The organism is Rhizobium sp. P28RR-XV (assembly GCF_012641385.1).
Lineage (GTDB): Bacteria > Pseudomonadota > Alphaproteobacteria > Rhizobiales > Rhizobiaceae > Rhizobium.
Genome location: NZ_JABAIG010000018.1, coordinates 1 through 103,631, shown reverse-complemented (window position 1 = coordinate 103,631; position 103,631 = coordinate 1). Strand labels below are relative to the sequence as shown.

Below are 103,631 nucleotides of genomic sequence, written 5' to 3'. Positions count from 1 at the left end.
GCTTCTCCAGACTCAAGCAGTTCCGCAGGGTCGCTACGCGCTTCGAAAAAACCGCCGAAAACTACCTCGCAGTCGTCACTATCGCAGCAATCGTCCTATGGATCAGATAACTGTCCACACTTCCTAGAGCGCGTGTATCGTAAACTGCAGATAGGCTGCAAGGCTGATGGCGGAAAGCGCCACAATGGCGACTGGGTGGGAGAGGCACTTGCTGATGGCAGCAAGTGCCAGGCCGAGCAGGATGATCGCGCCTCCCAGCAGGAGCCCCTTGTCGGCGACAGACAGTGCAAGGGCGGACAGGCTGACGGCGGCTGCGACCATCGTGACCGGCATCTGCTTTTGCAGACCGTCGCCGCGGCTCGAAAATGTGAGCAGGAACCTGTTCCAGCTCAAGCCGAGGGAAATGCTCAAAAGCAGCGGTAGAAGAATAGGCAGCATGATGATCGTCTTCCAGTGGGTCGATCATGGAGACGCAATTCATGTGCCAATGAATGCAGACGGCGATCCGGCCGGCTAAACGTCATGCCGGCATGAACGATTGCCCGTTTGGGCGGCGATCTGCTGTTCTGTTCAGCACACTTGTAGGATCGACGGCAGAGAGATCATCGATAGTATGATCCGTTTTGCGTGATGATCACATCCATCGCAATGTCGTGACGAAGCGGATGGATGGTCTCGATCCGTTGCAATTCGAAGCCGACGCCGATGATCAGCGGCTTGCGATCGAGGGCGGCGAGGGTTCTGTCGAAAAATCCGCCTCCATAGCCAAGACGGAAGCAATGTGGATCGAAGCCGACCAGCGGTGCTATGACAATATCCGGAACGGCTTTCTTGCCTTCGGCCGGAACCGGAATGTTCCATACTCCGCGTTCAAGCCTCTCCCCCATTTTCCATGAGCGGAATATCAAGGGTTTCGCCTTGGCGACGACGACGGGCAACAGACACACCGCGCCACGAGCCGTTGCAGCCGCCATCCATCCTCTGAGATCCGGCTCTCCGAGGAACGGCCAAAACAGGCTGATATGTTTATCGGCGATATCGGCGACGACCTGATTGAGATGGCTCGCAATCGAGCGCGTATATTCCTCGCGTTCTGCGAATGGCAGGGCCTTTCGCTCGTCGATCAGCCTTTGCCGCTGCATCTTTCGCCACGCGAAGATGTCCAAGGCCTGGTTCTCGCTTGATGGGATGCCGCTATAGGCCGGGTCGACTTCGTGCAGCATGCAGGCGGGGGATGCGTATTCGCGGGGTTCTTCGTCCGATTGATGTCGATCTGATTTTGCCATCCGCTCTTTAACACTCCGTCCTACCGCTCGATATCGAAACATGCTTGAGCTGCGAGAATGATTTTTATATAGGGAATGATAGGGCAGCTTAATTCCTGAATCGAGATCTGTTCATTGGACCTTTCATCGATCGAGATATTCTTGGCCGTCGCCGGTGATCGCAGCGTGACCAAGGCTGCGAAAGCTGTCGGCCGCGTGCCATCGAACGTGACGACACGCATCCAGCAGCTGGAGGAAGACCTGGGCGTCCTGCTGTTCAGCCGCGACGGCAAGAAGATGACGCTGACGAAGGAGGGCGAGACGTTCCAGATCTATGCCAATCGACTTTCGGCACTTGCGCTTGAAGCACGCCAGGCGGTCAGGCCTGTGCCTCCATCGGGTACGTTGCGGGTTGGAACAATGGAAAGCACGGCGGCAAGCCGGTTGCCCGCGGCACTCAGCCAATTCAATCACATGTGGCCGGATGTATCGCTCCAACTGACCCTTGGCGCCTCGCGTGACCTTGCTCGAGATGTTCTGAGCGACGTTCTCGACTGCGCGCTGATCGCCAGGCCGCCAAAAGCGATGCTGGATGACGATGCGGGTTTTGAGGCTGAACTCAGACAACTCGAGGCCGAACCGGTCTTTGTCGAGGATCTATTGCTGCTGTTGCCATCCGGTCATCCCTCGATCCGATCGGCGGCCGACCTGCGGGTCGGATCGATAGCAGCCTTGGAGCCGGGATGCACCTATCGGCGGATTGCGGAGAGCTGGGCGCGTAAGTCGAGCCTTTTGCCAACGACAGAACTCGGCTCCTATCATGCCATCTTGGCAAGCGTGGCGACCGGCAATGCTGCCGGTGTCATGCCGAAATCGGTCCTTGATCTCATGCACTGGCCGATGACGTCGGCGACACACCAACTTGCCGCGGTCGACACGATCCTGATCTCCCGCAAAAGTGATCGCCCGAGCGCCTTCAATGCGTTTCATGAAGTCCTCGGCGCCACCAGGGGCAAGGGTCCGCGGCTGATGCCGAACTAACCACTTCCCGTCGCCCATCGACGAAACGCGCTTCCGAAAAACTGGTTTCCTCATGCAGCATCCACAATCCCACAAGGCGGGCTCCAGCCGGTTCCGTCTGTTTTCGCCGATCCTCGCCGGAGCGACCTTACGCGAGCGACTGATCGCCTGTCTTGGCGCCTTGATCGGCATTGGCCTGACAGGGGGCATCAGCGGCTACTTTTTCGGGCAAGGGCCGCATCTTCCGCTCATCGTCGCCCCGATGGGCGCATCGGCGGTGCTGCTTTTCGCGGTTCCGGCAAGCCCGCTTGCCCAGCCGTGGTCGATCATTGGCGGCAACACCATTTCGGCGATGATGGGTATCATTGCCGCCTATTTCATCCGCGATCCGATCATTGCGATCGGCGTCGGCGTCTCGCTTGCGATCGGGGCGATGTCGTTTACGCGATGCCTGCATCCGCCGGGCGGTGCGGCTGCCTTGACCGCCGTTCTCGGCGGACCGGTGGTCGCAGGCTGGGGCTTCCTGTTTCCTTTCGTGCCGGTCTGCTTGAACTCGTGCATCCTTGTTGGCCTCGGGCTGGTGTTTCACAAACTCTCCAGGCGCAACTATCCGCATGTCGTCGCAAAGCCGGCCGAGAATGTCCATCAGACACGCGATCAGCCGCCGCCCTTGCGGGTCGGCTTTCGCGAGGAGGATGTCGACGCCGCCTTGGGCGTGCTCGACGAGACCTTCGATATTGATCGGGCCGACCTCAGCCGTCTCCTGCGGCAGGTCGAATTGCAGGCGGCGGTGCGATCGCATGGGGACATAAGTTGCGCCGATATTATGTCGCGCGATGTCATCGCCATTGGCGAGGATGCCAAGCCGGATCATGCACGGCATCTTCTCCTGAAGCACAATATCCGCACCTTGCCGGTGAAGGACCGGGAAGGCCGTCTGATCGGCACGGTCGGCCTGCGCGAACTTTCGGAAAGTTCAAATACCATCATAGGCTCCGTATCGAAACCGGCTGTGGCCGATGCCGCCGATCCCGCCTTGTCGCTTCTGCCCGTTCTGACGGACGGACGCACGCATGCCGTCATCGTCGTCGATGCCAACTGGCGCGTCCTTGGCCTGATATCGCAGACGGATCTTTTGAGTGCCATGGCGCGGCTTCTGCCGACCAAGGATGCGCCGGCATCGGTGGTCGCCTGACTGGGCAAGATGGTTTCGGGCGAGAGGGCCATAATTTTCATTTTAAGAATGACAATGATAAATCATTCTCTATTCTGAAGGATAATTGCGGATCCGAAGGAAGAAAGGGCAGGGATATGTTCGTCGAGCGTGCGCAAAATGGCGACTTTGTCGTCGATTCCTTTGAGATTGCCGAACGCTTCGGGCTATCGCTCAGTGAGTTCCGCCGCTACATGCAGCGCGGCTCGGTCACCTCTTGTGTGGAGGTGGGCACGGCGGATCATGAAGGCACGAGGCGCCTGTCCTTGCGATTGGGCAATCGAGTATGGCGCGCTGTTCTGGATGATGAAAGCAAGGTTCAGCGCGAGGAGATGACAATTCTTCGCGTCAGTGCGCGGCCGTCTGCACCTTTGATACGATCCTAGCGGTTGTTGAGAGCTTCTAGACGTTTCACGGGATCAAGTTGCCACGGACGAACGCTGCCTGTGGCTTATTGCCTGGTGATGAAATCCCTGAGCACGATGGCATGATTGTGCTCGCTGTCCTTCGCGCCGTAAAGAAGCGTCGCAGTCGATTGCCCGATCTGCTCTCGAAGCTCGTCCACCACCTTGGCATTCGTTTTGAGCTCATCCCCGTAGCGACGACGAAACTCGTCCCATTTCTTCGGATCGTGACCGAACCAGCGCCGCAGGTCGGTGCTTGGCGCGACATCCTTTAGCCAGACGTCGATATGGGCGTCGTCCTTGCTGAGACCGCGAGGCCATAATCGGTCGACGAGGATACGTTTGCCGTCCTGCTTGTCTGCAGGCTCATAAATTCGCTTGATGCGCACGGACATATTGATTCTCCATCTTCAGCAGATGCCGTCACCGGACCGTCATAAGCATTTTACGCCTGCGCGCGGCGTAGCTCCGTCGGTGATTGTCCAAATAGCCTTCGGAAGAGCCTGGCAAAGTGCGATGCGCTGTCAAAGCCCACTTCAAGTGCAATTTCGATGAGCGGCGCCTGTGTCTGGAGAACCAGCTGCTTGGCGCGTTCCATGCGAATGCGCGTGTAGACGGCCCCTGGAGACGTCTTCATTTCCTCCATGAACAGGCGTTCGAGTTGTCGCCGAGACAGGCCGACGGACGCGGCAAGATCCTCTGTCGGCACGACGTCTTCGATATGGCTTTCCATGGTGATGAGCACGGCCTTCAGACGCGGGTCCCGGCATTCTATAGCAAGCGGCTTGCGCGGCTGGATATCCAGCCCGGATCGCGCCCGCTCGATTTGCAGCACTTCCAGAGCGTTTCGCTCTGCGTCCCTGCTGATATGCCGTCTGACGAGAAAGGCGGCCATATCGGCCGCGCTGCTTCCGCCGGCGCACGATCCGCGGCTGCGATCGAGATTGAACAGGCGGTCGGAACGAACCGGATTATCGGGAAACTGCTCCCGATAGGCCTGATAGTGCAGCCAGCTGACGCAGGTCTGGTGCGTTTTCATTAGGCCTACGCGCGCCAGAATGAAAGTGCCGGTGCAAACGCCGATCAACGGGATTTTTTGAGCCGCCGCCTTCTTCAGGTAGTCGGCGGTCTGGTTGTCGATCGTGATGTCGGTGTTCAAAAGTCCACCGACGACGACGATATAGTCAAATTCGCGGGGCTCGATAAAGTCCGATGTCGGCGCGACCTGAACACCACAGCTGGAGGTGATGAGATGCCGGGTACTGCCCAAGACCTGCCAGTCGGCCAGCACCCGGCCGGACTTGTCGGCCTCGTCGCTTGCCAGTCTCAGCGTGTCGATAAACAGCGCGAAGGCCGATAGGGTAAACGATCGCGCGAGAACAAATCCGACCTTCAATGGGACATGCTTCACTTCATGCTTGCCGGATTTCATCGATCGCCTCGCCTGACCAAGCCCCTTTACTTGATCTGAAAACCATACGCCAGGGGATCACGATCGTCGACGAAGATCGTGTTGTGACCGATGATGCGCGCCCATCCCCTAACACTCGGCTTGATGCCCCTGAACTGCCCGATGTCGGCCTCGGCCTCGATGCGTCCCTCGAATATGGTGCCGATCAGGCTCTCCTGGCGAAAGACCCCGCCAATCCCAAGGCGCCCTTTGCCGTAGAGCTGCGCCAGGCGCGCCGACGTTCCGGTGCCGCCGGGGGAACGGTCTATCGCCTTGTCGCCGTAGAACACCGCACCTCGGCCATCGGCATTCGCGCTCGTCGAGGCGTCGCACCACAGGACATGGTGGACCCCATGGATGCGTTCGTTCTCCGGATGAACGGGATTGCAGACAGGTCCGAGCGCATCCCGCAGTTTCCTGCTTGCCTCGACAATCGCATCGGCCGACATGCCCTCCAGGCCGGACCAATTCTGCTGCGGTTCGACGACGGCGTAATAATTGCCGCCATAAGAGACGTCGATCGTCAGGGCGCCGAGACCCGGCACCTCCACGTCGACATCCGCCGCATGCAGATAGCTCGCGACATTGAACATGCGCACGGCTTCGACGTATTCGCCCGGCTTGTCATACTCGACATCCACCCTGCCGGCCGGCGTCTCGATTGCAAGCCTGCCGGGAACATGCGGCCTGACGAGGCCTTCCTCGATCGCCGCCGTCACCAGGCCGATGGTACCCGCTCCGCACATGGGCAGACATCCGCTGACTTCGATGAAGATGACGGCAAAGTCGCAGTCGTCGCGATAGGCTGGATAGATGATGGCGCCGGACATGATGTCGTGCCCGCGCGGCTCGAACATCAAGGCTTGCCGGATCCAGTCATGTTCGCGGATGAAAATCTCGCGCCGCTCGACAATCGGACGATGTGGAAGCAAAGGGCCGCCGCCGGCGACGAGACGGACCGGATTGCCGCACGTGTGGGAGTCGATGCAAAAGAAGCTGTGACGCATTCGAAGACTTTCCGCTTAGGTGCTCTTGGCCGGTGAGCGCGCGTGGCTCTGCAGCGCAGCCTTCGAAAGGCTGTCGAGCAGGATGGCGATGGCAACGATGGCGAGCCCGGCGCGCAGGCCAAGGCCCATTTCCATTCGGGTCAGACCACGGGTGACTTCGGCACCCAAGCCGCCGGCCCCGACAAGCCCGGCAAGCACGACCATGGCCAGCGAAAGAAGAATGCACTGGTTGAGGCCGACAAGCAGGGTCGGCATTGCCGACGGGATCTCGATCTTGAAAAGGATCGAACGCGGCGGCGCGCCTGTGGCTTGGCCGAGTTCGAGAAGATCCCGCGGCACCTGATTGAATGCCAGCGTCGTCAGACGCAGCATCGGCGGCACGCCGTAGATGATGGTGGCGATGATTGCCGGCACACGGCCGAGGCTGAAGATCATGACCGCCGGGATCAGATAAACCCATGGCGGCACCGTTTGCATGATATCGAGCAGCGGCCTTATGGCGATCTCGAAGCCCTTGCGCCGCGAAGCAAGGATGCCAAGGGGAAAGGCAACCAGGACCGAAATGGCGACCGCCACTATGACCAGGGCGAGGGTCTGCATGGAGGCAGACCAAAGGCCCGCCAGAAGGCAGAAGGTGAGAGCGATGGCCGTCACCACGGCAGCCCTGATGTTGATGACGAAGGCGGCGAGAAGAACGGCTGCGACGATGAGCACATAGGCAGGCGGGTAAAGCAGGGCAGATTCCAAGCTGCCGAGCACGGCCTCGATCAGCCTGGTGACGGCTTCGAAGACCGGATGGAAGTTGGTGTTCAGCCAGTCGACCGCAGGGGCAAAATAGACGCCCGGCGAGAACCGAAAGAGGTCGAGGTTCATCTTGCACCTACCTTGGCGCGGTGGGCCGCGCTCTGCGTCAATCTGTCGAGCACCATGGTCAGGATGACGATCGCGATCGCGGCGTTGATCGATGTCGCCATGTCGAGCGTGCGCACCGCGCCGTAGATGGTCTGGCCGAGGCCGCCGGAGCCGACGATGCCGGCGATCACCACCATGCCGAAGGCCATCATCAGGCTCTGGTTAATGCCCGCCATGACGCTTGGAATGGCGAATGGCAGCCGGATTTTCGTAAACATCTGCCATGGTGTCAGACCGCTCGCCTGACCCAGTTCGATGAAGGCGGCCGGCGTCATGCGGATGCCCAGCGACGTCAAGCGGATGGCGGGGGGCATCGCGACGATGAATGTCGCAACCAGTGCGGTGGCAGGACCAAAGCCGAGAAGCGCAATGGCGGGAAGAAGGTAGATATAGGGCGGCAGCGTCTGGATGAGATCAAGGATCGGCTCGAGGAACCTGTCGAACCACTGCAAAAATCCGGCGACGATACCCATGGGAATTCCGATCAGCAGGGCGAAGAGCGTGGCGGTGGTCACAAGGGCGAGGGTGCTCATGGTTTCGTTCCAAAGACCCATGACCGCGCAGAAAAAGAGAGCCAAGCCGGCAAGAACACCGGATGCGACATTGATCAGCCGCCAGCCGAGCAGCGCCACGATGATCGCAATGACATAGAAGGGCGGGAGTTGAAGGAGCCAGAGAACACCATTGTAGGTTCCCTCCAGCATCGTCCTTATTGGGTCGAACAGCCAGTCGCCATTATCGCTGATCCAGCCTAGCGCGTCGTCGGTCCAGGCATCGAATGTATCCGCAATGACCGAGATGTCCATTTGCGTGCATCCTCTCAGGCTGTGATATCTGGTTGCGCTGGGGATCCGGCGACGCCGCGAAGCAGCCCCCGGGTCGTGACTACGCCGACGATGGAACCATTATCGACCACGGCCAAGGCATCACGCTCCGATTTCATCGTGAGATCGATGAGCTCGCCGATATCGGCTTCCGGCGTGGTTTTGAGCAGCGCGTTCACGTCGTGCTGTGGCTGCAGGCTCTTATATTCCGCGATCGACTGCATGACCGAATGGGCCTTGACGAGATGAATCCTGGATATGCCCGCCACGAAGTCGGCGACATAATCGTCGGCGGGCTTGGTCACGATCTCTTCTGCGGTTCCGACCTGGACGATGACGCCATCCTTCATGATGGCGATCCGGTCACCGATGCGGATGGCTTCTTCGAGGTCATGCGTGATGAAGACAGCGGATTTGCCGAGCGATTTCGTCAACTGCCGGAATTCATCCTGCAACTGGCGGCGAATGAGGGGATCGAGCGCGCTGAACGGCTCGTCCATCAAAATGATCTCGGGATCGGCGGCCAAAGCGCGGGCGAGACCGACGCGCTGCTGCATGCCGCCCGACAATTCGGCGGGATATCGCGCCGTCCAATCGGAAAGTCCGACCTTGTCGAGCGCCGCCCGTGCCGTCTCGTTGCGTTCGTCCTTTCGCACGCCGCGGACTTCCAGGCCGAATGCTGCATTCTCGAGAACCGTGCGATTGGGAAGCAGCGCCACGCTCTGGAAGACCATGCCGATGTTGCGCGCGCGCATGTCGCGCAGTTCAGCGGCGTTAAGCCTGGCAATCTCCTTGCCTTTGATCGTGATGCTGCCAAGGCTCGGTTCGATAAGGCGATTGAGGAGACGGACCAGGGTGGACTTGCCGCTTCCCGAAAGCCCCATGATACAGAAGATCTCGCCGCGACGGACCTGCAGGTGGGCATCGGCGACACCGACGACACAATTGAATTCCTGAAGCACCTGTTTCTTGGAGAGGCCGTGCTCGGAGACGGCCTTCACGGCCGCGGTCGCGCGCGCGCCGAATATCTTCCAAACATTCTGGCAATCGACCAGGACTTCACTGGCGCTATCCATGACAGTGTTCATTGTATTCCCCGCGTGGCCGGTCCATTGCCGGCCTTTTCGTCTTCGTTGAGGGATGCGGGCCGCCCTGATGGCGACCCGCCGTCGGCATCATTCGCCCTTGATATTCTCCCACCGCTTCAGGAGATCGGCGTGGCTCGTGGTCCAGTCCTTGATGGCATCGTCCATCGTCTTGCCATCGTTCACGGCGCTGTTGATCGCGGTGATATCGGCAAGCGGCACATAGACGCTGGCGAGGACTTCACGAGCATGCGGATAATCGGCGGAGAAGCCTTTCTTGCCGATCCAGTAATAGCTCTGCGGCGGCGGGAAGATGCCCTTGGGGTCCTTCAGGAATTTCACGTCGTACTTCTGCATCATCCAGGACGGTTCCCAGATGGTGACGGCGACCCATTCCTTGCGGTCGACGGCCGACTTCAGAGCCGCAGTCATGGCCGCGGTGCTGCCTTCGACGAGCTGCAGTTTCAGGTCGTAGCCTTTGACTGCATTGGCAGTATCGCGCATTAGGCCCGAACCCGGTTCGATGCCGACGATCTTGCCGCCAAACTTGTCGGCATTTGCGTTCAACTGGTCCATGGAGTCGATCGGCACGTATTTCGGTACGGCGACGCCCTGGAACAGACCGTGCGAGACGGGCGAGATCTTCTCGAGGCGCTTCTTGTTCTTGTCCCAATAGTCCTGCGCGACATAGTCGGTCTGGGATGCGAGGATCTGGATATCGCCCTTGCTGAGCGCGGCATAGGCAATGCCCCATTCGGAGAACGGCACGACCTTGACCGTGTAGCCGGCATCCTCAAGCACTTTTTTGGTAATCCCGGTGATCGGCGTCAGGTCCTCCCAGGACATCGTTCCGACGGTGATGCTCTTCTCTTCCGCATGCGCGGAAAATACGGTCATTCCGACCATCGCGGCTGCGCAGAGCGCCTTCCACAAAGTCTTCATTTTTTTAACTCCTAGTTTTCGTTCCCGTTTTTGTTGAAGACCTGCGCTTGGCTCAGTCTCCATATTGCGCGGCGACGGATCATCCTTCGCGGCCTGCGCGCAATTCCTGCAAGCGGATCACTGAATTGATGCCGAGCCAGGCAAAGGGCTCGGGTGGCAGCCTAGATGGCGCCGCGTGATCCATGTATTGTTCGAGATGCCGGGACGTTGTTCCCGTCGCCAGTTCAGCCGCCATCATGCCGGCAAGCGTGCTTTTGACCGTGCCGAGCCCGTTTTCGCAGCACGCCGAATAAAGTCCTTCTTCGATCTCGCCGAACGCCGGCACATGATTGCGGCTCAGGCAAAGACGCCCGGCCCAGCTGTATTCAAAGGGTACGTCCTTGAGCCCGGGGAAACGTGCATCGAGGGAGTTTCTATGCTCCCTGGCCATCTTGGCCATGCGGTGATCCGACACCGTGATCGTCGTCTCGTAGGTATATTTCGTGCGAATGACGATGCGTGACTGTCCGCCCGAAGTGATCTTTCGCACCGTTGCGCCCATGGCATCGGCGGGAAGCAATGCCCATCTGTCGCGGCCCGAGGTTTCCCCGCCAACGTCCGCCGCCGGGAACGGAGCCGTCATCGAGGCGTAGGCAAAGATATGCATCAGGCGGCCGCCGAAATGGCCGAAATCGCTGATGTGGCCATTGACGCCGAGAATAACGCGGGTGGCGGTGACCATGCCGCGGCTCGAAACGGCCGTCCATGTCCCGTATTCGCGCGTCAACGAGGTCACCGGCGAACGTTCGAAGATATCGATTTTGCGCGACAGTCCTGCCGCCAATTCGCGCACATAGTCGGCCGGCTGGATCAGGACTGCGCCCGGCGTGAAGAGACCGCCAAGGTAATAATCGGAGCCGGTGATCTCGCGCATTTGCGTGGCGTCGAGAAACGCATGCTTTTCGTCCGCGCTCCTCAAGGACTGGCCAAAGCTGACGTTCAGCTTCATTCCGCGCGCAGTTGCCGCAGCATTGATCTTGCCCGCCGGGTCGAAAGTCTGAGACGACATGGCGTATTCGTCCGCGGCTCCTTTGGCAAAGGCGATCGCAGCCCGATTCTGGGCCATTTCCAGGCGGGTGGCATCCAAGCCGCCGCTCGAATATTCGCTCGTCGACAGGTTATGCGGAACATCGATCATAAAGCCGGAATTGCGGCCCGACGTCCCTTTGCCCACGTCGCTCGCGTCGACCACCACGATCTTGTCGTCGGGGCGAAGCTGCAGCAGGCGACGAGCGGCCGAGAGCCCGGCAAATCCCGCACCAATGATCAGCCAGTCCGCGCTCACGTTGCCTTCCAGGCTTCGGACCGGGAACGAACGTCTGCTGATCGCCTCCCAGCCCGAGACGCCGTTTTCTGCTGGCAGACGTTTGACGGACGTCGTGGTCATCGGATCGTCTCGTCCACCGAGCGATCGGAGATATCGATCCAGATGGTCTTCAGTTCGCAATAGTTGTCGTGTGCGAAGATCGACTTGTCGCGTCCGCCGAAGCCCGACTCCTTGTAGCCGCCGAAGGGTGTGGTCGCGTCGCCTTCGCCGAAGCAGTTGACCGTGACGAGACCGGCCCGGATATCGCGCGACAGCCGGATCGCATTCTTCAGGCTGCCGGTATAGACCGACGCCGTCAGGCCATAATTGGTATCGTTGGCAAGAGCGACGGCCTCGGCAAGCGTGTTGAACGTCGTCACCGACAGGATCGGCCCGAAGATTTCTTCCCTAAACAGCCGGCTGGAGGATGTGACACCGTCGACAACCGTCGGCTCGACGAAGATGCCGCCATGCGTTTCGCCGCCATGGGCGATCGTCAGCTTCTCGCTTTTGACATCGTCGAGGAAGGACGTGACCTTCTCATAGTGGTTCTTGCTGACCAGCGCACCGACGCGGTTTTCCGGATCGAGCGGATCACCGGTCTTCCACTCGCGCATATAGGCACCGATGCGCTTTAGCAGCTCGTCCTTGACCTTGGCATGAACGATCAGGCGCGAGGAGGCCGAGCAGTTTTCACCCATGTTCCAGAAGGCGCCATTGACCACCTGCTCGGCGACGAGGTCCAGATCTTCGGCATCGTCAAGCACCACGGCCGGGTTCTTGCCACCGCATTCGAGCACGACCTTCTTCAGGTTAGAATCGGCGGAATAGTGCAGGAAGCGACGGCCGGTCGGCGTCGAGCCGGTGAAGGCCACCATGTCGACATCCATATGCAGGCCGATCGGTTCTCCGACGTCCTTGCCGCCGCCGGTGACGACATTGAAGACGCCGGCGGGGACGCCGGCTTCATGGGCAAGCTCCGCCACGCGCAGCGTGGTCAGCGTCGTCTCCTGGGCTGGCTTGACGATGACGGAGCATCCGGACGCAAGCGCCGGGCCGATTTTCCAGGCGAGCATCAGCAGCGGGAAGTTCCACGGCAGCACGCAGCCGACGACGCCGATCGGCTCGCGCACCACCATCGCCAGCGCATTCGGGCCGACCGGATTGGTGTTGTCATAAAGCTTGTCGATCGCCTCGGCATGCCAGCGAAGGGTGTGGATGGTGTCGGGCACGTCGACGGTCTGGCACTCGCGAACTGGCTTGCCGCTGTCGAGGCTTTCCATCACCGCCAGCTCATGACGGTTTTCTTCGAGCAGTTTGGCGAACTTGATGAGCGTCGCCTTGCGCTCGCCGGGCGATAGCTGGCACCAGCGGCCATCGTCGAAGGCCTCCCTTGCCTTGAGCACGGCGTAGTCGACATCGCCGGCATCACAGGCGGCGATCTCGGCCAGAAGTTCGCCGGTAGCCGGGTTCGTGGTCTTGAACGTCTTGCCGGAATTGGCCGGACGGAAGGTGCCGTCGATGAAGGCATTCGTCGGGAACTGAAGGCCGGCGGCGATCGCCTTGTATTCTGCTGCGGTCAAGGGTTCATGCATGATTGGCTCCCGAGGTGATCTGGGCGACCGTGCGCTTCAAGGTGGCGACAACAGTTTGGAGGGTTCGTTTTTCTTCAAAGCTCAATCCGCGCAGCGGTGCGCGCACCGAACCGGCCCTGAGGCCGATGATTTCGCAGCCATGCTTGATCGACTGGACGAACTTGCCGCATTCGAGGAAATCCATCAGCGGCAGCATGGCTGTCATGATTGCCCGGCCCTTGTCGAAATTCTTCTCGAGCACGCAGGCTTCATAAAGAGCGACATGTTCACGCGGCAGAAAGTTGGAGCCGGCGCAGACCCAGCTCTTTGCTCCCCAGGCGAAGAATTCGAGCGCCTGATCGTCCCAGCCGCAAGACAGCGAAATGTGCGGAAACTTCCGTGCGAGCCGATGCAGGTTGCCCATGTCGCCGGAGCTTTCCTTGATCGCCCTGACGTTTCTGGACTTGCCGACGCGGGAAAAATAGTCCTCGCCCATCATGACGCCCATGCGGGCGGGGTAGTTGTAGAGCATGATCGGCAGGTTTGCGGCGCGGTCGACGCTCAGCGCATGAATTGCGTTTTCCTTCTCCGTCGGCAGGGCATAGGGTGGCGACGACACCAGGATCGCATCCGCGCCGATCTCGTTTGCCGCCTTTGCGTATTCGACGGAGTCTTCCGTGCGGGTTGCGCCGGTTCCGACGATGAGCGGCAGCCGAGTGCCGACGACCTGCTTGGCATAGGCGGCAAGCTCGAAGCGCTCCTGGGTGGTCTGGGCGTAATACTCGCCTGTCGAGCCACCGATGATGATGCCGTGGACCTTGGCCTCGATGAGGCTCTCCAGGACTGCGGTAAACGCGGCCTTGTCCATCTGGCCGTCCGGCCCATACGGCGTGATCGCCGGGGTGTAGATGCCTTCGAAATTCAAGACGATTTCTCCATCGATGCGACGGGCACTTCGACGAGTGCGTCCGCTTTCATTCCCTGTGGAGCGATGAACATTTCCATGTTCTCGCGCGACAATTCCCAATGCTCGAACACCAGGTCCACGACGGTGTCCTCATCGTGCTGCGCGATTGCCTCGATGAAGCCGTCATGGTGCTCCACGGCAAGCTGAAGCCGTTCGCGCATGTCGTCGTTCTTCGGTCGGAAGAAGGTATGGCCGATCCGCGCGTGGTCGATCAGCAGGCGACCCAGGCTCGGCTGCAGGTAGGCGTTGAACGACATTTCGCCGATGATTTCGTGGAAGCGATTGTTCTCCAGCACCATCGCGAGAGCGTCGCCCGAGCCGCTAGCCGAGCGAAACCGGTCCTGCGTTTCCTTCAGATCCACGAGCTGTTTCGGCTTGAAGTTTTGGACCGCCAGTCGCCCGATCGCGGCATAAATCATCGGCGCCACCAGGAAGAAGTGCCTGAGCGTCTGATGGTTCATCGGGCTGACGCGCGCGCCGCGGTTTGCCCGGATGTCGATATAGCCTTCGCCTTCAAGACGGCGGAAGATTTCCCGGACGGGCGTACGCGAGAGCCCGTATTGTTCGCTGAGCGTGGCTTCGTCCAAATCCTGATCGGGATCGAGCTCCATCGTCAGAATCTGACGCTTTAGATCGTCGTAAAGACTGTTCTTCCCACCCTTCATCGCGACCTTCCTCCTTGAAATTCCGCAGGGGATTGAACCCATCGAGCCCTGCCGATGAGAAAAGCTCGCATAGCCCGCTCAAGGAGTCAATAAAATTGTATACTCTAAGTACACAATGGATGTTTGCATAAAATACAATACGGAGCGCGGTAGGGATCGCCGCAAGTTTCACTCATGGAATTTCTGATCCGCTCTGCCTTCGCGTCTGACGAAATTCCGGTCGAACAACAGCTGTGCACTTCTGAAATTGCTCTGACTTGCAGAATGTAGTAAAGGGCAGCTCAAGGGTACGAGACGGCTCAAGTGCCACCTTGCGCCGTTAATCGGCGACACGCTGCTTACGCCAAGGATGCCGGAATTACAGTCTTGATGGGCGGCGCGATACCCCCCGAGCAGGTGCCGCGGCGAACGCTTTCATGCCTCTCGCATTACTGTCGTTTGCGGAGCGCAAACGAAAACGAGATCGCTACGCGTCGCTTGGTAATCGAGTGCCATGATGCGCCAAGGGCCGAGGGATTCACTTGGTGTCAGATTGATGCGAATCCGCCGACGATGCGGACCGCTGCCGTCGCCAACGATGGACGGTGCCACGGCTGCGAGCATGATTGAACTCGTCCTCTGAATCGCATTCCAAACGCCAACACGGGTTTCTTCATTTGAGCGAGAGCCCCTGGTTCTTCGTCTGGCGAAGCGTCTCCGCCTGTTTCAACGTTTCCGTCATTCGTTCATGGGCGGCGAGCTGCTGGCCTGTCCGCATCACTGGCCAGGCTTGCTTTAGCTCTTCGCGCTGCTTTGACTGGAGACCGTCGGCGAGCTTCTCGAAGAGCGGACCGGCCGGCTCGCGGGCTTTGTTGGTGAGCAGCGTGCGGTCGCCGAACCGCTCGGCCACGGCTTTGTTGAAGTCGTCGATTTCGAGTTTGATCTCGCGGTTGCCCAGCGCGTATGCCAGCGCCGCAGGAAGATCGTTGCGATCGATCGCGTCGCGTGCGCGCTCCAGCACCGTGCGGACGGCCGGCGAGAGTGCGGGAATGTCGATCGACATACGCTGGCGCAGCGCCTGCTCATCCGCCGCCAGCCGCTTTGCCGCGTGTTCGCGCATCTGGAGATAGCGTTCGAGGTCGCGTGCCAGCGCCAGCACATTGACCTCGGCCACGCGGCGTGCCGCGCGATCCGCCTTGCTGGCGAGAATGCCGGTCTTGCCATTGAGTGGCCCGATCGACGCCGGCTCGGTGGCAAGCCTGTGCAGCGTCTCGCGAGCAGCCTGCCGGTCGGTAAGAGCGGCGTCGAAGTTCATCGCTCGGAATGCCGTCTCCGGATCGGAGAAGACGTAACGGAAGCGGATGGAGACCTCTTCCCACTGCTTCTTCAGCGACGGATCGGTGTCGAGCTTCCGTGCGACCGTATCCGCAACGGAACTCTCGAACCGGGTCATGCCGGCAACCATGGGCTTTGACTCCTTGGCTGATGGTGTTGTCGGGGATTGTCGCAAGCCGAGATGCTCGGCGAGCACACGCAAACGGTCGGTGAGATCGGCGAGCCTGTTCTTTTGACGTAGCGTCCAGTCGAGCCGGTCACGCAGCAGCGTTCGCGCGACCGTGAAAATGTGCAGGCCGCGGTTTTCGGCAAAACGGAGCGCCTGCCGATAGAGCGTCCCGCGCTCGTAATCGAGCGTGGTCTCCTTGGCGTTCTTCCGCGAGAGGATCTTCGTCAAGCCGCCGTTCAAGTGAAACGACCGCTGCCCGAAATAGAGCTGGACATCCTCGCGATGGCGGGTCATGGCGACATATGTCAGGTGCCGGTCGAGTGAGAGCGTGGCAAGCACTTTCACCCGATCGACGGTAGCACCTTGGCTCTTATGGATCGTGGTGGCATAGCCATGATCGAGATTGCTGTAGAACCGCTGCTCGACCGTCACCAGCCGCCGCAGATCGCCCTCGCCGACCATGGCGATGATCCGGTTCGGCGCGGCCTCGACGACATGAGCGATCATGCCGTTCTTGACGCCGAGCGAGCCCTCGTTCTTCAGAAAGACGATCTGGTCGCCGGCGTCGAAGCGGCGCGTGCCATCCGCGGTTTGGAAAGCATGTCCTTCTCCGACAATGCCACGCTCGACCAGCTTTGTACGGACCAGTCCATTGAGCATGTGCACGTCGCGGCGCAGATGCGCCAAGATCAGCATGGACTTGTTCGGATCGTAGTCGTGGTTCCACGATGCGACCAGACTCTCGACGGCTTGCGCCTTCAACGTTTCACCGATGACATGACCACGGCGGCGATAGGCAAGAAGCGCCTCATCGATATTGCCGCGCGCCAGGTCGAGCGAGGCATGCCGCATCCAGTCCTCGCGCTGGCGATAGATCGTCTCGAGTTCGGCATAGCCGATGCGATCGACAATGGCGCGGAACGCAGCACCCGCCTCGATCGGCTGCAGTTGCTCGGGATCACCGACCAAGACGATCTTCGCGCCAGCCCTGACCGCTGCATCGACGAAGCCCGCCATCTGCTTCGACGCGACCATACCGGCCTCATCCATGACGAACACCGTCTCTGCATCCAGCATGTCGCGCTGCTGTTTCCAGCGCAGTTCCCAAGAGGCGAGCGTGCGGCTCCGGATGCCGGCTTCTTTCTCGAGACCCTCGGCCGCCTTGCCGGCAAGGGCCGCGCCGACAACGCGATATCCGGCAAGTTCCCAGGCCTCGCGGGCCGCCTTCATCATGGTGGTCTTGCCAGCACCGGCGCGGCCGACGACGGCGGCGATCCGTGCAGAGCCCGCAACATGCTCGATCGCAGCCTTCTGTTCGGGCGAGAGACGCGTGTGACGGGAGAAGACCGCCTCCAGCACGCTCTTGGAGACGCCATTGGCTTTCCGTTCCGACAGCCAGGTCGCCTGCCGCGCCATCTCGGCTTCGAGCCGTATCAATTCCCGCGTGGTGTAGCGCGACCGCACCCGCTCGCCGGTCGTCAAATCGATCGTATCGCGCTGAAGGCGCAGCAATTCCGAGCTCTGCATGACGCGCGCCAGGAGCTGTTGGAAGACGTAGTGATCGTCGACATAGCGGTGCAGCACCTTGGCGATGTCGCGTTCATCGAACACGCTCTTCTCACGCGTAATGAGGTCGAGGACGATCTGCGGGCGCCGAAGCATCCGCCGCGCGTTTTCCGCCCGTCGCGCCTCGTTCAGGTCCAGCCGTTCGAGCTCCGCACGGACGCCCCGGCTTTCCGCCTTTCGCTCGATCGCCTTTGTCCCGACGCCAAGGTGGATGGTCGGCTCCAGCTCGATGCCCCGCTTTTCGTAGGAGCGGCCATCGATGCGAAGCTCGACACCATTGATCGCCAAATGATGGTTCTGCCGTTCGAACCATCCGTCACGCAGGGCATTGAAGTCATCGGCCGAACCGGCCCAGAGCTCATAGACGATCTTGCCGGCCTTCGTTCTGAGTGGTTGCCCATCCTCGCCGATGACCGGAACCTTCTTCGCGCCGAAACCAGCCTCGGTCAGCGGGCGTAATGTTGTCATCAGGTGGATATGCGGATTGCCGGGATTGTCGTGGTAGACCCAGTCCGCGACCATGCCGTTCGAAAGGACATGTCTTTCGACGAAGTCCCGTACGAGCGCGATGTTCTGCTCGGGCGTGAGCTCGAGTGGCAGAGCGATGGTCAGGTCACGGGCGAGCTGTGCATCGGATCGCTTCTCGAACGCCTCGACCTTGTTCCAGAAGGCCTCCGAAGCACCCGAGATCGAGCGGTCGGCGATCAGCGCGCGCACCCAATTCGGGGCATCGGCTGGAAGCGCGAACTCCTCATGCAGCAGTCCCTGCTTGCGGGTATAGTCGAGGGTGCGGGCTTCGCGCTCGTATTCCATTTTCGCGCAATGGCGGTAGGCCGCCGACAGTACCGCGCTACGGCCGTCGCCGCGGCTGACGATGCTGACGGAGAAGTGGGCGATGGCCATGGCGACGAAAGCTCCCTGGTTCGAACTCGGTCCATCGGAGCGGCGGGCCAATCGAGCCCCCTGGCGGAGCCGCAACGCAAGACGTCGTGTCAGCGACGTATAATTGCGCCCTTGGACCCGCTCCTTCGGAACGGCCGGGATCATCCGTCAAAGTGGCGGCTTTGCCGACGTGCAGATCTGCACGTTTCCTTGGATAGGCATACGGGCGAGTTTCGGCGCTGCCGATGCACCGCCAAACGAAAGAGGATGAACGACCGAAATGAAGAAACCCTCGTCAAAAATCAGAGAAGACATCGCGCGGCTCAAAGACCAGCTCAGGCAGGCGGAGGCGCGCGAGGCCGAACGTATCGGCAGACTCGCGCTAAGGAGCGGTCTTGGCGAAATCGAGATCGACGAAGTCCTACTTCAGACGGCCTTCGAGGATATCGCCAAACGCTTTCGCGAAGGCAAGGGAGCGGCGACCGGAGAGAAGGATGCCGCCGACGGTAGAAGCGCTGATGCATCGGTTGCAATGGTTGAGACTGGCGAGGCTCAGGGCAGCGCTGGCGAGACTTAAGCGGATGGCTCGAACGATGAGGAGCGACGTGCGAAAGAAGGACACCCGCGAGAAGATCGCGCTTGGCGGTCTGATCGTGAAGGCTGGACTGCGATATGAAAAGCGGGCGCTGTTGCTGGGTCTGCTGATCGACGCAAGCCGGCGCATCGAAGACGACGATGCCGAGCGATCGCGCCTGATGACGATCGGCACGGAGGCGCTTAGCCATGACAATGAATAAGGTTCTCCTCGCGGTCCTTTCCGGCCAAGCAATCAACGATCCGGAAACCGCGGATTATATCTCGCGCCGCTGCGGCATGACGACGGTTGAGATCGACCAGGTCAGTCGTAGCTCCCAGCCAAGAGGATCGTCGCGCACGCGATCGAAACAACTGGCTGCGCTACCATTGATACTGCCGCATGAAGTGCTTCGCATGCGCGCCGACGAGCGGATCATCTTCACGGCCGGCAACGCGCCGCTGAGATGTGGACGCGCGATCTAGCTCCGGCGCGAGAACATGAAAGGGTGCGTCGGAACGAACAGGTTTTCGCGGTCTGAGGAACGAGAGTGTCGCCGGGGCGGCCTGCGCGCGACGCAGTGAGCGCGGCCGATCCAGGACAATGAAGAGTCGGAGAGATCAGCGTGAGCATCCGCCCAAGGTTGGGATTTCGGGAATTCTCGGCGTGCGAGGAGCGGGAGACAGCGCAGCCGCAGGAGCCTGAACAGACAGGCCCGCAGGGCAGGCGGGACCGACTGCGTCCGCCGCTCGCACACCTCCTCCTGTTGTTCGTCTCGTCGATAAATACAAGATGAAACCGAGCTCGCTATAAGGCCGAAAGAAAGAGGCTTAACTGGTCGTTCTCGCCATCATCGCGACGATCTCATAGGCATCGTATCGGAAAGGGCGCTTTGACGCCTTCGGTTGATCGAAAGCGCGCCGAAGGATTGATCATGATCCTAGGCACCGGGCGACCTTGCGGATGTCGCGGGTTGCCTGCAGCATGACGACTGCACAGCTGTGCCGAAGCTGGTGAGGTGAGACGCGGCGATCGCGAAGTGATGCGCAGTTCTCGGCAGCTTTGCCGACATGCTTGTCGAGCACATACTCAAAGCCGGCACGGCTCATCGGATCGCCCTGAGCATTGACGAAGAGCTCCGGGACGCGCACTGCTCCCCGGACACTTAACCAAGCGCGAAGGTCCCGTGCAGTATCCTTCCAGAGCGGTAGGCAGCGTTCCTTGCGGCCTTTTCCTAGAACCGTCAGGCTTGCGCCGTGTCGAAGCGATAGGTTTTCCGTCCGAACGCCGACAAGTTCGGAGACCCGCAAGCCTCCGGCGAAGCAAAGATGCATCATTGCCCGGTCACGGATGCCAGATCTCGTCGCAAGGTCGGGCGCGTTAAGAACCGCGCGGACCTCTTCCATAGTCAAATGACGAATAAGCTTCTGGTCATGGCGCTTGGTCGGGATCGCGTGAATCTGGCCGATCTGCTCCAAGGTGGAGGGCACCTTGTGCTCGAGGTAGCGCATGAACGCCTTGATGGCGGCGAGCCGCACATTGCGCGTTGAGGCGCCGTTGCTGCGATCCTGTTCAATGTGCGCGAGGAATGCCACGATCATCGGCGCGTCGAGGTCTTCGATTGTAAGCAGCGACGGGCGAGTTCCGAGCCTTTTTGCTGCGAAGTCGAACAAGAGCTTGTAGCTGAACGCATACGTCTCGCAGCTTTGTGGACTATAGCCTCGCTGGCATGGCATGTAGTCTCGGAGGAAGCCGGTGATGAGAGGGGCGAGCGCCGTCATGCATCGTCCTCCCTGAACAATGTTTCTGCCGCCGCGGCGATGTCGACCATCATTTCCGGCGTCGCCTGAAGATACCAGTATGTATTGTGGATACTGACATGGCCCAGGTATGTCGACAGGGCGACGAAGTGCCGAGCAACTTCGCTGCGTCCGGCGCCGCATTGTTCCAAGGCGCGGGTCGCGAACGTATGTCGGAGGTCATGGATGCGCGGCTGCTGACTTCGCTCCGACAAGATGCCCGCTCGTCGTGTGACGCAACGGAATGTGTAATTCACTATCCTCAAGCACATTTGTCGGTGTTCTGTGGATAGGAAGAGCCAATCACTGTCGCTCGCAAGTTGGCACCTGCCCCCAAGATAGCGTTTGAGCGCCTCAACGACGGTCGGGTGTAGCGGCACCAGCCGACTCTTGCAGAACTTGGTTTCGCGAATGCGCAACACGCCGTCAGGCAGGATATCGTCGAGCCTGAGCGCAACAGCTTCGGACACACGCATGCCAGTCGCTGCGATCAGCCCAAAGAGCATAACATAGAGCTCGCGACGCAGTGGATTGGGCCTTTGGTGCCGTAGATTGCCGGCGGCATCGAGAATCCGGGCGATCTCGGCCGCAGTATAGATATAGGGAACCGGTCGATTGGTGATCCGCTTGATCTCTGCGGGCGGTATTTCGTGCCGAGGATCCTCCGCCTGCATGAAGCGAGCAAACTGGATCAAGTCCGTGAGGCGATGGGCCATGGCGTTCGGGCTTTTGGCAGCCGTGGGTAACCAGGTAAGAGCCGTTGCTGTGCGAATGTGGCTCTCGTCGCGTTCTGCTGCGAAGCGCGCGAATGCAAGAAGACGCCGCTCGGCCCGGACAAGCTTGTAACCTAGCGCGCGGCGCAGACTGATGTAGCGGTTGATGTCGGCGCTCAGCATGGCAGCCTCCCGCCCCATGGCTGTGCGATTTCGGACAAGAGACCGATGTCTACTTTGGCATACAGCGCCGTCGTCGATGGAGAGCGGTGACGCAACACGGCCCCGACGCCTGCAAGGCTTGCGCCGCTACGCAGCATTGCTGTCGCCGCCGAGTGCCGCAGCACATGCGCGCCGCGATGGATACTTTCAATCCCTGCTCTGTCGAGAGCGCGACGCACAATACATTTCACGGCAATGCGGCTCAGCGGCCTGATCGGTGCGATATCCGTCAGCAACACCCGGGTTGTCGCAACGCGCGGCCTTGCCCGCTCGATATAAGCTAACATAGCATCGCCAACGTCTTGAGGCAGCGGCAGCCATTCCTCACGCCGGACCTTTCCGACAAGCGTTATTCGGCCATTCTTCCAATCGATGTCACCGAAAGTGAGATTAGCGACTTCACTCGCCCTGAGGCCCAACCGAGCCAGAAGCAGCATGACAGCGCGGTCGCGTAAGCGGCTTTCGCCCTCACAGGTGGCAAGGAGGCGGTCGATGTCGCTTTGGCCAAGAAAGCGCGGTGTTGTCGCCAGTTGCCAGTTCGCGAAGCTCGGAACCGCATGTTCCCGACCGATAGGGCATTGCCCCATCGCGACGAGATACTTGAGGTAGGCGCGCGTGGCGACAGTGATGCCCCGCGCCCGCCAACGTCCGTGCGGCTTCGCTCGCTCAAGTACGAAGTCCCGGATCGCGGCGGCCGTATAAACCACAGGATCTGTGCCGAGCGATATAAATAGATCGACCAATATCGGCTGGTAGGTGTTGAGCGTCGAGTCCTTGATGCCGCGTTGCTCCCGCATCCAGCAACCGAAGGTGGCTAGTGCCGGCCAAGTCCTCTCCAGTGACGACGGCCGCTCCTGCTCCAGAACGGTGCACTCGCGCAGATATCCGACAAACAGTCCAGAAGCCCCCTGTGGCGCACGGGCATTCTTGCTACCCTGGAACGCCGATTCTGATGCGTTCAAGCCAGCGGCAAGTGTTTCGACGCCGAAGCCAGCAGCACGTACCCAATCGCCCCACAATGCCAGTAGACGCACCACCTCGACGATCGCTGCAGGGGAATAATTCTGCTGAGAAAGCCACTCCTTGAACTCGTCAACATGCGGCTGTAGCCAGTTGATCCGAACATCGACACTGCGGCGATGTCTGTACTTTCGCTTTGTCACGTTGATTTCCTCGATTTGCTTGTTGGCGCCGGGGAAGTCCGGCCCGTAGGAACAAATCGGAGGTTTCAAAGCCATTCCAGCGTCGGCGGGCAGCTTTTCCAGCCTCACCCCCTGGGGTTGCCAAAAGAGGCACGCGCGGCGTGTTTTGAATCTGGTGAGACGGCGGCTGGGACGGCGGGAGGGGTAACGCACCGGCGGCGGCGCTGATCATGCTGATGAGGAGACATCGATCATTCACGTCGTTCTCTGCTGACGGCGCGAAGCCCCCCATACGGCCTCTCTTTTGGGCTGGTCTGGCACCGGACCGGCCCTGGCCTGCAACGGCTCCGCCGACCTTCTTCCCCTGACCGCAGGCGGTCATTCCTCGCGAGCCAACAAGCTCGGCTGCCACCGTCCTTCGCTAACGCTGCGGTCCTGCGGATGCATTCCGTCCAATCCGTCGCCTCTCGACCGCCATCGAGGCCGCATCGGGCGGCTTCGAACAACCTCAGGAGATACGACAATGGCTCAGATCGGCACCTTCACCCGCGACGAAACCGGCGCCTACAACGGCACCATCAAGACCCTCACCCTCAACGTCAAGGCATCCATCAAGCCCTGCGACCGCGACAACGACCGCGCACCCGACTTCCGGGTCACAGCAACGGGTGTCGAGTTCGGAGCAGGCTGGAGCCGGACAGCCCGCGAAACGGGCGCCGAATACCTCTCGCTCAAGCTCGACGATCCGTCCTTCACGGCGCCCGTCTACGCTTCCCTCGTCCAGGGCGACAAGGGCGAGCACAAGCTCATCTGGTCACGCTGACCAGAACCACGGCGCTCCGCTCAAAGCGGGGCGCCCTCATTCGATCACATAGCCCAGCGCGCGATAACCCAATCGTCGCTTTGCGGCCATCCGGGCCAGCACCGGAACGGTGCTGTCGACATAATCGACGACCAGGACGTCCCGCTTGCCATCATGCTGGCGATGCAGACGGCCGACATACTGCGCCAGAGTTCCCTTCCAGGCGATCGGCATGGTCAGGAACAATGTGTCGAGCCGGGCGTCGTCGAAGCCTTCCCCGATATAGCGCCCTATCGCAAGTATCAGGCGCTCATCATCGTCTGCGACATTCAACGCCGTGTTGGCTTGCTTGCGATCCTTCGCCGACATGCCACCGCGCAGCACCACCAGATTTTTCACGAACGGCCGAACTTCTGCTGGAGATAATCGAGGTGATCCTTCCGCTCCGTTAGCAGGATGGGCGAACGTCTGGCCTCGAGAGATTTCAACACGTCATCGAATATCAGGTCATTTCGGCCTTGGTCCTGCGCAAGGGCCGCATAGATCGCTGGCATTGACGGGCGCTCTGCCGAGACGAGTGACGCTGGCAACTCAAACTTGGTCGAACGGTCGCGGGCACGATGGCGAATACCACGCTCGGCAGCTTGAACTCTTGCATCGACCCGATGGCGAACGGGCCCGCATTGCATGAAGATGATCGGATGATGACCGTCCTTTCGGGCAACGGTGGCAGATAAGCCGACGACATATCGCGCCTTGGATCTGCGAGCGACAAGTTCAAAACTGGCAGCGGACAGATGGTGGCACTCGTCGACAATCAGATGACCGTAATTGCCGACAATGTCATCGACCTCGCCATTCCGAACCAGGCTTTGGATCAGCGCCACATCAACGATCCCTGTCGGCTTCCTTTTCCCGCCACCGATGATGCCGATCTGCTTCGGGTCGATGCTCAGGAAGGAACTCAGACGCTCAACCCATTGGGTGAGAAGCTCCCTGCGGTGAACAAGAACTAGCGTGTTGCGGCTTCGATGTGCTGTGAGTGCGGCGGCGACAACTGTCTTGCCGAAGGCGGTCGTGGCGGCCAGCACGCCGTTATCGTTGGAGACAAGAGCATCAAAGGCCCGCGATTGTGGCCGTCGCAGTTCCCCTTGGAACGAGACGCCGGCGGGTAGAGCCTCTCCATCTTCGCGGAGATCCTCCAAAATGGCGGTCGCGCCATGGCTCTTGATGAGTTCAATCGCTTCGTCGAAGCAGCCTCGTGGCAGAGCGACATGGTGTGGGTGAAGTTCGGCACATGAGATGATCCGAGGCTTGCCGAATGCCGGCAATCGCATTGCTTGCGCACGATAGAATTCCGGGTTTTGGAATGCTGCCAGGCGCACGAACTGCGCAATCAGCGCGGACGGAAGCTCGGTCCTATCAATGTAAACCTGATCAGCGATCACGACCTTGATGCTTTGCGGGATCGCAGCCTCTATTCGCCGCGGCTCGCTACGACGTGACGGCAACATCTTCCACGGCTCATCGGCATGTTCGTCATCGACTGGCATCCGGACGCCCAAGACCCGCCCCGACAATTCGGCTTCGTCGGCAATCCTGAAGACTTCGTCCGCCGATAACCTGGGCAAAGACGACAGGTATGCCCACTGGTCATCGTAAGGTCGTAGGTCGCCATCGACAAAAACGCTGTTGCCATTTTCACGGGCTTTCCTTTGCAGAGGAAGCGCGATCAGATTGCCGAAGCCGCCAAGTGGCATCGTATCCTGGTTAGGAAAGAAACGGTCGTAAGACGTGAAGCCGATCTCGGGACGGTTCTCCATCGTCTCCGTTATTAGCGCGGCACCAAGTTGTCGTGCGATCTTTGCGGGAACGGGTTCGGAGAAGAATATCCAGACATGGCCACCGTTTCCAGACCTCGACCGTTCGAGGGCAGCGGAAATTCCTTTTGCACGGCAAGTGGCCAGCAGAGCTCTGGTGTCGTCTACCCAGCTTTCCTTGTCGAAGTCAGCAGCAAGGAACCAGCATGTCTCGTCCTGCAGCAATGGATATACGCCGGCAACAAAGTCGCTTGAACGGGCATCTCCGCCACGAAGGTGCTTTTCGATGATATCTTCGGAATATGGGATGAAAGCCTGATGCGGGCAGTCCCCACATTTCACCTTCGGCTTGCCGCAGATTCCTTTCGCCCACTCATTAGAACAGGCCGGTGAATAGCCGGAGCGTCCGTCCTTCTTGTTGTTCCAGCGAACCGGGAAGACGTCGGGGCGCCCGGCAAACAGCTGCCGGAATAACTCCACCTTCTCCATCGACGGTGAGCTGTTGGTAACAGGGGCGTCGGCGAAGGCTGGCTTCTCTGCGTCGGCCTGGCTATCGGAAATCAGCTGTTGCTCAACCGCTTCCAGTTCACGCTCAAGCGCCTTCCGCTCATCATTCAGATCAGCCAGCCGCCGTCGAATGCGAGCAATGTTCTCCCATACATCATTCTTTTCCGCCAACTTTGCAGCTTTCGCCAAAATGATCGTGGGGATCAGCATAGGCCAAAGGCGTCCGTTTTTTAAGACGCACTATCCATCTCAGCCTCCGGGATTATGCGGAGCAGAATCCGCCGCAATCACCGGCAAATCCGGCCTTCAGCGACCGACACTCTGCATAATCACGTTCTCAGCATAATCGACATTGTCGGCATAGATGCGGAAGTGCGGGCCCTTGTCGGAGGGAGTTTCGATGCGGGCGATGCGGGCCCTGACGTTGAGGGCGAGCGTGCGGATCGAGCCGTTGAAGCCGGTTTCGGAGGTGGTGAAGGATCGGGGGCGATCGGGCCGCACCTGAAGGGCCGGAACAAGGTGGAGGGCGGCCAGGAGAAACTTTGTTGTTCCGCGAGGAATGGGCGTACCGCGCTCAGGGGAAGAAAGTTTTGGAAGGCCGTTGCGGGAGGACGATCGAGGCGAAGCCGGTCTTCGATCAGACATGCCTCATCGAGCCCGCGAAGGACGTGGCCTGGCTCAGCGGCCAAAAGGAATATGGCGATGGCAGCTGCGCCCCGACTGCCTGCCGGATCCATGCAACAGTGCGCCTGCCGCCCCAATACATGTCAAAATCAAACACCCAGGAACTGCCGAACAAGGGCGTCGCGTTGGCCGTTCTTCGGACTATCGTCGTGCTTGAGCATCGTCGCCTGGAGGATCCATGCCTCAGTAGTCAAAGTCGTTTATTGTGGAAATCGAGCGGTTCCGGTGCCTTGAACCGATTGACCGGAAAACCTCGATCTCCGGCAAACTGGACCTCACAGCTGATCCCGACACGCTCTTCTCGTTGGGGCCTGAACAGTTTCCGGTCGCTGGCGAGCCCAACCACCGACGCTGATGGCGTTCTTGTCGCGAGCCGCTCGTCGGTGATTTCGGGCTGTAGAGAATGCGGGAAACCTAACGTCCGCTGCGCATGCGCCGCGGCCTGAAAGATAGCCCGTCGGTCGTCAGAACCCGACGGGCAAGATCCTCGACGATCCGATCGATGGTCCGGCTATCGGATGTCCGCGCGAGGTTTCCTGCTTCCAGCTCATTTTCATAGCCCCCAATTTTCGAAGGCGCTCCGATCACGACCCCATTCTGGAAAGCCAATGGAGGGTCGCTCGATCATGTGCGTTCAGCCTGTAATCTGATGTTGAGTTTGTGGAAATCAGCCTATGGCCCATGGCGTTGAACGCAGATATCAACCGTTTCGCTGGAGACGATGGTCAGGCTCTCTCTAGTTCACGACCGACAAGGTGGTATGGTTCGACAAGGCACTCAACGGGGATACCCCATGCCTTATGAAGGCGTCTGATCATATCCACGGTCAGTGCACGTTTTTTGTTTAAGATCTCAGAGGCGCGCGAACGGGAATCGAAAAGCACGGCGAGGTCGGCCTGAGTGCGACCGAACATGTCCATGTGAGCCTTTATCAGCTCGATTGGTTCAGGCGCTTCAATAGGGTAGTGGGCATCTTCATATGCTTCGATGAGCGTCGAAAGCACGTCGAAACGGTCAGCCTCTTCCGTCCCAATTTCCGGCTGGTCGTTAAAATAGGCCGCGACCTCTGCAATCGCCCATGCGAGGTCAGCATCGTTCCTAATGGCTCGAATGTTGTCCATTACACTGTCTCCGGGTTTATCTTGTCATATTCCTTGTGGGTGCCGACGAACTTGATCAGGATCCGCTTATATGGATAGGCAACGTGGACGATCAGGCGAAACTTGTTGCCCGAAATGTCGAATATGATGCGATTGTCGCTGACAAAGTCGACATTGGCGCCGAACATCGCCTTCACATCGGCCGGCTCCGTCCAAATCGCGCTACTAACCATCGCGTACCACGTCTTGAGAGGGACTTCTGCTTGAGGATGTTTTCTCCAGAACTCTCGTAGAGTGGACTTCGCTATGATTTGCATGGGTTATGCATATTCCCATATTGGGAACAAGTCAACAAATTTGTATCGTGCGTCGGGCTTTGAGCAACGGATCCACTTGTGTTTAGCCGCCATGATCAATCTCCAGCAGGGCGCCGATTTCGATTTCTGCTTCAAGATCGGCCTTCGTCTTGCGACGGTAGAGGTCGGCGAGCCTGCGGAATGCTAATCCTTCTGAGTGCTTCCCAGGTATTGCTCTCGGGGTGGCACTGGCGCGACCCGCAATGCCTTTCGCACCTTGCGCGAGAGCTCATCGACCGTCGCCATAACTCGGTTCATCTGTGACAGCGTGGACGCAGGTTGCGGGGCATGGCCGAGGACGTGATGCTCGTTGCTTGCAGAGAGTGTGGCCAGATGCGCCACCGTCCGCTTGCGCAGGATGAGGCCAGCGTCGGTCGCTATCCGCGTTCGTTCGCCGAGGTCGTGCCGGAAACCGCCTAGCATCGTGGGGTCCACGCCTTTGGCGAGCAGGAATGCATTCAGGTAGAGTTCCATCGCATGGAGCGCCAGAAGACGCTGTGGAGCCTGGTTGGGCTTGGACGAGCCCTCGCCAAGCTTCCTGGCCGCCTCTTGGTAGTGTGTCGCCAGGTTTAGAATGCTCCGAACGCCTGCCGCTTTGCCGGGCGGTGTAGATCGCTTGCATGATGTCGGCCGGCGCTTCCCAGCAAGGCGGATAAGATCCTTCAGCATCGTGCGCAGCTCGGGCCAGGGGGCATCTTCGAGCTTCAGGCCGGGATCGTGCATGACGATCAGGCAATGGAGTTTCGCGGTGACTTCCATCAGGGAGGAGGGCGGTGTGATCCCCATGACACGTCCCGATATTCCGGCCCCTTCCGCGAGCTCCTGCTCCAAAGCGAGCGCCGCGCTGTATCCCAAACGCTGATCCGCGTCCTTCCATCGTTTCCGGCGCCTTCGAAGCTCGGCGCGCGCCCGAGACAGGTCTCCGGCATTAAGCTGCGTTGCCATTCGATTGATGTCGGCAAACGAATGAACCTTAACGACGCCATCCTTTCCAACACTCGGCAGCGTCGCTGCCGGAAGACCACCGGCCTCTTCGAGCAATTCCTTCTCAAGTTTTTCTCTGAGACGAGTGACCTTCATCTGCCGCTGATAGAGCGCATACCATTTCGGCCACATTTCTCTGACGGGCGTTGGGCCAGGCTCTGTTCGCCGACCGTCAGGATCTTCGATGCGAGAGTTCAATAGGCGCGACGCGATGGAAAGCAGGTTCCGGCGGTCGATCAGCCGCGGGACGGTTTCACACATCCGAGGGCATGGCTTGATTTTTCCGCGGGCAAATGCGGGCAAAGTTCTGCTATTCTCAGAATCAGCCATGATCCGAGCTCCACTAAGCTGGGTTGTGGTCAGGTCGAACAGGTCGGTTGCGACGACTTGTTCGGCCGTCTGCGCTTAGGCAGATCGACATATTCTAGGTGCGAAAACACGGCGGATCAATTAAATTCGCCTGCAATAGGCGATTATATATGTTACCAGTTCAATGCCGGATGGCGCGTGCGGCTCTTGGCCTCAAGATTGCGGACCTCGCGGAATTGGCAAAGATGTCTACCAATACGATTGTCCGTTTTGAAACAGGCAAAGCGCTCAAGCAGTCGACGATCGACGATCTCCGCGTCGCTTTAGAGAATGCCGGTATAATATTCATTTCTGAAAACGGCGATGGTCCTGGCATACGCTTGAAGAAACGTCGTAAGACGACATGACGGCTTAGCGATGCCATTCTAAAAAGCCAATGGAAGATCGCTCAATCTTTTGCTGTCAGCCTACAATTTGATGTTGAGTTTGTGAAAATAACCTAAGGCCTGTGACGTTGAACGCCAATCTCAATCGGTCTCCATTGGATGGTCAGGCTCGCTTAGTTCACGGTCGAATACGTGGTATCGTTCGACATGTCCAACTTCAGAGCACGCTCCTTGCTTGGGCCTCGGACGCACGCGGACGGGAACCGAAAAGCACGATGAGGTCGGCCCCGAGGAAGGATTTGAATTCGGCGCGGCAATGTCGAAAGCCAAGATGCTGTCTTCTCTGGTGAAACATGGAACGAGATGAGCCTTTTACATTTGGAGAGCAGTGGTCTACGCAAGACCAGGCTCTATGAGGAACTTCACGGGCGATTGAGGGCCAAGATACTTGCGGGAGGGGTACCGGACGGCCTTGTGCTGACCGAGGCCGCGCTGGCCGGGCTGGTCGGTAGTAGCCGTGCGCCCGTGCGCCAAGCGCTGCAGCTGCTGCTTAAGGACGGTTTAATCGCTCGGTTCGATGGTCGCGGCTTTATTGTCGGAACACCGGGAATGCCGCCGAAACGCGTCAAGCTCGATAACTATCTCCGCAACCTGTTTGAGGAAGACAGTGGCAGGCCAGCGTTGGCCTGGCAGGCGCTTTACGAAGACGTCGAACGCATCGTTGTCTATCGCTCCTTCTTCGGTCGCTATCGTATCAATGAAAACGAATTGGCGCGACATTTCGGCGTCGGACGTGGGGTGGCGCGCGACGTGCTCTTAAGGCTGGAGACGCTTGGCATCGCGGAGAAGGACGACAATTTCCGCTGGTCGATCGTACCGCTCGACAGTCAGCGCATCCGCGACCTCTACGAGGTGCGAGAGCAGATCGAGCCGGTGGCGCTTGCCAGCGCCTTGGACGGACTCTCCAGAGACCATGTCGACGCCATGCTTGCGCGGCTGTCGCAGGCGCTTGCGGATTATCCCGACGTCTCGGCCTCTACCATGTATGAGCTTGAGCTCGATTTGCATCTGCGCAGCCTTCAAACCTGTCCGAACAAGGAATTCCTCAGCATCCTGAAGCGGACGCATTGCATCTTGACGCTGAGCAAGCACATCGTCGGCAGTCGCATCAAAAGGCCGGACCATGAGCCGTTTCTTGCGGAGCATATCGGCGTGTTCGAGATGGTGAAAAAGCGGGACGAGAAAGAGCTGCGGAAAGCCATGCGCGACCACATCAGCAATTCGCAGCCCAATGTGCAGGCACGTGCCGCCTATATCCGCGAGCACTACGAGCCGGACGAATACAGTTTCATCACCTGAATTGAGACGGCGTCAGGTAATGGCGCCGACCTGCCAGGGAACGAATTCATTGTCGCCATAGTCGAAGGTCTCGCTCAGCGTCTTCTTGCCGGAGGCGACCGCGATGATTTCCTCGAAGATCCGTTCGCCGGCCGCTTCGATCGTGTCGTCCCCGCTGACGATGTCGCCGCAGTTGATGTCCATATCCTCGCGCATATGGTTGTACATTTCAGTATTCGTGGCGATCTTGACGCAGGGTGCCGGCTTGAACCCGGAAACCGATCCCCGGCCGGTGGTAAAGCAGATGACGTTGCAGCCGCCAGCGACCTGGCCGGTGACGGCAACGGGATCGTAGCCGGGGGTATCCATGAAGACGAAACCGGGTTCGTCGACGATCTCCGAATACTCGTAGACGGCCTTCAGCGGCATGGAGCCGCCCTTGGCGACCGCGCCGAGCGACTTCTCAAGGATCGTCGTCAATCCGCCGAGCTTGTTACCGTAGGAGGGATTGTTATTGAGTTCTGCGCCGTTGCGGCGGGTATAATCGCGCCACCAGTCGATCCTGGAGAGCAGCTTTTCGGCGACCGCAGGCGTGACCGCTCTGCGTGTCAGCAGGTGCTCCGCACCATAGATCTCCGGTGTTTCCGCCAGCACCGACGTGCCGCCATTGCGCACGAGAAGATCGGAGGCATAGCCAAGCGCCGGGTTGGCGGAAATCCCCGAATAGCCATCCGAGCCGCCGCATTCCAAGGCGAGCTTGATCCCTGAGAGGGGCTGAACGGTGCGTTTGGCTGAGTTAACCTCTGGTAGCATGTCTTTGATCATTTCCGACGCGGCTGCGATCGTCTTGCGGGTGCCGCCGAGATCCTGGATCGTCATCGTGCGCAGCCGGTTTCCCTCCTCGAGCTTGTAGTGCTCCAGAATGGGCGCGATCTGATTGGTTTCGCAGCCGAGGCCAATCATCAGGATGCCGCCGAAATTCGGATGGCGGGCATAGCCCTGCAGCGTCCGGGCTAGATAACGATAGCCTTCAGACTGGGTGCTGATGGCGCATCCGCCGCCATGGGTAAGCGCCACCACCCCATCGACATTGTCGAAGCCATCCAGGCCTTCGGTGCGGTTGAAATGCTCGGCGATGTATTTCGACACGGTCGCAGAGCAGTTCACCGTGGTGATGATGCCGATGAAGTTGCGCGTGCCGACGCCGCCCGCTCCGCGATCGAAGCCCATGAAGGTCCGACAGTCTTCTTGCGGCAGCATGCCCGTCTCTTCAATGTCGACGCTGAACTGATAGGGATGTTCGGATTCGATGACCGCCAGGTTCTGCAGATGGACATGACAGCCAGCCGGAATGAATTGTGTCGCGACGCCGATCGGCTGGCCGAATTTGCGGATCTCCTGGCCCGGCTGGATGTCGCGGACGGCAACCTTGTGGCCGCGCGGGATCTGGTCGGCAGCGATCAAGCCGTCGATGCCGGTCGCGCTACCGGCGCGGATCATCACGCGGGCAACCGCGACATCGTCGATGGGATTGAGCAGGATGACAGGCGCAACGGCGGACATGAGAAATTCCGTATGGTTGGATTAATGTCTATTGCTAGCAATAGACAATTATTCGGTGGAAGACGTCAAGCGCGATCGACGTCGGTGGCAAATTCTGTCAACCGTGAGGCTGGCGGGCAAGCCAGGCGGTAAGATCGGTTTCCGCCCGTTCCAGAGCGCTGTGATTGAGCAGCTTTCTGAGAAACGCCACAGCCACCGCACGAGCCCTGAGGTTGAAACGGCCATCATCGTCCTGATTGCCAAGCGGCTGATGGACTCCAAGCTTGATGTAGAGCTGCTGTAATCGGTTTTGAACGCTGCGAACGGAGAGATTGCGTCTTTGGGCGATGGCGCGATCAGTCAATCCCAGCGCGATATCGATCAGGATCTCATATTCAGCTTCGGTGAAGCCGTTGACGTTGCCAAGGCTTCTTTGCTGCATCCCGCGCACTTCGCGGTCGATCACGCACTGGCTTTCAATGAAGATGCTGCGCAGCGCCAGCTTCAGCCGGTCGTCGGAAGCAGATTTCAAAACATAGCCATAGACGGCACCGACCGGAACGATGCGCGAGACGCCGCGAACGTAGGCTTCGTCCGAATAGTTCGACCAGAAGAGAATACGCGTCTCAGGCCGTTCCTTCCATATGGTGCGCGCCGCCTCGATGCCATTGCGCTGGCTCATCTGCAGATCCATGACGATATGGGCGGATTTGCAATCTCGCGCCAGTCGTTCGCCGGTATTGCCGTTTTCGGCTTCCAGCACGCCATCGCATTCGGGGAGGGCGGCGCGGATTGCTTCGTTGAGATAGGAGCGATGAAGCGGATCGTCCTCTATGATCAGAACTTTCATGCGGCGGCTCCTCCCACCGGCTGCGCCTTGGCGGGCAAGGTGACGCTGACCAGTGTCCCTCCGGATGGGCCGGCCGGTTTTATCGCGAAACGTGCGGAGATCAGACGCGCTCGGGTTCGCATGTTTTCGATGCCGCCACCCGATGGCCTGCGGGCGTTTCCAAGCCCAAGGCCATCATCCATCACGTCAATGGTCACCGTGCTGTCGGCTGCTTTCAGATGAACCTGAATATTGCCTGCCTGCGCGTGACGGATGGCGTTGTTGATGGCCTCCTGAGCGATACGAAAAAGGGCAATGGAAACCGACTGTTCAAGACAATCGATCGCCCCGCCGGTCTCGTCTTTCAGGGTCCAGGTCATGGTGGCTGCGCTCTCCTGGATCGATCGTTCGAGATGGTTTTCCACCGCCTGGGCAAAGCCGAAGAGCTGAAGGACCGAGGGTTTCGCTTCCTCGATGATCTGGCGAAGATCGTGCATGCTGTGCTGCAAACCGCGAAACAGCGGTTCAAGGGCGTCACCGGTGACATCGGGCTGGCGGGCAAGCCGCTCCAGCCGCCGCGCGAGGCGGGTCAGATCGGCCAGGATCTGGTCGTGCAGATCCATGCCGATACGTTGACGTTCGGCCTCCAATGCCTCAGTCAATTTCAGCGCACCAAGGCGAAGACCCTCCTCGCGGGCGCGTGCCTCGGCTTCCACGATTGCAGATCGTTTAGCCTGGTCAGCGGCGCGGATTGCGAAGAAATGAGGCGCCAATAGATCGGCAATGACCTGGGCGCTTTCGACATGCTGCATGGTGTAGAAACCGGTCTGGTGACTTGAGCAGGAAAGCGCGCCGATGACATGACCCTGCACTTTCAGGGGAACATGCAGACGGCTATGCAGCGATTGGTGGAAGATCGGGTGCGAAAAGGCGCCCTGGAAATGGAACTGCGGATCGCTCCAGGCATCGTGGGTTAGCAGATAATCGCTCTCGCCCCACAGAAGCGTGCGGATGGGGCTGTTGCTCACCGGAGCCGGAAAACGACGTCCCCAATCGGTCTCAAGCCCGCTCTCATAGGCGGTGTGAAATTGTTCGTCCACCAGCATGATACAGACGTCGAGATGATCGTGCGGGATCACATGACTGATTTCGGCAGCGACTGCCTGGATGACGGAGTGAAAGTCGAGCTGGCCAGCAAGGAGCCTCGATATGTTGAGATAGTGGTCGAAGACCGATTGCGGCGCCAGATTGCGCAAGGCACACCCTCCCAGGCAATGCGTCGACCACTTCTCCTCCGGCCGATCGCAGCATACGGATTTCCGACACCATTAAGCGCCGATCCGAGCCGTTCGTCCTGCGGGCTTGCGCATTTTTTCTGCGGGATCCCGCAAGGTCCCGTAGCTTAAGCGCCTGTACAATCGAAACAATCTCGGACATCCTGCTTGTACTGACAGGGGAACCTTCAGTGCAAATAATATTTTCGATCGTTCGTTGAGGAGCGCGTTCGAAAATCTTGGCCCGGAAGATGAAGTACGGGCTCATTGGGAGGAAAATATGAATATTACCAAGATGCTTCTGGCATCCGCCGTCATCGCCTGCGTTGCCGCGCCGGGTTCCGCTTTTGCTGAAACGTCATCCAAAAAGATTGCGTTGTCGAACAATTATGCCGGCAACTCCTGGCGCCAGGCCATGCTGACCAGCTGGCAGAAAGTCACGGGCGAAGCCGTGAAAGCTGGCGTCGTTGCTGCCGCCGATCCGTTTACAACGGCGGAAAATCAGGCAACCGAACAGGCCGCGCAGATCCAGAATATGATCCTGCAGGGCTATGATGCGATCGTCATCGACGCCGCATCGCCGACCGCGCTGAACGGTGCCATCAAGGAAGCCTGCGATGCCAAGATCGTCGTCGTTTCCTTCGATGGCATCGTCACCGAACCCTGCGCCTGGCGTATTGCCGTCGACTTCAAGGGCATGGGTGCCAGCCAGGTCGAGTATCTCGCCAAGAAGATGCCGAAGGGTGGCAATGTGCTCGAAATCCGCGGGCTTGCCGGCGTTTCCGTCGATGACGAGATTTCGGCCGGTATTCACGCGGCTGCCGCAAAATATCCGCAGTTCAAGATCGTCGGTTCGGTGCATGGCGACTGGGCGCAGGATGTCGCACAGCGCGCCGTCGCCGGCATCCTGCCGAGCCTTCCCGACATCGCCGCGGTCGTGACGCAGGGCGGCGACGGCTATGGTGCCGCACAGGCATTTGCAGCCGCCAAACGCCCCATGCCGACGATCGTCATGGGCAACCGTCAGGACGAGCTTGCCTGGTGGAAGAAGGAGAAGGACGCCAATCACTATGAGACCATGTCCGTCTCCATCGCCCCCGGCGTTTCCACGCTGGCCTTCTGGGTGGCTCAGCAGATCCTCGACGGTCAGCAGGTGAAGAAGGATCTGGTCGTGCCATTCCTGCGCATCGATCAGGACAATCTCGAAGCCAGCCTGGCCACGACGCAGGCGGGCGGTGTCGCCAATGTCGAATACACGCTCGATGACGCCAAGAAGGTCATCGCTGCGGCGAAATAATCGATATCGACAAGCAAATGAAGGCCGGTGCCGCCGACAAGGGCGGCGCCGGTTAGATGCAACGGCCGGCCGGACGATCCATGATTGCAGTCAAAGACAATAGTTCGATGAAGGAAGACACCGAGCGGCAAGCCGTCGTCTCGGCGCGCGGCATAAAGGTGCATTTCGGTGCGGTCAGGGCGCTCGATGGTGCCGACCTGACCGTCCATGCCGGCGAGTGCATCGGCCTTGTCGGGCACAACGGCGCCGGCAAATCGACGATCGTCAACGTCATCAATGGCGGTCTGAACCCGCATGAAGGAACGGTTGTATACGACGGCAACGATAAAGCGCACGGCATCAATGCCGCGCGTGCGCACGGCATTCGCTGTGTTTTTCAGGAGCTCTCGCTCGCCCCCAATCTGACCGTCGTCGAGAACATGCGGGTCGTTCATCACGGTCTCTCCGGTTGGAACTGGCGTCGCCAGGCAGCAACGATCGCGCGCGCGAAGCTCGATGAGATTTTTGCCGGCCACAAGATCGACGTCATGCGCAGCGTCGGTGAGCTTTCCATCGCCGAACGGCAAATGGTGGAGATTGCGATCACCTTCTGCACCGTCGGCGAGAGGCCGAAGTTGGTCATTCTGGACGAACCGACCTCATCGCTCGATGCCGGATTGGCGGCGCAATTGATGACCTATGTGCGCACGTTCGTGCAAGCAGGCGGCGCGGTGATGCTGATCTCGCATATCCTTGGCGAGATTCTTTCGACGGCAAGCCGGATTCTCGTCATGAAGGACGGTCGGGTCGTCGCCGATCGCGCCGCGCAGGATTTTAATGTCCGAAGCCTCGTTCAGGCCATGGGCAGCGTCGTCAAGGAACAGGACCGCAAGCACGGGAATGGGGAGCGTGCCGTCACGCCGCCTATCCTCGCTTTGCCATCGCGCCGGGGCAAGGGCCTGACCTTCGAGGTCCGCAAGGGCGAAGTGGTGGGCCTTGCCGGACTTGCGGGTCATGGGCAGACCGACATGTTGCTCGATCTCCATCGATCCCTGTCAAGCAATTGGCTGCCGGGCAGGCGGGAGAATATTACCTTCGTCGCTGGCGACCGCAGTCTGAACGGGACCTTTCCTCTGTGGAGCATCTTGAAGAACCTGAGCATCGCATCGCTCGGCGATCTCTCGAAGATGTCGCTCGTCAACAAGGAACGAGAGGGAAGCCTCGGAGCCGAGTGGAAAGGGCGCATCGAAATCCGCACACCTGCCATGGAGAATGGCATCCTGTCATTGTCCGGCGGCAATCAGCAAAAGGTCCTGTTTGCCCGCGCGCTTGCGACCACTTCGCCGATCGTGCTGATGGATGATCCCATGCGCGGCGTAGATATCGGCACCAAGCAGGAAGTTTATCGCATTCTGAACGATGAAGCTGCCGCAGGCCGAACCTTCATCTGGTACTCCACCGAAATGGACGAAATCCGCCTTTGCGACCGCGCCTATGTCTTTCGAGACGGCGCTATCGTCGCGGAGCTGGTGGGAGAGGAAATCACGGAGGAAAACGTGCTGGCAGCTTCCTTTGCCGGGGAGGGCGCATGATCCGTCCGTCGTCCGCTAGTTTGCGTCTGCTCATCCCGGCGCTGTCGCTCGCCGTTCTGCTCATTGCGGTCTTCTATCTCCAGCCGCGGGCCATGAGCTATATCGGGCTCAATCTCCTTTTCAATCTCGCCGTGCCGATCGCGCTCGCAACGATCGCGCAGATGATGATCATGTCGGTCAACGATCTCGATCTATCGATGGGGACATTCGTCAGCTTCACGGCTTGCGTGGCCGCGACCTATCTGCAGTCGTCACCGCTCCTGGGCATCCTCATTCTCGTTGCCGCGATCACCGTATATGCCGTCATAGGCGTGATCATCTACATCAGGGACTTGCCGTCGATCGTCGTCACCCTCGGCATGAGCTTCGTCTGGGGCGGCTTTGCGGTGCTGCTGCTTCCCGCGCCGGGTGGCACGGCGCCCGATTGGGCGCGCTGGCTGATGACCTCGAAGCCGCCGCTCGTCCCCATGGCGATCGTCGCGAGTGTCGTGATCGCGCTGATTTCGCATCTAATCGTCATGCGCTCCTCGTTCGGCGTGCTGATCCGTGGCGTCGGCGGCAATCAACGTTCGCTTGAGCGCGCCGGCTGGTCTGTCGTCACCTTGCGCGCGGCTGCCTATGGGCTGGCCGGCCTCTTCGCCGTGCTATCAGGCGTCGCGCTGGTCGGGCTTACCACCTCGGCGGATGCAAATATCGCGCTGCGCTACACGCTTCTGTCGATTGCCGGCGTCATTCTCGGAGGCGGGGAATTCATCGGCGGCCGCGTTTCCCCGGTAGGAGCCGTAATCGGTGCGCTGACACTGACCTTGGCGGGCTCTTTCCTGTCATTTCTGCGGATCTCGCCAGATTGGCAAATCGGTGCCCAGGGCGCCATCCTGATCATCGTGCTCGCGCTGCGGCTCTTGCTCAACCGTGTCGAAAAGCGGGAGAAACAATCATGATTGCTTTTCGGGCGCTTGGTCGGAAGCCCTGGATCTGGTCCTTCTTCGCCACCATCATTGTCTGGCTCATCACCGTGCTCTTCACCGGTGGCGCGAGTTCCATCGGCCTCTCGCAGGCAGCGCTGACCTTCGCCGCCTTTTCCGTGATCGTCGGCATCGGGCAGATGTTCGTCATCACGCTCGGTCCGGGCAATATTGATCTTTCAGTGCCCGCCACGATGACGCTTGCCGGCACGGTCGCGCTCAAACTCATGAATGTCGAGGACGGCATGATCGTGCCCGGCCTGCTGGTGTCAATCCTCATCGGCCTTGGCATCGGTATCGGCAATTATGCCCTAATCAAGCTTTTGCGCATCCCGCCCATCATTGCGACATTGTCGATGAGCTTCATCATCCAGTCGACGGCAATCTGGAGCAATCGTGGCCTGCGCATCAAGCCGCCGGATCAACTGGCCGATTTCACCACGTCCGGCTTCTTCGGCATCCCGAATGTGGCAATTGTTGCTCTTCTGCTCTCGGTCTTTGCCTGGGTGCTTTTGGAGCGAACGATCTACGGTCGCTGGATATCGGCAATCGGCCAAAGCATGTTCGCGGCGCGGATGGCAGGCATTCCCGTCGACGGAACGCGGCTTGCTACCTATGTGCTTTGCGCTGTGCTCGCCTCAATCTGCGGCTATCTGCTTGCGAGCTTTTCCGGTGGCGCGGCCCTCAATATGGGCTCCGAATATCTGCTGATGTCGATTGCCGTGGTCATTATCGGCGGAACCGCGGTTGCCGGCGGCGATTCGAACGTGCCGGGCATATGGGGCGCGTCCCTTTTCATGTTTCTGGTCGTCTCCATGCTGAACACCTATGGGTTCGGCGCCGGGCCGAGGCTCATTCTGACCGGCCTGACCATCATTGCCGTCATTCTTGTTGCAGGCGGACGCCCCATCGGCGGACGCTGACACTGTTTCCCCAGCAGTTTTTAGGACAATCGAAATGTCAAACGACTCCTCCTCCCTTTATGAAATCTACGATACCCGCTTCCGGAACCTCGTCGTTCCAAGTGCCGGGCTGGAGGAGCTTTATTCAGACTGCCGCTGGGCGGAGGGACCTGTCTGGTTCGCCGATAGCGGATGCCTGATATGGAGCGACATTCCCAATGAGCGCATGCTGCGATGGGTGCCGGGCGGCGGCGTCTCGATCTTCCGCGCGCCGTCGAATTTTGCCAATGGCAACACGCGCGACCGGCAGGGGCGGTTGATCTCCTGCGAACATGGCGGTCGCCGGGTCACGCGCACGGAAATTAACGGCTCGATCACGGTGCTTGCCGACAGTTACAAGGGCAAGCGCCTGAACTCTCCGAACGACGTGATCGTTCGCTCCGATGGGTCCATCTGGTTCACCGATCCGACCTACGGTATCCTCTCGAACTACGAGGGTTACAAGGCGGAGCCTGAACAGGCGAGGCGCAATGTCTACAGGCTCGCTCCGTCAACGGGCGAATTGGAGATCGTCGTCGACGATTTCCGCCAGCCGAACGGCCTGGCATTTTCTCCCGATGAGACGAAGCTCTATGTTGCCGACTCTGCCGCCAGCCACGACATCAGCGCCCCGCGGCACATTCGCGTCTTTGACGTCGTCAATGGAAAGAAGGCGACGGATGGCCGGGTCTTCTGCAACATCGACACCGGCATACCGGACGGCTTCCGGGCCGATATCGAAGGCAATATCTGGACAAGTGCCGGCGACGGCGTCCATTGCTTCGCAGCTGACGGCACCTTGATCGGCAAGATCAAAATACCCCAGACAGTCGCCAACCTCACCTTCGGCGGCCCGCGACGTAACCAGCTATTTATCACGGCAACGCAATCGCTTTATCGCGTCTTCACGACCGCAACGGGTGCGCAGATGCCGTGAACGAGCCGGTGTGTCGTAGATAATGTTGATTGATGCTAGCCGACCTCCGCCACATCGGAGATCGGAACTTGATCCAAACAGCGACAGCGACGGGCGATTTCCCTGAATGCCAAAAGGAAGCGGCTTATGGCGAAAACTGGACAGGTTATAGACTTCGCGAGACTGACAAGAAGGGTTTTCGCGTCTTTAGGCTGCGTTGGGGCTTAAACCGCCGCTCAAGACAATCGCGGTAGCCGATGCCGATCAACGGTGCTGCCTTTATCGACGCTCGAAATCTTGAGGCGGAAATTCAGGGCATGGTGGATGACGCTACGCGATCGATGCGGTTTCGTGATGGCGCGACACTTGCCTCCTATGTCGCACCGTACATCGACATGGGCAGCGCCGGCGCGGGCCTTCATCACCCGGCGCGATCAGATCTGGGCCTGTTGCTAGGCCCAGCTTGAGAAAGCGCAGACCTCCGAACGCGGCGCAGCCATGAGCGATGGCCGGCTCGAAATCGATCCAGACCGGGGTGGTGGCAGCCTCGAGCAATGTGGCGCCCGAATATTTCCGTTCATTCGTCTTGTCGAGGATGGCCAACACCTCGACACCTCTGGCCGACGCCCGCTGTAGAGCATGAATGATCGACAGCGAGGTGAAGCCATAAGCCTGGACTCGGATGGAGGATCGAGCATGGTCGATGGCGTCAACGATCCTGCCCTCACACCGTTCGCCCGGCGTAAAGCAGACGGAAACGTTCGCCTCGACCGGCTGTCCTGCAAGGGCGTTTGAGGCGATTACCAGTAGAACAACAAGGATCGTGACAACCTCAAGCACGTAGATCCCTGCATTAGAGACCTAGGCGATGAATCGATGTCGCGTAGGCGCCCAAGCTTGTACCCCGGCCCTCCACCACAATTTGCATACCTGGCTTCAGCGGCTGCCTCAAGTCATCCTGCACGGAACAGAGACTGTCGAAGAACCATGGCAAATCGTGAAGTTCAATCGGCGAATAGCATCCTCGCCCCCCGTGGCCGTCCGCTTTCGCCACGGTATAGATGAATTCGACATGGTGGCCTGCAATTGCTGCGACCAGCATCGGCACCCCGTCGGTATTGGCGCGTCTCGTGGGCGTGCTCGGAATCATTATGGCATCGTTGAAGAACGATATGTGGATAGCCGATTGGAAACAACCGGAAGATGAAGCCGGAGGAGACAGAAATTCGCAGAGAGATCACGAATGATGCGCGCGATGTCGGCAGTTTGATATTCGCGATCATGATCCTGTTGGCGCCGATCATCATTGGCGCGCCGGCGCTTCTGCGATATCTCGGATGGATCTTGGCCTAAAAAGATGTCAACAAACAGTTGACACTGTCGTCTTTTTGCTTACACAGTCCTGAGCATGATCAAGACGTTTCGACACAAGGGCCTAGCGGATTTGTTTGAGACCGGCAAGACCGGGAAAATAGATCAAAAAATGCATTCCCGGATTTTGAAACGCCTTGACCGCTTAGACGTGGCCGAAAAACCGGAAGAGTTGAATCTCCCTGGCTTCGATTTTCATTCACTGAATGGCTTTAATCCTACACGCTACGCAGTTCATGTGAACGGACCATGGTGCATCACTTTCGAATTTGACGGCAAAGACGCAACTCGTGTCGACTATGAACAATATCACTAGGAGTAACAAAATGACCGAATATGTAGCTCGCCGTTCGCCCGACAGGTGCCCTACTCATCCGGGCGCGCTCCTTGAGGATGTCATCGCTGATACTGGTAGGAGCAAGTCCGAGATCGCCAAGATGCTCGACATTTCGCGGCAGCATCTTCACGACATTCTCCGCGGGAAAAAGGGTGTTTCTCCGATCATCGCGGCGCGCCTCGGCAAGTTGTTTGGGGACGGGACTGGAGTTTGGCTTCGCATGCAAGCTGCCTATGACGCTTGGCATGCAGAACGAGACCAGGATTTATCGACCATCCCCACGCTTCAGGTTGCGTGACATCGAGGCGCCCAACCTTTTGCGTTGCAAATATCACAGCCTGACGATGGGCATCTCAAAAATGTTCTTGTCAGGCTTGACCTGCATGTCCTCGAGCGCGCTGAGCCTTACAGGCGCGGGTTTCACCAACCCTGCACGCTATCGACGGACAGCTCCGGCCCGCTGTGGCGAACCCGGACAATTGCGGTTCTTCCATCTCCGATTCCCAACCCGCGCTAAGAAAGCTGTCCATTAACTGTAAGCGATGACGTGAGGCCATTACTTTTGGAAGTTCCAATAGCATGAGGGCGTCGAGATCGGTCGATGACCAACCTGCGGCGATGCGTTCAAGGGTTTGCGTCAGCCAGGCCAGTCGCTGTCGCGCACCAATGCCAGAAGGCTATCTGGTCCTTTTCGGAAGTCGATCGGGGAGGCTGGCCAAAAAGATTTTCGACCAGCCGGAATCATGCAGCGCACCGCTCGGATCAGCTTAAATAAATGCGGTTCGTCGATGGCAGCATTCACGCTGATCACTGTGTTATCGATGATAACGTCCACTGTGGAGCAATCAGCGGTTGTCGCCATAGACACCGGATCGACATCGGCCACCGTGGGCAGAGCTGCCGCCTTTTGCCTAGCCTTGCGCCGCCACGTAAACAATTCGACGGATCGATGCCGATACGCCGCGCTATTGCCCAGACGCTGGCTCCAGGCTCCATCGCTTCGGCCACCGCATTCATCGGACCAACGGCAAAACTGCCGCGGATCGCCCTCTAAGCGACCGGCTACAGCTTCAGACATAGCAATTCCCACCAAGCTCACTTGTTCACAAGAAGAAGCCCGATGCCCCGTCACCGCCAGACGGGACAATGCACCGCTTACGCGCAGCCGACCATTGCCGAGTTCATGACCGGGCTGGAAACGCAGTTTCCGCTGGTGCGGCCGGAATAGCCCTGTCTCAACTTCGTTGGGGGCGAGGCAGGGCTCGGAGGCTAGGCAACCGACCTCCGATGCGAATACCGGTTGTGGGCAGAAGTCTTCGCACAGTGACGCAATAAAGTCTGTCGCTTAACTGTAGCTGAAAAACTGGCCCTGCCGGTGGGGCCGAGCAGGACCAAGCACAGGGAAAACACTCATGTGCGCGAGTGGAGTTAACCGGGATAGGGCTAGCTCGCGGCCAAATGCTAGCATTGAATGTATTTCTTGTGAAGTTTTCTGCAACCCACGAGGTACGGCACTTCACCTCCCGCTGAAGCGTTTCAGGACATTCTAATTCGTCGCGAACGCGGGCCGGGTGCTTCGCGGTGCGTGGAGCATCCGCCTCATCATCGCGGGCGGCGGGGACGCGGCGTGATCGAAGCACTATTTCGCGGGTAGAAGCCGGCAGCGACAGGAGATATAGCGACACAGGCCGTCATGCCTGCTCGCATAAGTGGGACTTCAGGCTCGGATGTAGATCTTCTTAAGTCGAACTCTGCTGAACTTTATCGGTTTTCGATATGTTGTGAATCCGAGCGGCATCAATACCCGCCCGGCTGTGGGTGCTTGGCAAGCATGAGGTCCCGTAGCCCGCGGCTGCCGTCACGGTTGCCGGTAGCGGCGACTGCGGTGAAGATGAGTTCGGCATCGTCGTACATCTTGAGATTGAGATAGCAGTATCCGCGCAGCACCATGAGATCGACGCGCTCCTGCTGCAATTGCGCGCGCTGGTCGAGATAGAGCAGCGTCTCGTGGTAGCGCTTGCTCGAAAAGGCTGATAATGCGCGATCGGAGAGTATGGCCACCTGCAGTTCTGCAGCGCGTTGATGGTTCATTGGAGCCTTGGTTGCGGCCGCCGCTGCGTTGTTGGCGAGGCCTGCACGAAGATAGGCAAGGCTTTGGCCATAGGCAGCCTCTTCCCGCGACTTGGGATCGGTGTTGTTCAATGCAACGCCAAAGGCTTCCACGGCCTCCATCGGCCGATTGAGGTTCATCAGGCACCAGCCGCGCGACAAGGCATTGGCGGGCGTGAGCAGCTCCGCATTGACGGTGGTCGTGCATCCGGATGGCTGCCGCGCTGCGCGCGCAGGCGCTCTGGTGCGGGTTTCCGGTTCGGCATATTCGACTGGCGGGATACGCCGCCCAGGCACGACTGGCTGCGCCGCGATTGGCGCGTTGGCACTGGGCTGCGCTGCAGGAACTTGAGCTGCGACCTGAGGAGTAGCAGGCAATGCATATTGCGCGCTGCCCTGTGGCGTTGTCTGTGGTGGTGTTTGCGACGAGGCTTGCTCTGTCGGCTGCGCTGTCTGGTTGGGGGAGGGCAATGGCGCGGAGGTGGGTGAGCGCTGCGCCGGCTCGCCGAGGACGGCGATGCGTTGCGAGCGGCCGGCCCAAAGCCGTTGGACCTCGGCGACACCCTGCCGGTCGTTCAACTGATTGCGCGTGATTGCAAGACCATAGGCGGAAGGTTCGTCATCCGGCTTCCAGCGCAGGGCCGTCTCGAACCAGCGGGCGGCCGCCTGCGGTTGGTTCAGCGTGCGGGCGTACCAGCCGAATTGCTGTGCCGTCGGCACATATTTCTCTTTCACGATCTCGGCGGCAACGCGCTGCAACACGTCCTCACCGAGATTGGCGGGCGGCTGCAGGGCCATCAGATTGGCGGTCGCAGCAAGATAGGTCGCCATCGCATCCTTGGATTCGTTGCGCCATTTGTACATGGCGTCTTCGGCTTCCTGAGGCTTGTGGTCGGCAATCAGAACCAGGGCCAGTCCCTGGGAGATCGTTGCGGAATCGTCTTTCTCATGCGCGGCTTTGAACCATTGTCCAGCATCGCTGTAGTTGCCGCGGCGCAGATAGTACCAGCCAAGGAGCGTATCATCCGATGCCAGGCCCTGGCTGCGGGCGATACGTTCGACTTGAGACAGATAATCCTGCGCGACCGTCAGCTTGGGATCTTCATTGCCCTGGGCTACGAAACGGCGGGCAAGATCGGTCCTGATACTGTCAAACTCCCGTCCGCCATTGCCGTCGGGTCTCTCGAGCGCCAGCAAGTCCTGCATCGCCCGGTACGGTAGCAGGCCCGCAGCCTTCTGGATGGTGGCGAGCCTTTCCTGCGGATTGGTGCAGGCTTTCAGAACATATTTGTAGGCGTCCTCGCCGCGCGCCGCGCGATCCGTGCGGATGAAGGCCTCGGCAACACGCCAGAGGACGTCTATGTCGCTGCAGGTCAGCAGGCTCGGCGTGTTGGCGCCGACATCGATCACGGTCGCGTATTGTTTGAGGTCGGAGGCGTTGACAAGCCGTGTGCGGGCTTCTGCTATGTTAAGGCGCTCAAGGAGATCGGCGGGCGGCTGCCAGCCAGTTTCGGCCGTCTGGCGATCGGAAATGGCCTTGCGCACCTCTGCATAGCGGCCCTCCGAATAGAGCTGCCACATGGCCTCAAGCTGCTTGTCGCCATTTTGCGGGACAGCCAGCGGATCGGCGGGCGGCGTCCAATTGGGATAGAGCGCCTGCAGGCGCGAGATCTCGGCCTGCAGTCTTGCCTTGTCGCCACGGCTGGCAAAATAGCGCAGTGCGCTTTCATCCACCTTAGGCGGGTTATTGCCGGGTTGAGCCTGCCCCTGTTGCTGCGATGACGGCTGTTGTGTCGATTGCGGTGGCGGCGTGGTCTGTGCGACCGAATCCGATGTGACGGGGCTTGTCTGCTGCGTGCTCGAAGGCTCGGCAAGTACCGGGGATGGTGCGTTTGCCTGTATATGATCGGCAAGTGCCCGCAGATCGACGGGTTGTCCGGAGTTGCCGCCCTGCGTCATGTCGCCGGCGAGCGTGATCTGCGGTTCCAGGCGACTGGATTTTGCCAGCTTGATCTTGTCCTCAGGCGAGTCGTGATCCTTCGTTGCGAGCGTAAACCCCGCCACAGCGACGGCCGTGAAAGCCATAATCAAGGTGGACTTTATAAACACTCCGGGTGTTTCTCCGCGATGAAAGCCAGGCTCAATAGTTGCAAGGTAGCCGGGTAATAAAAGGATGGTGCGAACTGCCTGACCGAGGCCGGCAGTTTCGTTCCATTCACCACACACGCCACAACATGGTTAACAATTTCGTAACCGGGATCGGAAAGCTGGTCCTTCGGCCTGCCGGTTGTAAGGTCGATTGTCGCCGGCACATCTCCCTCGACAGTCATGCCTTGCCGCAGATGCGTGAGCAGGGCTTTGTCGTCTATGCCGGCCCGCGCCAGGTAAAGCGGGATCCTGACGGCATTATAGCCGAATTCCGCCTCGAAGCCGGCGGCGGGCTCCGGCTTGGCCTTCAGGCTGACCCAATCGGCCGGAAGCTTGCGTGGGCCGAACTGCATCGTGCGCAGCAAGGCTAGGCCATCGTCTTTCAGCTTCTGCCAGCGGTCGGAAGGCGCCAAGAGCGCCATGACCGGAAACGCCTCGAAGATCCAATAGGATGGATTGATGACAGGGCCGTCCTTGCGACCCGGCGGCAGATATCCATCCACACCCGGGATAAGCAGCGTCCGCCCTTCGGAATTGACGACCACATGCGAGAGGATTGCCTTGGCCATATTCGCAGCGGCCTGCAGATAGTCCTTCCTGTGCCAGGCCGATCCTGCAAGCGCCAGGGCATAGGCGATCAACATGTCGCCGTCGGAAGCGTCGTTCGTGTCCGTGACGTGAGGCGTGACGGCAGGATCCCATTTCCAGACGGCGAGACCATCGTCGCGGAGCAGGAGTTCTGTGCGGGTAAAATACCAAATCTGCTCGAAATCGGCCGGATTGTTGGCGAGATAGGCAAGCAGCAGACCGTAGCCTTGCCCTTCGCTGTGGCTGATACCATTATTGCCGTTGTCAATGATACGGCCGTTCTGATCGAGGAACCTCGCTTTATAGGCCGCCCAGGCTTGCGGATCGATCGCGGCACGCTGAGCTGCGAGTGGCTGGACCGCCATCAGGGCGGTTGCGGTGCAGATCGCAAGAAGGGAGCGCCAGCCTCTCATTCGCGCCTGCCGATCTTCGAAAGCACGCTCGCCGTGCTGATGCCGAGCAGGAAGGCGGCGGCTACGAACAGGAGTGCGTAGGACAGTATGTTGCTGGAAAGCCAGTTTGCGGCGATCAACCGATAGTTTGTCAGCGACCAGGGCTGGGAGGTGATGAAGGTGAAGCGGCTGACGGGAGTTGTATCGATCTTTCCGGTCTTGCCAGAATAGACGGTGATGCGTCCGCCGATCTCAGACCATGTGCTCTGCGCGGTCATTGCCTCCACGCCTGAGCGCAGATCCTGGGCGCTCGGTGCGGTCACAACGGTCCAGCCTGCATCATTGGTCGGATTTGCCTCCTGGGCGATCAGAAGGCTGTTGGCGTTCGACGGCGTGAACACCTGCTCCGAGCTGGGCATGAAGCGCAGCGAGCTCAGCGTGATATCGAAATTGCGATGCAGCCATTGCTGGAAGTGTTCCATCTGCCCTTGCAGCAATCCGCCGCTGATGCGGGAGCGCCAATCGGCGATCGTCACGGAGGCTTCCGGCGTGCCGGGCTGACCCGGGGCGGGCGGACGCCAGGCTACCTGGCTCGACGAGGAGATGTTCATTTGCGTGAGGACCGTCGACGGCAGTTGTGAGACGGAGCCGATGAACAGCGCGTTGCGGGTCCCGACTGTGTTTGAGGAGGCCGTCGGGTCGACGGCGATGGGATGTCCGGCAATGAGCGCCATTCGACCCAGGAGTGTCGCGGCCGCAGATAGCGTGTCGGCATCCGCCCGGTCGATGAAAAGCGCGGTCGGCTCGCTGCCACGATTGTAGGGGTAGCCGGTACCGGCGAATGCGGCAAGGTTGGGCCGCTGCGCAACCCTCGCAAAATCCGGGATGCGGAACTGGCTGGTATCGAACAAAGCAAAACGGGGTGTCGTGCTCGACGTTGCGGCCGGCGCGCACACGGAATCCTCGTCGGCCAGCAATATGGCTTCCAGCGTGATCGTGTTCAGGCCTGGCTTGAAATGGCGCATGGTGATGCGGATGGGCAGCTGCCGGAAGATGCCGCCCCCGGTCGCGGTGATCGGCTTCGTCGTGGCGATGCTGCCGTTGACGTAGACGTCGATATGGCTGCCCGGCCGCACATCCTTGGCATAGGCTGCATCAAGCAGGATGGTGGCTTCCCCATAGGCGTTCGCGTAGAAATCGGATGGAATTGCCACATTGAAGCTGGTGTGGAAGCGCCGCCCGGAGAATTCGGTGGTTTTGACCCCCAGCTGATCGAAGGAGAGGCTGGTATCGGAGTAGATCAGCGGCGCATCCGGGGCCGTCCAGCGCTGTGTCACCAGCAGATCGCGGCGGGTATTAGGGTCGCGGTCGGTCGGAGAAACCACCATATCGATTGCAGAGGAAATCGCCTGCCAGGATGGACCGCTGATAAGCAAGAGCTGCTGACCGCTACGCGGATCGGTCGCAAACGTTGCCAGAGCTCCATTTTGCGCCGCGGCCGGAACGGCAAAGACGGGTTGCAATTCCGCCGGCGTGCCGACGATAACGGCCATTTTGCCAGGACCTGGCAAGGGCAGCGCGTCCGTGTCGAACGAGAAGGTTTCGTTGGGCATTCCGCTGAGCAGGGCAAGGCCCTGCGCGAGGCGCAGGATCGGCTTGGTCGTCCCGGGTTGGGCAAGCGCCGGCACCACAAGATTGAACTGTGTCTTTCCGGCTCCGTCGACACCGATCGCGCGGATTGCATCGGTGGTCGATAGTCTTTCCGCCTCACTGCTGGCGAAGCTCAGATAGGTTTTCGCGGGATCGATGTCCGACCAGAGCTCGTAGGTCGAGGGGATATCGCAATCGACGCGGTGGCGTTGCGCTACCTCGAAGGTCAGCAGATTGGCGCCGGGTTGCAGAAGCCCGCGCGGCACGTCGAAAGTGACATCCGATTCGTTATCGGAGGAGCCGATCTGCTGCTGGTGCACGACGCGGTCGTTCAATAGGACGGTAAGCTGCGATGTTTCCGGAGCAACGACGACAGCGTTCTGATAGGCAAAGCTCAATTTCGCCGGTGCCGCTGCCTGTTCGGGCGTCAGATAGATCGACCAGGACCTGCGATCGGCCTCACCCTCCAATCGCAATTTGGCGAAAGGAACGACATAACGCCGAAACGCGGGAGTGGATGCAATGGCGGTCGCCGGTTTTGCCTTCGGCGTTGCCTGCGGACTTGCCTGAGCTGGGGCGACGGGTGTTGTGGCCTGCGGGGCAGCGGTTTGCGGCGTGCCGGCTGGCGGCGTTGTGACCAGAGGCGGGGTAACCTGTGGAGTAATGGTCTTAGGTGCAATGGCCTGGGGAATTGCGGCTGAAGGCGCCGTCGTCTTGGGTGGTTCGACCTGTGGTGTCGTCGTCTGCGGTATGATGGTCTGCGGTACTGTCGGCGATGCGCCCTTCGGCCGCTCGCCCGACATGTCGAAAGGTGCTGTCTGCGCCTGCGCGGCCGCAGCGCCAAGAAGAATAATAAGAGTAAGAAGAATATGGGTAGGCAGGATACGGTTCATCAGCTTCTCGCCTTCGCCTCCCGCCGCTGCTGGGGGCGATCCGAGCCCACGCCCCTGAAGAGATAGATCAAACCGCGGCTGGTCTGATAGAACGACAGGCTCAGGAACCAGATCGTTCCCCGGATGATGCCTGGGTTGCGCCGTCGCGCTTGCTGGAACTTCGTCCATTGATCGGAATTGGCGAAGACGAGATCGGCAATCAGGCGATGGTCGGCAGCGCCCTTCGGGATATACTGGCACCCAATGGCTGTGATGTCGCCCATATGCTCGATATTGCGGATCGCGACCGACAAGGTCACCATGTCGGCACCACTATAGGGCTGGAAGCGAATGGTGGCTTCCGAACCGACCTTGATCGATGCCATCCCCCTGTTGAAGACGTTCAGCCTGGCGCCATGGACGGAAACATCCTCGATGGATGCGGAGTTCCAGTTGCCGTCGGTCCCGAATTCGCTGCGCCGATCCACCCTGACGCGCCGAGAGGATGCCCGCTCCCCGCGTTCCGAGACGACGCCAAGTGCGCAGCCGGATAGGATGAGATTGATGAGGTTCCAGCCCCCGACGACGAGCGTCACATCCGCCTTATAGGGTTCCGCATAGACGCGGTATATGGTGACCGCCAGCGCAATGACCTGAACGGCGAAGATGACGAAGAACGGACGGCTGATCTCCGAGAGCCGGCTGACGGCGATCGATTCGTCCTTGGCGGTGACCTTGAAGGTCGGCTTACGCGGATTGAGCATGACCGAAACGACGGCGGGCAATAGATGCACCGTCTGGACATATTCATAGAGCTCGGAAATCCACGGCCAGCGGAACGAGCCATAGAGGTAATTCTGCATCATCAGGTTCACGAGCATGTAGGCAAGCGTGTAGGCGAGGAATTCGCTGCCCGACGCCGTAAAGATCTCGAGGTCGAAGAACAGATAGAAAAGCGGCGCGAACAGGAAAATGACGCGCGGGAATGGAAAGAGCCAAAAGAGCGTCGAAGACATGTAGCAGAGGCGCTGCGGCAGCGTCAGGCCGCGCTTCAGGAGAGGAAAGCGGAAGCGCAGGATCTGCATCATGCCCTGCGCCCAGCGGCTGCGCTGGCCGATGAAGCTGGCAAAGGTCGCCGGCTGCAGGCCGGCAATCAGCGGCTTGTCGACATAGATGCTGTTCCAGCCGGCTCCGTGCAGCGCAAGCGCGGTTTCGCAATCCTCAGTGATGCTGATGCCGCTGAAGCCGTTTTGCGATTCCAATGCCCGACGGCTGAGTACCGCGGCAGACCCGCAGAAAAAGGCCGCGTTCCATTTGTCCAGGCCGCGCTGAATGATGCCGTAGAACATCTCGTTCTCGCTCGGCATGCTGTCGAAGGTGCGCAGGTTGCGCTCCAGCGGATCAGGATTGATGAAGAAATGCGGCGTCTGCACGAGGAAGAGCTTTGGATCGTCCTCGAAATATCCGACCGTTTCGAGTAGAAAATCGCGCGCAGGCGCATGGTCGGCGTCGAAGACGGCAATCAACTCGCCGCTCGAATGCTCCAGCCCGTTGTTGAGGTTGCCGGCCTTTGCATGTTCGTTGCGCTCGCGCGTCAGATATTCGACGTCCAGATCGGCGCAAAGCTGCTTGAGTTCATTGTGGCGTGCGATCGCAGCCTGTGATTCCAGAACCTTCGTCGAGTTGCGCTTTTGCGCGGTGCCACCGTCGTCCAACAGCCAAACCCTGAGCTTATCGGCCGGATAGTCCATCGCCTTGGCCGAGGCGAGCGTATTGGCAAGCAGATTGGTATCTTCATTATAGGATGGTACGAATACGTCCACCGTCGGGAAATTCTGTGTCTTTGTCGCGCGTGCGGTGCGTGGAGGCAGGGGTGTTGCGACGATGAACAGGCTGAGCATCAGCATCGCGACATTGTACATTTCGGCGAGATAGAGCAGCAGGCCCGGGATGAAGTTTTCCGGCTGGTTGATCGGCGGCAGCGTGTAGGAGGTGCGCCAATAGACATAGCGCAGCACGATGGCGGTGCCGAAGGCCAGGGCGATCAGCCGCCAGGTACCCTGGCGCTTGAGGACCTTGATGACCGCCATGATGGTAACGACAACCGTGCCGGCAATCAGCTGGGTTTGAAGGTTGACCGGCAATGTGATCAGCACGATGCCGCATAGCGCTATCACGGCCCATATAAAGATGCTGCGTGCTGTGTGCATCGGTGTCCCTTCAAAGGTATTGCCAGACGCCATCCTGGCGTCTCCAAGCCGTTCCGCTTGCTAGCGGCACGCCTGGGATATGCCAGCTTCTGCGTTACAGTCCGGTAAAGGCACGATGATATTGCTTGCCGTATTTGTGGGTGGTGGCTGTACCATCGAGCTTGGCCCGCTTGCGCCATTCGTCTGTGGCTCCTTGCTCTGCCCCTCCGGCAAGGGTACGCGTGGCCCGATCATTGGCGGCAAAGTCGGCTGGATCTGTGGCTTCGGCTGTGAAACGGCCGGGCGATGAATGACAACGGGACGCACTGCCGGAGGGCTGTTTTGATAGCCAACGCTGATCGGCGGTGTACGATAGGCCGTTGTGTCGGGATAGACCAGCTGGCCGGGCTTGCCGAGGACTGCATCGGCGCCGCGAGGCTCGCCGAAGGGGCTCAGTGCGGCACCGGTGAAATGGCCGGCGATTGTGTAACCATAGACCGTGCTCAGGAGCTGGCGTTCCGTCGCATGGGCGTCGCAGAGCCGGATGCGCACCTGCACCATGCCGAAATTGCGTTGCTCCTGCGATGGGGCTAAGCCGGCCTTCACCTGCTGCCAGGCATAGAGGCAGGTATCGCCGGCCCTGCTTTGGCCGGAGGCATAGCCAAAGGGTCCGTAGCCGTTCTGGACGAATATCGCCGAGCGAGCGAGCCGCACACCGGGGATCGCCGCCGCCATTTCACGAGCGATTGCACGCTCGCTGACCGTATCGAACGGCCTGCTTCCGAGCCCAGGATTCGAGCCGGTTATACCGAGAAACTGCACCTTGAGAAAATTCTGGCCGGGAACGGAAGAGGACGTGAAAAGAGAGATTGTCTGCTCGACGTCCTTGGCATGCCTGCGTTCTACGACATTGATGATCGCCGGGCCACCTGGGGGCGGGAAGGCCAGCGCCTTGTCGGCAGCAACAGTTTCCACGCCGATCGACTGGCGAACCTGGCCGGTTGTGGAGCATCCGACACCAAGACAGGCCAATATCATCAACGCTATTGCTTTTGAAAAATGCATCTCGGGATCGCGGCAATCGTGTGGTCACATTCATCGCAAATTGCGCGACGCTCTTTAGAATCAAGCCCTTGTATTCAGTATAGCAAAGAAAGGCGATTATGGTTAATCGAGGGTTAATTTCGCTTGATTGACTCTCCGAAGCGGCCGGAAATCCGCGCCGAATACAGCCTGTCGCGCCGACTGCGCGAGCAGGCGACACGTTGCGAAGAATGCGGTAGAGCCGCAAGCGGCAAGCGGATGAATTTTCTAACTATTTCATCCCGCGAAATGCGATCTGTACAGCCCGGTTCAAGGCGACCGGCAGCACCGACATATGGTTCTCTCCGGCATATTCCTCGAAGGTTACCGTTTCTGTGGACGAAGTCAGCTTAGCCCATCTGCGCGCCATCTCGCGGGCGAGCTGCACCGTGCGGGTTTCCTTTGCGCGTTCCAGTCGCTTTTGTTCCTCCGGCGTACCCTTGTGAAAGGGCGCAAGGGTCTCGCCTTCATATTGGCCGGCGGAAAGATGCAGTTCAATATCGAGAGTGTCCTGAAGTCCGTCGAGAAATGCACTCTCGGTCGACAGAATAGCGGCGTCTTCCCAGTAGATCGCCGGGCTTGCCGAAATCCAGCGGTTGAAGGCCGCGGGTTTCGTCAGCAGTGCGTAAAGCACGAAAAGGCCGCCGAACGAATGGCCGAAGAGCGTCTGACGCGATCGGTCGATCGGAACCTGCTCTTCGACCCAGGGCTTCAATTCGTTTTCGATCAGCGCCAGGAAATGCTCCCCGCCGCCTGTCCTCACATCGGGCGTGTCCGGAAAGAACGGTGGATAGACCCGGCCCGGCGGTGGGCTCAGGTCCCAGGAACGGCGAAGCGGATCATACGGCTCGTCCGTGGGATAGCCGATGGCGACGACGACGCCTTCGCCGACATTGGTTCCGTTCGGGTAGCTTGCCTGCACCTTCAGCGCATCGACGGCAGTGGCAAAGCAGGCGTTGCCATCCGTCAAATAGAGGACCGGCCATCCCTCCGGCGGAACCGGCTTGCTGGGGCGATAAAGAAAAATCCTGTGCGGCTGATCGGCATTCTCAAATTTCAGATCGGCGAACGTGCAGCCGGCAAGCGCGACGGACGCCGGGACTTCGGCTGCTTCAGGTAATGACGGTTGGGGCATGATATCTCCGGCTGACCGAATATTGGGAACGCCGGATTGCGTGGCGTCCCCAATGAAAAAGATGACGGGTTTCCTCATATTATCGGAGGTGCAATCTGACAAGCCGCTCAAATGAAGCGGTAATGCAAGGTATGGCTGTGCAATTTTGGCAGGCCCTGGATTAAGCAAGCCATTTTGCAACAAGGGTTCGGAATTCAACAAAAAAAAGATGATTTAAATACTCATGTATTCTTGACGCCGGCTGCACCCGCGAACTAATTTGCGCCATCTTTTTCAGGAACGGGTAGGCGAAAAGGGAATATGAAGCAGGGATCACATAATTATATCAATAACTTGATGCGTAAGAGGTTCCGCCTTGCGAGCAGTGCCACCGCACTTGCCACGGTCTTTGCGCTGAGCGGAAATGCTTTTGCGCAGGATTCTAATGCAAACAGCGGCAACGCGACCCAGCTCGCGCCGATCGTCGTCAGTGGTCAGTCGAGCGACGCAAGCGACAATACGACGATAGCGGCAAAGAAAAGCCAAGGCGCCACCAAGATCAGCACGCCTCTGGTTGAAACGCCTCGCTCCGTTTCAGTCATAACCAAAAAGGAAATGGAGGAGCGTGGTGCGCAGGATATCATCGAAGCCGTTCGTTATTCCGCCGGCGTTCAGACCGGCTCCTACGGCTTCGATCCACGCTTCGACCAGATCTATATTCGTGGCAATGACGTCACCACTAATGGCGACTATCGCGACGGATTGCGCCAGCCCTATATGAATTACGGGATGTTCCGGACCGATTCCTATGCGCTCGACAGGGTCGAGGTGATCAAGGGGCCGGTATCGGTGCTTTATGGCGCCGGCTCGCCGGGCGGTATCGTCAACAAGATATCGAAGCTGCCGACGGAGGAAACGATCAGCGAGGTTGGAGTTCTCTACGGAACATCGGATCGCGCCCAGACGATGTTCGATTTCGGCGGCCCGGTCAGCAAGGACGACGACACGATGCTGTACCGGATCGTCGGCCTGGCACGAAAGGGCGATACCAATTTCGATATTGCTGACGACCGCTATTTCATCCAGCCGTCCTTCACCTGGAAGCCTGACGACGCGACGAAATTTACCGTCTACGGATCGGCGCAGTCCACCGAGGTCGACGCCAATGTCGGCGCGCTGACCAGCCCCGATGGCAACGTCCTCAAGCTGCGCGAAAGCGATCCCGACTACGATTACCAGAAGACCCGCCAGCAGCAGGTAGGCTACCAGTTCGAGCACGAATTCGACGGCGGCTTCACCTTCCGCCAGAATCTTCGTTTCTCCCACCTGGACCTGAAAGCGCGCTATCTCGGTACCTACGGCTGGACCGGAAATGTCGCCCATCGCGGAGCGACTGCGATCAGCGATGCTATCAATGTCTTCCAGGTCGACAACCAGCTGGAATCCAAATTCGATACTGGGCCGGCCGCCCACACCATGCTGTTCGGCCTGGACTACACCCATATGAACGATTCCTTCGCATATGGGATGGATGCGACGGCCAACCCCGCCTACGATTTCGATATTGATAATCCGACCTATGGCGTATCAGGCCCAACGCCGGAGTACAATTTAAGCCGGGTCGATGCCAGCCTGCAGCAAATCGGCGCCTATGCGCTCGATCAGATCGAGCTCGACAAATGGCGCTTCACGCTCGGCGGGCGCCAGACCTGGGTCAAACAGTCGACCGACACGACTTTCGTTTCTTCCGGAACGACCACGGACGACAAACTCAGCAAGAACGCATTTTCCTATCAGGCTGGTGCGCTCTATCTCTTCGACAACGGCATTGCGCCCTTCACCAGCTATTCGACCTCCTTCAATCCGGTTACCCAGCGATCCGCATCCGGCAGCATCCTGGATCCCACCAAGGGCGAACAGTACGAACTGGGCGTGAAATACCAGCCGCCAGGCACCGACATTCTGCTCTCGGCCGTCGCCTATCATCTCGTCGAGAAGAACAAGCCCGTGCTGGTCGATCCACTGACGGGTATCTATGCCTCGCTCGGAGAGGTGACCAACAAAGGCATCGAACTGGAAGCCAGGGCAAATATTACCGATGGCTGGGATGTGATTGCCGCTTACTCCTACAACCATTCCGAAATCACCCGTGGCGACAACGCCGGCAATGCGCCTGCCGTGACGCCCAAGAGCATCGCCAGCCTGTGGTCGAATTATACCTTCCAGGATGATTCGGCAGCAAAAGGCCTCACCGTCGGCGCCGGCATCCGCTACACGGGCGAAACCTACACCAGCACGGCCAACACCGCCAAGAATGACGCAAGCTTCTATCTGGACGCGGCGCTCTCCTACGACTTCGGTGCGATCGACCAGAAATACAAAGGCCTCACCGCCTCCGTCGACCTCCGCAACATCGCCAACCGCCGCCTGGCGGTCTGCAATGAGGGTTATTGCTACCTCGGCCAGGGGCGCAATGTCACGGCGTCGCTGAAGTATCGGTGGTAGGTGTATGGCGGGCGTCTCGTTGTGGGGGCGGTCCTGATGTATCTCCAAACTCGGCGAGATCTGCTTCGTAGCTTACTGCTAACTGTATTGTGTAGGAACGGCCAAGATTATGGGCATCCACTCTCCTTTTTCGCCGTGCTCCAGCGGCTCCGGAGTGGGCACGGATGGTGGTGGAAGCGATTGATAACCCAGTCAAGGTCGGCTTTCTGCGCCAACGTGGTTAGAGCTTTCCGGTGCTTCTCGAAGCGGGATGGCTGCCAGCTTTCAATTTGCAAATCGGTTGCGTTGGACAATGGCAATGGCACACCTAATGCAAAGCGTCATTAGTGTACCATATTCACGATCTTACAAAGTGTACATATGGCAAAGGTGAAGGGGTCATTTCGATCGATTTATCAGCATCACCAGCAGCACTGGCGCCCCCACGAGTGCTGAGACGAGGCCGGCGGGCATTTGATATGGGAACGCGATCATTCTGCCGAACCAGTCCGCAAGCACCATCAGGCCACCGCCTGCCAGCGCTGCGCCGGCGAGTTGGGGCGCGGCGCCTTGCAATCCGAGCTCTCTTGCCAGATGCGGGCCCATGAGGCCGATGAAGCTCAAGGGGCCGAGGATGAGTGTGGCGGCGGCGGTCATGGTTGCGGCCAGCGCAAAGAGGCAGGCGCGGGCGAGATTGACGCGGATGCCGATCGCTTGCGCTGCTTGTGGACCGAGCGGTAAAAGATCGAGCCATCGATGGGCGAGGAATGCAAGTGCAAGGCCTGCCGCCGCTGCGGTTGTCGCGGCAATTGCCTTTGGTGTATCAACAAGATAGGTCGAGCCGCTCATCCATTGCATGACGATCATTGTACGAGGATCGCCGCCGGCGGCGAGCACGCTGATGAAGGCATCCAGCATGGCCCCGAGTGCGATACCTGTTAGAAGCACACGCTCGGGCGCGAAGCCCGATCGGACGCCGAAAAGGAAAATGGCGACGAGGACGGCGAAAGCGCCGAGACCGCCGAAGCCGAGCTGCGCGACAATGCCTGGAGCAGGCAGCAGAAAAAGCGCGGCGGTGACGCCCAGGGTCGCGCCCGCGGAAATGCCCAGCACCTCGGGGCTCGCCATCTCGTTGCCGCTCAGCCGTTGCAGGATGGCGCCGACAACGCCCAGCATCATGCCGGCGGCAAAGGCGCCGGCGATGCGTGGCAGCCGATAGGGCAGCACGTCGGGCCAATGCATATAGGTGAGGAACGTCCACGCGCCGTCCGGTGCGCGCCCGAAGAAGACCGCACCGGCTAGCAGAAGGGCGAGCGCCGGAATTGAGGCAACCAGCAGCGCTTTCGGTGTTCGCATGGCGCGGTTCGCATCCTGCGACGGGTTCGCAACATTGCGCTGCACCGTCTTCAGGCGCGGCAGCATCAGAAGCAGAAGCGGTGCGCCGAGCAAGGCTGTAATGGCTCCTGTCGGAAGGAAGGTCGAAGATGCGCCGGAAAGGAGCACCAATGCTTCATCCGTCAGAAGCAATAGTCCTGCGCCGATGAGGGGAGACCAGACGAGTTGGCTCTTCATCTGCCGGGCGCCGGCAATCTGGGTGACGCGCGGCGCGATCAAACCGATAAAGCCGATGACGCCGACGGCACTGGTGACGATGGCAGCAAGCGCAATCGCGATGCAGACGGCAGCGATACGTGTTCGTTTCACCGATAGCCCAAGTCCGCTGGCGCCGCTGTCGCCTAGCTCCATGAGCGAGAGCGGCCGCGCCATCAGCAGGGCTGCGGCGAAGAGGATGACGATCTTGGGAAGGAGAGAAAGTGGAATGGTCCAGCTTTGCTGCGCCAGCGATCCGGCGCCCCAGATGAAGAGGCCGGAAAGGTAGCGATCGTTCATCAGGACGAGAATGGCGGCGAGCGCGCCGCTCCAGACGCCGACGATCAATCCGGCAAGGACGAGCGCCAGGGGCGAGAAGCCGCGTCTTGCGCCGATGAGGAAAACAACGGCCGCGGCTGCGGCACTCCCGAACAGGGCGACCGCATCGCGGCTAAGGCCTTGTACGGCGGGGAAGGCGAGCATGACGGCCACCAGCGCAAGGTTGGCACCCGCGGAAATGCCGAGCGTCGAGGGAGAGGCCAGCGGATTGCGCAGCACCTGCTGCAACAGGCTTCCTGACAGCGAGAGCGCGGCACCGGCCAGCAACGCCGTCATAATTCTCGGCAGCGTCGAATAGAGCAGCAGCAGACGCTGCGGATCGTAACCGGCTTCCTGCGTCATCAGACGTGAAAAATCAGGGGCCAATTGATGCCAGGAGAGGAGACCGGCGAGTGCCAGCAGCGTCAGCGCCACGGCCGGAGCACCTAGGGGATTGTTTGCTTCGATGCGGGTCATGCGAATTTTTCCAGATGATCGAGCAGGATGCGCGCAAAGCGTTCCGCTTCCTGTACCATGCCGAACATCAAGGTGCCCGGCAGCACCGATACGCGCCCGGCCCGCACGAAGGGGAGGCTGGTCCACAACGGACTATCCCGCAGGTTGTCGAGGACGTTGGGTGGGAGCAGAGGTTCGAATGCGATCAGGCGCAGGCTTTGATCGAGCGTTGCCAATTGCTCCAGCCCGATTGTCTCGAAGCCCCAATAGTCGCCAGGCCCGGTCCACGCATTCTTCAGGCCGATCCTGGTCATGACGTTCTGGTAGAGGCCGGCACCGCAATAGATACGGGCGTGGCGGGTGTCGACAAAATTGATGAGCGCCAATGGCGGAGGGTTGAGCTTCTTCACCCGCATTGCGCAATCGTCGAAGAATTGCTCGGACCGGGCAAGGAAATCTTCCGCGTGGGACCGTCGCCCGATGGCGTCGGCAAGCAACCGTGTCGCCGTGATGGAACGCTGCAGTGCCTCGCCGCCATCGGCATAGATTGTCAGTTCCAAGACCGGCGAGATCGCTTCCAGCCGCGGCTTCAGGGGAGCGAGATAGGGCGTCGTCAGGATCAGTGCCGGCTTCACGCTGGCCAGAACCTCGAGATTGATCTCGCTGGTGGTGCCGAGATCGATGACGCCATCAGGCATTTTCGGTTCGACGACCCATGTGTTCCAATCGGCAAGGGAGGCGATTGCCGCCGGCGTGACGCCGAGTGCAAGCAGCGTCGAGGCCAGGCCATAGTCCAGCGAGACGATCGGGCCTGATATCGGCCCGGCTGCCATTCCCGCCCGTGGAACGGCACAAAGCGCTGCGGCGGCAAGAAGCGCGCGGCGGGATAACTTCAGGGTTTCGAAGCTGCGTTCAGATGACATAGGCAAGCGGCGTCCCATGCACAGGGTGGGCCGTGACGCCCATGTTGGCGCCGTAGATCGTATGCAGCGTCTCGGCTTTCATGAGGCTTGGTGAGGGGCCGGTTGCAATCAGGCGACCTTGCTTCAGCGCATGCAGATGATCGCAGAAATGCGCCGCGACGTTGATGTCGTGCAGGACGAGGATAACACTCAAGTCCTTTGTTCGGCAAAGCTCCCGCACAAGCCCGAGAATTTCCATCTGATGGGCGATGTCGAGCGCCGAAGTCGGCTCGTCGAGCAGCAGGCAGCGGCTGTCCTGGGCGACCAGCATCGCGATCCAGACGCGCTGGCGCTCGCCGCCGGAAAGCGTATCCACCATCCGGCCCGCAAGGGTATCGACATGCGTCAGCTTCATGGCCGTCTCTACCTTTTCGCGGTCGAGATCGGTGAAGCGACCGAGCGCTCCATGCCAGGGATAGCGCCCGCACGCGACAAGCTCCTCGACCTTCATGCCGGCAGCCGATGTGGTGTCTTGCGGCAAATAGGCGACGGCGCGCGCGAAAGCACGCGTGTCATAGGCGCTGACTGCTGCGCCGTCGAACAGGATGCGACCGCCCGTCGGCTGAATCTGCCGCGCCAGCAATTTGATCAGCGTGGATTTGCCGGAGCCGTTATGGCCGATCAGGCCGGAAATTTCGCCGGCTTTGAAGCTGATATCGAGCGGGTGAAGAATGGTTTTGCCATCGACCTCGAAACGCAAGCCTTCCGTCGTGAAAGCCGTTGCATGCTGCTGATCGTTTCGGGCAGTCGTTTCGTCTTTCATTATCGTTCCTGCTGAAGCGCTCCGGCTTCCCGAGATGTTGATTGCCGGCGAATCGGCTTTGTTAATTGATTGAAATCAATGGCTTGACGAAGAAAAGACAGGGGTCGCTCTCGCGCCAAAGCGTCGGAAAGATCTCCGCGCGGATGAAGCCGTTCCTGTCATAAAAGGCGCGCGTCTTTTCATATTGCGGCTCGTCTTTGCCACGCGGAGCGAGCGTCTTCACCGTCAACAGCTTGCAATTGGAGGATCGCGCGAATGTCTCGGCGGCGGCCAGCAATCGCTTGCCGACACCGCTGCGATGATATTGGCGCCGCGTTGCGATCACCAGGATTTCCATGGCCGCCGGCGGATGCGCGCGCAGCGAAACGAAGCCGGAGACGGTGTCTGCCTCGATGCAGCCGAACATCGGCAGGGTTTCGACTGCGCCTGCGCAGGCTTCGACGACATCGGGGTCGGTGAACCACTCCGTAAGTTCCGACATGATCGCACGACAGATCGTGCCTTTGAATTCGGTTATCTCGACAGCTTCCTGCATCTGCTTTTCCTTATCCTGTCGGTTGAGCGCCGTTTGCAGAGGATGGCGATGTACTCCCATCAGGCTCGCATCTCCCGTGCCCGCGCGGAGCGGTTTCGCCGGTGGTCGCTGCCGGCAGCACAATTATGATCGGCTTCAAGCGAGATGGCGGCGAGGCAACGCGAATGCGCCTCCCGCAGGAGGCCGCAAACAAGGGCACAGGACACGCCGGCTTCCTTGGCGATGATGTTCTGGGGAATGTCGTCGAAATAGTGCTCCTCGTAGAACTTGCGGGTTCTGGCGGGCATGGCTTCGACCGTGCAGCGAAAGGCCTTGTAGGCCTCGGCTTCATGGAGGTGTTCTTCAGGACTTCCATAGGCGGAGGTGTTGCCGCCGATCTCTTCTTCGACGAACAGGCCGCGTTCATATTGCAGGCGCCGCACATGGTCGGTGGCCAGATTGCGCACCATGCGCATCACATAGGATGCGGGTGCGGCTATGTCTTCCCCAAGCGGCTTGGAGACCAGCTGCAGGAGAACCTCCTGCACGACATCTTCGGCCAAAGTCATGTTACCCGTGATCCTGCGCGCGACGGAGAGAAGTTTCGGATAGGCGTGAAGTGCTGTCTGGAGTTGCTCATTGGAAGTCGACTGCGAATGGTTGGCAATCATGTCGGGCTCTCGCTGAAATCCAAAGTTGCATTTCGTCGTACCCCTCTTTTTGAGAGGGAACCTATAAAACATGATAATGAGAGTCAAGATAGTGAGGCGGAAAAGTGTAGCATCTCCTAAATCATGGCTTATCCGCCTGATTTTATTTTAACTTTTACATGCGATCTATAAGGAAATCCCGCCTATGTGATGCCGCCATTGCGGCTCTGTCGCGGCCCTTGATGTCGCGATAGCCCATTGAAAATCCGTGGTTTCTCCATCACCCATCCGGCCGGATCGGATGAAAATCGGTTCGTCAGACGCTTGGCAATTGATGCTGTAGGTTGTGTCGCCGGGCACGAGTATCACGCTTTGCGGGTCGGCAAGAAAGCCCTGGCCAAGGCATTTCAGCACAGCCTCTTTTTGAACCCAGCAGGCGACAAAGGCATCGTGGCGATCAAGTGCATCCAATTGATGCATTTGATCGAGCTCATGTTCGGAAAGGATCATCGGCATGATCTCGCGGGCCTCCGTCTCCGAAAATGCATCGAGACGTTCGATATCGATGCCGATAAGACCGCCGCGACAGATCGCAAGCGCCACTCGATCGCGCACATGGGAAATATTGAAGTCGATATCGGGATGGTCGGACAGGTAGGGTCTGCCCGACAGCGCAATCGCAATGGATAGCGCCTGCGGCGCGCAGCCGAGCAGATTGCCGAGGACGCGCCGACAAAGGAACCGTCCGGCAACAAAAAGACGCCGCGCTTCGGCCGATCGAAATGCCGCCGCGCGGTGTCTTTCCTGTTCGCTCAACATTCCGTCCGGGATATCAAGTCCGTCGCGCAGATGCAGGCTATGGAGCTCGACCTGCGCGACGCCATCTCCCTCTCGGAGAATGGCCACTTTATTCGGCCGCCTGTCCCATATGCGAAGAGATGTCCGACAAATGTCCGTGGGTTTCCCATTGAACGATGGGGTCAAGCTGGCCGATATTGAAATGCTCACGTCCGAGCAGGGCGTTGGCGATGACGGCGCTGCGCCACGCGGCCAGGCTGAGTTGCGGTTCCGCAATGCCGTGGCTATGGCGGCCGGCATTGAGAACGAAGATGCGGTTTTCACGCGGGCCGTCCCATGCCAGCGAGAAGTCGCTTTCCAGCACCGGCTCGCCGATGGAGCTCAGTTCGATGCGGTTTTCGAGCGAATGCAGGAATTCCGGAAGCACAAAGCGATAGCCGGTTGCAAGGACGATCATGTCGACCGCCAGCGTTTCGATACTGTCATCGAAGCCGTTGCGCATGGTCAGCCGGATTTCGGGACCATCCTGCTCGGCCGCGATGACGTTGCGGAAAGGGCGTAGCGATATGCCGTGATCCGGGGTGCCCGCAGTTTCGAGCTTGCGCTCATAAAGCCGGCGATAGAGCTTTTTCAAGGTGGAGGCGGAAACACCGTCGCTCGCCAGCACCTGCCGGCGCATATGGGTGAGGCGAAGTTCCTCCGGCAGCCCATGGAAGCGTTCCATATAGCCCGGCGTGAACAGTTCGTTGGTAAAGGGCGTGGCATCGAGCGGCTCGAAATTCGGCCGGCGGCTGATCCAGTGAAGGGTCGAGACGGCGTTCAGATCCAGGAGAGCATCGACGATCTCGGCGCCGCTCTGGCCGCCGCCGATAACGGCGACGCGCGGAGCCTTCACATCGCCGAGACGCTGTGTTGCCTCGCTGCTATGGAAAGTCATCGATTTCGGCAGCTGCTCGGCCCAGGCCGGGCGAGCCGGGATCTTGCCGACACCGACGGAAAGATTGCGGGCGTTGGCTAAGCCATCGTCGGTGGCGATGGAGAAGAAGCCGTCATTGGCGTGAACCTCGTGCACGCTTGCGCCGAAGCGAAGCGAGGTCAGCCCGCGTGCGACCCATCCGAGATAATCGGCGAATTCCTTGCGCGGAACGGCTTCATATTCCGCATTAAGAAACTGATAAAAACGTTTGTGAGCAACAAGATAGGAAAGAAAGCTCCAGGGGCTCGTCGGGTTGGTCGCGGTCACCAGATCCTTGAGGATGGAGGTTTGCATCTCGGCACCAGGCAGCATCATCCCCGGATGCCAGGCGAAGGATGGGCGCCGTTCGAAGAAGTGAACCGATAGTTCCGGGACGGAGTCGAGCTGGGCGGCAAGGCTAAGGTTGAACGGACCAATTCCGGCCCCGGCGAGGTCGAGCACGTGCGATGTCATGATGCAGCTCCAGATGATATCGAAGGAGGGGGTTACTTGATGATGCCGGCGGACAGAGAGCCCGGTGCAAAAGCGTGATCGAGCCGTCGCGCGAAACGCTGATGGAAGGGCGTCTTGCCGATGATCGTCAGATGATTGGTGCCGGTGACGATCTCCGAGGCGGTGGCGTTTTGCGAATAGCGCCGCCAGTCGATAACGTTGAGGGCACGTGTGAGGGAATCCTCGGCCGCAAAAGCGTGGATGCGGAAATCGGACTGCTCAAGGCGGTAGTTTCGGAAGATCATCGCATTGTCGATGAGGATCCAGAACGTGTGCTCCTCGGAGCCGATGTCCGGACCGTCTGTTGGCAGCTTGACGTTGTGCTTGACGACATGGTGGAGGAACTGCTCGTAGACTTCCTCGTTCATGGCGGCGAAAAGTCTCTTCCAGTCCTCGCGCATCGGTGTGGTTTCCAACCAGCGTTGAACGGCGGCATGGGTGAGGTCGCGGACCCCATCTTCAAAGCGTGGCATGATGCCGACGGTGAATTCCTCGTCCATGTCGCAGACATCGACCATGCCGATCATGCGCAGGTCGATGTCGCTGCCGAGCTGCTTCGCGGCCTCATAGGCAAGCAGCCCGCCCCACGACCAGCCGAGGAAGGCGCAAGGCCGACCCTTGGCTTTTCTGCGCACGGCCTCGGCGTAGCGCGCCGTGATATCTTCGACGCGGCTGCTGAGCGTCTTGGTTTCGGTCAGTGAATAGCAGATGAAACCCGTTGCCGGTTGTTCCGGGCCGAGATAGTCGACCAGGCGCATATATTCGCGCGTGCTGACGAGGAGACCGGGGAAGCAATAGAGCACGGGCCGATCGCCGTTTCGTCGAAGATAGACCACGTCGACACCGGCCTCATCGCGGTTGCCGTCGATCGCAAGCGCCAGATCGCGCACGGTCGGGTGATTGAACATGTCGGCGATTGTCAGCGGCCATTCGGGATGACGCATCTTCAGGCGCGAGACGATGCGCACGGCCGCCAGCGATTGGCCGCCGATATCGAAGAAATTCTCCGTGACTCCGATGTCGCCGATGTCGAGGATTTCCTTCCAGGCGTCGAGGATCGCCTTTTCCTTGTCATTGGCAGGTGCTGCCATCTCGCGTTCGATACGCGGCGCCGGCAAGGCGGCGCGGTCCAGCTTGCTGTTCGGTCCCATCGGCAGCTTGTCGATCAGCATGATCGTCTGCGGCACCATATAGTCGGGCAGGTCCGTCATGGCGGCGCGGCGCAGCTCGGTAATACCAAGGCTTTCGCCTTCGCGCGGTACCACATAGGCGACAAGCGCGCTGCGCCCGCCTTCATTGTGCAGCAGCACGACCGCTTCGGCCACGCGCTGATCGGAGCGCAGTACGGCTTCGATTTCACCCGGTTCGATGCGGAAGCCGCGCAATTTGATCTGGTGGTCGACGCGGCCGGCGAATTCGACAATGCCGTCCTCCCGCCAGCGGCCGAGATCGCCGGATTTGTAGAGCCGTCCGTTGGGTGAGAACGGATCCGGGATGAAGCGATCCGCCGTCAGCTCCGGCTGGCCGAGATAGCCGCGCGCAAGGCCGCTGCCGCCGATGTAAATCTCGCCGATCACACCGACCGGAACGGGCGCAAGATCGGCATCGAGCACATAGATGCGCCGATCGCCCACGCCGCGGCCGATCGGCGCGACTGTTCCCTCGAAGCGGGTTCCCGCGGGGATTTTCCAGATCATCGGGGTCATGATCGTTTCGGTCGGACCATAGCCGTTGATCAGCAGCCGCGCCTTCAGGTTTTCCGTGATCATATCGAACACCGCCTGCGACAGGGCTTCGCCGCCGAAGGAATAGAGCCGCAGCCGCGGTATCTCGCTGTTCTCGCCGGCATATTCGGCAAGGCCGCGTACATAGCTCGTGGGAAGGCTGGCATTGTTGACGCCGTGGCACTTCATCATCGCGAAGGCATCGTCGGGCGTGGCAAGCTTGTCCTGGGTCAGCACCACTCCGCCGCCGGCCATCAGCGGTACCATCCAGCGCTCATGGCCGCCGTCGGATGTGAAGGGAAGAACAGGATACTCGCAGGACTCCTCGCTCATCTCGTAGATGCGCAGGGTCGCCTTGCAATGATGCGCCAGCGGGTCGTGCTCGACGGCGACGCCTTTCGGCACGCCTGTCGAGCCGGAGGTATAGATGACGTAGGCAAGCTGCTGCGGCGCGATCACGGTCGCAGGCGCTTCGCTGCTTTCCGACGAAAGGTCGACGGTGTCGAGATTGAGGAAGGGCGTTGCAATATCGCTTGGAAGGTTTGCGATGTTCCGTGCGCGGGAAATGACCAGCGAGAGGCCTGGCGCCGCCAGAATATGGCGATTGCGCGCTTCAGGGTGATCGGGCTCGACCGGTGTGAATGCGCCGCCCGATTTCAGAACGGCTAGAATGGCGATGATGGCGTCGATCGATTTTTCGAGTGCGATGGCGACGCGCTTTTCTGGTCCGAGACCCAGCGCGATCAGACGATGCGCCAGCCGATTGGCGGCCGCTTCGAGCTCGCCATGCGTTACCGATTTCTCGCCCTGGGCCACAGCGAAGGCATTCGGCCGTCGTCTCGCCTGCGCGGAGATGACCTCATGGATTGGCGTGCCATCGTCCGGTTCCGGCGTGTCGGGATAGGGCGCGGAAAGCTTGTCCAGCTCTTCAGGCGAAACGAACGGAACTTGCTTGATCTGCTCGCCGGGATTGGTGTTCTGCCGCGCGAGCGCGATGGCGAGATCATCGGCAAAGCGAAGGATCTGCTTCCCGTCATGTTTTAGCGGATCGAAACCGAAGCCGATACGAAGCCTGTCACCGGAAACTGGAGAAACGGTGATGACCAGTTCGGCATCACGGCGTGCCTGGGGCTCGACGACGCTTCGGCTTGCTGCGCCATCGGGTATCTCTTCCGTGAAACGTAGAGCATGTCGCACATCGAGAAGCGTCTTGACGAGGCCGGTCGTGTCGAACAGCTCATCCCGGCGCAGCAGCGCATCGGCAAGCACCTCAAAGGGCAGGGCCTGCCGGGCGGCCGTCTCGATTTCCTCTGCGAATGCCGTGCGGACGTCGGCCAGCGTCATGGCGCCGCTGAGTTCCGTCGTCAGGATCAGCACATCCTCGCTGCGTGCGGCGACCGTCTGACTTTCCGGCCGAGTGACCAGGCCGATCCTTTGCGTACTGTGGCCGGAATGCCGGCGAAGGACGATCCCGAGTGCTGCGAGAAGGTCGCGGGACGTTTCTGCAGTCGCCGACGTCTGGAAAGACCGCCCCGTAACAGGCACTTCAAGCACATGCTCGAACCAGGCCTCGTCGACGATGTCTTTTCCCGCCGACGTCTGTGGCGGCAGCGATGCGACATTCTCTTGCGCTGTCAGCCGCTGGAACCAGAAATCGACCAGCTCCGGTGCCGGATTGCGCGGTGCGCCGTTGCCGGTCATCCAGGACGCTGCGTCGGCTAACGTGGTTTCGGCAATGCCGGCCGACCCGCTGCTGTCGATATTGCGAAGAAAATCCGTTGCCAGCAAATCCAGCGTCACCGCATCGGCAAGGATGGCATGCAGGGAAAACACGGCGCCGACGGCCTGACCGTTCTGCGTAGCGAGAATGAAGCGCGCCGGATTGCCGTTCGTCAGGTCGATCGAGCGGGCCTGTTCGGTGGCGGCGGCTGCGGTCAGTGCCGTGCTCAGATCGCCACCACCAGCCAGTTCCGTCTCGATGATATCGACCGTGCGATCATTTCTCAGGATCTGTTGAACGGTGCCACCCGGCCAGGCCTCGAATTCCGATGTGATGAGGGGATGCTGGCGCGAAAGCATCACAAGGGCCTGGTGCGCCATAGCAGGTGAGACAGGAGGGAAGGTGACGGCGAGTATTTGTCGGCCATAGACGGCTTCGTTACCCGTCTCGGACAGGAGCCAGATGCGCGATTGTGCCGGTGACAGCGAGCATTTGGCGACGTAATCGGAGTCATTCATAGCCTTGGCGTTCCGATCATGGATAGTCATTTCTTCGCCGATCTCCATCAATATTTCTGAATGCATGTTCGGTTTATCAGAATACAATAGGATATGCTTCACAATGCCTATAAATAGACATTGAGTTGAACTAGCCGATTATGCTGACTTTCCTATGCCGACAAATTCCGATGTTTTGGAAATTACCTGGATGTAGCTGCATGACGAATGGCTCCGCGCGAAATTCAGCGGAATCTCAAAAATTATTTTTGGAAAATATTTTGAATTTTTCCTGACGCCGTTCGTCACTGCAGAATTAGCGCCTTGTATTCTGGAGGGCGCGCGGTTTCGAAATATGGAGAAAAAGATGGATGCTTCCGCGGCGTTGAGGGGTGAAAGGACGACGGAGCGATCGTTTGATTTGCGCCTGCCGGCATCAGGTTTTGCAAGCCACGCACTCGCCTGTGTTCAGCCGCTCATCGTGTCGGCGGGGCAGGCATCGGGCAGTTTCCGCGTCCAGCAAAATGGCATTGAGGTTGCCTCGGGCTTTCTCTCAGGCCGCGCCGCCAAGCAGCTGGTCTTTGACACCATATCTTCAGCCGCTTCGCCTGCTTCCGGTGAGGATATCGTCAATGCCGTCTCGGAAGCCGTTCTGGCGTGCAATCCGCACGTGGATTGCCTCGAGATCGAGTTTGCAGACGATGGCCTTGCGAAGCGTCTGGTGGAAACGGGCGCGATCGAGCGCCGGGGTGATCGCTTGATCGTGCGCCCCGAATCCTTCTTTCAGCAGGCAAAATCCTGGGTTGGAAGCCTGCCCCCTGCCTTTCCGGAAGTGCCGGTCCTCACGAACAATGTTCTTCATCCGCAAAGGTCGCCGAAGCCTATTGGCGCCATATACAACCGCTTCATTCCCTGGCTGAACACGCAGCTTGGCTTCCACGTCGCCGATATCGAGGCTGATCTTGCGCATTTCCATCGCTGGATGAACAATCCCAGGGTGGCCGCCATATGGGAGGACAGCGGCGATCTTTCCTATCACCGTGATTTCATTGCAGTCCGCCTGGCTGATCCGCGGACGTTGCCGCTGATCGGAACGTTCGGTGGCGTGCCCTTCGGCTATTTCGAACTCTATTGGGCCAAGGAAGATCGGATCGGCCCGCACTACGAAGCCGAAGGTTACGACCGCGGCTGGCACGTGGCGATTGGCGAAGACGATTTCCGCGGAAAAGCCTTCGTCAGCGCGTGGCTGCCGTCACTGATGCACTACATGTTCCTGGCCGATCCGCGCACCAGACGCATCGTCGGCGAGCCGATCCATCATCATGCCCAGCAGATCCGCAATCTCGACCGCTCGGGTTTCGCCAAGGTCAAGCACATCCAGTTTCCGCACAAAAAGGCGCTTTTGGTCATGCTGTTGCGCGAGCGCTTCTTCATGGACCGACTGCTGTCGCCGGATCTCACCGGGCTGTTCGGTGAGGACGGCCTGCCCGTTCTGGGTTCACTGCCGCGAGATGCAGCGCGATGAAGGCAGCCGTCGACATGAACGATCCGCGCATCATGCGGCTCGTTCTGACGGTCGCGCTGCCGGCGGTGGCGGGATTGGCCGCCAGCGCCGGGCATCATGCGGTCAATGCGATCTTTCTCGGCGCTCTGGGGCCGAATGTGCTGGCCGGCATCAGCCTGGTCATGCCGCTTTTTCTGTTGGTCGCGGCGGCAGGTCAGGGGCTCGGCATCGGCCTTGCCACGTTTTTGGCACGCCATCTCGGCGAGGGTGATCTGAAAGCCGCGTCCTCCGTTGCCGCGACGGCGCTGGCGGCAACGATCCCGCTCGGCATCCTCCTCTCCGTACTGATCTATCTCGGACTGCCTGATTTCGTCGGAGCACTCGGCGCAAGCGACAATCTTCTTACCCCGGGACTGGACTACGGGCGGCTGTTCGCTTTCGGCGTAACGCTTGGACTTCTGCAGGCAGTCTGCGACTTCATCGCGATTGCCGAGGGGAATTCACGCTTCTCGATGATCGTGCTGATCGCCACCTTCGCCCTGAACGCCGTCCTCGATCCCGTTTTCATTTTCCTCTTCAAGCTCGGCGCATCAGGCGCGGCGCTGTCGACCATCATTTCCTCCATCGCGGCACTGGTCTGCTATTTTGTCTACTTTATTCGCAAGTGGGGAATGGTCAGCATCACCGGCGGCCTGATACGTTGGCGGTTGTTGCGGCCAATCGCGAGGGTCGGCATTCCCGCCGCCGCGACCAGCATCGTGAGCGGCTTCGGATTTCTCATCCTGATGCGGGAGGCCGCGGTTCATGGCGGCGATACGGGTGTGGCCGCGACAGCGATCGCCATCCGTCTGATGACTTTGGGGCAGCTTCCCTTGTTCGGGTTTTGCCTTGGCGCACAGAGCGTCGTCAGCCATGCCTTCGGTGCGGGCGATGCTCAGCGGTTGAAGGCCGTCATCCGCTTCATGCTCGCGGTGACCGTACCGGCGGCTTTGCTTTATTCCGTCCTGCTGTTCCTGGCGGCGGTACCGATCGCGCGCCTGTTCACCGATAGTCCGCAAGTTGTCGGCGAAGCGGTGCCCTGGCTGCGCGCGCTTTTTCCGGTCTTCCCGCTGGCAGCTTTTCAATTCGTACTGCTGGTGATGCTGCAATCACGGGGCAGGGCTGGCCTATCCGCCCTGGTCGGGCTCGCGCCGCAAGGCTATCTGCTGATCCCGCTTCTTCTTCTGCTGCCACTGTGGATGGGCTTTGGCGGCATTTCGGCAGCACCCGCGGTCGCTGCCATCCTCGCCGCAATTCTTGGCCTTTTCGTCGCTCGGCGGGAATGGCTCGCCATTTTGCCGGCGGATGCACCAAGCCTGGCCGGCCAATCGACACTTCACCCCTGACCATGAGGAACGTCATGAACGAGACCCCGAGATTCGATGCTTACAGACACGCCATTCCGGATGCGTTGATGCCGCCTCGCGACGATCCTTTTGATGCGGCGGTGCCGCCGATCTACCAGACATCTCTCTTTCTGTTCGATAGCTACAAGGAACTGGAGGATGTTTTTGCCGGCCGCTCGAAGAAGCCGATCTATTCACGTGGCGACAATCCGACGGTGCGGCTTCTGGAGCGCAAGATCGCCCAGATGGAGGGCGCCGAAGAAGCGCGCGCCTTTTCGAGCGGCATGGGCGCTATCGCAGCGGCGATCCTCGCTTTCGTCGGCCCGGGCGACCGCATCGTCACCGTGCGGCATGTCTATAGCGACGCTTTCCGCTTCTTCGAAAAGGTTCTGAAGCGCTTCGGTGTCGTCGTCGACTATATCGACGGCACGGATACAGAGGCGATGATCGAGGCACTTCCCGGCGCCAAGCTTGCCTATCTCGAAAACCCGACATCGATGGTTTTCGAGTTGCAGGATCTGCCAGCCATCGCCGAGGCGGCGCGCCGTCATGGGGTCGTGACGATGGTCGACAATTCCTGGGCAACGCCGCTCTACCAAAAGCCGCTCTCCGTCGGGGTCGATATCGTCATTCACGCCGCCTCGAAATATCTCGGCGGGCAGAGCGATACCGTGGCCGGCCTCGTTGCCGGCTCAAAGGTGCATATCGATCGCATCAACAGCGAAACCTATCCCTATACGGGTGCGAAGCTCGCCCCTTTCGAAGCGTGGCTTATCCTGCGTAATCTTGAGACCCTGCCGTTCCGTATGCGCCATCATCATGAAGCCGGCCTAGAAGTGGCATCCTGGCTGCAGGCGCATGGGGATGTGACCAATGTCATGCATCCGGCACTGGGCGATCATCCCGGAAAGCGCACTTTCAGCGGCTTCGGCGCGCTGTTTTCCTTCGAAGTTTCCGATCGCATCGACGTCGCCGATTTCGTCGACGCGCTGCGCCTCATCCGCATTGGCGTCAGCTGGGGTGGGCCGGAAAGCCTCGTGGTGCCGGCCAAGGCGGCGCTCAGCATCTCGCCAGAGACCAATGTCTTCGCGCGCTTCGGGGTCAGCGACCGCACGATCCGCCTCAATGTCGGTCTACACGCGGCAAAGGACGTCATTGCCGATCTCGAGCAGGCGCTCGTGGCCGCGAAACGTTAGTCGGCCTCTGTGCTTTCATATCGTAAGGCGGGCGGAGTGGCACTGTCGCTCCGCCCATACTATTATTCATTGTTGATCTATTCCCGCCCTGACCGATTGAGACAAGATGACCATTCCTTCCAATGAAACACTGAGCTCGCTTGCCGGTGAATATGGAACGCCGCTCTGGATCTACGATGCTGCCGCGATCCGTCGCCGTATCGCGCAACTCTCCGCCTTCGACGTCGTTCGCTACGCGCAAAAGGCCTGTTCGAACATTCATATCCTGCGGAAAATGCGCAAGGCGGGCGTGCGGGTCGATGCCGTCTCGCTCGGCGAGATCGAGCGGGCGATGCGGGCCGGCTTCGTCGCTGGCGGCGTGTCGGGTGCGGCGGAGCTGGTCTTCACCGCCGATGTCTTCGACCGGCCGACCCTTGACCGCGTTGTTGCCGACAAGGTCGAGGTGAATATCGGCTCCATCGACATGCTGCATCAGCTTGGCGAACGCTCGCCTGGCCATAGAGTCTGGCTGCGCATCAATCCGGGTTTTGGACATGGCCATAGCAAGAAAACCAATACCGGTGGCGAAAGCAGCAAGCACGGCATCTGGTTCGAGCAATTGCAGGAGGCCGTGGCGCTGACGCGCCAATATTCCCTGACGCTGGTCGGCCTGCATATGCATATCGGCTCCGGCGTCGATTATGGGCACTTACAGCGCGTCTGCGGCGCTATGGTCGGTTTTTGCCGCGAGCTTGATGTCGCTATCGAGGCGATCTCATCCGGTGGTGGTCTTTCCGTGCCTTACAGAGAGGGCGAGGAGGAGATCGATCCCGCTCATTATTTCTCGCTCTGGGACGCGGCGCGGCGCGAGATCGAAACGCATTTCGGCCATCCGATCCGGCTGGAAATCGAGCCGGGACGGTTCTTAACCGCCGATTCCGGCGTATTGCTTGCCGAGGTGAGAGCAGTGAAGATGATGGGCCGCAATCGCTTCGTGCTTGTCGATGCGGGTTTCAGCGACCTTGCCCGTCCGGCCATGTATGGCAGTTATCATCAGATATCGGTGATCCCTGGCAAGGCACCCCGCAATGCCGCAGGCACAATCTTTCCGACCGTCGTCGCAGGTCCCCTTTGCGAATCCGGCGATGTCTTCACGCAGACGGACACCGGCACTGTCGAGACCCGCGATCTCCCGGAAGCCCATGTCGGCGACTATCTCGTATTCCATGGCGCCGGCGCCTATGGAGCGACAATGTCGTCGAACTACAATAGCCGCCTCTATGCACCGGAGGTGCTTCTTGACGGCACTACCCACCGATTGATCCGCAGGCGGCAGACCTTGGATGAGCTGTTGCTGCTGGAGAAGGTTTAGGCGGGGTGGTTAGGGACCGCTACGGCGTCTTAAAGACGACAGTTCTCGATTTTATTGCAATAAAACAGCTGCTTATAGGTGAGAGTTAATGGAAATGCGCCTCACGGTCCAAGGTGCAATTTCTCCTACCATCATCGACAGCGTAAAAAGCGCCATAGCGCTCAAAACACCAAAGATAGGCAGAAGCGTTAGCATGATGCGACGGGCGAGCATTTTTCGCGGGAAGTCATGGTTGCTCTGCAATATCTGAAATCATTTGAAGCCTGGCAAACGTACGATCGGTACGATTTCGACGCATTTTAAACGACAACGACGCAAAATGTATAGTGCCTTTGCGAAAGCGCTCACAGCGCACTGATCGTGTATCCATTATATAGCGGGGCACCGCGGCCGCGCCGAAACGTCAGTGGAAATATTTTTTCATTGAGACGTTACTTACCTGTAATATCTGCCCTTGGGGCATTCAGGAATGGTGGACGCGATGAACGAAGATTTGCCTCATATCGAACCGGAATGGAAAAGCGCTCTGGCGGTCATTGTTGTAGCACTTGCCGGCATGTGTCTGATTATGGTGGCTTTTTTACTCTAACCCCGAGTAGTCGTCCGACTGCGCCTGGCTAATTGAGGTTTGTTAAGCGGTATGACAACGCCTCGGTCGACCTGGCAATAGGACTGGAGGCGATGTGTTTTTCGACAATTGCAAGATTGCATTTCGACTCGGCCGGCCGTTTTCCAATATTTATTGCCGAGACACAGTCGGTTGCGATTTCACTGTCCTGGAAGGCGCGAAGACGAACTGAACCGGTCCCGGGCATTTAGATATCCAGTATAGCCTTGATCACCCCAGCCTCGGGTCGCAGCCAATCCTTGAACAGCGAGGACCCATCAGCAAGCGACCCCCGGTGCGTGTTCAACGCTTTCGTCGGCACCCGGCCATTTTCCATTTGCTTCACCACCTCGGCAAAATCGTCCGGCTGCGCATTGCGGCTGGCGAAGAGGGTGGTTTCGCGCTTGTGAAATTCCGGGTCGGAGAAGGTGATGTCGTCGCGCACGACGCTGACGAGGACGTAACGGCCGCCGTGGGCGACGAAGCCGAAGCCGCGTTGCATGGCCTTGGTGTTGCCGGTTGCGTCAATGACGACGTCGAAGAAATCGCCGTCGGTGAGGCGTTTTGCTTGAGCTTCCGCCTCGTTATTGGCGATGAGCGTCCGATCGGCGCCAAGCGAGGTGATGGTGAAATTCAATCGGTCCTCACGGACATCCATGACGGTGACGTCGGCGCCGCGCGCCTTGGCGAATATGATGGCCGACATGCCGATCGGACCCGAGCCGACGACGAGAACGCGGTCGGCGTCGGTAATGCCGCCACGCTTGACGCCATGGGCGCCGATCGCCAGAAACTCGATCATCGCAGCTTCGTCGAGCGAGGCCTTGCCGGCGGAGATGACATTCGGCTCTGGCACACAGATGAATTCGCTCATGCCACCATCACGATGTACGCCAAGCACCGCGATGTTTTGGCAGGCATTGGTCACGCCGCGCCGACAAGCGATGCATTTGCCGCAGGCAAGATAGGGAACGATATAGACATTTTCCTCATTCTTAAGGCGGCTCGAACCATTTGCATCCTCCACCGTACCGGACAGCTCATGACCCATGACGCGCGGATATTCGAGAAAAGGATGCTTGCCTTGATAGATGTGGAAATCCGTGCCGCAGATGCCGACGCGTCTGATGCGCACCAGCACCTCGCCTTCGGCAGGCGTCGGGACATCGCGCTCGATCAGGGAGAGCCGGCCGGGTTCGTTGCAGATCAATGTTTTCATCGTGATGCACTCTCGAAAGGCCGGCGACGCCGGCCGTTGGTGTTTAAGAGGGGGCATTTGCCGACGTCGCCAAACGGCGAGCCGGGGCCTCGGTTCATTCATCATAGTCCCGCGCCAACTGCGCTTCGAAGCCCCGCATGGACATCACGGAGTCGTTTCGATCAAGGCATGGCGGGCTGCGATTTCTCTAAGGACCGGCGCATCTAAGGGACTGGCTGCCTTATCCGCCCAATCCAGGAAGGCCTGAATACGGCGAGCGACCTTCTCGCGGTGATGCTGAGCGATGTCGGCAATGCGATGCTCGAGAAAGGGATTAAGGAAGCGATCGAGCGTCGTCGCCACATAGGCCTTCGCCTCATCGCCCATGCCGTTTGCGGCAAAGCCGGGTAACACTTCGGTCTGATAGAGCGCATCCAGCCTTGCGCGTATTTCCTTGTCGGCCAGTATGGCACGCACCGTCTCGTTCTCCGGTCGGTTTTCACGTTGCCAGATTTCGGCAAGGACAGTGTGGCCGAGATTGAGGATATGCAGTTTCAGACGCTCGTAGCGGTCGAGATCGTCGGTTAGCACGATGCTCGGGTGGCTGCATGGCAGGCGGACGCCCGGAGCCCGCTTGATCGCCCACAGCGCATAGGGTTCGGCAACCGCGCCGATTGGTTCGATTGGCTGCGAAACGATCCGGTCGACCAGGGTCTCGGCAAACGCGACGTGGTCGTCGAGCCAGGTGACGAATTGTGTTGGCACAGCGTTGAGCTCAGCGCAGTTGATGACCGCCTGTTTCAGAATGCGGCCATTGCCTGTCACGAGTTCGCAGGGCAGCACGACCAACGGCCGGCCGGATGCCTGCCAGCGTTTGACGAGCAGTGCTGCAAGCTTGGCGGGAAAGGAGCGTGGAACCTGGCCATCCGCACCAAAACTGTCTTCGTCCCGCGATGTCTCATATCCGGTGTCGCCGGTATTGGAGATGACGAATTCGGCTTCCTTGACAAAGAGCCTCGATAGTTCGTCCCAATGCTCGACGGCCGAGAGGCCGCGATCGACGCTGGTCACTTGGACGGTGCGATCGACAGGTTGTCCGGACACCATGCCGCGGATGACGACCGGATATCCGCCCGTCTTGCCAAAGGCGCCGACACGTCCGCTGCGGCTGCTGGCGCCGGAAACCTGAACGACGGTGATCGGCCCGACATCCTGGCCTGATTGTCTTGCCTCATGCACGAAGAACGCCGCATGGGCTTGCAGAAACCGGCTGGTGCCAAATTGAATGATCCGCGCGCTCAAGACAGGCCTCTCTTGCCTTCAATGTTGATCGATATTGCCGCTTGACGGGGGGACGTGCAGACATCTAGCAATCCTCCCGGCATATTTGTTTTTTATCTATAGAAAACAGTTAAGCAAGCAGCCGTCAAATGTTTTTTATGTGGATAAACAGGCGATGGAGCAGCATGCCTTCAATCGAACGCGGCGTTCGTTGTCATATTTCACGATCAAATATTCATAGACGCGTGGGCACACGCCCCTTGGCATGAACGGCCGCGTTACCGAAGACGATGACCGATATGGCATATCTCGGCGGCATCTTCGTCGAGGGTGAGCTTGGCGTGCTGGGCTCGCTCGAAACCAGCATGGGCGAGGCTGAAGACGGTCATGGCGCGGAAGGCAAGCTGTCGCATGACCAGCTGCTCACCAATCTGGAAGAGGCCGTTCAGTTCGCGCGCGAGACCAGGGTCGATGCGCTGGCGATGAATGAGATCGAGGGTATCCATGGCAAGCTGCCCAACACGCATCTTGTCATGCATGGTTCCTCCTCGGTTCCCGAGGAATTGCAGGAGATCATCAACAAATATGGCGGGCAGATGAAGCCGACCTGGGGCGTGCCGGTCGAAGAGATCCAGCGCGGCATCAAGAACGGCGTGCGCAAGATCAACATCGACACCGACGGCCGCATGGCGATGACGGGCCAGATCCGCCGGGTGCTGCAGGAAGATCCGAGCGAGTTCGATCCGCGCAAATATATGAAGCCGGCCATGGCTGCCCTGACAAAGCTCTGCAAGGAGCGGTTCGAGCAGTTCGGAACGGCCGGACACGCCTCGCGCATCCAGCCGTTGACCGTCACCGAAATGGCCAGGCGCTACAAGTCCGGCTTACTCGATCCGGTTTTCTCTTGAAGCCTAAGTGATCAGCGTGCCGTGGGGCTGGCCGCCCGGCGCAGGCTTTCTTCGCTCAGCGTCCGACCGTGGAATTTCGACAGCGACGCGACGACATCGTCGATTTCGGCCGCCAGCCGCTGCGCATCCCAGTGCAAGGCTGCCGCCGCGATCGCGCCGATTTCGCGCAACCCCTGGATCGTCAGCAGGCCTTCGATCGCCATGGTCGTACGGCGGAAGACGATGTCAGACAGACGCACGACGAGCTCCTGCCGCGCGATCCAATCGATCTCCAGCGCGCTATAACGCTGCGCGTCGCTGATGCGCTGACTATCGCTATAGGCCGAAGAATGGGCAAGGATTGCCGCTGCGGTCGTGCCGTATCGGTCAAGCAGCTCCTCTGCTCTACTTACCTCTACCCCGGCTTTTGCTGCGATCGATCGAATCCAGCTGGCGCGCTCATTGGACGTGAGCGGAAAATCCCGGCCGCCGCCGATGGCGAGCCGCTCGGTCGACGTCTTGCGGCCGCGCTGAAGGCGTGTCAGCACGGTATCGGCCACTTCCTCGGCAAAACCCCGGAACGTGGTCCATTTGCCGCCGACCAGCGAGATGATCGGAAACGGGCGCCCGGCCTGCGGTTCGAAGACCGGTGCGGAATGATCGCGGCTGATCAGGCCCGGCGACGAGGCGTCCGAGGCGGGCAGGGGGCGAATGCCGCTATAGCTGTAGGTCACCTGGTCGCGGTCGAAGCGGAGGGTCGGCAGAAGCGAGCGTACGCTATCAAGGAAATAGTCGATCTCGGGTTCTTCGCAGCGGACATTGTCGGGATCGTCGCAGGGGATGTCGGTCGAGCCCACAAGCGCCTGGCCCAGATAGCCGTAGACAAGACAGATACGGCCGTCATCGGCTTCGAAATAGATCATATGGCCGTTCAGGCTGCGCACCAGCTCCGGGTGATCGAGCAGGATATGCGATCCCTTGGTGCCGCCGATCAGATGGGCCGGCGCGCCGAGGGCGGCGTTGACGTGATCGATCCACGGGCCTGCGGCATTGACGACGAGTTTCGGCTTGACCGAAAAGGCATGGCCGTCCGAGCGCTGGAAGGTCAGCAGGCCATCGGCTGCGGAAACAAGTCTTGTCGCATTCGCCGCCAGCGAACTCTCGTTCGCTTCCAGCCCGTCATGGATCAACTCATAAACAAGCCGTTCCGGCCGGCTGATCTTGGCGTCGTAATAGATGCCGCCTGCGACGATCTCGGGTGTGACATGCGGCATTTCCCTGAGCGCGCGGCCCTTCAGAAGGAACCTGTGGCGCGGCATGACGCGGTTGCGCGAGCCGAAGAAGTCATAGAGCGCAAGCCCGATCTTGATGAGCACCGCGCCACGGCTGCGCGGAGCGGTCGTCGAGCCCGTCAGCGTACGAAGAGCGGCCCAAATGCCCCGAGTCCAGGAAAAGATCGGCACGAATGTCGGCAGCGCCTCGACGCAATGCGGCGCGTTCTTCAGCAGCAGGTTCCGCTCGAGCGCCGACTGGGCCACCAGACCGAACTCGCCTGTTTCGAGGTATTTCAGACCGCCATGGATCAGCCGCGACGGTGCGGCGCTCGTTCCCGAGCCGAAGTCAGATTTGTCGACGATCAGGCAGTTGACGCCCTGCACCGAGAGATCGCGAAACAGACCGGCGCCGTTCACCCCAGCGCCGAGAATGACGACATCGACATCTCCGTCCTGGAGTTGCGAGAAGCGTTGTTTCAGATCGGCGGCGATAGCGGTCATAACATCTTCGTCCTGCTGAGCTGCCGCGATAGAGCCTGTCCGCGCGGCGCATTTTCGGTCTAGTCTTGGGAGTGTTGGGTTGCGAGATTGCCGATCCGTGGCCAGAGCGGCGTCATTGCTCCGGCAATATCGCAGAAGAGGTCGTAGCGGATGCGATAGTCGGCGCTACGGGCGGGCTCCGGGTGATAGGTCAGGGCGATCTTGCCGACATCGCGCGGATCGCTCTGCGGGCTAGGGTAGACGCCAATACCGGCGCCGGCGCAAAGTGCGGCACCCCAGGCGGCGGCTTCATCGGTTTCGGTGACGGTGACCGGCATGCCGAGCACATCGGCAAACATCTGAACGACGATCGGGTTGCGCGACACGCCGCCCGCCAATCTCGCCTGATCAAAGGAAAAACCGTCACTTAAGGCATCGACGTGAATCTTATGGTTGAAGGCGATGCCTTCGAGGACCGCCCGCAGCATGTCGCCGCGATCGTGCCAGCCACCAAGCCCGAAAAAGCTGGCGCTGGCATCGGCGCCATAGGGCGAGCCGAACAGATAGGGGTGGAACAGCGCGCTCGACGGCCGATTGAACGCGGCTTCGATTTCGGGACCGAGGACGGCATGTATGGACTTGCCCGCCGCTTCGGCGCTTGCAATTTCACTGCCGCAGAGCTTGTCCAGGAACCATTCATAATTCGCTGACGATGCCGGGGAGATCGACATGTTGTTCCATTGGCCCGGCGCGATGGCATTGCGGCAGAACCAGCGGCGATCGACGCGCGGTTCCGAAGAGAGCGTTTCGTTAATCGAGTAGGTGCCGGCGATGACGGCAACGATGCCGTCGGCATAGCCGCCGGCCCCAAGCGCCGAGGCGGTCACATCATGCAGGCCGGCAACGACGGGCGTGCCCTCGGCAAGGCCCGTCCGCTTTGCGACGGCTTGGGTCACGTGTCCGACGATTTCATCCGATCGCGAGGCATGCGGCAGGGCACCAGTCATCTCGCTAAGGCCGAAGAGCTTCAGCGCATCCGATGAATAGTCTTGTGTCGAAACATCGGTAAAGGACGTGCTGGCCTCGGTCCGGTCGGTGCCTTCAACGCCAGTCAGGCAGAAGCGCAGCCAGTCCTTGCAGGAGAGGATACGGCCGATTTCAGCAAAGCGCTCTGGCTCATTGGCCTTGATCCAGGCAAGCAGCGCCGACGGCGCCGAGACGTGCGGCAGCTGGCCGGTCAGCGTCAGGGCCTCGTCGGCAATCGGGCTTTTCAGCCATCGTTCCACGACCGGGCCGGCGCGGCTGTCGAGCGAGAGAATGGCGCGTCCGAGCGGTTTCTTTGCCCTGTCGAGCAGATAGATGCCGTCGCCATGGGCGGTGGCGGCAATCGCCTGAATATCGCTGGCGGGACGGTTGCTGAGCTTGATCGCCTCGGCAATGGCATCGGCCGTCTGCGTCCAGAGTTCGTCTATGTCGCGCTCGACATGGCGGGCCTTCAGCATGAACTGGGTCACGCGGCGCCGCGCGACGGCAAGCGGCGTTCCATCGATGTCGAAGATGACGGCCTTGGTGACGGTCAAGCCACTGTCAATTCCGAGCAGACTCGGCATTCTCGATACTCCTGATCGTGAAAGATCCTGGGCCGACCGCCTGGGCCTGGCCGTCAGGACCGCTCCTTGTCGCCTTTGGCGACGACAACATTGATATTCTTGTTGCGTATGCGCTCCAGATGAGCGGCAGGCGTCTTGTCGTCGACGATCACGACATCGAATTCGCTCAAACGCGCGAAACTATGCAGCGCCCGTCGTTCGAACTTGGTATGGTCCATCATCAAGATGCGCTTGGCGGCGCTGTCGAACATCGCCCGCTTGATGTCGACGATCTCGGGCGATTGATGGAAGACGACGTCATCGATGATGGCCGACATCGAGATGAAGGCGACATCGGCCCGCAGGCGATTGATTTCGTTGATCGTCATGCGGCCCATGAAGGCGTTGCACCAATTGTAATACTGCCCGCCGAGCGCCAGAAGCGTCACGTCATGCATGTCCTTCAGCGCATTCATTAGTGTCAGCGAGTTGGTGATCGCCGTCAGCGGAACCTTGGCGGACAGCTGCGATGCCATCTGCAGGACGGTGGTGGAATCGTCGAGGAAGATCGCCTGGCCGGGTTCGATGAACTGCATTGCGGCCGCCGCGATCATCTTCTTTTCGCTCGCCTGCCGGTTGGCGCGGTAGACGTCGCTTGATTCGATCAGGCTGGTGGCGGCGGCCGAAACGATGCCGCGTGTCTTTCGGAACAAGCCTCGGCTGACCAACTCGTCGACATCGCGATGCGCCGTCATCAGGCTGATGCCGAAACGGTCGGTCAGATCCTCTATGCGCATGGAGCCTTCCGTCATCACAGCTTCGGCGATCATCTGCCGCCGGGCGATCTGACGGGAATGCCGGCTGTCGCTCGGCAGTTCGTTTTGCAGGAATGATACAGGGCTTGTCTTGTCTGTCACGTCGGCCTCTAGCGCTGAGCCTTGCGGATGTTCCCGTGCCGCAGCGAATGCAATGCTATGGGAAAAGGCATAAAAAGCAATTCGCTAACAGGAGTTCTGCAAGTCATTCCTCACGTTCGGCCGGATGTCGCCGATGGCGGGCTAAGGGTGGGAGCGCCGGCGTCCGGCGCCCCCAATGGCATTATTCGGACAGAACGAAGGGTGCCGTGTACTTGTCGACATTGTCCTTGGTGATCAGGATGCAGTCGAAGAGCTGCTTTTCGCTCGTGGCACCGGTCTTGCCGGTCTTGATGAAGCTGTCGGCCTGCTTGACGGCTTCCGCCGAGAAGGTGGCGACCGGCTGCAGAACGGTGTACTGCAGCTCACCGGCCTTGATGGCGGCAACAGCGTCCGGCGAGCCGTCGAAGCCGCCGACCTTGACGTTGGCGAGCTTGCCGGCTTCTTTAAGAGCGGCAATCGCGCCGAGCGCCATTTCGTCATTGCCGGAGATCACGCCGATAATGTCCGGGTGAGCCTGCAGGATCGACTGCATCTTGTTGTGGCCCTGGGTGCGGTCCCAGTTGGCGACTTCCTTGGCAACCTTCTTCAGGTCGGGATACTGGGTCAGAACGGTTTCGTAGCCGTTCGAACGGGTAGCGGCGTTGTTGTCGGAGGGCGAGCCGAAGAGTTCGGCATAATTGCCCTTGTCGCCAATGGCTTCGACCCACTGCTGTGCGCCGATGGCAGCGCCCTGGGCGTTGTTGGAAACGAGCTGAGCCTTGGCGAGACCTTCCTGGTTGATTTCAGCATTGACCAGGAAAACCGGGATGCCGGCGGCAACGGCCTTCTTCACCGCGCCGACGGAGCCATCGGCGTTTGCCGGATCGAGAATGATGGCGACCGACTTGTTGGTAATGGCCGTATCGATCAGGTTGCTTTCGGTGTTGGTATCGCCCTTGTGGGCGCCGACCGTCGCCGTATAGCCAAGCTTTTCGGCGGTCGCCTTGGCGACGTTGCCTTCCGTTAGCCAGTAGGGGTTGGACGGATCGTTGACGATGATCGTCATCTGACCGGCAGCCCATGCTGCTCCCGTCAGAAGCGGCGCCACGGCAACCGCTGCCATGACGGTACGCAAAGCTTTCTTGAACATTAGTCTCTCTCCCTTTTGATGAGCTCAGTGGTGCCGGCAAGCCGGCGGTTCTTTCCCCGATCGATGTATTCACCGGCCGGTGACAAGCTTGTGTGCGGCGTCAGCCGGATTTGGTCCGGCGTCCGTACTGGATGCTGTTCATGAGCACGGCGAGCACGATGACGGCGCCGGTAAAGACCGTCTGCCAGTAAGCCGACACGCCGATGATGACGAGCCCGTCCGACAGGAAACCGATGACGAAGGCGCCGAGCATGGTGCCGCGCACGGTGCCGCGACCGCCCGTCAAGGCGGCGCCGCCGATGACGACCGCGGCGATCGCCGTCAGCTCGTAGGTGGTGCCGGCGGTCGGGCCGGCGGATGTCAGCTGCGAGGAAAGCACCAGGCCGGCGACGGCCGCGCAGACGCCCGACAGCACATAGACGATGATCTTGACGCGCTTGACCGGAACGCCGGAAAGATCGGCGGCGCGCTCGTTGCCGCCAGAGGCATAGAGCCAGCGGCCGAAGGCGGTGCGGCTGAGGACGAGACCGCAGATGATCGCAAGCACGGCAAGCACGATGACGCCGATCGGGATGCCGGCGAGGCGGTTGAAGCCAAGCCAGTCGAAGCCGGTATTGCCGAGTTCGGGACGTCCGCCGAGATTGTTGTAGGTGAGGCCGTTGGTCATCAGCAATGCGATGCCGCGGGCGACATAGAGCACCCCGAGCGAGGCGACGAAGGCCGGGACGCGCAGGTAAGCGATCAGCACGCCGTTGACGGCGCCGACCACCGCGCCAAGCGCGCAGGTTAGTACGACGACGGCCCAGACCGGCGGATAGAGAATGACGCCGAAGCTCGACAGCGTGACACCCTGCATCAGGAAGCCGGCGATACAGCCGGCAAGGCCGAGCGTCGAGCCGACCGAAAGATCGATCCCGCCATTGAGGATGACCAGCAACATGCCGATGGCGAGAATGCCGAAGATCGCCACATGCGAGGCCATCGTCAGGAAATTGCTGAGCGAGAAATAATAGGGCGACAGGAAGGAGAAGACCGCGATGATGACGATCAGCGCGAAGAAGGCGCGCCCTTCCAGGATCAGCCGCACGAGATTGAAGTTCCGCCGCTGTCCGTTCGAAATTGGTTTCTTTTCTGTGATGTTCGTGACTGACATAATCAGTGCTCCATGAATGCGGCTAGTGCGCGACCACTGCTTCGCCGGAGGCGGCCATGATCTTCTCTTTGGTGACGTCAGGCCCGAATTCGGCAGAGATCTTGCCGCGGTGCATGACGATGATGCGATGGGCGATGCTCAGGCATTCGGCGACTTCCGACGTCGAATAGATTACTGCAAGACCTTCCTTGGCGCGCTCGGCGAGCAGCTTGAAGACTTCGGCCTTGGCGCCGATATCGATGCCGCGGCTCGGCTCGTCGAGCAGGATCACTCTCGGCTGCGTCGCCAGCATCTTGCCGATGACGACCTTCTGCTGATTGCCGCCCGACAGCGAGCCGATTGCGGCCTCACCACCATCGGTCTTGATGTGAACCTTGCGGATCGCGTCGTTCACCAGCGACCGCTCGCGACCGCCTGAGGTGAACAGACCTTTGGTGAAGGCGCCGATGCTGGCGAGCGACAGGTTCGAGCCGACGCTCATCGTCTGGACGAGGCCGTCGCGCTGCCGGTCTTCCGGCACCAGCACCAGGCCTTGTGCGATGCGTCCGGCGATGCTGAGGCCGCCGACATCGTTATTGCCGAGCAGCACACGGCCGCCGCTCGATCTGAGGCGTCCGGCCACGCATTCGAGCAGCTCGGTGCGACCGGCGCCCATCAGGCCGTAGATACAGACGATCTCGCCGGCGCGAACTGCAAGCGACATGCGATCGACCGCATTGTAGGCAGCTCCTGATGGGCCCGGCACGGTGAGATTGTCGATCGTCAGCGCCACGTCGCCTATTCTATGGCCGGTCGGCGGACTGCCAAGGTCGAAATTGTCGCCGACCATGTTGCGCACGATCCATTCGAGATCGATGTCCTTGCGCTCGGCGTAGGCCGTCATGTTGCCGTCGCGCAGCACGACGGCGTGATGGGTGATCTGCAGCGCCTCTTCCAGGTGATGCGAGATATAAACGATCGAGACGCCACGGTTCGTCAGGTCGCGAATGACCTTGAAGAGGACTTCGACTTCGCTGGCGCTCAATGCCGAGGTTGGTTCGTCCATGATCAAGATGCGGGAATTGACCGATAGCGCACGCGCGATCTCGACGATCTGCTGCTGGCCGAGACGCAGGTCCTCGACGGGAGTGAGCGGATCGATATTTTCCTCCAGCTCCTCCATCAGGGCACGGGTCTGGCGCTCTTCCTCGGCAAAATCGACCACGCCGCCCTTCATGATCTCGCGACCCATGAAGATGTTGTCGCGGACGCTGAGGTTTGGCGCGAGGCTCAATTCCTGGTGGATGATGGAAATGCCGCAGGCGCGGGCATGCGTCGAGGAGGCAAAGCTGATCGGGTTGCCGTCGAGGATGATGTCCCCTGAGGTCGGCTGAATGACGCCGGATAGGATCTTCATCAGCGTCGACTTGCCGGCGCCATTTTCGCCGAAGAGCGTGGTGACTTCACCGCGGCGAATGTCAAAATTCACGCCCTTCAGCGCATGGACGCTGCCATAGGATTTGGCGACGTTGCGGGCGGCGAGAACGACTTCGCCCGTGGTCACGCCGTTGTGCTGGACCTGGCTCATTTTACGTCGACCTTTACGGGGGTGATGAGCCAGTTCTTCGGGTTGATCAGCTTGAAAACGCCAACGACAGTCGCCGTCTTGCCGGTCAGCTTCTCAGGATCCAGGCTGCCGAGGGTCGCCTTCTTCATCTCATTGTTGATGGCGGAACCAGCGTCCTGATATTCGATCTGGTTGGTGAACTGCCCGAATTCGATCTTGCCTGTGGCGTCGCGGAGATCGGTGCCGTTGATTGCGGGACCAGTTTGTACCCGGATGGTGACACCGTCAGGCATGCCGTCGACCTTGAACTCGTTGAGATTGGCCTTACGCTCGCCGAAGGTTCCGGTCAGCGAAACGGGAAGAACGGGTCCGGTGGTGGTGGCGACACCGTATTTCGTGCCGGCGGCCTTCTTGTCGGCCAGAACGGCATTGGCAAGCGTCACGGCATCGACGGCGCGCTTTTCGACATCGGCCTGGACTTTCGGGAATTCTTCCGCGCCGTAGGCCTCGGGTTGGAAACCTTGCTCGCGAATATCGTGAGTCGAGCCGATTCTGACGACTTTGGTATCGGCCGCGATGGCGCCGATCACGATCACCGCGACGGCAATCCCCGCCACGATCTTGAGCTTGGATCCCGCCGGCTTGGCAGTTGCATACTGAGTCTGGGTATTCATGTTCAAACGACCTTCGGCATATCAGCCGGATTGCCTGATGGAGAGGGAGGAGAAGGTGCTGCGATCCAGGCTAGCGGAAGTGCAGCCCTTGTTTTGAGGCCCGCAGGCGCTCCGCTCGGCTTTCGACGGTGCTGTCGCCGGAATGGAAATTCAACATCAGGAGCCTCCTCAGCATGTGGACGGCTGTCTCCTCAGTCGTCCATTTCGGCTTCACGATGACCGCATCCATGCGGGTTTCGTGATATAAGTATGTTAATAACTCCAATTTATATGTTATAAATATTTCGACCTGTCAACCGCGATTTGGGATGCCCTGCCCATCGCCTGCCCTCATGCACGTCAGTGTTATCCTTCCTCGATGGCCTACAACTTTCACTTTGCATGCGCTATTCGAGGCTTTGCCGCCGGTGCTCCTCAGCGAGAATTTCTCTAAAGAAATTGCAGTAAGTTACGGATCTTTATCAGGAAAGAAAGAACATTTTTGCGATGTTCCGATCAAAGCATTGCTCTTGCCTGTCGATCGCTCGCTAACGAACTTCTTTCCTTCCGCAGCTTCTCTCGGGAGCGGCTGGGGAATTGACAGCACTCATTTTATATGAAAAAAATTACAAGACCAGAAAAATATTACTGCAACAGTGATATCTTTGTGTTATAAGTTAGCGCAGTGATTGAGGGCTCGCTATTGCGTCGGGTTCAGCTGTTCAGGGTATTGAATGTGCGAAATGGCCATTCGCGGGTGCTCCTGTGAGCTTGGGATGTGGCAGCGATGCGCGCGAGTTGGCAAAACTGTACTCGTGACCGGGTGGGGAGGAATGAAGATGTTCGTGATGTATGCCAAAGCCCCCGCCGTAAGGCGCGTGATGGTGGAGCCGGCCTGCAATGCCTAAAAGTGACGGGATCATCATCGGCATCGACGCAGGTACCTCCGTTCTGAAGGCGGTTGCCTTCGAATTGTCCGGAAAGCAGATCGTGTCCGCCTCGGCGCGCAATCGTTACGAGATGGGGGAAGATGGTTCGGTCACGCAGTCGCTTGGCCAGACATGGTCTGATTGCGTCAGCGCGCTGCGCGGACTTGGCGAGAAGGTCGAGAACCTTGCCGCCCGAACGGCAGCGATCGCGGTCACGGGGCAGGGTGACGGCACCTGGCTTGTCGGCTCCGGCAATATTCCGGTCGATGATGCCTGGCTCTGGCTCGACGCCCGAGCCGCATCGACGGTGACGCGGCTGAGCGCCATGGCTGGCAACCGCGCGCGTTTCGAGGCGACGGGCACGGGTCTCAATACCTGCCAGCAGGGCGCGCAGCTCGCGCATATGGACCGCTTGATGCCGGAGCTTCTCGATCGGGCCGAAACTGCCTTGCACTGCAAGGACTGGCTCTATCTCAATCTGACAGGGGTACGGGCGACCGATCCGTCTGAGGCCAGTTTCACCTTCGGCAATTTCCGCAATCGCCAATATGATCCGGTCGTCATCGATGCGCTCGGTCTTGCCGGCCGGCGCTCGCTTCTGCCTGATATTCTCGACGGAAGCGAGACCAGCCATCCCCTGACGGAGGCGGCCGCCAAGGCGGCGGGCCTGCTTGCCGGGACACCGGTCTGCCTCGGCTATGTCGACATGGTCATGACGGCGCTCGGCGCCGGCGTTCGCACCGGCGGCCAGAATGCGGCCTGCTCGACGATCGGGTCGACGGGCGTGCATATGCGCGCCAAGGCCGTGCCCGATGTCCAGCTCAACGACGAGGGGACGGGATATGTGATCGCCCTGCCGATCCCCGGCATCGTCACGCAAGTCCAGACCAATATGGGCGCGACCATCAATATCGACTGGATTTTACGGGTCGCGGCGGATCTGATGTCCACAGGCGGAAATCAGGTTTCCTATTCGGATCTCATTCCGCGCATCGATACCTGGTTTGCCGAGGCGCGTCCGACGAACCTTCTCTATCACCCCTATATTTCCGAGGCGGGCGAGCGCGGTCCCTTCGTCAATGCATATGCGCGCGCCGGCTTCACCGGGCTTTCGACGCGGCACGGCTTTGCCGACATGTTGCGGGCCGTGGTCGAAGGCCTCGGCATGGCAACGCGGGACTGTTACGCGGCCATGGGCGACTTGCCCTTAGAACTGCGCCTCACCGGAGGAGCTGCGCGTTCGCGCGCGTTACGAGGTTCGCTCTCTGCCGCCGTCAAGGCGCCGGTCCGCATTTCGGAGCGGGAAGAGGCGGGTGCTGCCGGTGTCGCAATGATGGCCGCGGTCGCGATCGGCGCCTACCAGGACATGGACAGCTGCATTGCCGATTGGGTGACGCCGCTGCTCGGCACGGCCGAGGAGCCGGATCCGGAAAACGTCGAGCGCTACGACCGTTTGTTCGACGCTTACAAGGACGTGCGGCAGGCGATTGCGCCTGCCTGGGACAAGCTGGCCGAGCGCTAGCCCGTTGGCGGCCGGCGAGCGCCGCCATTGAAGATTGATTTGATGATGCCCGAGGGCATTCGAACCAGGGCATCCGAAGGAGCATGACATAATGGAACCGGAAATCTTTGATCTTTTCGTGATCGGCGGAGGCATCAATGGTGCCGGCATTGCCCGCGACGCGGCCGGCCGCGGTCTTTCGGTTGTCATGTGCGAGAAGGGCGATCTGGCAGAAGGAACCTCTTCGCGCTCCGGCAAGCTGGTGCATGGCGGCCTGCGCTATCTTGAATATTACGAATTCCGTCTTGTGCGCGAAGCTTTGATCGAGCGTGAAGTGCTGCTGAACTCGGCAAGCCATATCATCTGGCCGATGCGCTTCGTGCTGCCGCACAGCCCGACGGATCGTCCGGCCTGGCTCGTTCGCCTCGGCCTGTTCCTCTACGACCATCTCGGTGGCCGCAAGAAGCTGCCCGGCACGCGCTCGCTCGATCTCCACCGCGACCCGGAAGGCGCGCCGCTCCTCGACCAGTATTCCAGGGGTTTTGAATATTCCGACTGTTGGGTTGATGACGCCCGGCTCGTCGTCCTCAACGCTCTCGATGCGTCCGCCAAGGGCGCGAAGATTTTAACACGCACGGCTTGCGTCAGTGCGCGACGCGATCAGGGCAACTGGGTCGTCCAGACCCGCGACCAGCGTTCCGGTGAAGTGCGCACCGTTCGCGCCCGTGTATTGGTGAATGCCGCCGGACCCTGGGTCAATGACATTATCGGCCGTGTCGTCGGCTCAAACAGCCAGCGCAGCGTCCGGCTCGTCAAGGGCAGCCACATCATCGTCCCGAAATTCTGGGCCGGCCAGCAGGCCTACCTCGTCCAGAACCACGACAAGCGCGTGATCTTCATCAACCCTTATGAAGGCGACAAGGCGCTGATCGGCACGACCGACATTCCCTATGAAGGCAAACCGGAAGAGGTGGCGGCCGACGAGAAGGAAATCGATTATCTGATCACGGCGGTCAATCGCTACTTCAAGGAGAAGCTGCGCCGCTCCGACGTGCTCGAGAGCTTCTCCGGCGTCCGCCCGCTGTTCGACGACGGCAAGGGCAATCCGTCGGCCGTGACGCGCGATTACGTCTTCGATCTCGACGAGACCGGCGGTGCGCCGCTGTTGAGCGTATTCGGTGGCAAGATCACCACCTTCCGTAAGCTCTCGGAACACGCGATGCAGCGGCTTGCCAAGTTCTTCCCGAAGATGGGCGGCGATTGGACGCGGGGCGCCACGCTTCCAGGCGGCGAGATTCCGAATGCCGATTACGTCGCCTTCGCCGACACGCTACGGGAAGCCTATCCCTGGATGCCGCGCGCGCTTATCAATCACTACGGCCATCTCTATGGCGCCCGCACCAGGCAGATCGTCGGCGAAGCCACGTCGCTGGCCGCACTCGGCCGCCATTTCGGCGGCAATCTCTATGAGGCCGAAGTCCGCTATCTCGTCGCTTCCGAATGGGTCCAGGCGCCCGAGGACGTGCTGATGCGTCGCACCAAGGAAGGTCTGCGCATGACGGCGAAGGAGAAGGCGGATTTCGCGGCCTGGTTCGATGCCGAACTGGCGCTGGCTGCCTGAAGAACAGACTTTGCCGGGAGAATAGGCATGCCCTTAACGCTTTCACTCAACACCAACCCGCTGGTGAACCGCTTTGCCGAGCCGGCTGATCTGATCGAAACCGTGGCGCGCGATCTGCGTATCCGCGATCTGCAGCTGACGCACGAGTTCATCAATCCGAGCTGGCAGGCACCGGTCATCCGCCGGCTGACACGGGACATGCAGGCAGCGTTGAAGCGTACCGGCGTTCGCGTCACATCAGGCATGACCGGCCCCTACGGCCGTCTCAACCATTTCGGTCATCCAGATAAGGATGTTCGCCGCTACTATATCGACTGGTTCAAGACCTTTGCCGATATCACCGCCGATCTTGGGGGGCATTCCGTCGGCACGCAGTTCGCGATCTTCACCTATAAGGACTATGACGATCAAGCCCGGCGCGAGGAGCTGATCGAGATCGCAATCGAATGCTGGGGCGAGGTGGCCGAGCATGCACGTGCTGCCGGTCTTTCCTATCTATTCTGGGAGCCGATGAGTATCGGCCGCGAATTCGGCGAGACGATCGAGGCATGTCGATCCCTGCAGGAGAGATTGACGAAAGCCCCATTCGCCATTCCGATGTGGATGATGGCCGACATCGACCACGGCGATGTCACCTCGGCCAATCCCGACGACTATGATCCCTATGCCTGGGCACGCGCCGTGCCGAAGGTTTCGCCGATCATCCATATCAAGCAGAGCCTGATGGACAAGGGCGGCCACCGTCCCTTCACGGCGGAATTCAACGCCAAGGGCCGCATTCAGCCGGAGCCGCTCTTGAAGGCATTTGCCGAAGGCGGTGCCAAGGACAACGAAATCTGCCTCGAACTGTCGTTTAAGGAGCGTGAGCCCAACGATCGCCAGGTCATCTCGCAGATTGCCGAAAGCATCGCCTTCTGGGCACCTCATATCGACACGGGTGCCAGTGACTTGCATATCTAGCCGCTGGAGTGGCCGAGACTCGATTCCACCTGAGCCCCACCCTTGCGGAAGGGGACGGATTTGGGGGCATGGTCAGATAAAAAGCAGGCGAGGGGCCATGCGTGACGAAATGAAAAGGAACGGTCGATGACGGATGCGGATGATTCGCTCGCCGTGCGAGCGGCGTGGCTGCACTATGCCGGTGGACTGACGCAGTCCGAGGTGGCAAAGCGCCTCGGCGTTCCCTCGGTGAAGGCGCATCGCCTGATCGCGCGCGCGGTCGCCGACGGCGTCGTCAAGGTGACGATCGACGGCGATATCGTCGAATGCGTCGAGCTCGAAACGGAGCTTGCCGCGCGCTTTGGCCTGCAATATTGCGAGGTTGCGCCCGATCTCGGCGAAGAGGGCTTTGAGTTTCGCGCGCTCGGGCAGGCAGGCGCCGGTTTTCTGCGGCGTGAGATCGAAAGCGGCAACAACAAGGTCATCGGCCTCGGCCATGGGCGAACGCTCTCGTCCGCAGTTCATCACATGGCGCGCGTCAGCGCCAAGGACCTGCGCTTCGTCTCGCTGCTCGGTGGTCTGACGCGAAACTATGCGGCCAACCCCTATGACGTGATGCATCGCATTGCCGAAAAGACCGGTATGCAGTCGCATGTGATGCCGGTGCCCTTCTTCGCCAACACCCGCGAAGATCGCGATGTGCTGCTTGCCCAGCGCGGTGTGAAGGAGGTTTTCGATCTCGCCAACGGCGCCGATCTCAAGCTCGTCGGTCTCGGCACGGTCGATACAGATGCGCAGCTCGTCTTGTCCGGCATGGTCGAGCCGAAGGAGATCAAGGAGATTACCGCGGCCGGCGGCGTCGGCGAAATCCTCGGTCATTTCTTCGATGCGGATGGCAAGATTCTGGAGACGACGCTGACCGCGCGCACGCTTTCCGCCTCCCTGCCGCGCACCGAGAACGAACGCCTTGTTGCATTGTCCGGCGGGTTGCCCAAGGTCGAAGCCATTCGCGCCGTCCTGAAGAGCCGCTGTCTTTACGGGCTGATTACGGATGAGAAAACGGCGAAAGCACTGCTGAAAGCATAAGCCTGCTACCAACTGGGTGGAAACATAAAAGCATCTCAATCTAACAATAGGAATGTTGAATTGTGAGATTTCGATGTTATGTTTTCTCTAGTTCCATTTCTGGTTAGTGGCCGGAGCGCAAGGTGAAACGGGAAGAGCGTCAGCAATCGATCATCAATCTGCTTGTCGAGCACAAGACCGTCGATCTCGACGATCTGGCCGACCGCTTCACCGTGTCCAAGATGACGATCCATCGCGATCTCGATGATCTCGAGCAGGCCGGCGTGCTGCGCAAGGTTCGCGGCGGCGCGACCATCGATGCCGGGACGCAGTTCGAAAGTGATTTTCGTTTCCGCGAGCGGCAGGGTCATGACGAAAAGCTGGCCATGGCGCGCTCTGCGCTCGAGCTGGTCGAGCCTGGCATGACGGTCATGATCAATGACGGCTCGATGGCGGCCGTTCTCGGCGAGATGCTGCTGCAGAGGCGGCCGCTAACGCTGATCACCAACAACGCCGCGATCATCGACCGCATGAAAAACGAAAGCGGTATTACGCTGATCGCGCTCGGCGGCGTCTATTCCGCGAAGTTCAACGCCTTTCTCGGTGTCGTCACCGAGGAGGCGCTGTCGCGACTAAGGGCCGATATCGCCTTCCTGTCGACGCCGGCCGTTTCCGGTAAGCTTGCCTATCACATGGACGATAACGTCGTGCGCACGAAGCGGGCAATGATTGCGTCGGCGACCAGGAGCTGCCTGCTCGTCAGCCATCAGCGCATCGGGCATACGGCCTTGCATGTGATGGCCGACCTTACCGATTTCGATGCGGTGATTACCGATCACGCACCCGATGACGCCATTCTCGAGCAATTCCGCCGGGACGGTGTCACCCTCACCATTGCCTCGAACTAGGATATGACATGACAGAGAAGCCTCGCTATTGGATTGGCACGAGCTGGAAGATGAATAAGACGCTTGCCGAGGCGCGCGTCTTCGCCGAGGCATTGCGTGCTGCCGATGCCCTGCGCGATGCCCGCATCCAGCGCTTCATCATTCCGCCCTTCACGGCCGTGCGTGAGGTGAAGTCGATCCTTTCGGACAGCTCCGTCAAGGTTGGCGCCCAGAACATGCATTGGGCGGACCAGGGCGCTTGGACGGGCGAAATTTCGCCGCTGATGCTGAAGGATTGCAATCTCGATATCGTCGAACTCGGCCATTCCGAGCGTCGCGAGCATTTCGGCGAGACCAACGAGACCGTTGGATTGAAGACCGAGGCGGCAGTGCGCCATGGCCTGATCCCGCTCATCTGCATCGGCGAGACGCTGGCAGATCGCGAAAGCGGCCGCGCAACCGAGATCCTGAGCCAGCAAGTCATCGGCGCGCTATCGAAGCTCTCCGATGCCCAGAAGCAGGCTGACATTCTGCTGGCCTATGAGCCGGTCTGGGCGATCGGCGAAAAGGGGATCCCAGCCGAGCCCTCCTATGCCGATGCCCGCCAGGCCGAGATCATTGCGGTCGCGCAAAAGGTGCTTGGTCGGAAAATTCCGTGCCTCTACGGCGGATCGGTCAATCCGCAAAACTGCGAAGAACTCATATCCTGCCCGAACGTAGACGGGCTCTTTATCGGCCGCTCCGCCTGGAATGTCGAAGGCTATCTCGACATCCTCGCCAAGTGCGCCGCCAAACTCTGAGGAGACATATCATGAAGCTTGCTATTGCTGGAGACAGCGCCGGCGAAGGCCTGGCCAAGGTTCTCGCCGACCACTTGAAGGATCGTTTCGAAGTGAGCGAAGTGTCGCGCACTGAGGAAGGCGCTGATCCGTTCTACGCCAATCTCGCCGACCGCGTCGCTTCCGGCGTCATCGACGGCACCTACGACAAGGCGATCCTCGTTTGCGGCACCGGTATCGGCGTCTGCATCTCGGCCAACAAGGTGCCGGGCATCCGCGCGGCGCTGACCCACGACACCTATTCGGCGGAGCGCGCCGCGCTGTCGAACAACGCCCAGATCATCACCATGGGCGCTCGCGTCATCGGCACTGAACTTGCCAAGGCCATCGCCGACGCGTTCCTGGCGCAGACCTTCGACGAGAACGGCCGCTCGGCCGGCAACGTCAAGGCTATCGACGAGGTCGATGCGAAGTATAACGCCCGTTAAGCCCCGTCTCCCAAGACGCGGACAAGCCCGCCCGATCTTTTCGATCGGCCGGGCTTGTTTGTATTTGCAGCGCGCTTCAACGCGCGCCACCTGGGGCGCCTGGCTTATCGCTTTTGATGTCTTCGGCGAATTTGCGCATGAGCCGTACCAGGTCTTCGATGTCCCGTTCGTCCCAATTGGCGAAGATAGATAGGCCGATTCTCTCACGCGCCGCGTCGACACGATCAGTCATTGCCTTTCCCTGTGTGGTAATGACAGCCTCGCGAATGCGGCGATCTTGCGTGCTTTCCTGGCGGTCGACCAGCCCGAGGCCCTCCAGCTTGGCGACCTGCCGGCTGACGGTGGTGTAGTCGCGCCCGACGCGGTCAGCCAGTTCGACAACTCCGATGGGACCGAGCCTTTCCACCAGAACAAGCAGTGGGAACAGCGCACGGTCGAGCGATATGCCCGCTTCTCGAACCATCGCTTCGTCACGCTGGGGTCGGTTCATGACGCCGACGATTTCGAGCAACGCGCCATGAAGCTCACGCAGCTGCGTGGTAATATGTGTATTTTGCACCTTTTTCATTGACGCCGAACCATCTCTCTCTTAATGTGTGCATATTACACATATGGAGCCTGAGATGACAGAGAAATTTGCAGCCGATGTGCTAATTTGCGGCGCGGGCGCAGCCGGTCTGGCGCTGGCGATCGACCTGGCGCGGAGAGGCGTTTCCTTCCGCCTGATTGAGAAGATGGAGGGCCCGTTCCACGGCTCGCGCGGCAAGGGCATTCAACCGCGAACACAGGAAATATTCGAAGATCTCGGTATCCTCGACCGGCTCGTCGCGGTCGGCGGGTTATATCCGTCCGAACGCCGACACCGCGACGATGGCGGCTATGCCGACGCCGATGTGACGGAGCACGAGCCTCCGACCGCCGCCGAGCCTTATCACCTTCCGCTGATGGTGCCTCAGTTTCTGACCGAAGGCCTGATGCGCGAACGTCTTGAGGAGCTCGGTCATCGGCCCGAATTCGGCTGGGAACTGGTTGGCTTCGAGCAGGACGCGGACGGCGTGACGGCGCGTCTTACGGGCAAGGCCGGCGAAGAAACCTTGCGCGTGCGCTGGCTCGTCGGCGCCGACGGTGGCCGCAGCTTCGTGCGCCACGTGCTCGGCATCGATTTTCCGGGCAAGACCCTCGGGGTCCGCGCCGTCGTGGCGGATGTTATGCTGACGGGTCTTGCACGCGATGCCTGGCATCGCTTCAACGATGGAAACATGGTGCGGCAGATCTCGTTTTGCCCGCTCGCAGGGACCGGAATGTGCCAAATTCAAGGCCCGATTCCTCTTGAAGGCGATATCGAACTCTCCGCTAGAGGGCTGGAAGCTATGGTGGCGGGGCGCACCAATCGCGACGATATTCATATCCAATCCGTATCCTGGGCATCGGCATACAGCATGAATGCGCGATTGGCCGATCGCTACCGCGTCGATCGCGTGTTCCTCGTCGGCGATGCGGCTCACATTCATCCGCCGACGGGCGGTCAGGGCCTCAACACCAGCGTGCAGGATGCCTATAATCTGGGCTGGAAGCTGGCCGCGGTCGCCCACGGTGCGCCTGAGGCGCTGCTCGATACCTATGAAGAGGAACGCAGGCCGGTCGCCGCGGCGATGCTCGGCCTGGCGACAAAACTTCTCGATGCCTTAAAGCGTGGCGACATGCGTCGCGGCCGCGACGTGCATCAGCTCGATATCGGCTATCCCGAATCCTCGCTGGCGCTGGAGCAGTCAAGCCGGGTTGGCGGCCTCCTTGCCGGCGACCGTGCGCCGGATGCACCGATCCACGGTGCAGCCGGGCAAGCTGTGCGGCTGTTCGATTTGTTCCGAGGGACGCACTGGACCCTGCTCGGCTATGAGGTTGAGCGAGGGTCCGTGCGTCCGCGTCAGGGCGTGCATATTCATATATTCGGTCCGAAGGGCGATGTGCTCGATGACGGAGGTCACTTCCGTGACGCCTACGCCCCTGCCGTCGGTGATTGGGTCCTGGTACGTCCGGACGGCTACATTGGTGCCATTGTCGCGAGCGGCGATGTGGTGATCCTAGAGACCTATCTCGCGCAGGTAGGGCTCGGCTTGGTCCATACCGGTTGCAATTAGCGCGGCTCTATTCGGTCCAGCTTAGCGGCCTGCCAACCAGCGCTTGAATTCGACGTTCGTGTCGGTCTGGATCGCACCCACGCCGGCCGCGACAAGTGTTCCCCAGACGCTTTCCGGATCCTTGAGCGCGCGGCTGTCGTTGAAATTAAGATTGTGGGAGACATCGAGCGTATTCACCCACAGTCTGATGTTCTGGCGTTCCAGTTCTTCGCGGCCGGTAGCAAGATCAGCGACGTCGGCAAACTTGACTTCGATCATCGGCGCGCGCAGCGGCTCGATCAACCGCAGATCGTCGGCGAATTTGCCTGGTCTTGCGGGAAACATCGGCATATGCGGGATAGAGCCGAACCAATCGGCATCGAGAACCGAAAATTGAGGGCTTTCCGGGTCGATATCGGATTTGATGATGACGTGATCCTCGGCGCCAAGGCGTCGAACGGCAGCAATGACCAGCGGCAACTCATGCGGAAACTTCGTGTCGATATTGACGAAAACGCGCCCGCGCGCCTCTTCAAGCGCTTCTTCGAGCGTCGGCACGCGCTCATCCATCAGGGGCGCGGTTTGCCCACCGGCGCCGGCGCGCAGCCGCGCATCGCGGACCGTTGAGAAACTGCTTGCGCCGACGACACCTTTGGCCGACGTGGTGCGGTCCAGCGTCTTGTCGTGGATGACGACGAGATGGCCGTCGGCCGTTGCCTGCGTGTCGATCTCGACGAATTCGACGCCGAGTTCGGCGGCGGCGCGGATGGATGCCAGCGAATTTTCCGGCGCTGCCGACCAAAGGCCACGATGCGCGATCGTTAGAATGTCCGGATTGGCGCGGGACAGGAGATCATAGATATCGGCAAGGCGAGGCGAGGCGGCGGTCTGGCTATGCATGGGAATGGCTTTCGTGTGCGGATCGATCGTTCTGACGAAATGCGCCGCTTGATGTCCGGGACAGAATCCAGACGCCAATGGCTGCGCGCCGACGCGATGCTATCGGCATCGGTCGCCTGGATGGCTATTAATACACATAAAGTGTAATATTTGTGACAGGTCACCTTGAAGATGCGGGTGATGCGGATTGCATCCACGGATACGAGAGGCTAAGGCGGCTCAAAGGGTTGGAATTGCAGTCATGACAGCGCTTGAGAAATCCCCGCTGGCGAGCGAAAACGAACGCCTCATCCTCGATATCGTTCGCCGACATGAGCCGATCCCGCGCGCGACCATAACGACCCACACCAATCTGACCCAGCAATCGGTGTACCGCCTGGTCGAAACCTTAATGGCGCGCGGTCTGCTTCGCGCCGGTGCGCCCCTCAAGGGAGCACGCGGGCAACCGAGCCCAACAATCGAACTGGCAAGGCAAGCTGCTTACTCGATCGGCATTTCCGTCAATACCGACGCCGTAACCCTTTCGGTCGCCGATTTCGGCTGCGATATCGTCAGTCAGGAGACGCTTAGGAGCGTGCCAGGTGATCGCAAGGCAACGCTGGCCGCGCTTGCCCGAAAACTGAACTCGATCTTGATGCGACATGAGATACCGCGCAAAAACCTCATCGGGCTCGGCTTCGCCATGTCCGGCTTCTTCGTCGGCGATGCTCGCCACTTCAATGCCCCGGAGCCTTTGCGGGACTGGTCGCTGATCGATCTGCAGCCGGAGCTCGAAGATGCGTTCGGGCTGCCAGCGTGGCTGGAAAACAATGCGACGACCGGCGCCATCGGCGAAAGCCTGCGCGGCGTCGGGCGTTGGTGCCAGACCTTCGCTTACCTGTCTTTCAATTACGGATTTGGCGGTGGCCTTATTCTGGAGGGCAGGCCCCACCTAGGGTTCCATGGCAATGCGGGGGAGTTCAGCGTGATCTATGATCCGGAGGAGGCGCCGCGACGGCCGGCTCTGCAATATCTTATCCGCATATTGCGCAAGAACGGTATCGAGATTGGCTCCATCGAGGAGCTGAAGCAAGATTTCGATCCTTCCTGGCCGGGCGTGGAGAGCTGGCTCTCGGAGACCATGCCGATGCTCGATCGCCTGATTGCGACGCTTACCGGAGTGATCGATCCGCAGGCGATCGTCTTCGGCGGTCAGCTGCCGCCGGGGCTCGGGCAGATGATGATCGAACGCGCGAAAGTGCCCTCGCAGCGCCCGCATCGTTATGGTGTCGCACCGCTCGGGCCGCGGTTGGTTCTCAGCGAGACGAAGGGCGATGCCAGCGCGGTCGGAACCGCGCTGCTGCCGTTGAAGTTCCGGTATTTCTTATAGGCATTTGAAAGAATTACTGTCGCAACGCCGCACCTACCGCTTGTCGTATTGAGCGCGCGCCTCGTGAATGACATCCTGATTAGCGGTTGCCCATCCCACCAGCGCCATCACCGGACCAAGCAGTTCCCGACCGGATTTGGTAAGTTCATAGTCCACTCGGGGTGGAATGGTGGGGAATAGCGTGCGCGTCACCAGCCCGTCGCGCTCCAGCCCGCGTAACGTCAATGTCAGCATTCGCTGGGAAATGCCATCGATCCGCCGTCGCAATTCGTTGAACCGTAAGGGACCGTCCTTGAGCACGGCGATGATGTACAGGCTCCATTTGTCGCCGATGCGATCGAGAATTTCCCGCACCATCCGGCAATCGTCGAAATGAGGGATGGGAAAATCAATGTCATTCAGTGTCATGAATGTGCCTTCTTGCGGAGAGCGAAATAGTTACATTAATAGTGTTGGTCACAATTAATTACCACCCTTATCAGGAGTCAGCAAATGACCAACATTCTCGTCGTAACCTCGAGCCCGCGTGGGGCAGAAGGCTTGTCCACACGCTTCGCAACCGAGATCGCGGAGGGGCTCAAGGAGCGCTTGGGTGGAACACTCGTGATACGCGACTTGGCGGCCCGGCCACTGCCGCATATCACGCCGGCGTATATCGAAGGCCGCATGGCGCCCTCGCAAGCGCGGACACCGGAACAGGCTGAAGCCGTGGTGCTTGCAGAGACATTGGTGAACGAGGTCAAGGCCGCCGACGTGATCGTCATCGGCTCCGGAATGATCAACTTCAGCCTGTCTTCACAACTCAAGGCCTGGATGGATCATATCATCTGGCCCGGCGTAACCTTCAGCTACGATGCGAGCGGTGTCCGTGGCCTTCTAAGCGGCAAGAAAGCCTACGTTGTGACGGCCAGCGGCGGCGTCTTTTCCGAGGGTGCCCATGCGGCCTTCGATTTTCAGACGAACTATCTCGTTCATCTGCTCGGCTTCATGGGCGTGACCGACATCGAAACCATCCGCGTCGAAGGGACGGCCTACAGCCCCGAGGCGACACATGCGGCCATTGCCAAAGCCGAAACGCAGATACGTTCTGTGCTCGAACGGGCGGCGTGATTTTAGCCGCAACGGTCCATGCGGAATGGGCTTGTGCCTTGTGGGCGGAGCCCATTCTTCCTTCAGCGCGCAGCCCGTTCGGGGGGCGCATTTCATTTCCGCATCATCAATGCTTCAGCGCTTTGTCAGACGCCATTGCTAAAGCACGGCCTCTTTTTTCCGGACGACAGCATTGGCGCGCAAGACCGCAATCATCATTGGCAATGGCAAACTCGAGCGCGATCTCTCAGGGATCGTGGACGATGCGCAATTCGTCATGCGCTTCAACGAGCCGAACCTCGCCGGGGGCATGAGCGGCGAACGGACCGACATGATCATGCTGGTCGCATCGAGCAAGACCTTGTATCGGCGGCTGATCGATCCGGACTTTCTGGACAATGCAGCATTGAAGGCGGTGAAGGTGCTGATGCTCGCCTACCATCCGAACATCATCCGCAAATATCATCCCCGCCCCAACATCTTTCAGCGCCTGCAGGGCAGGAGGGCCGACTGGACGATGCAGGCGATCGAACGGATGGGCAAGGCCGGCAAGGAGATCCGCATCATGCCGCCGCAGACCTATATCGACGGTTGCAACGAGCTCGGCATTTCCAGGCCTCGCATGCGGGACGTCTTTCCCAGCACGGGCTTCCTCGGCATCTGTTATACGCTCGCAAACTTTCCGGCGTCCGAATGGGACGTCAAACTATGCGGCTTCAGCTGGGAAGGATGGAAGCGGCACGATTGGCAAAATGAGCGTGTCTGGGTCGAAAACAAGATCGCCAACGGCCGCGTCAGCCTGCTCGCGTAAGCTATTCGATGCGATCGGCTTTGAGAGCTTCGCAGACCTCTCCCGCGATCACTGTTCTGCCAGCAAGCCACGCAGCTCCGGCAGCCGGTCGTTCACCAGCCAGCCATAATAATTCTCTTCCGGCAGCTTTTTGCCGCCTGAAGCGTCCGCGGCCTGCCGCAAGGCAAGTGCGCGGCGCCGTGGCTGCCCGACATTGTAGAGCGTTGCCGTCAGACCGGGATTGTCGGTGATGTCGAAACCCTGGGCGCGATAGGCGTCGATCGCATCCCTGACGATCGCGGCGATATAGATCACGCTGCGATCGGGATCCATGATGTCACGGTAGATTGCCTGCGGATCATCAACGGACAATTTCGGCAAACCGCTGGTCGCATGCACGAGGTCGGTGGCCTCGAGCGCGGTCAACGGACTGATCTGACCAAGACCGAAGGTCTGGCCTGCGAAGAAGGGCTGGAAGAAGGCACGCTGGAACGTCATGTTTTCATAGATAGCGCCATCGATGAGCTTGCCACGAAAACTCGTGTCCCAGGTTTCATCACGGCATTCCCATAGCTCAGCGCTGCTCGTGAAGGCATCGCAATGGGCGAATTCCGGCTTCTTCAGGAAGGTCTGGACGGTCACGTCCTTATAGGCAAACTTGAAATTGGATTGCGAATAGGCAAGTGCCTTGACGTAATAGGACTTCACCCTGTTCACGATGGTGATGTTATAGGTGTGCTCGCCGACAAGCGCGCCGATTATGTGGATGGGGTCGATCTGATAGGCCGTTGCGGCCTTCCTGATCGAAGCCATCAGGTCCTTGTCCTCGCGAAACACGCTGACGATCTTCTGGTATTTTTCGTCATATGTCGTGTTGAACGCCTTGGCCCGCAGCACCGAAGTGTTGGGTATCGGGGGCTGAACGCTGTTGCGATTGCCCGGGGGGACGCGCACGAGTTCATACGCGAAGCAGGCATTCGTGAGCGCAAAGACAAAAAGGAAACCGAGTGCCGGGAGTGTCGACAGGCGTGTTCGCATTGACAAGATGACTTTCAAAATATTCCCCGGCACGGGGACAATCTTCATACGCGATCGATATACGAAGGCAAGGGCGGCATCTTCTGCCCCCGCGCGAATCACAATGTGGCCGTCGAAAACAACAGACCGGCAATACACAGAAAGCTCGCAGCGACTAGGAACGAACGCACACTCGGCTCCATGAGCTGGGCTCATGACATCCGATGCGGTCAAATTTATTCGAAAGAAGATTATTCGTATTTTTAGCGAACCGGTTCTTTTTGCCATCGTGCGGGGGAAGGAGTCCAATCAACCGTGGAATTTATGATTTCTGACTGTTATGAAGTTGAGCGCGGATAAAAAGATATGTTGTTTCATGAGCATAGCAGATTAGCAGAAGATCATCGGGCGCGTTGATGATTTGTTTGAATTAAAAGCGAATCTCCACCAACTCATGGTTGGGGAAACGCTAGCACATAGTTCGGGAGGCCTTATGATTGATAATATTCTCGACCGGATGACGCTTGAAGAGCAGGCTTCGCTGCTGTCCGGCGCCGACTTCTGGACCACGGTGCCGGTCGAGCGTCTCGGCGTTCCGAAGATCAAGGTCACGGATGGTCCGAACGGTGCGCGCGGCGCCGGCTCGCTGGTTGCCGGCGTCAACGCTGCCTGCTTTCCCGTCGCCATCGCGCTTGGGGCCACATGGAATCCGGCGCTTGTTCAACGCATGGGCGTGGCGCTCGCCGGCCAGGCCAAGAGCAAGGGGGCATCAGTGCTCCTGGCGCCGACGGTCAATATTCATCGTTCCGGCCTGAATGGCCGCAATTTCGAATGCTATTCGGAAGACCCAGTGCTGACGGCCGAACTCGCCGTCGCCTATATCCAGGGTGTGCAAAGCCAGGGCATTGCCGCCACCATCAAGCATTTCGCCGGCAATGAATCCGAGATCGAGCGTCAGACGATGTCCTCGGATATCGGCGAGCGGGCGCTTCGCGAAATCTATCTGCCGCCGTTCGAACAGGCAGTGAAGAGGGCGGGGGTCATGGCTGTCATGTCCTCCTATAACAGGCTGAACGGTACCTATACCAGTGAGCATCCCTGGCTGTTGACCAAGGTTCTGCGCGAGGAATGGGGTTTCGATGGCATTGTCATGTCCGACTGGTTCGGCTCACATTCGACCGTTCCGACGATCAATGCCGGACTTGATCTGGAAATGCCCGGCCCGACGCGCGATCGCGGCGACAAGCTCGTGGCGGCTGTGCGCAACGGCGAGGTCAAGGCGGAGACGGTGCGCGAAGCCGCCCGCCGCATATTGACGCTGCTCGAACATGTAGGCGCTTTCGAAAAAGCACCTGATTTGAGCGAGCAGGCGCTGGATCTGCCGGAGGACAGGACTCTCTTATGTTCATTTGCAAGCTCTCTAGCCGCGTTTTTTCTTTCGCCTTTGACGACGAGGTCATGCGTGAAGCTGATGCACAAAGCAGGAGACAGGGCATTTAGACGACGGCTGGCATACTC

General features: G+C 59.8%; 88 protein-coding genes and 5 pseudogenes. 36 read left to right on the top strand and 57 right to left on the bottom strand.

Going from position 1 to position 103,631, the window contains the following annotated elements; all coding sequences use genetic code 11:
- Nucleotides 1–110 (top strand): annotated as a pseudogene (locus tag HGP12_RS29580) (IS5/IS1182 family transposase); the annotation flags it as partial.
- 13 nt (nucleotides 111–123) lie between these two features.
- On the opposite strand, the gene HGP12_RS29575 reads toward HGP12_RS29580, so the two are convergent.
- Nucleotides 124–438: a hypothetical protein gene (locus tag HGP12_RS29575; RefSeq protein ID WP_168844222.1), complete on the bottom strand. Its 315-nt coding sequence runs from the start codon at nucleotides 436–438 to the stop codon at nucleotides 124–126.
- A 164-nt stretch (nucleotides 439–602) separates the two neighbouring features.
- Nucleotides 603–1,286, bottom strand: coding sequence for a 5-formyltetrahydrofolate cyclo-ligase (locus HGP12_RS29570; protein WP_168844223.1), 684 nt, complete (start codon nucleotides 1,284–1,286; stop codon nucleotides 603–605).
- 114 nt (nucleotides 1,287–1,400) lie between these two features.
- Between HGP12_RS29570 and HGP12_RS29565 the strand changes: the two genes are divergently transcribed.
- The 3 genes from HGP12_RS29565 (at nucleotide 1,401) to HGP12_RS29555 (ending at nucleotide 3,884) form a co-directional block, all read left to right on the top strand.
- The gene (locus HGP12_RS29565) at nucleotides 1,401–2,306 is read left to right on the top strand and encodes a LysR family transcriptional regulator (protein ID WP_168844224.1); all 906 of its coding nucleotides are present in this window, start codon (nucleotides 1,401–1,403) and stop codon (nucleotides 2,304–2,306) included.
- A 52-nt stretch (nucleotides 2,307–2,358) separates the two neighbouring features.
- Nucleotides 2,359–3,480, top strand: coding sequence for an HPP family protein (locus HGP12_RS29560; protein ID WP_168844225.1), 1,122 nt, complete (start codon nucleotides 2,359–2,361; stop codon nucleotides 3,478–3,480).
- A gap of 116 nt (nucleotides 3,481–3,596) precedes the next feature.
- Nucleotides 3,597–3,884 (top strand): DUF6522 family protein, encoded by a 288-nt coding sequence (locus tag HGP12_RS29555; protein WP_168844226.1) that lies wholly within the window; start codon nucleotides 3,597–3,599, stop codon nucleotides 3,882–3,884.
- A gap of 65 nt (nucleotides 3,885–3,949) precedes the next feature.
- Here the strand turns inward: HGP12_RS29555 and HGP12_RS29550 are convergent, their stop codons facing one another.
- The 12 genes from HGP12_RS29550 to traA all read right to left on the bottom strand — a co-directional run bounded on the left by HGP12_RS29550 (nucleotide 3,950) and on the right by traA (nucleotide 18,625).
- The gene (locus HGP12_RS29550) at nucleotides 3,950–4,297 is read right to left on the bottom strand and encodes a DUF488 domain-containing protein (protein ID WP_168844227.1); all 348 of its coding nucleotides are present in this window, start codon (nucleotides 4,295–4,297) and stop codon (nucleotides 3,950–3,952) included.
- 50 nt (nucleotides 4,298–4,347) lie between these two features.
- On the bottom strand, nucleotides 4,348–5,334 hold the full coding sequence (locus HGP12_RS29545) for a GlxA family transcriptional regulator (RefSeq protein WP_168844228.1): 987 nt from the start codon (nucleotides 5,332–5,334) through the stop codon (nucleotides 4,348–4,350).
- Nucleotides 5,335–5,360: 26 nt separating this feature from the next.
- The gene (locus HGP12_RS29540) at nucleotides 5,361–6,359 is read right to left on the bottom strand and encodes a 4-hydroxyproline epimerase (protein WP_168844229.1); all 999 of its coding nucleotides are present in this window, start codon (nucleotides 6,357–6,359) and stop codon (nucleotides 5,361–5,363) included.
- Nucleotides 6,360–6,374: 15 nt separating this feature from the next.
- Nucleotides 6,375–7,232, bottom strand: coding sequence for a proline/glycine betaine ABC transporter permease (locus HGP12_RS29535; RefSeq protein ID WP_168880002.1), 858 nt, complete (start codon nucleotides 7,230–7,232; stop codon nucleotides 6,375–6,377).
- Nucleotides 7,229–8,077: an ABC transporter permease gene (locus tag HGP12_RS29530; RefSeq protein WP_168844231.1), complete on the bottom strand. Its 849-nt coding sequence runs from the start codon at nucleotides 8,075–8,077 to the stop codon at nucleotides 7,229–7,231. The genes HGP12_RS29535 and HGP12_RS29530 overlap by 4 nt, the downstream gene beginning before the upstream one ends.
- A gap of 14 nt (nucleotides 8,078–8,091) precedes the next feature.
- Entirely contained in the window at nucleotides 8,092–9,183 is a 1,092-nt protein-coding gene (locus HGP12_RS29525; RefSeq protein ID WP_168844232.1) for a glycine betaine/L-proline ABC transporter ATP-binding protein, read from the bottom strand.
- A gap of 87 nt (nucleotides 9,184–9,270) precedes the next feature.
- A complete protein-coding gene (locus HGP12_RS29520; RefSeq protein WP_168844233.1) occupies nucleotides 9,271–10,122 on the bottom strand; it encodes a glycine betaine ABC transporter substrate-binding protein in 852 nt (283 codons plus the stop codon).
- A 79-nt stretch (nucleotides 10,123–10,201) separates the two neighbouring features.
- A complete protein-coding gene (locus HGP12_RS29515; protein ID WP_168844234.1) occupies nucleotides 10,202–11,548 on the bottom strand; it encodes an NAD(P)/FAD-dependent oxidoreductase in 1,347 nt (448 codons plus the stop codon).
- The gene (locus tag HGP12_RS29510; protein ID WP_168844235.1) at nucleotides 11,545–13,062 is read right to left on the bottom strand and encodes an aldehyde dehydrogenase; all 1,518 of its coding nucleotides are present in this window, start codon (nucleotides 13,060–13,062) and stop codon (nucleotides 11,545–11,547) included. Before HGP12_RS29510 ends, HGP12_RS29515 begins: the two co-directional genes overlap by 4 nt.
- Nucleotides 13,055–13,966, bottom strand: coding sequence for a dihydrodipicolinate synthase family protein (locus tag HGP12_RS29505; RefSeq protein WP_168844236.1), 912 nt, complete (start codon nucleotides 13,964–13,966; stop codon nucleotides 13,055–13,057). The genes HGP12_RS29510 and HGP12_RS29505 overlap by 8 nt, the downstream gene beginning before the upstream one ends.
- Complete coding sequence (locus HGP12_RS29500) at nucleotides 13,963–14,673, bottom strand: GntR family transcriptional regulator (RefSeq protein WP_168844237.1); 711 nt, start codon at nucleotides 14,671–14,673, stop codon at nucleotides 13,963–13,965. Before HGP12_RS29500 ends, HGP12_RS29505 begins: the two co-directional genes overlap by 4 nt.
- Nucleotides 14,674–15,325: 652 nt before the next feature.
- Nucleotides 15,326–18,625, bottom strand: a complete 3,300-nt coding sequence (traA, locus tag HGP12_RS29495; protein ID WP_168880004.1) for a Ti-type conjugative transfer relaxase TraA — start codon at nucleotides 18,623–18,625, stop codon at nucleotides 15,326–15,328.
- 259 nt (nucleotides 18,626–18,884) lie between these two features.
- Between traA and traC the strand changes: the two genes are divergently transcribed.
- The 3 genes and pseudogenes from traC to HGP12_RS29480 form a co-directional block, all read left to right on the top strand.
- Nucleotides 18,885–19,181, top strand: coding sequence for a conjugal transfer protein TraC (gene traC / locus HGP12_RS29490; protein WP_168843072.1), 297 nt, complete (start codon nucleotides 18,885–18,887; stop codon nucleotides 19,179–19,181).
- 4 nt (nucleotides 19,182–19,185) lie between these two features.
- Nucleotides 19,186–19,401 (top strand): type IV conjugative transfer system coupling protein TraD, encoded by a 216-nt coding sequence (gene traD, locus HGP12_RS29485; RefSeq protein ID WP_168843071.1) that lies wholly within the window; start codon nucleotides 19,186–19,188, stop codon nucleotides 19,399–19,401.
- A gap of 16 nt (nucleotides 19,402–19,417) precedes the next feature.
- A pseudogene (locus HGP12_RS29480) lies at nucleotides 19,418–19,663 on the top strand (type IV secretory system conjugative DNA transfer family protein); the annotation flags it as partial.
- Nucleotides 19,664–20,110: 447 nt separating this feature from the next.
- On the opposite strand, the gene HGP12_RS29475 reads toward HGP12_RS29480, so the two are convergent.
- From HGP12_RS29475 to HGP12_RS29465, 3 genes are read right to left on the bottom strand one after another with little or no spacing between them, the layout of a single operon-like run.
- Nucleotides 20,111–20,959, bottom strand: a complete 849-nt coding sequence (locus HGP12_RS29475) for a tyrosine-type recombinase/integrase (protein ID WP_168843070.1) — start codon at nucleotides 20,957–20,959, stop codon at nucleotides 20,111–20,113.
- Nucleotides 20,956–21,873 carry a tyrosine-type recombinase/integrase gene (locus HGP12_RS29470; protein WP_168843069.1) on the bottom strand — a complete coding sequence of 306 codons (918 nt, stop codon included), beginning with the start codon at nucleotides 21,871–21,873 and terminating at the stop codon, nucleotides 20,956–20,958. Before HGP12_RS29470 ends, HGP12_RS29475 begins: the two co-directional genes overlap by 4 nt.
- Nucleotides 21,867–23,183 carry a tyrosine-type recombinase/integrase gene (locus HGP12_RS29465; RefSeq protein ID WP_312862953.1) on the bottom strand — a complete coding sequence of 439 codons (1,317 nt, stop codon included), beginning with the start codon at nucleotides 23,181–23,183 and terminating at the stop codon, nucleotides 21,867–21,869. Before HGP12_RS29465 ends, HGP12_RS29470 begins: the two co-directional genes overlap by 7 nt.
- 394 nt (nucleotides 23,184–23,577) lie before the next feature.
- Here HGP12_RS29465 and HGP12_RS29460 point away from each other — a divergent pair, with 394 nt between their 5' ends.
- Nucleotides 23,578–23,877, top strand: a complete 300-nt coding sequence (locus tag HGP12_RS29460) for a DUF736 domain-containing protein (RefSeq protein WP_024318408.1) — start codon at nucleotides 23,578–23,580, stop codon at nucleotides 23,875–23,877.
- Nucleotides 23,878–23,913: 36 nt separating this feature from the next.
- Here HGP12_RS29460 and HGP12_RS34315 read toward each other — a convergent pair whose 3' ends face one another.
- From HGP12_RS34315 to HGP12_RS34310, 3 genes and pseudogenes are all read right to left on the bottom strand, one after another.
- Nucleotides 23,914–24,255 (bottom strand): DEAD/DEAH box helicase, encoded by a 342-nt coding sequence (locus HGP12_RS34315; RefSeq protein WP_246703583.1) that lies wholly within the window; start codon nucleotides 24,253–24,255, stop codon nucleotides 23,914–23,916.
- Nucleotides 24,252–26,393: a TOTE conflict system archaeo-eukaryotic primase domain-containing protein gene (locus tag HGP12_RS29455; protein ID WP_246703582.1), complete on the bottom strand. Its 2,142-nt coding sequence runs from the start codon at nucleotides 26,391–26,393 to the stop codon at nucleotides 24,252–24,254. The genes HGP12_RS34315 and HGP12_RS29455 overlap by 4 nt, the downstream gene beginning before the upstream one ends.
- A gap of 135 nt (nucleotides 26,394–26,528) precedes the next feature.
- Nucleotides 26,529–26,684 (bottom strand): annotated as a pseudogene (locus HGP12_RS34310) (DUF736 family protein); the annotation flags it as partial.
- 44 nt (nucleotides 26,685–26,728) lie between these two features.
- Here HGP12_RS34310 and HGP12_RS34930 point away from each other — a divergent pair.
- A complete protein-coding gene (locus HGP12_RS34930) occupies nucleotides 26,729–27,313 on the top strand; it encodes a hypothetical protein (RefSeq protein WP_168842964.1) in 585 nt (194 codons plus the stop codon).
- A gap of 279 nt (nucleotides 27,314–27,592) precedes the next feature.
- On the opposite strand, the gene HGP12_RS29440 is transcribed toward HGP12_RS34930, so the two are convergent.
- The 4 genes and pseudogenes from HGP12_RS29440 to HGP12_RS29430 all read right to left on the bottom strand — a co-directional run bounded on the left by HGP12_RS29440 (nucleotide 27,593) and on the right by HGP12_RS29430 (nucleotide 29,439).
- Complete coding sequence (locus tag HGP12_RS29440) at nucleotides 27,593–27,988, bottom strand: type II toxin-antitoxin system HigA family antitoxin (RefSeq protein WP_168843067.1); 396 nt, start codon at nucleotides 27,986–27,988, stop codon at nucleotides 27,593–27,595.
- On the bottom strand, nucleotides 27,988–28,284 hold the full coding sequence (locus HGP12_RS29435) for a type II toxin-antitoxin system HigB family toxin (RefSeq protein ID WP_168843066.1): 297 nt from the start codon (nucleotides 28,282–28,284) through the stop codon (nucleotides 27,988–27,990). Before HGP12_RS29435 ends, HGP12_RS29440 begins: the two co-directional genes overlap by 1 nt.
- 82 nt (nucleotides 28,285–28,366) lie before the next feature.
- Nucleotides 28,367–28,477: pseudogene (locus HGP12_RS34300) on the bottom strand (type II toxin-antitoxin system RelE/ParE family toxin); the annotation flags it as partial.
- On the bottom strand, nucleotides 28,468–29,439 hold the full coding sequence (locus HGP12_RS29430; protein ID WP_246703581.1) for a hypothetical protein: 972 nt from the start codon (nucleotides 29,437–29,439) through the stop codon (nucleotides 28,468–28,470). The pseudogene HGP12_RS34300 and the gene HGP12_RS29430, both read right to left, overlap by 10 nt.
- Before the next feature lie 347 nt (nucleotides 29,440–29,786).
- On the opposite strand from HGP12_RS29430, the gene HGP12_RS29425 reads away from it, so the two are divergent.
- The gene (locus HGP12_RS29425; RefSeq protein WP_205926701.1) at nucleotides 29,787–30,023 is read left to right on the top strand and encodes a helix-turn-helix domain-containing protein; all 237 of its coding nucleotides are present in this window, start codon (nucleotides 29,787–29,789) and stop codon (nucleotides 30,021–30,023) included.
- Between the two features lie 342 nt (nucleotides 30,024–30,365).
- Nucleotides 30,366–31,361, top strand: a complete 996-nt coding sequence (locus tag HGP12_RS29420; RefSeq protein ID WP_168843065.1) for a GntR family transcriptional regulator — start codon at nucleotides 30,366–30,368, stop codon at nucleotides 31,359–31,361.
- Between the two features lie 12 nt (nucleotides 31,362–31,373).
- Here HGP12_RS29420 and HGP12_RS29415 read toward each other — a convergent pair whose 3' ends face one another.
- The 3 genes from HGP12_RS29415 to HGP12_RS29405 form a co-directional block, all read right to left on the bottom strand.
- Nucleotides 31,374–32,903, bottom strand: a complete 1,530-nt coding sequence (locus HGP12_RS29415; RefSeq protein WP_168843064.1) for a UxaA family hydrolase — start codon at nucleotides 32,901–32,903, stop codon at nucleotides 31,374–31,376.
- A 97-nt stretch (nucleotides 32,904–33,000) separates the two neighbouring features.
- Entirely contained in the window at nucleotides 33,001–33,732 is a 732-nt protein-coding gene (locus HGP12_RS29410) for a response regulator transcription factor (RefSeq protein ID WP_168843063.1), read from the bottom strand.
- Nucleotides 33,729–34,967 (bottom strand): sensor histidine kinase, encoded by a 1,239-nt coding sequence (locus HGP12_RS29405; RefSeq protein WP_168843062.1) that lies wholly within the window; start codon nucleotides 34,965–34,967, stop codon nucleotides 33,729–33,731. The genes HGP12_RS29410 and HGP12_RS29405 overlap by 4 nt, the downstream gene beginning before the upstream one ends.
- Before the next feature lie 298 nt (nucleotides 34,968–35,265).
- Between HGP12_RS29405 and HGP12_RS29400 the strand changes: the two genes are divergently transcribed.
- The 5 genes from HGP12_RS29400 (at nucleotide 35,266) to HGP12_RS29380 (ending at nucleotide 40,696) form a co-directional block, all read left to right on the top strand.
- Nucleotides 35,266–36,282 carry an ABC transporter substrate-binding protein gene (locus HGP12_RS29400; RefSeq protein WP_168843061.1) on the top strand — a complete coding sequence of 339 codons (1,017 nt, stop codon included), beginning with the start codon at nucleotides 35,266–35,268 and terminating at the stop codon, nucleotides 36,280–36,282.
- A gap of 107 nt (nucleotides 36,283–36,389) precedes the next feature.
- Entirely contained in the window at nucleotides 36,390–37,853 is a 1,464-nt protein-coding gene (locus tag HGP12_RS29395) for a sugar ABC transporter ATP-binding protein (protein WP_409526867.1), read from the top strand.
- Nucleotides 37,850–38,794, top strand: coding sequence for an ABC transporter permease (locus HGP12_RS29390; RefSeq protein ID WP_168843059.1), 945 nt, complete (start codon nucleotides 37,850–37,852; stop codon nucleotides 38,792–38,794). The genes HGP12_RS29395 and HGP12_RS29390 overlap by 4 nt, the downstream gene beginning before the upstream one ends.
- Nucleotides 38,791–39,741 carry an ABC transporter permease gene (locus HGP12_RS29385; protein ID WP_168843058.1) on the top strand — a complete coding sequence of 317 codons (951 nt, stop codon included), beginning with the start codon at nucleotides 38,791–38,793 and terminating at the stop codon, nucleotides 39,739–39,741. Before HGP12_RS29390 ends, HGP12_RS29385 begins: the two co-directional genes overlap by 4 nt.
- A gap of 34 nt (nucleotides 39,742–39,775) precedes the next feature.
- Nucleotides 39,776–40,696, top strand: a complete 921-nt coding sequence (locus HGP12_RS29380) for an SMP-30/gluconolactonase/LRE family protein (protein WP_168843057.1) — start codon at nucleotides 39,776–39,778, stop codon at nucleotides 40,694–40,696.
- 309 nt (nucleotides 40,697–41,005) lie between these two features.
- Here HGP12_RS29380 and HGP12_RS29375 read toward each other — a convergent pair whose 3' ends face one another.
- A complete protein-coding gene (locus HGP12_RS29375; RefSeq protein ID WP_168843056.1) occupies nucleotides 41,006–41,515 on the bottom strand; it encodes a phospholipase D-like domain-containing protein in 510 nt (169 codons plus the stop codon).
- 568 nt (nucleotides 41,516–42,083) lie between these two features.
- On the opposite strand from HGP12_RS29375, the gene HGP12_RS29370 reads away from it, so the two are divergent.
- Complete coding sequence (locus HGP12_RS29370; RefSeq protein WP_168843055.1) at nucleotides 42,084–42,362, top strand: type II toxin-antitoxin system RelE/ParE family toxin; 279 nt, start codon at nucleotides 42,084–42,086, stop codon at nucleotides 42,360–42,362.
- A gap of 10 nt (nucleotides 42,363–42,372) precedes the next feature.
- Nucleotides 42,373–42,681 (top strand): HigA family addiction module antitoxin, encoded by a 309-nt coding sequence (locus HGP12_RS29365; RefSeq protein ID WP_168843054.1) that lies wholly within the window; start codon nucleotides 42,373–42,375, stop codon nucleotides 42,679–42,681.
- 339 nt (nucleotides 42,682–43,020) lie between these two features.
- On the opposite strand, the gene HGP12_RS29360 is transcribed toward HGP12_RS29365, so the two are convergent.
- From HGP12_RS29360 to HGP12_RS29330, 7 genes are all read right to left on the bottom strand, one after another.
- The gene (locus HGP12_RS29360; protein ID WP_168843053.1) at nucleotides 43,021–43,461 is read right to left on the bottom strand and encodes a hypothetical protein; all 441 of its coding nucleotides are present in this window, start codon (nucleotides 43,459–43,461) and stop codon (nucleotides 43,021–43,023) included.
- Nucleotides 43,462–44,180: 719 nt separating this feature from the next.
- A complete protein-coding gene (locus tag HGP12_RS29355; RefSeq protein ID WP_168843080.1) occupies nucleotides 44,181–46,595 on the bottom strand; it encodes a cellulose synthase in 2,415 nt (804 codons plus the stop codon).
- Nucleotides 46,592–47,641 (bottom strand): glycosyl hydrolase family 8, encoded by a 1,050-nt coding sequence (locus HGP12_RS29350; protein ID WP_168843052.1) that lies wholly within the window; start codon nucleotides 47,639–47,641, stop codon nucleotides 46,592–46,594. The genes HGP12_RS29355 and HGP12_RS29350 overlap by 4 nt, the downstream gene beginning before the upstream one ends.
- Nucleotides 47,638–50,163 (bottom strand): cellulose biosynthesis cyclic di-GMP-binding regulatory protein BcsB, encoded by a 2,526-nt coding sequence (locus tag HGP12_RS29345; RefSeq protein WP_168843051.1) that lies wholly within the window; start codon nucleotides 50,161–50,163, stop codon nucleotides 47,638–47,640. The genes HGP12_RS29350 and HGP12_RS29345 overlap by 4 nt, the downstream gene beginning before the upstream one ends.
- Nucleotides 50,163–52,352: a UDP-forming cellulose synthase catalytic subunit gene (gene bcsA, locus HGP12_RS29340; RefSeq protein WP_168843079.1), complete on the bottom strand. Its 2,190-nt coding sequence runs from the start codon at nucleotides 52,350–52,352 to the stop codon at nucleotides 50,163–50,165. The genes HGP12_RS29345 and bcsA overlap by 1 nt, the downstream gene beginning before the upstream one ends.
- Nucleotides 52,353–52,412: 60 nt before the next feature.
- Complete coding sequence (gene bcsN / locus HGP12_RS29335; protein WP_409527239.1) at nucleotides 52,413–53,369, bottom strand: cellulose biosynthesis protein BcsN; 957 nt, start codon at nucleotides 53,367–53,369, stop codon at nucleotides 52,413–52,415.
- Nucleotides 53,370–53,646: 277 nt separating this feature from the next.
- Nucleotides 53,647–54,549, bottom strand: a complete 903-nt coding sequence (locus HGP12_RS29330; protein ID WP_168843049.1) for an alpha/beta hydrolase — start codon at nucleotides 54,547–54,549, stop codon at nucleotides 53,647–53,649.
- 300 nt (nucleotides 54,550–54,849) lie between these two features.
- Between HGP12_RS29330 and HGP12_RS29325 the strand changes: the two genes are divergently transcribed.
- The gene (locus HGP12_RS29325; protein ID WP_168843048.1) at nucleotides 54,850–57,033 is read left to right on the top strand and encodes a TonB-dependent siderophore receptor; all 2,184 of its coding nucleotides are present in this window, start codon (nucleotides 54,850–54,852) and stop codon (nucleotides 57,031–57,033) included.
- Nucleotides 57,034–57,411: 378 nt separating this feature from the next.
- On the opposite strand, the gene fhuB is transcribed toward HGP12_RS29325, so the two are convergent.
- From fhuB to HGP12_RS29285, 8 genes are all read right to left on the bottom strand, one after another.
- Nucleotides 57,412–59,397 (bottom strand): Fe(3+)-hydroxamate ABC transporter permease FhuB, encoded by a 1,986-nt coding sequence (fhuB, locus tag HGP12_RS29320; protein ID WP_168843047.1) that lies wholly within the window; start codon nucleotides 59,395–59,397, stop codon nucleotides 57,412–57,414.
- Nucleotides 59,394–60,299 (bottom strand): iron-siderophore ABC transporter substrate-binding protein, encoded by a 906-nt coding sequence (locus HGP12_RS29315; RefSeq protein WP_168843046.1) that lies wholly within the window; start codon nucleotides 60,297–60,299, stop codon nucleotides 59,394–59,396. Before HGP12_RS29315 ends, fhuB begins: the two co-directional genes overlap by 4 nt.
- Nucleotides 60,289–61,101 carry an ATP-binding cassette domain-containing protein gene (locus tag HGP12_RS29310; protein WP_168843045.1) on the bottom strand — a complete coding sequence of 271 codons (813 nt, stop codon included), beginning with the start codon at nucleotides 61,099–61,101 and terminating at the stop codon, nucleotides 60,289–60,291. Before HGP12_RS29310 ends, HGP12_RS29315 begins: the two co-directional genes overlap by 11 nt.
- Nucleotides 61,102–61,162: 61 nt before the next feature.
- Nucleotides 61,163–61,636 carry an N-acetyltransferase gene (locus HGP12_RS29305; protein WP_168843078.1) on the bottom strand — a complete coding sequence of 158 codons (474 nt, stop codon included), beginning with the start codon at nucleotides 61,634–61,636 and terminating at the stop codon, nucleotides 61,163–61,165.
- A gap of 59 nt (nucleotides 61,637–61,695) precedes the next feature.
- Nucleotides 61,696–62,286: a sigma-70 family RNA polymerase sigma factor gene (locus HGP12_RS29300; protein ID WP_168843044.1), complete on the bottom strand. Its 591-nt coding sequence runs from the start codon at nucleotides 62,284–62,286 to the stop codon at nucleotides 61,696–61,698.
- A 165-nt stretch (nucleotides 62,287–62,451) separates the two neighbouring features.
- The gene (locus HGP12_RS29295) at nucleotides 62,452–63,171 is read right to left on the bottom strand and encodes a 4'-phosphopantetheinyl transferase superfamily protein (RefSeq protein ID WP_312862952.1); all 720 of its coding nucleotides are present in this window, start codon (nucleotides 63,169–63,171) and stop codon (nucleotides 62,452–62,454) included.
- A gap of 1 nt (nucleotide 63,172) precedes the next feature.
- Nucleotides 63,173–64,492: a lysine N(6)-hydroxylase/L-ornithine N(5)-oxygenase family protein gene (locus HGP12_RS29290; RefSeq protein ID WP_168843043.1), complete on the bottom strand. Its 1,320-nt coding sequence runs from the start codon at nucleotides 64,490–64,492 to the stop codon at nucleotides 63,173–63,175.
- A 32-nt stretch (nucleotides 64,493–64,524) separates the two neighbouring features.
- Nucleotides 64,525–68,523, bottom strand: coding sequence for a non-ribosomal peptide synthetase (locus tag HGP12_RS29285; RefSeq protein WP_168843042.1), 3,999 nt, complete (start codon nucleotides 68,521–68,523; stop codon nucleotides 64,525–64,527).
- Between the two features lie 316 nt (nucleotides 68,524–68,839).
- On the opposite strand from HGP12_RS29285, the gene HGP12_RS29280 reads away from it, so the two are divergent.
- The 4 genes from HGP12_RS29280 (at nucleotide 68,840) to lysA (ending at nucleotide 73,908) form a co-directional block, all read left to right on the top strand.
- Nucleotides 68,840–69,997 (top strand): GNAT family N-acetyltransferase, encoded by a 1,158-nt coding sequence (locus HGP12_RS29280; RefSeq protein WP_168843041.1) that lies wholly within the window; start codon nucleotides 68,840–68,842, stop codon nucleotides 69,995–69,997.
- Entirely contained in the window at nucleotides 69,994–71,361 is a 1,368-nt protein-coding gene (locus HGP12_RS29275) for an MATE family efflux transporter (RefSeq protein WP_168843040.1), read from the top strand. Before HGP12_RS29280 ends, HGP12_RS29275 begins: the two co-directional genes overlap by 4 nt.
- A 14-nt stretch (nucleotides 71,362–71,375) precedes the next feature.
- On the top strand, nucleotides 71,376–72,557 hold the full coding sequence (locus tag HGP12_RS29270; protein WP_168843039.1) for a PLP-dependent transferase: 1,182 nt from the start codon (nucleotides 71,376–71,378) through the stop codon (nucleotides 72,555–72,557).
- Between the two features lie 106 nt (nucleotides 72,558–72,663).
- On the top strand, nucleotides 72,664–73,908 hold the full coding sequence (lysA, locus tag HGP12_RS29265) for a diaminopimelate decarboxylase (RefSeq protein ID WP_168843038.1): 1,245 nt from the start codon (nucleotides 72,664–72,666) through the stop codon (nucleotides 73,906–73,908).
- Between the two features lie 815 nt (nucleotides 73,909–74,723).
- Here the strand turns inward: lysA and HGP12_RS29260 are convergent.
- Both HGP12_RS29260 and HGP12_RS29255 read right to left on the bottom strand, forming a co-directional pair.
- The gene (locus tag HGP12_RS29260; RefSeq protein ID WP_168843037.1) at nucleotides 74,724–75,734 is read right to left on the bottom strand and encodes a zinc-binding alcohol dehydrogenase family protein; all 1,011 of its coding nucleotides are present in this window, start codon (nucleotides 75,732–75,734) and stop codon (nucleotides 74,724–74,726) included.
- Between the two features lie 144 nt (nucleotides 75,735–75,878).
- Nucleotides 75,879–77,015, bottom strand: coding sequence for a mannitol dehydrogenase family protein (locus HGP12_RS29255; RefSeq protein WP_168843036.1), 1,137 nt, complete (start codon nucleotides 77,013–77,015; stop codon nucleotides 75,879–75,881).
- A 278-nt stretch (nucleotides 77,016–77,293) separates the two neighbouring features.
- Here HGP12_RS29255 and HGP12_RS29250 point away from each other — a divergent pair.
- Nucleotides 77,294–77,902, top strand: a pseudogene (locus HGP12_RS29250) (class II fructose-bisphosphate aldolase); the annotation flags it as partial.
- 11 nt (nucleotides 77,903–77,913) lie between these two features.
- Here HGP12_RS29250 and HGP12_RS29245 read toward each other — a convergent pair.
- The 8 genes from HGP12_RS29245 to HGP12_RS29210 form a co-directional block, all read right to left on the bottom strand.
- On the bottom strand, nucleotides 77,914–79,656 hold the full coding sequence (locus tag HGP12_RS29245; RefSeq protein ID WP_168843035.1) for a glycerol-3-phosphate dehydrogenase/oxidase: 1,743 nt from the start codon (nucleotides 79,654–79,656) through the stop codon (nucleotides 77,914–77,916).
- 59 nt (nucleotides 79,657–79,715) lie between these two features.
- On the bottom strand, nucleotides 79,716–81,245 hold the full coding sequence (locus HGP12_RS29240; RefSeq protein WP_168843034.1) for an FGGY-family carbohydrate kinase: 1,530 nt from the start codon (nucleotides 81,243–81,245) through the stop codon (nucleotides 79,716–79,718).
- Nucleotides 81,246–81,298: 53 nt separating this feature from the next.
- Nucleotides 81,299–82,141 carry a DeoR/GlpR family DNA-binding transcription regulator gene (locus HGP12_RS29235; RefSeq protein ID WP_168843033.1) on the bottom strand — a complete coding sequence of 281 codons (843 nt, stop codon included), beginning with the start codon at nucleotides 82,139–82,141 and terminating at the stop codon, nucleotides 81,299–81,301.
- 181 nt (nucleotides 82,142–82,322) lie between these two features.
- Nucleotides 82,323–83,270, bottom strand: coding sequence for a D-ribose ABC transporter substrate-binding protein (locus tag HGP12_RS29230; RefSeq protein WP_168843032.1), 948 nt, complete (start codon nucleotides 83,268–83,270; stop codon nucleotides 82,323–82,325).
- A 100-nt stretch (nucleotides 83,271–83,370) separates the two neighbouring features.
- Nucleotides 83,371–84,423: an ABC transporter permease gene (locus tag HGP12_RS29225; protein ID WP_168843031.1), complete on the bottom strand. Its 1,053-nt coding sequence runs from the start codon at nucleotides 84,421–84,423 to the stop codon at nucleotides 83,371–83,373.
- 22 nt (nucleotides 84,424–84,445) lie between these two features.
- Entirely contained in the window at nucleotides 84,446–85,990 is a 1,545-nt protein-coding gene (locus HGP12_RS29220; RefSeq protein ID WP_168843030.1) for a sugar ABC transporter ATP-binding protein, read from the bottom strand.
- A complete protein-coding gene (locus HGP12_RS29215; RefSeq protein WP_168843029.1) occupies nucleotides 85,987–86,643 on the bottom strand; it encodes a DUF2291 domain-containing protein in 657 nt (218 codons plus the stop codon). The genes HGP12_RS29220 and HGP12_RS29215 overlap by 4 nt, the downstream gene beginning before the upstream one ends.
- A 70-nt stretch (nucleotides 86,644–86,713) precedes the next feature.
- A complete protein-coding gene (locus HGP12_RS29210) occupies nucleotides 86,714–86,872 on the bottom strand; it encodes a hypothetical protein (RefSeq protein ID WP_168843028.1) in 159 nt (52 codons plus the stop codon).
- A 650-nt stretch (nucleotides 86,873–87,522) separates the two neighbouring features.
- Here HGP12_RS29210 and HGP12_RS29205 point away from each other — a divergent pair.
- The 7 genes from HGP12_RS29205 (at nucleotide 87,523) to HGP12_RS29175 (ending at nucleotide 94,831) form a co-directional block, all read left to right on the top strand.
- A complete protein-coding gene (locus tag HGP12_RS29205) occupies nucleotides 87,523–89,073 on the top strand; it encodes an FGGY-family carbohydrate kinase (protein WP_168843027.1) in 1,551 nt (516 codons plus the stop codon).
- A gap of 88 nt (nucleotides 89,074–89,161) precedes the next feature.
- Nucleotides 89,162–90,673: a glycerol-3-phosphate dehydrogenase gene (locus tag HGP12_RS29200; protein ID WP_168843076.1), complete on the top strand. Its 1,512-nt coding sequence runs from the start codon at nucleotides 89,162–89,164 to the stop codon at nucleotides 90,671–90,673.
- 27 nt (nucleotides 90,674–90,700) lie between these two features.
- Complete coding sequence (locus HGP12_RS29195) at nucleotides 90,701–91,633, top strand: sugar phosphate isomerase/epimerase family protein (RefSeq protein WP_168843026.1); 933 nt, start codon at nucleotides 90,701–90,703, stop codon at nucleotides 91,631–91,633.
- Nucleotides 91,634–91,759: 126 nt separating this feature from the next.
- On the top strand, nucleotides 91,760–92,698 hold the full coding sequence (locus HGP12_RS29190) for a sugar-binding transcriptional regulator (RefSeq protein ID WP_168843025.1): 939 nt from the start codon (nucleotides 91,760–91,762) through the stop codon (nucleotides 92,696–92,698).
- Nucleotides 92,699–92,820: 122 nt separating this feature from the next.
- Nucleotides 92,821–93,585 carry a DeoR/GlpR family DNA-binding transcription regulator gene (locus HGP12_RS29185; RefSeq protein ID WP_168843024.1) on the top strand — a complete coding sequence of 255 codons (765 nt, stop codon included), beginning with the start codon at nucleotides 92,821–92,823 and terminating at the stop codon, nucleotides 93,583–93,585.
- Nucleotides 93,586–93,593: 8 nt separating this feature from the next.
- On the top strand, nucleotides 93,594–94,364 hold the full coding sequence (locus HGP12_RS29180) for a triose-phosphate isomerase (RefSeq protein ID WP_168843023.1): 771 nt from the start codon (nucleotides 93,594–93,596) through the stop codon (nucleotides 94,362–94,364).
- An 11-nt stretch (nucleotides 94,365–94,375) separates the two neighbouring features.
- Nucleotides 94,376–94,831, top strand: coding sequence for an RpiB/LacA/LacB family sugar-phosphate isomerase (locus tag HGP12_RS29175; RefSeq protein WP_168843022.1), 456 nt, complete (start codon nucleotides 94,376–94,378; stop codon nucleotides 94,829–94,831).
- A gap of 76 nt (nucleotides 94,832–94,907) precedes the next feature.
- Here HGP12_RS29175 and HGP12_RS29170 read toward each other — a convergent pair whose 3' ends face one another.
- The gene (locus HGP12_RS29170) at nucleotides 94,908–95,399 is read right to left on the bottom strand and encodes a MarR family winged helix-turn-helix transcriptional regulator (RefSeq protein WP_168843021.1); all 492 of its coding nucleotides are present in this window, start codon (nucleotides 95,397–95,399) and stop codon (nucleotides 94,908–94,910) included.
- 55 nt (nucleotides 95,400–95,454) lie between these two features.
- On the opposite strand from HGP12_RS29170, the gene HGP12_RS29165 reads away from it, so the two are divergent.
- The gene (locus tag HGP12_RS29165; RefSeq protein ID WP_168843020.1) at nucleotides 95,455–96,969 is read left to right on the top strand and encodes an FAD-dependent oxidoreductase; all 1,515 of its coding nucleotides are present in this window, start codon (nucleotides 95,455–95,457) and stop codon (nucleotides 96,967–96,969) included.
- A gap of 21 nt (nucleotides 96,970–96,990) precedes the next feature.
- Here HGP12_RS29165 and HGP12_RS29160 read toward each other — a convergent pair whose 3' ends face one another.
- On the bottom strand, nucleotides 96,991–97,848 hold the full coding sequence (locus tag HGP12_RS29160) for a glycerophosphodiester phosphodiesterase family protein (RefSeq protein ID WP_168843019.1): 858 nt from the start codon (nucleotides 97,846–97,848) through the stop codon (nucleotides 96,991–96,993).
- Nucleotides 97,849–98,089: 241 nt separating this feature from the next.
- Here HGP12_RS29160 and HGP12_RS29155 point away from each other — a divergent pair, with 241 nt between their 5' ends.
- Nucleotides 98,090–99,217 (top strand): ROK family protein, encoded by a 1,128-nt coding sequence (locus tag HGP12_RS29155; RefSeq protein ID WP_168843018.1) that lies wholly within the window; start codon nucleotides 98,090–98,092, stop codon nucleotides 99,215–99,217.
- A 33-nt stretch (nucleotides 99,218–99,250) separates the two neighbouring features.
- Here the strand turns inward: HGP12_RS29155 and HGP12_RS29150 are convergent, their stop codons facing one another.
- Nucleotides 99,251–99,625, bottom strand: coding sequence for a winged helix-turn-helix transcriptional regulator (locus tag HGP12_RS29150; RefSeq protein ID WP_168843017.1), 375 nt, complete (start codon nucleotides 99,623–99,625; stop codon nucleotides 99,251–99,253).
- An 84-nt stretch (nucleotides 99,626–99,709) separates the two neighbouring features.
- On the opposite strand from HGP12_RS29150, the gene HGP12_RS29145 reads away from it, so the two are divergent.
- Together HGP12_RS29145 and HGP12_RS29140 are read left to right on the top strand one after the other, a co-directional pair.
- The gene (locus HGP12_RS29145; RefSeq protein WP_168880000.1) at nucleotides 99,710–100,327 is read left to right on the top strand and encodes an FMN-dependent NADH-azoreductase; all 618 of its coding nucleotides are present in this window, start codon (nucleotides 99,710–99,712) and stop codon (nucleotides 100,325–100,327) included.
- Nucleotides 100,328–100,499: 172 nt separating this feature from the next.
- Nucleotides 100,500–101,117, top strand: coding sequence for a hypothetical protein (locus HGP12_RS29140; protein WP_168843015.1), 618 nt, complete (start codon nucleotides 100,500–100,502; stop codon nucleotides 101,115–101,117).
- A 48-nt stretch (nucleotides 101,118–101,165) separates the two neighbouring features.
- Here the strand turns inward: HGP12_RS29140 and HGP12_RS29135 are convergent, their stop codons facing one another.
- A complete protein-coding gene (locus HGP12_RS29135; RefSeq protein WP_168843075.1) occupies nucleotides 101,166–102,134 on the bottom strand; it encodes a DUF1402 family protein in 969 nt (322 codons plus the stop codon).
- A gap of 472 nt (nucleotides 102,135–102,606) precedes the next feature.
- Between HGP12_RS29135 and HGP12_RS29130 the strand changes: the two genes are divergently transcribed.
- Nucleotides 102,607–103,631 (top strand): glycoside hydrolase family 3 protein (locus HGP12_RS29130; protein WP_281408525.1); only part of this gene is annotated, 1,025 nt, incomplete at its 3' end.

Coding starts and splice junctions, on each gene's coding strand:
- HGP12_RS29330 (WP_168843049.1), bottom strand. CDS start 54,549: ATGCCCCAACCGTCATTACCTGAAGCAGCCGAAGTCCCGGCGTCCGTC.
- HGP12_RS29390 (WP_168843059.1), top strand. CDS start 37,850: ATGATCCGTCCGTCGTCCGCTAGTTTGCGTCTGCTCATCCCGGCGCTG.
- HGP12_RS29165 (WP_168843020.1), top strand. CDS start 95,455: ATGACAGAGAAATTTGCAGCCGATGTGCTAATTTGCGGCGCGGGCGCA.
- HGP12_RS29395 (WP_409526867.1), top strand. CDS start 36,390: ATGAAGGAAGACACCGAGCGGCAAGCCGTCGTCTCGGCGCGCGGCATA.
- HGP12_RS29365 (WP_168843054.1), top strand. CDS start 42,373: ATGACCGAATATGTAGCTCGCCGTTCGCCCGACAGGTGCCCTACTCAT.
- HGP12_RS29380 (WP_168843057.1), top strand. CDS start 39,776: ATGTCAAACGACTCCTCCTCCCTTTATGAAATCTACGATACCCGCTTC.
- HGP12_RS29210 (WP_168843028.1), bottom strand. CDS start 86,872: ATGGATGCGGTCATCGTGAAGCCGAAATGGACGACTGAGGAGACAGCC.
- HGP12_RS29460 (WP_024318408.1), top strand. CDS start 23,578: ATGGCTCAGATCGGCACCTTCACCCGCGACGAAACCGGCGCCTACAAC.
- HGP12_RS29545 (WP_168844228.1), bottom strand. CDS start 5,334: ATGAAATCCGGCAAGCATGAAGTGAAGCATGTCCCATTGAAGGTCGGA.
- HGP12_RS29315 (WP_168843046.1), bottom strand. CDS start 60,299: ATGTCATCTGAACGCAGCTTCGAAACCCTGAAGTTATCCCGCCGCGCG.
- HGP12_RS29195 (WP_168843026.1), top strand. CDS start 90,701: ATGCCCTTAACGCTTTCACTCAACACCAACCCGCTGGTGAACCGCTTT.
- HGP12_RS29435 (WP_168843066.1), bottom strand. CDS start 28,284: ATGCAAATCATAGCGAAGTCCACTCTACGAGAGTTCTGGAGAAAACAT.
- HGP12_RS29170 (WP_168843021.1), bottom strand. CDS start 95,399: ATGAAAAAGGTGCAAAATACACATATTACCACGCAGCTGCGTGAGCTT.
- traA (WP_168880004.1), bottom strand. CDS start 18,625: ATGGCCATCGCCCACTTCTCCGTCAGCATCGTCAGCCGCGGCGACGGC.
- HGP12_RS29500 (WP_168844237.1), bottom strand. CDS start 14,673: ATGAAGGGTGGGAAGAACAGTCTTTACGACGATCTAAAGCGTCAGATT.
- HGP12_RS29415 (WP_168843064.1), bottom strand. CDS start 32,903: ATGTCCGCCGTTGCGCCTGTCATCCTGCTCAATCCCATCGACGATGTC.
- HGP12_RS29175 (WP_168843022.1), top strand. CDS start 94,376: ATGAAGCTTGCTATTGCTGGAGACAGCGCCGGCGAAGGCCTGGCCAAG.
- HGP12_RS29385 (WP_168843058.1), top strand. CDS start 38,791: ATGATTGCTTTTCGGGCGCTTGGTCGGAAGCCCTGGATCTGGTCCTTC.
- HGP12_RS29155 (WP_168843018.1), top strand. CDS start 98,090: ATGACAGCGCTTGAGAAATCCCCGCTGGCGAGCGAAAACGAACGCCTC.
- HGP12_RS29420 (WP_168843065.1), top strand. CDS start 30,366: ATGAGCCTTTTACATTTGGAGAGCAGTGGTCTACGCAAGACCAGGCTC.
- HGP12_RS29360 (WP_168843053.1), bottom strand. CDS start 43,461: ATGTCTGAAGCTGTAGCCGGTCGCTTAGAGGGCGATCCGCGGCAGTTT.
- bcsA (WP_168843079.1), bottom strand. CDS start 52,352: ATGCACACAGCACGCAGCATCTTTATATGGGCCGTGATAGCGCTATGC.
- HGP12_RS29220 (WP_168843030.1), bottom strand. CDS start 85,990: ATGAGCCAGGTCCAGCACAACGGCGTGACCACGGGCGAAGTCGTTCTC.
- HGP12_RS29345 (WP_168843051.1), bottom strand. CDS start 50,163: ATGAACCGTATCCTGCCTACCCATATTCTTCTTACTCTTATTATTCTT.
- HGP12_RS29440 (WP_168843067.1), bottom strand. CDS start 27,988: ATGGACAACATTCGAGCCATTAGGAACGATGCTGACCTCGCATGGGCG.
- HGP12_RS29145 (WP_168880000.1), top strand. CDS start 99,710: ATGACCAACATTCTCGTCGTAACCTCGAGCCCGCGTGGGGCAGAAGGC.
- HGP12_RS29540 (WP_168844229.1), bottom strand. CDS start 6,359: ATGCGTCACAGCTTCTTTTGCATCGACTCCCACACGTGCGGCAATCCG.
- HGP12_RS29555 (WP_168844226.1), top strand. CDS start 3,597: ATGTTCGTCGAGCGTGCGCAAAATGGCGACTTTGTCGTCGATTCCTTT.
- HGP12_RS29400 (WP_168843061.1), top strand. CDS start 35,266: ATGAATATTACCAAGATGCTTCTGGCATCCGCCGTCATCGCCTGCGTT.
- HGP12_RS29515 (WP_168844234.1), bottom strand. CDS start 11,548: ATGACCACGACGTCCGTCAAACGTCTGCCAGCAGAAAACGGCGTCTCG.
- HGP12_RS29285 (WP_168843042.1), bottom strand. CDS start 68,523: ATGACTATCCATGATCGGAACGCCAAGGCTATGAATGACTCCGATTAC.
- HGP12_RS29280 (WP_168843041.1), top strand. CDS start 68,840: ATGGATGCTTCCGCGGCGTTGAGGGGTGAAAGGACGACGGAGCGATCG.
- fhuB (WP_168843047.1), bottom strand. CDS start 59,397: ATGACCCGCATCGAAGCAAACAATCCCCTAGGTGCTCCGGCCGTGGCG.
- HGP12_RS29310 (WP_168843045.1), bottom strand. CDS start 61,101: ATGAAAGACGAAACGACTGCCCGAAACGATCAGCAGCATGCAACGGCT.
- HGP12_RS29240 (WP_168843034.1), bottom strand. CDS start 81,245: ATGCCGAGTCTGCTCGGAATTGACAGTGGCTTGACCGTCACCAAGGCC.
- HGP12_RS29520 (WP_168844233.1), bottom strand. CDS start 10,122: ATGAAGACTTTGTGGAAGGCGCTCTGCGCAGCCGCGATGGTCGGAATG.
- HGP12_RS29525 (WP_168844232.1), bottom strand. CDS start 9,183: ATGAACACTGTCATGGATAGCGCCAGTGAAGTCCTGGTCGATTGCCAG.
- HGP12_RS29575 (WP_168844222.1), bottom strand. CDS start 438: ATGCTGCCTATTCTTCTACCGCTGCTTTTGAGCATTTCCCTCGGCTTG.
- HGP12_RS29290 (WP_168843043.1), bottom strand. CDS start 64,492: ATGACATCGCACGTGCTCGACCTCGCCGGGGCCGGAATTGGTCCGTTC.
- HGP12_RS29135 (WP_168843075.1), bottom strand. CDS start 102,134: ATGCGAACACGCCTGTCGACACTCCCGGCACTCGGTTTCCTTTTTGTC.
- HGP12_RS29455 (WP_246703582.1), bottom strand. CDS start 26,393: ATGCTGATCCCCACGATCATTTTGGCGAAAGCTGCAAAGTTGGCGGAA.
- HGP12_RS29475 (WP_168843070.1), bottom strand. CDS start 20,959: ATGACGGCGCTCGCCCCTCTCATCACCGGCTTCCTCCGAGACTACATG.
- HGP12_RS29325 (WP_168843048.1), top strand. CDS start 54,850: ATGAAGCAGGGATCACATAATTATATCAATAACTTGATGCGTAAGAGG.
- HGP12_RS29530 (WP_168844231.1), bottom strand. CDS start 8,077: ATGGACATCTCGGTCATTGCGGATACATTCGATGCCTGGACCGACGAC.
- HGP12_RS29425 (WP_205926701.1), top strand. CDS start 29,787: ATGTTACCAGTTCAATGCCGGATGGCGCGTGCGGCTCTTGGCCTCAAG.
- traD (WP_168843071.1), top strand. CDS start 19,186: ATGGCTCGAACGATGAGGAGCGACGTGCGAAAGAAGGACACCCGCGAG.
- HGP12_RS29350 (WP_168843052.1), bottom strand. CDS start 47,641: ATGAGAGGCTGGCGCTCCCTTCTTGCGATCTGCACCGCAACCGCCCTG.
- HGP12_RS29245 (WP_168843035.1), bottom strand. CDS start 79,656: ATGACCGCTATCGCCGCCGATCTGAAACAACGCTTCTCGCAACTCCAG.
- HGP12_RS29190 (WP_168843025.1), top strand. CDS start 91,760: ATGACGGATGCGGATGATTCGCTCGCCGTGCGAGCGGCGTGGCTGCAC.
- HGP12_RS29205 (WP_168843027.1), top strand. CDS start 87,523: ATGCCTAAAAGTGACGGGATCATCATCGGCATCGACGCAGGTACCTCC.
- HGP12_RS29560 (WP_168844225.1), top strand. CDS start 2,359: ATGCAGCATCCACAATCCCACAAGGCGGGCTCCAGCCGGTTCCGTCTG.
- HGP12_RS29510 (WP_168844235.1), bottom strand. CDS start 13,062: ATGCATGAACCCTTGACCGCAGCAGAATACAAGGCGATCGCCGCCGGC.
- HGP12_RS29270 (WP_168843039.1), top strand. CDS start 71,376: ATGAACGAGACCCCGAGATTCGATGCTTACAGACACGCCATTCCGGAT.
- HGP12_RS29305 (WP_168843078.1), bottom strand. CDS start 61,636: ATGCAGGAAGCTGTCGAGATAACCGAATTCAAAGGCACGATCTGTCGT.
- HGP12_RS29180 (WP_168843023.1), top strand. CDS start 93,594: ATGACAGAGAAGCCTCGCTATTGGATTGGCACGAGCTGGAAGATGAAT.
- HGP12_RS29430 (WP_246703581.1), bottom strand. CDS start 29,439: ATGTGGCCGAAATGGTATGCGCTCTATCAGCGGCAGATGAAGGTCACT.
- HGP12_RS29160 (WP_168843019.1), bottom strand. CDS start 97,848: ATGCATAGCCAGACCGCCGCCTCGCCTCGCCTTGCCGATATCTATGAT.
- HGP12_RS29570 (WP_168844223.1), bottom strand. CDS start 1,286: ATGGCAAAATCAGATCGACATCAATCGGACGAAGAACCCCGCGAATAC.
- HGP12_RS29550 (WP_168844227.1), bottom strand. CDS start 4,297: ATGTCCGTGCGCATCAAGCGAATTTATGAGCCTGCAGACAAGCAGGAC.
- HGP12_RS29230 (WP_168843032.1), bottom strand. CDS start 83,270: ATGTTCAAGAAAGCTTTGCGTACCGTCATGGCAGCGGTTGCCGTGGCG.
- HGP12_RS29470 (WP_168843069.1), bottom strand. CDS start 21,873: ATGCTGAGCGCCGACATCAACCGCTACATCAGTCTGCGCCGCGCGCTA.
- HGP12_RS29535 (WP_168880002.1), bottom strand. CDS start 7,232: ATGAACCTCGACCTCTTTCGGTTCTCGCCGGGCGTCTATTTTGCCCCT.
- HGP12_RS29260 (WP_168843037.1), bottom strand. CDS start 75,734: ATGAAAACATTGATCTGCAACGAACCCGGCCGGCTCTCCCTGATCGAG.
- bcsN (WP_409527239.1), bottom strand. CDS start 53,369: ATGATATTGGCCTGTCTTGGTGTCGGATGCTCCACAACCGGCCAGGTT.
- HGP12_RS29300 (WP_168843044.1), bottom strand. CDS start 62,286: ATGATTGCCAACCATTCGCAGTCGACTTCCAATGAGCAACTCCAGACA.
- HGP12_RS29370 (WP_168843055.1), top strand. CDS start 42,084: ATGATCAAGACGTTTCGACACAAGGGCCTAGCGGATTTGTTTGAGACC.
- HGP12_RS29275 (WP_168843040.1), top strand. CDS start 69,994: ATGAAGGCAGCCGTCGACATGAACGATCCGCGCATCATGCGGCTCGTT.
- traC (WP_168843072.1), top strand. CDS start 18,885: ATGAAGAAACCCTCGTCAAAAATCAGAGAAGACATCGCGCGGCTCAAA.
- HGP12_RS29410 (WP_168843063.1), bottom strand. CDS start 33,732: ATGAAAGTTCTGATCATAGAGGACGATCCGCTTCATCGCTCCTATCTC.
- HGP12_RS29215 (WP_168843029.1), bottom strand. CDS start 86,643: ATGAATACCCAGACTCAGTATGCAACTGCCAAGCCGGCGGGATCCAAG.
- lysA (WP_168843038.1), top strand. CDS start 72,664: ATGACCATTCCTTCCAATGAAACACTGAGCTCGCTTGCCGGTGAATAT.
- HGP12_RS29225 (WP_168843031.1), bottom strand. CDS start 84,423: ATGTCAGTCACGAACATCACAGAAAAGAAACCAATTTCGAACGGACAG.
- HGP12_RS29150 (WP_168843017.1), bottom strand. CDS start 99,625: ATGACACTGAATGACATTGATTTTCCCATCCCTCATTTCGACGATTGC.